This window comes from Sphingobium ummariense RL-3, from assembly GCF_000447205.1.
GTDB classification, from domain to species: domain Bacteria; phylum Pseudomonadota; class Alphaproteobacteria; order Sphingomonadales; family Sphingomonadaceae; genus Sphingobium; species Sphingobium ummariense.
Window position 1 is genome coordinate 1 of record NZ_AUWY01000039.1, and the last position, 102,586, is coordinate 102,586.

Genomic DNA, 102,586 nt, shown 5'->3' on the forward strand with positions numbered 1-102,586 from the left:
GAGCAGAAAATCGCTCCGTTTGCGAGCAGACGCCGCTACGATTGCAAGCGCCTACAAGTAACGATCTCGAACAGCATGTCCTGCCGGTTCTGGATATGCTCACTGCCGAGACCGGGGAGACGCTCACCTTCTATGTTCGGCGCGGTGACATTCGTCTTTGCGTGTTCCGCGTCAGTTCGCCCAGCAATTTGCGTCCAGCCCGGAACGCAAAGGCCAATGGATAATTCGGCTTCGGCGCAGCTGCTCGGACTGATGGAGAACTGGACGGAGGAGCAGCCTGAACTTCCGCTCATCCCCATCCATACGGCTGGCGTCACGACCCCACATGTCGCGTCCATCTCCGTGCCCATCATCGGACAGGGCGAGGGGCGCTCAGCATCTCCGGCCAGCAGGCCCCATGGCCGTGGAACGCGGGCAGGAACTGGCGCTGACATGCCTTCGGGCTGGTCTCGATCTCTGTCGATCTCTGGGTGGCCACGCCGATGACATTTACCGGGTTCCCATCGCGCTGGCGTTGCAGCAAGGGGCGCAGCGTTCTCGCTTATAGCTGGAAGGTCGCAGCCATCACCCAAGGAGCACACGGCCCGTCCTCTCCAGGAAGCCATCCGAGAGATCCGCGCCAAAGTTCCGATCGCGCGCCTTGAAGGGCGATGCGCACGGTATCGTGCGGGCGCAGCATTATGCTCAGCCGCCGTAACTCGCGCGCTGCGACGATTTTCCTACCATGATCACCGCAGCCGCGCTCGCCATCGTCAGAAATGCGAGCGGAAGAAGCGCCAGCACATAGCTGCCGGTGGCATCGTGGATCAGCCCGTAGACGTTCACCATCAACCCGCCGCCGATCAGGTTCGACGTGGCGTTGATGGCCGCGATGCCGGCCGCGGCCGTGCTGGCGGACAGCCAGGTCGACGCCATGCTCCAGAACGGCCCCTTGAAGCAGTAGGCCCCAGCCAGCACGAATGTCAGCAGCAACACGGTAGGCGCAAGGCCTCCAACTGCAAACGTGCCGATCGTGCCGACCGCGATCAGCAGCAGCGGCAGTGCGGTGTGCCAGCGCCGCTCGCCAGTCTTGTCCGAATGGCGGCCCCAGAACACCATCGCCAGCGCGGCGACGCCATAGGGTACGGAATTGACGAAGCCGGTCTGAAGATCGGTGAGGCCGAAGGATTTGAGCAACTGCGGTTGCCACACGCCCAGCACGCTGCCTGCCGCCGATGCGCCCGAGCAGGCGATGACCATGGCCCAGAAGGCGGGCGTGCGGATCAAGCGCCAGGCTGATCCGGTCACCAGCGGCTTGTCCTTGCCCTTGACCACCAGCGCCTCATTCAGCCATGCGCGCTCGTCCGCTTCGAGCCAGTGCGCCTTGTCCGGGCGGTCGGTGAGCACCTTGAGGCACGCGAAACCGAGTAGGATGGTCGGAATGCCCTCGCATATGAACAGCCACTGCCACCCGCGCAGTCCGCCGATACCGTCCATCGCCAGCAACAGGCCCGACAGCGGCGATCCGACAAAGCTCGACACCGGGATGGCGATCGCGAACAAGGCCAGCGTGCGCCCGCGATAGGCGGGGGGCATCCAGTAGGTGAGATACAGGATGACGCCGGGAAAGAACCCCGCCTCGGCTGCACCAAGCAGGAAGCGCATGACGTAGAAGCTGTGTGCGTTCCAGACGAACGCCATGCAGGTCGACACTAGGCCCCATGTCACCATGATCCGCGCGATCCAGTAGCGCGCTCCGACCTTTTGCAGCATCAGGTTGCTGGGCACTTCCATGAGGAAGTAGGCAACGAAGAAGAGGCTGGCGCCGAAGCCGAACACTGTGCTGCTGAGGCCGAGATCGGCGTTCATCTGCAACGACGCCATGCCGACATTGGCACGGTCGATGAACGCCAGCAGATAGCAGAGCATCAGGAAGGGCAGTAGCCGCCATGTCACCTTCCGCATGGTCCGCATCTCAAGCGCGCTGGGGCTGCTCATCATCGTCTCTCCTGCAACCCGTTCACTGCGGGCGCCTTGTGTTTGATCGTGTCGAAAGTTTCAGACGCGTGCCATGGCGGCGTTGACATGATTGCGGGGATTGAGCCGGCCGCTTTCAAGATAATCGGCGATCTGCTCGACGCAGCTGATGCCGACGCGGACGCGCGCCTCCAGCGTGTTGGCGCCGACATGGGGACTGCCGACGACATTGTCGAACGCCCAGAGCGGGTGGTCGGCGCTCGTCGGCTCTTTGGAGAAGGTATCGAGGCCCGCTCCGCCGATCGTGCCGTCCTTCAGCGCATCCACCAACGCGGCCTCGTCAATCAGCTCGCCACGCGCCGTATTGATGAGGATGGCGCCGCTCTTCATCCGCTTGAGCGCAGCCGCACCGATCAGCCCGCGATTCTCCGGGGTCAGCGGGCAATGCAGGCTGACGATGTCGCTCGCTTCCAGCAGCGCGTCCACGCTGTCCACCGCCTCCGCGCCCGAGGGCAGCAGATCGGCCGAGATATAGGGGTCATAGACCCGCACGGTCATGCCGAACGGAACCAACAGGGCAAGGAACGCCCGGCCGATCGCGCCGAGGCCGATCAGACCGATGGACTTGCCAGTCAGTTCGGTGCCGGCATAGGTCGCCTTGTCCCAATGGCCCGACCGAAGTCGGCGGTCGAGATAGGCCGTGGAACGGGCCACGCTCAGCAGCAAGGCCAGCGCCTGCTCGGCGACGGACTGAGCGTTGGCACCGCCAGCCACGACGACCGGGATGTCGTGCGCTGCCGCTGCGTCGAGATCGATGCCGTCGACGCCGACGCCGTGCTTGGCGATGATGCGAAGACCGGGGATGCCACGCAACGCCTCGGCGGGAACCTTGCCCATGCGAATAATGAGCGCCTTCGCGTCGCACGCGGTGGCCTGAGCGATCAGTTCATCCGCCGATGGGTAGGGATCGCAGGACACCAGCGCGAGCCCACGCTCCTGCGCGATGGCGGTTGCCGCGGGTGAAATCTTGCCGCCAACGATCAGGGCGGTTGGGCTTCCCATTATTAGCTGTCCTCATCCTTCGCCACGATGGTCGGCAATCAAGTCATCCCTATCGCAACATCATAAAAATGCAACGACGTTTCAAAATGATGTTTTGCGTTTTCCCCGTCCCGCTAAGCGACCGTTGAATGCGCGGTCTCCAGGGTCTACTTCGCTGTCTGTTCGGATTGCTTGGGCGGCTGCCCGCTCAATACCGGGACAAAATTACCCGGCGCGGCTTTCGCCACCGCCTCGTCAATGTCGGCGCTGAGGCAGGCGCGCCATTCGCCGTCGTAGCGCACCACGCCTTCGCGACCGACCACATAGGGGTTGGGATCGCCAGCCTTACGCTTTTGCAAGGCCGCAACTCTCACCAGTCCGTCGTCGCCGACCGTGTGGTTCGACAGCACCACATCGGCCTGCATCAGATCTGTATAATCGGCGAAATGATTGAGCGAGCGGCGGAACTCCAGCAGCGATGCCACGTCGCGCGGCGACCCCTGACCGCCGAAAAGAGACGCCATGTGCGGGACGCCCTTGTCTTTTACCGGGAAGAGCAGCGACACCGTGCCCGGCGTGTGGCCGGGGGTCAGCAGTACGGTCAGCGTCTGGCCGCCTAGCGTGATGGTCTGCCCGTCCGTCAGGTAGAAGTCGTCCGCGGCCTTGACGGGCAGCGTTCCCCATTTGACCTTCGCGGTCCAGTCCGCCTCGCTCATGGCGAGCTTCGCGCCCGATAGCGCCTTCAGATAGGCCGCGCCGCCGAAATGATCGAGGTGATTGTGGGTGAGGAGGATGATGCGGATGCGCTTGGGATCGAGGCCTAGCGCCTGCATGTTCTTGACGATGACGTTCTTGGCGTCTTCTTCGGTCGTCAATGCGTCGAGCAGGATGATCCCGTCCTTCGTGTCGATCGCCCAGATATTATTCTCGGCAGTGCCGATCGAGTAGACCTTGTCGAACACCTCGACAGGCTTGGGCAGCGGGGCCTTCACCGGATTGCGCTCGCGCACCGCTTGGCAACGATAGAAAAGCGTGACGGGCCACAGCTTGCCGCCCGCCTCGGCGGCCATGTCGGCATAGGCGCGTGCACCGGGCGCGGTGTATCCGCCCATCTTGCGCATCTCCTCGACATTATGGATTTCCGGTCGGCCTCCGTTGGGATTGGCCTCCGGCGCGGCCGTCTGGGCAATGGCGGGCGTCAGCGCGGTCGAAAGCGCCATCAGGGCGGAAATGGCAGAGTGGCAACGCATGGACTTTCTCCTTGCAGGAGGGATTATCGACCTGGATGGCCTTCGATCATGGCGATGTGACTGACGCGATCCGTGATCCGCTGTGCCAGCGAACGACGCACAGGGTGGCCGGCGATCAGCTTGCGCCAGGTATTGTAGCTGATGCCGAACCGATCATTGAGGGCCTCGTCGGTCCTGCCGGTCGCCAGCCGCTTCATCTGTTCTATGACCATGGGGTCGATGAAGGCCTGGCCGACCGGGGCTTGCCGGGAATCGAGACTGTCGCTCATCACGTCGCTTTGGTTCAGAAGGTTGCAATCGGGTTGACCGGCACGCCGGTGCCGGTCTTCACCCGGATCGGCGCCACGGTCAGCAGGAAGGTGTAGCGCTTCAGCCGTGCCGCCTCCTTCGACAGCGGCCCAAGATCCGTATTGTCGATCAGCGGCATGCCCAGAGCGACCAGCGCGAAATTATGCACCGGTAGATAATCGTCGGGATTGTCGATCTTCGTGGTTTCTGGGAACGGCACGACGCTGAGCGCGGATTCGCTGCCCAGAAGCGCGATGTCCCGCTTTTTCAGCCAGGGGATGACCGACGCGTCGAGGCCGGCCGCCGACTTGGCGATGTCCCAAGCGCCCTTGTCTGCTTCCCGCTCCCAACGCCCAGTGCGGATGAAGACGGCGTCGCCTGGGCCGATCCTGACACCGGAGAATTTCTCCCACGCCTCCAGATCTTCGACATAGATGGGCGTGCCGGGCTCGAGATAGGGCACGCCCTTCAGCAAGGGCATGTCGACCAGCACGCCCCGGGTGAAGACCCCGTCGGCGAACGTGGCGATGCTGCCGCGCGACAGCCCCTTGTCCATCAGCAGATGCTCGCTCGCGGCGAAACCGTTATACATCTTGCCGTCGAACAGGTGATGGCCGAGCGCGTCGAAATGGGTGAGCGTGTAGCCATGGGCAGCGATGTTGAGCTGATCGGTCGATCCGCTCGGGCGCTTGGGCGGGCCGGACAGCATCTTCTGCTGCACGGGCGCCCGGCTCGGCGCCGCCTCGCCTTCGGGCGGCAGGAGGACAGGCACGATCTCCCGCTCGAGCGACACGACGATTCCCTGCTTCACCAATGCAGCGGCCCGTTGCCGGACGGCGGGCGTGATGAGGTTCAGCGTCCCCTTTTGATCCTCCGCGCCCCACCGGCCCCAGTTGCTCTGGCTCTTCTTCCACTGATCCATCGTCGCCTGCGTGACGCTGTGGTCGGCGGCTCCCGCGACGGTCGCAACGCTCATCATTGCCAGGGCCAATATGGTCTTCGACATAGGCTTCATGATGCGATCCCTTTTCAGAAGCTGGCGCGGACGCCGAAGCGGAACATCCGCCCGGTGGTGTCGTAGAGGAAGGGGTTGGTCACGATCACCAGATTGCCTGCCAGCGGCGCAATCCTGGGATCGGTATTCAGGATGTTGCGGACGTTGAGGTAAATCTGCCCGGTGCGGCCCAGTTGCGGCAGGTTGTAGCTGATCTGCCCGTCCATGAACGCCTGCGCGCGCACGTCACGGAAACCCAGCTGCGCCGCCGAACGCGACTTGTCGTAGGTTCCGCTGCCAATATAGCGGCCGATCAGGGTCAGATTGAAGCGATCGAGCGTGTAGTCCAGCTGCCCCTGCGCGCGCCAGTGCGGCTGGCTGTCGACGATGGAGCCGGCTACGTCCAGCGTGGTCAGGCCGGGGGCCGAGGTGGTGAAATGATTCACCCGGTTGGCGACCGCGCGAAGGTTGAGCTGGCCCTTCCACCAGTCGAACATGCTGGCCATCGGCACCCGATAGGAGGCTTCGATGTCGATGCCGCTGGTCAGGAGGCGCGAATAGTTGATCGGCGACGAGCGGAATGCCGTCAGGTTGCCGGCCGCGTCGCGGCTGCTGAGCGCGCAGAAATCGGCCGACCCAGCGAAGCACTGGTCGAGCGCGACCTGATCCGTCACCGTCGCGATCGCGCCGTCGATCTTGATCCGATAATAGTCGACCGAAAGCTGTAGCCCCTGCGCCCAGGACGGGCTGTAGACGCCGCCATAGGTCAGCGTGTTGGCGATTTCCGGTTTCAGATTGGGGTTGCCTGTCGTCAGGCTCGATATGTTCGATGCGATCACATTGTTACGGAAGGGATCGCGGACGGTCGAGACATTCTGCCTGCCCTTCGAGAACAGCTCATTGAGGTTGGGCGCGCGGATGTCGCGCGACCGGGTGATGCGCAGCCGCAGGTCCTCTATGGGCTTGTAGGTGAGGCCGCCCTTCCAGGTCGTGACCGATCCGCTGGTGCTGTAGTGCGTCCGCCGCACCGCAGCGTTGGCTTCCAGCAGGCGCAGCATCGGAATGTCGTTCGCCAGCGGCACGACCGTTTCCGCATAGAACTCCCGGATGCTATAATCGCCCGACCACGGCTGCTGGTTGCCGATCTTGTAGCCGTTGAGCAGCGACAGTGCGTCAGACCGAACCCTCGCAGTTTCGCGCCGATATTCAGCGCCAATCGCCAGCGACACCGGGCCGGCCCAGGTCGAGAAGGGCTCACCCGACAGGTTGAGCGCCGCCGCCTGCTGCGTCGTGCGGATATAGGCCGGGCTTTCGCCGTTCACATAGGTGAGCGACGCGGCGGATGGGCTGCCCACGCCGAAGGGGTTGAAGGGGACGCAGCCATTACCCGGACTGGTGAGGGTCGAGCGACATACGATGCTGCCATCGGGCGCCCGTACCGCGTCCACCGCTTGGTTAAAATTGGCGATCTTGTTGGTCGTCTTGACGATGTTGGTATTGCGGTTCTGGCCCCACTGATAATAGCCGTCGAGCTTCCAATCGCCGATCTTGCCTTCGAAGCCGCCGACGAACCGCGTGGTCTTGTTGAGATTGTCGGTGTGGGTCTTCCCATCCTCCAGGTCCCAACGGGTCATTGTGAGGCTGGTGACGCCCGACGCGATCATGCGGGCGCGGATGCTCTCGGGCAGATAGGCGTTGTCCTGGCGGATGGTGATGTAGGCGGTCTGCGCGGCGTTGCTGTTATGGACGTTCGGGCCGTTGATATAGTCCGAATGCACTTCACCATAGCTGCCCTCGCCAAACAGGGACCATTCTGGCGCGACGTCGAACGTCGCGCGGGCGTAGACGGACTTGCGCGTCAGCGGCCGGTTGATCTGCTGGATCGAGGCGTTGTCCACGCCCGAACCGCCCACCTGCGTGCCGGCCGTGGTCAGCGTGCCGAAGTCGAAGGTCTGGGGTACGCCGCCCGGGCCGAAGGTGATGCCGCGGAAGCTGGCGTTCGCGGCGGCCGTCCCGCCATTGCCGTTCAGGATGAGGCCGCCATAGCTCGTGACGAGGCGAACGTTGGGCGAGAGAATCTGGGTTGGATTTGCGACCGTCCCGTTACCGTTCGGGTTGGTGATGACCTGATAGCCGCTGCGCGCCCAGTCGCGCGCGTCGCCGCGAATGCCTTTATTCTCGAAATATTCGCCGCTGACGACCAGATGGCCCCGGCCGCCGGCAAATGCCGTGCCACCTGTCAGCGTGGCGACGAACTCGTGATTGTCGTCGTGAGAGGTGAGGCCATATTGCGCGCTGGCCTTCACGCCCTCGAAACGGCTGTTCAGGATGAAGTTGACCACGCCCGCGACCGCGTCCGATCCATAGGCGGCCGAAGCGCCGCCGGTGACGAGATCAACGCGTTCGATCAGGGCAGAAGGGATCAGGTTCGCATCGACGCTGCCGGTAATATTGGTTGAAACGAACCGCCGGCCATCGACAAGGGTTAGCGTCCTGGTCGCACCGAGGCCGCGCAGGTTGAGGAAGCTCTGGCCGCCGCCCGCACTGCCCGAATTGCGCTGCGTGCCGGACGTGTTGGTAAGCGCCGGCAAAGTCCTGAGCGCTTCCGACACGGTGGATGGCGAGGACTTCGCCAGTTCGGTGCTGCTGAGCGCCGTGACGGGCGTAGGGGAGGTGAAGCCGGGACGGGAAACGCGCGAGCCGGTGACGACGATGTCAGCGGCGTTGGCTTCGGGCGCGTCAGCCGATTGCGCTACCGTAGTTTCATTCTGGGTCGGTTCAGCCGGCGACTGTGCCAGCACAGGGCTGCAAAAGCATATGGCGACTGCCCCCATGGCGGTGGTGGCGGCCAGAATGCGTCTCACGGCGATCATCAGTTTGTCTCCTCTCCGAGCGCTCGATTTCGAGTCGCGCTACCTTCCTAAGCGATTTGGAATAAAACGCAACGACGTTTCAAAATACTATTGCAATCAAAATTTCGAGGGCTATGAGAGCGGCAACGGCGAACGCCATCGGAGGAGAGGCTGAATGAAACCCGCAATCATCGCGTCAAAAGGGGTCAAGGTTGCACTATTGTGCACCGGAGCCTTCATCGGGATCGTACCCGCGGCCTATGGCCAGACCTCACCCGAACCTACCGTCGCCACCCCCTCTGACGAGGCTGCGCAAGCAGCGGCTGACGACGCAACACCGGCGCCTGAGGCGGCATCGAACGACATCGTGGTCACTGGCTCGCGAATCGGCCGCAGTGGCTTTACGACACCAACCCCCGTTACGGTCTTGAGTGCCGATCAACTCACCAAGGCGGCGCCTTCCACGATCGCCGACTCGTTGCGCACCCTGCCGGCACTGACCGCGACCAGCGGCCCGCAGCGCGCCAGCGGCACCCAGGGCGGCGGCCAGAGCTTCCTCAACCTGCGCAACCTGGGCGCGGTGCGTACGCTGACCCTGCTCGACGGCCGGCGCTTCGTGGCCGCCAGCCAGTTCGGTACGGTGGACGTCAACCTTCTGCCCGCCGGTCTCATCCAGCGCGTTGATGTGGTTACGGGCGGCGCTTCGGCGGCCTACGGATCGGACGCTGTCGCAGGCGTGGTCAACTTCGTCCTCGACACCAAGTTCGAGGGGCTGAAAGGCGAGGTTTCCACCGGCATCGCCGATGAAGGCGACAATCAGGAACTGCGCGGCACATTGACCGGGGGCATCGCCCTCGCGGACAGCCGCCTGCGCCTGCTCGGCAGCGCCGAATATTATCGCAACAAGGGCATATTGGAGGGCGAGCGCGCCTGGGCGCGTCGCGGTTCGAACCTCATCAACGGCCCGGCCGGCGGTCCCGCGCTCATCGCGGCAGAGGATGTGCGTGCGATCGGCAGCTATGGCGGCATGATCACAACGGGTAATGGCGGCACCGCAGCGCAGAACGCTCTGTTCCGCGCACTTCAGTTCGGACCGGGCGGGACGGTGCTGCCCTACAGCTACGGCTCATACAGCACGGCGACGCAGCAGATCGGCGGCGACGGCGTCAACACCGAACTGCTTCAGGAGATCAACCGCCCGCTCGAGCGCGCCGCCTTCTTCGGCCGCGCCGAATATGACCTGACCGATCAGTGGTCTGTCTTCGGCGAAGCGTCCTACGGCTGGAGCGACACGCGCTACTCCACCTCGACCAACCGCCACCTCGCGACCAACCCGATCACCATCCGCCGCGACAATGCCTTCCTGCCGGCGCAACTGCGCACGCTGCTGGACGCCAATCCGCAGGTCACATCGCTCACCATGCTGCGCTGGTCCATCGAGGGCGGGCTGGCCGACGTGGCCGTCGATACCAAGACCGACCGTTATGTCGCCGGCTTCAAGGGTGAGATTGGCGGGCTTAAAGTCAACGGCTATTACCAGCATGGCCGTACCCGCCAGCAGACCGACGTCATCAACAATGAAATCACGCCCAACTTCACCCGCGCGGTGGACGCTGTGGTCAATCCCGCCAATGGCCAGATCGTCTGCCGCTCAACGCTGACCAACCCGAATGACGGCTGCGCACCGTTCAATCCGTTCGGCGTGGGTTCGCCCTCTGCCGCGGCGCTCGCCTATACGCGCGGGGTCAGCCGCACCGACTCGGTTTTCAAGGAAGACGTCGCGGCGATCAATCTGTCCGGCACGCTTTTCGAAGGCTGGGCCGGGCCGATCTCGTTTGCCACAGGCGGGGAATATCGCAAGGAGCAGGCGCAGCTGGCCGTCGATCCGCTGTCGCAGGCCGGCGCGTTCCTCTTTGCCAACCCGCAGCCCTGGGCCGGCAAATATGATGTGAAGGAAGGCTATATCGAAACGGTCATCCCGCTGCTCAAGGATCTGCCGTTTGCCCGCGAACTCGAATTCAACGGCGCAGTTCGCTACACCGACTATTCCACCAGCGGCGGCGTTACCACCTGGAAGGCGGGGCTGAGCTGGACCCCGGTCAGCTCGTTGCGGCTGCGTGCCACCCGCTCGCGCGACATCCGCGCGCCTAACCTCTCGGAACTTTTCACCAGCGGCCGCACCCAGTCGGCCACCGTGGTCGATCCGTTCAAGAATAATGTCCGTACGTCCGGCATCTTCATCACCACGACCGGCAACGCTGCCCTGCAACCGGAAAAGGCCGACACGCTCACGGTAGGCGCGGTCTATCAGCCGACATTCCTGCCGGGCTTCAGCATTTCGGCCGACTATTACGACATCAAGATCAACGACGCGATCGGCTCGCTTTCGGCGCAGCAGGGGGTGGACCAGTGCTTCGCCGGCAACCAGCTCGCCTGCGGCTTCATCACCCGCGATGCGGCCGGCAACATCTCGGCGTTGACCGCCTATCCGATCAACCTGTCCACGCTCGTTACCAACGGCGTCGACGTGGAGCTGAGCTATCGCGTGCCGTTCGCGGACACCACCAATTCGCTCTCGCTGCGCAGCATCATCTCCTATGTGGGCAAGCTGGCGACCACTACGCCCGGATCACCTTCGATCGACCGGGCCGGTGAAGTCGGCATCAACTCCAACCCGCACTGGCGCGTCAATGCGCAGGCCGATTTCACACGCGGCAGCTTCAACTGGTTCAACCAGCTGCGGTTCATCGGTGGCGGGCGCTACGACAACACCAAGGGGCCGCAGGCGGTGAGCCTTCAGCACATCAAGCCGCAGGCCTATTGGGACATGCGCTTCGCCTACCGGTTCGAGGATCTGGGCAAGGGCGCGGAGATGTATTTCAACGTCCAGAACGTCCTGAACCAGGAACCGCCCTATGCGCCGGGTGACGGCTCGATCGCGGTCGCGACGAACACCCAGCTCTACGACACGTTCGGCCGCGTCTACCGCGTCGGCTTCCGTTTCAAATTCTGATCGCGACTGGAGATATTATGAGCATCGGTTTCCGCGTACTGCCCATCCAACGTCGCGTGCCCGCCGATCTGGTGAAGCGCGCGGCGGAATTGCCGGTCGCCAATGTAAGCGATGCCATGAACCGCATGTTCGCAGGGGGCGCGTCGCTCCGCCCGATGCACGGCGGCGGCATTCTTGCGGGGCCCGCCATTACTGTGAAGGCGCGACCGGGCGACAATCTCATGCTGCACCGCGCACTTGACATTGCTGAGCCGGGCGACGTCATCGTGGTCGACGGAGGCGGCGACCTCACCAACGCGTTGATCGGCGAACTGATGGTCGCTTATGCGGAAAGCCGTGGCCTCGCCGGAATCGTGATCTTCGGCGCGATCCGTGACGCTTCGGCCATCCGCGCAGGCACGTTCCCGGTCTTTGCCGCCGGCATCACGCATCGTGGCCCCTACAAGGATGGCCCGGGCGAAGTGAACGTGCCGATTGCGATCGACGGCATGGTCGTCCACCCCGGCGACCTGATCCTGGGCGACGAAGATGGCCTGGTTGTAGTGGGCATCGACGAAGCGGAAGCCGTATACGCGAAGGCGGCAGCCAAGCACGCCGCCGAAACCGAGCAGATGGCCAAGATTCGCCGAGGCGAAAATCCCCGTGCGTGGGTCGCGGAAACTCTAAAGCGTCTGGGCTGCGAAGGGATTTGATAGCCTGATCCCTGCCTGTTCGCTACAGCAGTCGAAGTTTCAGAGGATTGCGATGGCGACGGACTTCAAGGATCGACCGGCACTGGAAGGCGTGGCCGCTCTCGAAAGAGGGCTGCTGCTGCTGACGAGCTTTAAACAGGGCGACGGCGTTCTGGGTCTTGCCGAGCTCGCGGAGCGTACCGGCCTCGTCAAGAGTACCATCCTGCGCCTCGCCGTGTCGCTGGAGCGCTACAATCTGCTGGTCCGGATGCCGGACGGCCAATATCAGCTGGGCAGCGAAGTCGCTCGGCTCAATTCCATTTTCCGGGAAGGCAACGACCTTGAAAAGCATGTCCAGCCCATCCTGGCGAAGCTCGCCTTTGAAACCGAGGAGACGGCGACCTTCTATGTGAGGCAGGGTGACGTGCGTCTGTGCCTGTTCCGGGTGAATTCGCCCAGCAACCTGCGGCTCGATGTCCAGCCCGGCACGCAGCGGCCGCTGGATGGTTCGGCATCGGCGCAGTTGCTGCTGTTGTTCGAGAACTGGCCGGACGTAAAGCCCGACCTGCCGCCTTTGCCGATCTATACGTCAGGCGTGACCACGCCCCATGTGGCGTCGCTCTCGGTGCCGGTGATCGGCCATGGCGATCGGCTGGTGGGAGCGCTTAGCATCGCCGGACCCGAAGTGCGCCTGGCGGGTTCGCAAAAACGCCTCGCCCTCCCGCTGCTCCAAGCAGGGCTCAACCTGTGTCGTTCGCTTGGAGGTAATGCCGAAGCGATTTACCGAGTGCCGATCGCGCTAGCGACGTAGGTTGGCGGACCAACGGCTGTTGGGATACTGGATCGTCGCCGCCTGAATGAAGTGCATCGCCGACGCTCACCTGCGCAAACCTGACTGGCGCCCAATGGCCCCGTAACGCCCCTTGTCCGGGACGACGAGTTATCCAATGCTCTCAGGCGGGGGCGCGCACCATCCGACGTGAAGAGACTGCCCTATGAACAATCCCGATCGTATCATTCGACTGAAAACAGTTCCGGCCCGCATCGGGCTTTCCCGCACGACGCTATATCGTAAGATGGGCGAAGGCACCTTCCCGCGCTAGGTCAAGATCAGCATCCATGGCGCTGGCTGGCATGAGTCCGCCGTGAATCGCTGGGTGGCCGATCCGGTCGGCTATCGCGACGATCAGACCGTGAGCCAGATGCAATGACCGCGCCTCCACCGCCTGATCTGATCTGCGTCCGCGTTAATGACGCGGCACGCATGATCGGCGTCGGCCGCACCAAGCTCTACGCGCTGATTGCGGCGGGCGAAGTCGAGACGGTGAAGCTCGGCAAGGCCACCCGCATTACCACCGCTAGCCTGCATGACCTCATCCAGCGGCAATGCGAAGGCTGACGGGTTCGGGCGCCGTGGGGCCGGCGTCCGAACTGCTCTTTGCAGGCACCTTGTCCAGAAACGAAACGTCCGGCGCCGATCCCAAACCATAGTCGCGCCGCCTGCCGTCCTTCTGCATCCGCAGCACCCATGTCCGCGCGCCGCTGTCCTTGACAAACAGGCAAAGCCCTCGTCCATCGACCTGGCGACCGGGCTTTGCGTTCTTCACTTTCAATGCTGTCAGTGCCACTGGTTCGGTTCCCTGGTCGGGAATGTTTGGGCCTATTCCCACATTTTCAGCGGGAAAATGGTCCCAAAATCGTTCCCACATTTTGCGCCAAATTCAGGCAAGCCGCAACGACAGACCACGAACATCTTACAAGACAAATCGCTGATTTTACAGTGTATTTAGGGCGCCTCGCATTGCCTGAGACAAAAGTTTTACACTCTTAGGAGTCGCCAGCTTTTCGCTCAGGCCGGTGCTGTTGCATGTCGCGTATTACCGCCACGCGGCACTCCTAAGCCCCCGGGCTCAAGGGAGTATTGCTGGTTGAACAATGAAAGCGCCGTCGCTACGACCTTCCGGCCGGATGCCCCTTGAGACGATCGAGCAGATCGATGTCCTGAGGACCTGTCTGCGGCCGGTGGGAGGCGTTCTTGCGGGAAGGTGATGAGCCAGGCGGGGGCCGCGGGATTTCCCCCGATCGCGGGAATTCCGGGTCTCGAATGGGCATTTAGGCAGGGTTTCAGTGCAAAGCATGAAATTGGTAGATCCTGATTTCAACGTTCAGTTCGATGGAAAGAAATCCCGGCTCGCTCGGCTTGTTTCATCTCCTCTGGTTCGACTGGGAACGAGGAAGGCCCGTGCCGCGGCGCGGCGGAAGGATTGGTCGCGTGCCGTCCTGCTGTATCAACGCGTTCTGCGGCTGGCGCCCGACAGGGGCCGATTGTGGGTTCAGCTGGGCCACGCCTATGGCCAGCTCGGAGATGCCGAAGCCGCCCATGTCGCCTATCTCAACGCCACACAGGCCCAGCCGGATCTGGCGGCTGGCCATCGCCATCTCGGCTATGTGAGACGGAGCACGAGCCGGCACGAGGAGGGCATGCGTTCCCTCGCGCGCGCCCTGTTCCTCGATCCGGCGGATCTTGACGTGGCGGAATTGCTCCTGGCAGAGCACGGCGCGGCGGGAATGCAAGCGAGTCTCGCGAAAGCGGCCCTTGCGCATGCGGATGAGACGCGACCCACTCGGCGGCCGATCGGCCTCCCCGCTTCATGGTTGAGGTCGCGGGCGAGGAAGGCTGCGCGCCGACAGGACTGGAAAGAGGCCGAACGGCTTTACGCTGCGCTTACGGAAATTCGCGCTACCGATCCCGATGCCTTCCTGCAACTCGGCCATGCTCTCAACGAGCAGAACAAGCAGCAGGATGCGGAACTCGCCTATCGCCGCGCGATCGCCTGCGACCCCCTGTATGCCGATCCTTGGCTTCATCTGGGTTATGTGCTGACCGCACAGGGACAGGATGCTTCCGCACGCGAGGCATTCGCCGTCGTCTTGCGGCTTGCACCGGATCGCCTTGCCGCACACCCTTTGTTGTCGAGAGCCGAAAGGGCTGGGCCGGGCGCGGCGCCACCCGTTGAGAGCGTGCCTGGACTGGTGCTTCCGCCCGGACTGGGCGAGCGCGAAACGGCTATCTGGCTGCTTCTGGCCGCAAAAGTTCAAGGCAGGCATTGATCAATGCGCATCGTGATAGATTTGCAGCCCTGTCAGAACGGCAGCCGGCATCGCGGCATCGGTCGCTATTCGCTTTCCCTGGCAAAGGCGATGGTCGGGGCTGACCGGAACCACGACTATATCATCGCGCTCAATCGGTCCTTTCCGGACTCCATCGATGTGGTGCGGCGGTCGTTCGACGGCTTGCTGCCGCCCAGCGCTTTCGTCACCTATTCCGTGCCGCCGATGGCGACCAGCGCTGATCCCCTCAATGCATGGCGCAATCGGGCTGCCGAACTGGTGCGCGCTCATTTTCTCGAAAGCCTCTCTCCCGATGTGGTTTTCATTCCCAGCCTGTTCGAGGGATTCTGGGATGACACGGTCGTGTCCGTCGAAAAGGATGCCCCTTATCTGACGGCCGTCACCTTGCACGATCTGATACCGCTGGAAGATCCGGTGCGTTATCTGGGCGGCGAACAGGACCGGGCGGCTTATTTCCGGCGCCTGAACGATGCCCGGCGGGCCGATCTGTTGCTCGCCGTCTCGCGCTACGCCGCTGACGATGCGATCGTGCGGCTCGGCCTCCCCGCAAACCAGGTCGTGGTTGCTTATGGCGGGGTAGGCGAGGAATTCCGCGCACCGCGCAAGAACGCAGCCGAAAAGGCGGCCCTTCTGGCCAAATATGGCATCGAGCGTCCCTATGTCATGGCAGCTAGCCCTTTGGAACCGCGCAAGAATCTGGAAGGTCTGATCGCCGGCTTCGCGAGCATGGCCAAGGAGCTGCATCATACATACCAGCTTGCTCTGGCTGGAAAGATGGATGCTTACGCCCGGAAATATCTGGGCGATCTGGCTGAGGCCGAGGGCCTGCCGCCCGGCGCGGTCGTGTTTCCGGGTTTCGTCGCGGACGAAGACCTGCCGGCATTATACCATCACAGCCGCGTTTTCGCCTTCCCGTCATACAGCGAAGGGTTCGGCCTGCCGCTGCTGGAGGCGATGGCTTGCGGCGCGCCCGTCGTGGGATCGTCAAAAACCAGCATTCCCGAAGTCTTGGGACGGCGGGATCTGATGTGTGATCCCGCCAATGCGGTCGAGATCGGCCAGACGATCGAGCGCATCCTGACCCAGCCCGATCTGGAGCGGGAACTGCGGGAATTCGGCCCTCGCCGTGCCGCGGAATTTTCATGGGCAAGGAGCGCGGCCACCGCCCTGGATGCGATCGAGGATCTGCATAGGCGGAAGACCTCCTTGGCGCATTCCCGCGCGAAGACTGCGACCATGGTGCAGGCAGGCAAGGGCAGTTTGGCCTTAGTCCTGGCGGCAGTGCCGCCCGAACACCGGCTGGCGGGCTTCAACAATGCGCTCGCGGCCGCCGTGGCGGATCGGTTCGATGTCACCATCATCACCGCCGGCGATGCGTCGATCAGCGATTGGCTGAAAGCGAACTGCTCCATCAGACATGTCGACTGGTTCGACGCCCATGCAGACGATTTTCACGACATCCTGTACAGCACCGATTACATGGCCGACGCCGCCTTCCGTCGTCTCATGCGCCGTCATCCCGGCAGCTTGATACTGGCGGAGCGGCTATCGAACGCTCCAGCCGGCATGCTGACCGGCCGTCGGCTTTCCGATGGCGTGGAACTGGCTGTGCTCGATGCGGCCGGGCTGGGCGGGTTGGTGCGTGCAGCGGCGGACGAATATACGCCAGCGCAGATGATCGATCTGCTCATGGAGGACATGGGAAGCCGCGCGGACGACCTGTATCTCGAAGCCGATTCCCGCATGACAAGGCATGCCGGTCGCGTCGGCATTCTGCCGATCGAAACTTCCCCTCGGGCGCGGGCAGCCTTTCTGCAAAGGATCGGTGTCGCTGATGGGCAGACCATCCTGGCGGCCATCGGGCAGGATGAAGACGCGGCGACGGCCCTGATCCAGAATTTCCGGATCGCCTTCGCCGGGCGGGATGAAAAGCCTGTGCTGGTGGTACATTGCGCCCGGCCAACATCATCCGACGCCGTCAAGGTCACCCGGCTGGTCTCCGACATCATCAAGATCGAAGGCGACCTCGACAGCATCTATTGCGGCCTGTTGTCCAGCGCCGATATGCTGGTGGTGGACGAAAGGCTCCCGGATCCGATCAGGACCAGGCTGCGCATCGACTTTCCCGATGAGCGCCTGCTCGCCGGCGGCGCTCTGGATCCCTCCTTTTTGGCGGAAATGTTTGTGGCCTTCGGTTGCCGCGGCGAGTCCGCCCGTCCCGATATCACCGGCTCGGCGAAGGTACGGGCCGTCGGTCTCGCGATAGCGGACGGCCTCGCCAGGCGGGCGCGGTCGACAGGTGACGGTCTGATCAGGCAGTTCGTCGCCGGGTTGCCGGCGGAAGTACGGGGAAGGCGCCCCGACAGCAACGATCTGGCGAAAGTCGCGGAATGTCTCGCCCGCAACGAAGCCTCGGAACGGTCACCGCAAATCTATGTCGATCTGAGCGCCTTCGCGAAACCCAATCCCACCCACCGGATCGACCGGGTCACGCGGGACTGGCTGCAGGCCCTGTTCCGCGTGGCGGGCCCGGAAATTCGCGCGGTGTATGCCGATGGCGACAATTTTGTGGTGGCGAACCAGTTCGCATCGTACCTGTGTGGCGTCTCGACGAGCTGCCTCAAGGACCGAGTGCTCAAGCCTCGGCTGGGCGATCGCATCATCGGTTCCGACCTGTTCCATTCCTTCGCCAATGGCTCGTTTGAGGCGCTTGCGCGCGCGCGCAACGATGGGGTGGCGCTGGGCTACATCGTGATGGACGACTTTGCGTTCCAACGCGAAGCGCAGATCCGTCCCTTTGCCGCGGTCCTCAGGGCGTGGATGGAGGAAGCGAGCCTATCCAACCACGCGGTGTTTACGGGACTGCCACGCAGCAAGGCGGATATCCCGTTTGGGGCTGCATCCCAAGACCGCGTGCTGGCCCTGGCCGAAGCGGATATACCTCTCACCATTCTCAGCTGCCCCGACCTTCTGGGGGATACGGCAGCAAAGCAAGGCAAGGGACGCGTTTCACCGCCCCTTTCGCAGGCGATCGCGGCTTGGCGCGCCGCAAGGCTGGCGCCGCCCGCTGCTGCCCGCATCGTCAATGCGGCGGACTTGGGGCATGTCGTCGCAGGCCATATGCTGGGCAGCTACAGCCTCGCGATCATCAACCGCATGCTCGCAAAAACGCTGGAAGCCAGCTTTCCGGGCGGTACCCGCTACATCCCGATCGAAACGGTGCCGATACGGCATACCGAAGGCGTGCCTGCAGAGGACAAGCCGCTGATGATCGAGCTGTCTGCGCGGGAGGCGCCTGACCATGGCGACGAGGTGGTCATCAGTCACCATTACCCTGTCATCGTGCCCGAAGGGTCCTATCGGCTGACCATGGGGCTGTTCTTCTGGGAAGAAAGCGCGGTCCCCGATCACACGATCCAGTTGCTCGCGAAGAATTTCGACGCGATCATCTCGCCCGCGCGGACGGTGACGAACGCCCTCTTGGATTCAGGCCTGCCCATCCCGATCGCCACGATCGGCCAGCCGGTCGACATCGACCGCTATGTCGCACTCGCAAGTGCCCGCAAGCCGCGCGGCGCGACATTACGGTTCCTGCACGTCTCCTCCTGTTTCAAGCGCAAGGGCGTCGATGTGCTGCTCGAGGCGTGGGGCAGGGCCTTCACCTCCGCCGATCCGGTCCGTCTCGTAATCAAGACGTTCCCCAACCCGCACAATGATGTGGAGGAGCAACTCGCCGGGCTGCAGGCCCGCTATCCCGACCTTGCGGAAATCGAGATCGTGAATCGGGATGTGGAGCAGGACGAGCTTTTGCAATTCTATGCCGACGCCGACGTGATGGTCCTGCCTTCGCGCGGGGAGGGGTATAATCTGCCGGCGCTGGAGGCGATGGCGTCCGGCCTTCCGCTGATCGTTACTGGGCATGGGGGGCAGCGTGATTTCTGCAGCGACCGCGAGGCCCGGCTGATCCGCTATCATTTTGCATCCTCGGAGAGCCATGTCAGCGGTCATCATTCCCTGTGGGTGGAGCCCGACGTCGACGATCTGGCCGCGGCATTGCGCGAGCAGGTCGATCCCACGAAGGCTGCGGTCATAGAGGAACGCCGCCAGCGCGCGCTGATCGCCGCGGCGCGGGAAAGCGACAAGACGGCATGGCTTCATCGCTACGCGGCGATGGTCGAAAGCCTGATCAGCGATGCCGATCATGAGAAGCCGCGAGTGGCCTGGATCAGCACCTGGGGCGTCCAGTGCGGCATCGCGCAATATTCCCACTATCTGATCGACCATTTCTCGGAGGCTGCCCAGCGCAAGCTGACCGTGATCTGCGACCATCGCACCGATCCGCGCTTCAAGTCCGTCGCGAAGTTCGTGCCCGCCTGGCCGGTCCACAATGTTCCGAAGGTCGACCAGATCCTGGATGCGGCGAACGCGGCCGATGTGGAGGCTATCGTCATCCAGCATCAGGACGGATTGCTCTCCTGGGACCAGCTTGGCCGTCTGGCCCATGACGATCGTCTGGCTGGAAAGGCGAGCATCGTCATCCTGCACAATGCTGGGAACATGGTGCGGGCCAGTTCGGAGGAAGTGGCGACCCTGCTCGAAGGGCTCGGCCGGTTCAGCAGGGTGCTGGTCCACAATATCGCCGACATGAACTTCCTGATGTCGATGGGGCTGAAGCATAATGTTGGGCTTCTGCCGCACGGGGCCTTTGCCCGCGATCAGGCGCCCTGGCCGAAGCGCTTGGGTTCACAGGATGCACCGATCATCGGATGTCATGGCTTCTTCTTCCAGCACAAGGGGATAGACAGGCTGATACGCGCGGCGGCCAAGCTGAAGAAAAAATGGCCAAATCTGAAACTGCGCCTGGTGAATGCCCGATTCCCCGGTGAAGGAAATGACGTCTATGTCCAGGAATGCAGGGCGCTGGCGAAATCGCTCGGCATCTTCGAAAGCATCGAATGGTATCAGGATTTCATGCCGATAGAGCAGATCAACGATCTGCTTGCGGGATGTGACATTATCGCGTTGCCCTATAGCGAGAGTTCCGACTCTGCCAGCGGTGCCGTTCGCGTCTCGCTCTCCAGCATGGTGCCACTCGTCGCGACGCGGGTGAAGATTTTCGCGGAACTGGGCGATGCCGCCGCTTGGGCGGACAATAATGATCCGGAGGTTCTGGCGGAGGTTATCGGATCGCTGCTGCGCAGTCCGGAAAAGCGGCGCACCGTGCAGGCGGCGATGCATGAATGGCTGAACGCCCATGACTGGACCCGTGTTGCCGGCATTCTGGAAGGCATGATCCAGGGTCTGGTGCAGGAAAAGCGGCTGCACTGGGACTATCGCCGCAACGAATTGTGACGCGACAGGCGGTGCCGGTGGCGCGTCATGCGTCTCCGGCGCTGCCCCGCCTACCGCTCCACACCCTTCGCCTTTCCCCACGCCCGCGCCGCGGTGTAGCCCAGATAGCCGGTGCCGAACAGCGCATAGAGCGGCTCTGGCAGGGCGGCGAGATAGGCCTTCATGCCGGCGATGACCGCGCCCGCCCTCTCTGGTGCCGCGCCTGCGATCAGGCCCATGGGAATGGACCAGAGCAGCAGGGCGTACATGACATAGAGGAAGGCGGGGCGCGCCCGCCGGATCCAGGGATCGCTCTCTTTTCTCTCCTCGATCATTGCACCCTCAGCCATTCTGCGCGATCCTGCTGGCGAGCCAGCCGTACAAAAACGCCTCGTTCGCCGGCCGGCTTTCCGCCAGCGCGATATAACGCTCGCCCTGCAGCGCCTCGATCGCCGCCAGCAGAACCGTTTCCCCTGCTGACCCGCGCAGCGCCAGAAAAGCGCCTAACGCCTGCAGCGTCCTAGCGCCGATCATCCGGTCGATCTTGAGGTCGGGATAGTCCTTCTGGTTGCGGTTGAGCGCGTTCAGTGCCCTTTGCAGGAAGCCGCTGGCCACGGACGTCCCCATGTTGACGCCGGTGTCGAACAGTTCGGCCGCGACGCGCGGCGCCTGCTCTGCGACGAAGGCGTAGCCCGGCTGCTCCCAGTAGAGCTTGCGGTAGATCTTCTCTGCAAAGGCGCGCGGCATCTGCCGCATGCCGCCGCCATAGCCATTCTCGCGCGCCACAGCCTGGGTGATCCCCATGTTCGTGGGACCGCCGCGATCGGCCGGGTGATCACTGTAGCCGCCCTCGCGCGCGATGACGTCGCCGATCAGCTCATGAATGTCCATTCTTCACCTCCATGGTCAAGGAAGGCGAATCATTTATCCCATATGGTTCTTTGTAGGACAGGCGGAATTGATGCTCCCGCCTTGTGAACTGACATAATTTGCGGGGCTATTGGTATGCGACCGAGATTGTGCCAAATCATATATGATATTAATCGAGCAAGAGTCGCGGTCAGCGGCTCGCCAGGAGGGATGGGTGAAAGCAATCGCCATGACGGGGGCCCGCGGGGTCACGGATGCAATTTTGTCGGCGTGCTCGCGGCTTAGCACGCGGCGCTTCGGCAGCCGCGCTGCGCTTTCGGCGGTGATGCTGGCCTGCCTGGTGCCGGTGCAGGCCGGAACCGCGCCGTTGCCGCCCGTGAAGATTCTGCTCTTTGCCGGACCCAAGCAGCATGGTGCGCCGGGCCGTCACGAATATGAGAAGGACATGCGCGAATTGGCCTGGATGCTGGAGCATTCGGGCACGTCGCGCGAAGTGAAGACCGAAGTCTTCGTCGGGCAGAAGCCGCGCGACATGGCGGCACTGGAGACCGCCGACGCCATCGTCATCGACGGCAACGGCGACTGGCTGAAGCGCGAGACCGGCGCCCTCTTCCAACAATATGCGGAGACCGACGGCCTCAACTACAATGCGGAGACGACTGCGGCGCTTAAGGATTTCGATGCGCTGCTCAAGCGCAGGAAGACCGGGCTGGTCGTCTATCATTACACCATGTTCGTCGATAACCGGGCGGGGCGCATCTACCTGAACGACTGGCTGGGCGGCGCCTGGATCCCCTATATCTCGCACAATCCGGTCGATACCTGGGCGATCAAGCCGATCCCCGGCAAGCACCCGATCCTGCGTGGCGTCAAGCCATGGACCGCGCGCGAAGAGATGTATTCGCGCTATCTCCTGACCGACAATCCGGGGCGCACGCTGTTGCTGACGGCGAAGCCGTCCAAGGTAGAGGTCAACGGCACGGGCGGTCCGGTCGCCTGGGCCTATCAGCGGCCCGACGGCGGCCGCTCGGTCGTCTGGGGCGGCAACGACTTCCACGACAATATGCATCTCTATCCGCAACAGCGCCGCTTCCTGGTGAACGGTGTCCTGTGGGCGGCCGGGGTGGATGTGCCGTCGCGCGGCGCCAACGACCAGATGCCGCCGGAATTCTGAACAGCAGGGACTTCCGGGGGGATGGCCCGCGTCGGCTTCGAAACGCACCAAATGACGGGGAGTAAATGAACCATGCGACTTGACTGGCGGCTCCGGGGCGCTGCCCTTGCCCTCGCAGCGGCTGTTCTGCCGCAGCCAGCGCTGGCCAATGACGGCTTCTTCTCGCGCGAGCAGGTGATCCGCTACACGCCGGCCTGGACCGGCGAGCGCTTCCCCGACGGCAGGCCCAAGGTGTCGGACGACATCCTGGAGCGGATGCGGGAGGTCACGCTGGAAGAGGCCTGGGCGACGTTGCGCACCGCCGGCTTCAACCATCAATATGAGGATGGCTGGCTGTCGATCTTCCCCGACAAGGTGCTGGTCGGCCGGGCCCTGACATCGCAATGGCTGCCGGGTCGGCCCGACATCCAGACCGTGCTGGAAAAGCAGGGTGTCGCCGACAAGCGGCAGGGCGCGATGAATGCCTGGCCGGTCGACATGCTGCAGAAGGGCGACGTCTATGTCAGCGACCATTTCGGGCTGAAGCAGGATGGGCCGTCAATCGGCGACAATGTCGGCAACGCCATCTATGCCCGCAGTGGCAACGGCGTCGTCTATGACGGCGCGGTCCGCGACATCAATGGCCTCAAGGAGCTGCCGAACTTCGTGTCCTTCGTCCGCTCCTACGATCCGTCGCACCATTTCGGCGCGATGGCGACCGGGGCCCGGCTCAATTCGACGATGGTCGGCATCAATGGCCCGATCCGCATCGGCAAGGCGACCGCCATGCCCGGCGACGTGGTGCTGGGCCGCGACGGCGGCGTGCTGTTCATTCCGCCGCAGCTGGCCGAGAAGGTGGTGAAGCTGTCGGAAAATACCCGGCTGCGCGACATGTTCGGCCATATGCGCCTGCGCGAGGGCAAATATACCGCCGGCCAGATCGACACCAGGTGGACCGACGCGATCGAGGCGGACTTCTTCACCTGGCTGCAGGCCAACCAGAACAACCTTCCCGTGAAGCCCGAGGCCGTCAAGCAGATCATACGCGATCATGAAGCGGGAATCCCCTATGAAGGGTGACATGAGCGACGCGCACCGAACCCAATTTTCAAGAGAGGACAAACGCATGAAATTCCGCCTTGCCACCGCCGCTGCCGTGATGACCCTGGGCCTCGCCGGCACCGCCTATGCCGCCACCCCGGCGGAAGTGGTCGCCCGCCATGTCGAGAGCATGAAGGTCGGCAAGCTGCAGCCGATCATGGACGATTATTCCGCTGACACCGTCGTCGTGACGCCCGAAGGGCTGGTCGCCGGCCAGATGCCCGCCAAGGGCCCCGGCATCTATTCGGGCCAGGCCCAGGCGCAGCGCGTCTTCGCCACCCTGACCGACAAGGATCATCATGCCGGCATCAAGGCGATGGAAACCACGATCGAGCCCGCCGGCCCCGACAGCGCGATCCTGCACTGGGTCCAGTTCAAGGGCCAGCCGCAGCAGGTGTCGGGCAAGGACGTGTTCATCGTCCGCAAGGACAAGATCGTGTTCCAGGCGATATTCGTAGACTGATATCGTACGGGCGGGGAGCGTTACGGCTCCCGGTGTGTGACATAAACAGGCCGCCGTTTCCTGCGCTGGCGGGAAGTGGCGGCTTTCTTTTGTGGCGGGCGCTGGAGCGGTGGGTGCCCTGCCGCAGAAGGGGAGATCGAGGAAGCCGCTATCCAATATGGTTATGTGCGGGCCGAAGGCAGATGCGCTTGCCTTGGTTCGACGCGCCCATTATCCCGCCCGGGAAGAGCCTCGGGGGCAGGGATGAAGCAGGGAGTAGCACGCATGGCGCTGCTGGCGGGGGCGCTGGCAATGATTTCGGCCTGTGGCGGGGGCGGTGACAGTTCCGGCAGTGCGGGTCCGACGCCCACGCCAACGCCAACACCGACTCCTACACCCCCCGCGAGTTGTTCGCTGCGCTCTCGGCAGGATTGGGCGGCTGCGACGCTCCGGGAATGGTATCTCTTTCCCGAAACCTTGCCCGCGTCGCTTGATCCCACGCCCTATGCCAGCGTGGATGCCTATGTCGATGCGCTGACCGAAGGGGCGAGGGCGCAGCGGCGGGACCGTTATTTCACCTATCTCACCTCCATCAAGGAGGAGGATGCCTATTATGAGGATGGCGCGAGCGTCGGGTTCGGCCTGCGGTTCGCGACGGACTCCTCGCAGACCCGACTGTTCGTCATAGAATCGTTCGAAAATGGTCCCGGCCTTGCTGCCGGCGTCGACCGGGGCGCGGAGATCGTGGCGATCGGCACGGGCATGTCCGACCTTCGCTCGGTGTCTTCGCTGGCCGCCTCGGGCGGGATCGATGCGGTGGTGGACGCGATGGGGCCGGACACGTCGGGCACCACGCGGATGCTGCGCGTCTCGGATGCCAGCGGCATTCGCAACGTGTCGGTGACGAAGCGGGATTTCGATCTGACGCCGGTTTCCGACCGCTATGGCGCCCGCGTCATCGAGGATGGTGGGCGGCGCATCGGCTATGTGAACCTGCGCACCTTCATCACGCCGGCCGAAAAGCCTCTGCGCGATGCGTTCGCGAACTTCCGGGCGCAGGGCGTGACCGACGTCATCCTGGACCTGCGCTATAATGGTGGCGGCCTGCTTTCGACCGCGAAGCTGCTCGGCAACCTGCTGGGCGGGGATCGTGCCGGCACCGATCTGTTCGCGCGCGTCACCTATCGCCCGGAAAAGAGCGCGCAGAACGAGCCCGCCTATTTCGCGCCGCAGCCGGAGTCGGTGAAGCCCATGCGCATCGCCTTCATCGGCAGCGGCGGGACGGCTTCGGCGAGCGAACTCGTCATCAACGCCTTCATTCCCTATCTCGACACGCGCGCCGCGCTGATCGGCGCCAACACCTATGGCAAGCCGGTGGGGCAGATCGCCGTCGACCGCCCCGCATGCGACGATCGCCTGCGGGTGGTGGCCTTCGCCACCCAGAACAGCGCCGGCAATGCCGACTATTATGACGGGCTCGCGTCCAGCGTGAAGGCGAGCTGCCAGTCATCCGATGACATCAGCTACCCGCTGGGCGATCCGCGCGAGGCGTCGATTCGGCAGGCGCTGGACTTCATCGCGGGACGCAGCTGCACGCCCATCGCCGGGGCGACGGCAAGCACCTTTGCGAAGAAAGCTGCCTCCGCTCCGGCCACGGATCGCCGCGAACTGCTGACGCCCAAACGGCCCACGCCCGCGCAGCGTGAGGTGCCGGGGTTGTTCTGAGGTCGCGTGGGAGGCTACGCGCACGAACGCCCGCCGATCGCGATGACACTGCGGACGCTGTTCGGCTGAAGGAATTAAGGATTATCGTTCAATCTCGAGCGCGCGGTGACCGCGTATGCAGTTAGACAAGGTTCAGTCTCGCTCTCGCTAAAGGCAGCAAAGCCGAATCTGGTTCTGCTGGGGATGAAACGATCGTTGTAGAACGACCAAACGGCTCGCCTGCTCCCTTCGAAAGTCTTTCGGCTCTGCAGATTGTCGGTTGCCACCTCCAACGCGAAGTTCGCCGTTTGACCCTGGCAGACGCCCTTGAATTTGCGATCCCAGGCTATTCTTTTCGATTTCTCCAAGTCCCATTCTTCGATCGACTTGACGAGCTTCAGAGAAGCTCGGCCCCCGTTGCACTCAACTGCGAAGATGCAGGCGTTGTTGCCGGGCGCACGGTTCGCGATGTACCATTTTGCGGATTCGAGGAGCTTGTCTTTCGAAAGATGCGACCAGCTTTGGTAGCGCATCCACCACCGGATTGGCCCAGCCCACAACAATAATATCGCGATTGGGAAGGCAAGAGCCAGCACACAACCCTGTCGCCTGTTCAATCGCATGTACGCCAAGAAACATGCAAGTTATCGCTAATCAAGGAGAACGGGCTACCACTGACTGATAGCCCAACATAGCGGCCGAGACCTCAGCACATCTAATGGTGGGGCGCTGCTATGACGCCGGCCTTTCGGGGTGGACCCGATATCTCTTACACGGCCAAAGCTGCAGCGGGTAAGGCTTTCCTCGCGAAGGAGGTAGTGATCGTTAATGCCGGTAATTTTGGTCGGGACGAGAGGATTCGAACCTCCGACCCCCACACCCCCAGTGTGATGCGCTACCAGGCTGCGCTACGTCCCGACCGGAGGGCGGCACATAGAAGCCAATCGGAAAACATGCAAGGGATTCGACACGGCCCTTTTCGCGCCTCGCCGCGATCCCTATTCATGTTGCCTCGCAAGCCCCATCTGTGTTAGCCGCGCGCCCTTGATCCATGGGTGCCCAGCGCAGCCCGTGACCGACAAGAGAACAAGGCGAAAGTCCCACCATGTTCATAACCCCAGCCTTTGCCCAGACCGCGGGCGGGCAAGCCTCCGGCGCCGGGATCATCGTCCAGATGCTCCCCCTCGTCCTCATCTTCGTGGTCTTCTACTTCCTTCTCATCCGCCCCCAGCAGAAGCGGATGAAGGATCACAAGACCAAGATCGACGCCGTCAAGAAGGGCGACCAGGTCGTCACCGGCGGCGGGCTGGTCGGCAAGGTCGTGCGCGTCGACGACATCTATGTCGATGTCGAGCTGGCGCCGGGCATGAAGGTGAAGGCGGTGAAGTCCACCCTGACCGACGTGATCGACCCGGCCACCGCCAAGCCTGCGAACGACTGATCCGCCGATGCTGAATTTTTCGCGCTGGGCCGTCGTCGGGATCCTGCTGCCGCTTGTGGTCGGCATCCTCTGCGCCGTCCCCAGCTTCCTGCCCGACAGCGTGGTGACGCAGCTCCCGCGCTCGATGCAGACCCGCGTCAACCTGGGCCTCGACCTGTCGGGCGGCAGCCATTTGCTGCTCGAAGCCTCGACCCAGGACGTCGCGAAGCAGCGCCTCGCCAATATGGAGGAGCAGGTCCGCACCGAGCTGCGCCGTGGCCAGCCCCGCATCGCGATCGGCGACATCTCCAGCCGTGACGGGAAGCTCAGCTTCATGGTGCGCGAGCCGTCGCAGGTCGACGCGGCGGTGGAGCGCATCCGTCCGCTGACGCAGGGCGCGGGCCTTACCGGGCAGCGCGACTTCAATGTCGAGGTGGTGAACAGCTCCACCATCGTCATCACGCCGACCAACGCGGGCATCGACAATGCGGTCAAGAGCGCGATGCAGGTCGCGACCGAGGTCATCCGCAAGCGCATCGACGAGATGGGCACGCGCGAGCCGACCATCCAGCAGCAGGGCGACAATCGCATCGTCGTGCAGGTTCCGGGCCTGCAGAATCCCAAGGCGCTGAAGGACCTGCTCCGCCAGACCGCGAAGCTGGAATTCAAGCTGGTCGACACGACCGCAAACCCGGCCGAAGTGGCGCAGGGCCGCGCCCCGGTCGGCAGCGAGGTGCTGCCCTATCCCGACAATCCGTCGGGCGTGCCGATGATCGCCGTCAAGCGGCAGGTCATGGTGTCCGGCGAGGAACTGGCCGACGCGCAGCAGGGCTATGACCAGCGCACCAACGCGCCGGTCGTCAACATCCGCTTCAACGGCGCGGGCGGCCGCAAGTTCGGCCAGGTGACGTCGCAGAACGTCAACCGCCCCTTCGCCATGATCCTCGATGGCCGGGTGCTGTCCGCCCCGAATATCAACGAGCCGATCCTGGGTGGCAGCGCGCAGATCAGCGGCAACTTCACCGTGGAGACCGCCAACCAGCTCGCCATCGCGCTGCGGTCGGGCAATCTTCCGGTCGATCTGACCGTGGTGGAGGAACGCACCGTCGGGCCGCAGCTGGGCGCCGACTCGATCCGCGCGGGCCTCGTCGCCTCGCTGGTCGCGGTGGTCGCGGTCGCGGTCTTCATGTTCGCCAGCTACGGCCGCTTCGGCATGTATGCGAACCTGGCCGTCGCCATCAACGTGCTGGTGATCCTGGGCGTGATGGGCATATTGGGCGCGACCCTGACCCTGCCCGGCATCGCCGGCTTCGTGCTGACGATCGGCACCGCGGTCGACGCCAACGTCCTCATCTACGAGCGCATCCGCGAGGAGCGGCGGCGCGGCCGGGGCGTCGTCCAGGCGATCGAGCATGGCTACAAGGAAGCGAGCCGCACGATCTTCGAGGCGAACGTCACCCACGCCATCGCCGGCGGCATCATGCTCGCGCTCGGTTCCGGGCCGGTCAAGGGCTTCGCCATCGTGCTGCTGATCGGTATCGCGACCAGCGTGTTCACCGCCGTCACCTTCACGCGGCTTCTCGTCTCGCGCTGGGTTCGCGCCAAGCGCCCAACCGAGATCGTCATCTGAGCGGGCGGGAGAGACAATCCATGAAACTGCTCAAACTCGTCCCCGACAACACCAATATCGGCTTCGTGAAGCTGCGCCACTGGGCGTTCGGGCTCACGGCGCTGCTGACCGTGCTCGCCGTCGGCGCGACCTTCTACAAGGGACTCAATCTGGGCGTCGATTTCGTCGGCGGCCTGATGATCGAGGCGAAGTTCCAGCAACCGCCGCAAATGGACAAGGTCCGCACCGTGGTCGACCGGCTCGGCGTGGGCGACGGCTCGCTCCAGCAATTCGGCGATCCCAGGACGGTGCAGATCCGCCTGCCGCTGCCCGAACAGGGCGGAGCGGGTGCGGCGAATGCCATCGTGGAAAAGGCGCGTCGGGCGATGACGGCGGAATTTCCCGGCGTCGCCTTCTCCCGCTATGATACGGTGTCGGGCAAGGTTTCCGGCGAGCTGATCCAGAACGGCATATTGGCGGTCATGCTGGCCGTCGTCGGCATCGCGATCTTCTCCTGGTTCCGGTACGAATGGCAGTTCGGCGTGTCGACCTTCGTCGCGATCATGCACGACGTGCTCATGACGCTGGGCTTCTTCGCGATCACCCAGCTGGAATTCGACCTTAACATCGTGGCGGCGGTGCTGACGATCGTGGGCTATTCGATCAACGACAAGATGGTGATCGACGACCGCATCCGCGAAAATATGCGCAAATACCGCAAGATGGACATGAAGTCGCTGATCGACCTGTCGGTCAATGAAACGCTGCCGCGCACCGTCATGACATCGGTCACCGTGCTGCTGGCGCTGGGCGCGCTGCTGCTGCTGGGCGGCCATGTGCTGCGCGGCTTCACGGCGGCGATGATGCTGGGCATCGTCGTCGGCACCTATTCGTCGGTCTATGTGTCGTCGTCGCTGCTGATCACGCTGGGGCTGACTCCACAGACGTCGGAGAAGAAGGCGAGCAAGGGGGGCGGCCTCGCTGCCCAGGCGGAGCGCATGGGGCCGCGCGACGGAGCGCAGCCCTGACCGATCCCCGCACCGGGATCGAGCTGCGCCGCGACGACAGCGGGCAGGGGCCGATCGTCACCGGCTTCCAGGGGCGCGGCTTCCGCGTCCGCGATGACGTCTTTCCCACGGGGCTGCTGCTCAGTCCCGTGCGGGCGCTGGCATGGCAGGACGCGCCGGAGGTCGGTGCGCTGACCCTGGCGGCATTCGGCGACCTGTTCGACCTCGATCCCCGGCCCGAATTCCTGCTGCTCGGCACCGGCGCCGGCCTGCGGCAGCCGCCGCGCCCGCTGGTGCGGGAGCTGGAGGCGATGGGCATCGGCGTGGAGGCGATGGACAGCCGCGCCGCCGCGCGCGCCTGGGGCGTGCTGCGCGCCGAGGAACGCTGGATCGTTGCGGCCCTGCTGCCGCTCTGACCCCTCCGCTTGCACATCCCGGTCGATCCGCCTAAGCATGGGACCAAGTTCCGTGCCCGCGATCGGGAACGGAGAGATAAGAGCGAGACACGGCCATGGTGCAGCACAGCCGCCCATCGCCGCAGAGTTCCGGTTCCGCCGGCCGCGTCCGGGCCAAGCAGGCCCGATCCGGTCCCGGTGATGGGAGCAAGGCTGCGGCCATACCTCCCCCGTCAAAGGAACGGGGCTTTTCCGTCCAGCACCTGCGCGGCCGCCGCGCCTATGCGGCCATTGATCTCGGCACCAACAACTGCCGCCTGCTGATCGCCAAGCCCTCGGCGGACGGTTTCATCGTCGTCGATGCTTTCTCCCGCATCGTCCGGCTGGGCGAGGGGCTGGCCGCGACCGGACGGATCAGCGACGCCGCCATCGAGCGCGCCATATCCGCCCTGTCGGTCTGCGCCGACAAGCTGCGCCGCCGCCACGTCACGCTGGCGCGTTCTGTCGCGACCGAGGCGTGCCGCCGCGCCGCCAACGGCGCCGAGTTCATCCAGCGCGTCTATCGCGAAACCGGCATCGCGCTCGACATCATCAGCGCCCAGGAAGAAGCGCGCCTCGCCGTGCTCGGCTGCCACGCGCTGCTGGAGCCGGGCGAGGGCCCGGCCCTCATCTTCGACATCGGCGGCGGATCGACCGAGTTGGTGCTGGTCGATGCGAACGGCGAGGATGCGCCGCGCATCGTCGATTGGGTCAGTGCACCCTGGGGTGTCGTGTCCCTGACCGAGAGCGAGCCCTTCGACCATGGCGACCCGGCCGAGCGGCTGGCCGCCTATGGCCGAATGCGGGCACGCGTCGCCGAGGCCTTCGCCCCGCTCGCGCGCCGCCTGCCGCGCGAGGAGAGCGGCATCCGCCTGCTGGGCACCTCCGGCACGGTGACGACGCTCGCCAGCCTCCATCTCGACCTGCCGCGCTACGACCGGCAGGCGATCGACGGCCTGATCGTGCCCGCATCCTCCATGCGTGCGATCTCCGCCCGCCTTTCCACCATGGCATTGGCGGAACGGCAGCAGCTTCCCTGCATCGGCACGGAGCGCGCGGACCTGGTGGTGGCGGGCTGCGCGATCCTCGAATCGATCCTCGACATCTGGCCGGCGGAGCGGCTGGGCATCGCCGACCGCGGCATCCGCGAAGGCATATTGCGCGGCCTGATGGATCGCGACGGAGGATTGATGTGAGGGGCGCCGGCCCCGGCAAGGTCCGGGTCAAGACCGCGAAGGGGCGTACGGCCCAGTCCGCCCGTTGGCTGGAGCGTCAGCTGAACGACCCCTATGTCCGCCGCGCCAGGGCGGAGGGCTGGCGCAGCCGCGCCGCCTTCAAGCTGATCGAGCTGGACGAGAAGTTCCATTTCCTGCGCGGCGTGCGTGCCGTGGTCGACCTCGGCGTCGCGCCGGGCGGCTGGGCGCAGGTGGTGCGCAAGCAGTGCCCGAAGGCGAAGGTTGTCGGCATCGACCTGCTGCCCACCGATCCGATCCCCGGCGTTACCCTGTTTCAGATGGACTTCATGGACGACAAGGCGCCCGACCTGCTGCGCGAGGCATTGGGTGACACGCCCGACCTGGTCATTTCCGACATGGCGGCAAACACGGTCGGCCACGCGCAGACCGACCATCTGCGTACCATGGGGCTGGTAGAGGCGGCCGCGCAGTTCGCGGTGGAAAATCTGCGCAAGGGCGGCACCTTCGTCGCCAAGGTCTTCGCCGGCGGCACCGATGCGGACCTGCTGGCGGTGCTGAAGCAGCACTTCACGACGATCAAGCACGCCAAGCCCCCGGCCAGCCGCAAGGGCAGCGTCGAGTGGTATGTGGTTGCGCAGGGATTCAAGGGGCGGCCGGACGAAGGGGAGTAGGCGTCCGGGGCCGGGAGCAGGGGGAAGCGTTGGTTTCGACGGTCGCGACGGTCGCCTATCTCGGGCTGGAGGCCCGCGGGGTCGAGGTGCAGTGCCAGCTGGTGCCGGGACTGCCCAATTTCATCGTCGTCGGCCTGCCCGACAAGGCGGTGGCGGAAAGCCGCGAGCGGGTACGCAACGCGATCGCCGCGATCGGCCTGTCGCTGCCGCCCAAGCGCATCACAGTCAACCTGTCGCCCGCCGACCTGCCCAAGGAAGGATCGCATTTCGACCTGCCGATCGCGCTGGCGTTGCTGGGCGCGATGGGGGTGGTCGATGCCGAAACGCTGGCCGGCTATGTCGTTGTCGGCGAACTGGGACTCGACGGCCGGATCGCCCCGACGCCGGGCGTGCTGCTCGCCGCGCTCCACGCCGGGGAGCGGGAGATGGGGCTGGTCTGCCCCGTCGCGCAGGGGGCGGAGGCCGCCTGGGCGGGGCAGGTGGAGGTCGTGGCGGCGCCCGACCTGCTAGCCCTGCTCAATCACTTCAAGGGGACCGCCGCGCTCTCGCCGCCGCAGCCGGGCACGGTCGAGGCACCTCCGCGCTTTGCCGACCTGCGCCAGGTGAAGGGGCAGGAGAGCGCCAAGCGAGCACTGGAGATCGCCGCGGCGGGCGGCCACAACCTGCTGATGGTCGGCCCGCCCGGCGCGGGCAAGTCGCTGATGGCGAGCTGCCTGCCCGGCATCCTCCCTGAACTGACACCGGCGGAGGCCTTCGGCATTATGTAGCAAACGCACCAGCGCGATGATGGATGTCACCGCACGCGGTGTGTAATGTCATCATATGACAGACTATATGGTAACAGGGCTGGTGAAGCGCCGCGCCGCGCTTGCTGGTGACATGAAACGCGCACAAGAGGCGCTGTCTCAGATGGCGCGCGATCTTGAGACGTTGGACGCGGCTATCAAGCTTGTGGCTCCTGATTTGGAGATAGAGGCCATAGCGCCCAAGTTCACCAAGCCGCCCGAGGATTGGTCGCGCAGGGGCGAAATGAGCCGCCAAGTGCTGTCCATCCTCCGCACTTCCACAAAGCCTCTCACAGCTCGCGAGATCGCCTCTAGGATGATCGTAGATCGTGGGTTGGCGGCAACGCCTAAGCTGGTGAACCTGATGACTAGGCGCGTTTCTACCTGCCTACGCGATCGACGCGAGCAAGGGCTTGTGCGTAACCCGGATGCGCGGGCCGGGGTTTGGATGGAGTGGGAGGTGGTGCGGTGATGTTGCGGCGAAACAGCGATACTTAAAGAAATCCTTATATAACAAAGCCTTTAACTGCGCCATATTGGCAACAGCGGGAGGCGTGTTCTTCGTATGTTTCTACTATTTGTTCAGATTCATGACTCGACAGGGGGCCTATCGCTCGCTTAGCTACCTGCGACGGTCCGCCGTCTTTCTTCTGCCAGAAGCCCTGTAGCTGCCCTGATAGGGCGCGGGGCGCATGGGGCGTCCCGGAGCCCGGGGCTTTTACCCCGGACCCACAGGAGAAAGTCGATGCGTGTATCGTGCGCGTGGCCGAAAGCTGTGTCAGTAATCAATTACTGGCGCTTTCGGTTCGGCAAGTGGGAGCATGTGTGCTCTCATTGCCGGTCTTATCCGACCCGCTAGTCCCGGGTTAGGATAGCCAGACCACCTTGCGGCGGGCCGTCACCCTTAGACTCCCGAACGGATGAAATTGCAACCGCCCTTTATGCGAGCCTGCATAATTTTTGAAGGGCGCTGCGCCGCTTCCTTCGCCAAGGTTCAGATAAGGAAGCCGCCCCACAGCAGGAAGCCGAACACCCATAGGGGTATCCATACCCAAAGGCTGTTCGTGCGCCAGTTCCAGAGACGTTTCAGCATGGGGATGATGTAGCAAGTTGGGTGGCGGAATGGGAGCGGGTGACGGGTAGTAGAGCTTCTAGGGAAACTCTTGCCAAAGCCGAGACAATGGCTTTAAGCGCCTCCTTGCGATCGGCTCCGCCGATACCAATTTAGGAACCGTGCCAACGTTATCGCGTTGACCAGATGCAAACCACCGAGTAGGCTCATGAACGTAATCAGCGATGCCGCTAAACATCACTGTTTGCGATATTTGATCATTAATGCGCCGTGAACGAATATCGAACGGTTTGTTAATGAGAGGCAGCTTACTTTCTGGGGGAAGAAAAGGAGATGCATATGACACTTGAAGGTTTTGGTGGACACTAAGCCAACAACTTTGCCAGAATGGACAGCGCCCCGCCATTAAGTTGGCGGGGCGTTTTGTTTGGAGGGGCTATGGACACGTTGGGGGCGTGGATCGCGCATGCTTGGGCTTGGATGGCAGCGAATGCCGATCCGGTGCAGGCAGTTTGCGTACTGGCGGGCACCGTTGCCGCATTCTTGGTTATTGCCCACGCAGGGCTTATTAGTCGCCGAGAGGCCACAATAGCGATGGTAAACGCCCAGTTCGGCGAAGAGGGTGCAAAGTATCAAGACTTTAAAAATACCATGCAATTGATTGAAGCTAATGGCAACAACATTGCAGATTATGCCAAAGAAGACCCAGACGAGAAGCCGATTTACGATATAATCCTCAGGCAGGTAAATCGGTACGAGTTGATAGCTCTTGGCATTCGCCAAGGAGTATTCAATGAAAAATTCTACAAAATGTGGTTTTTTTCTCAGGTTATGAGGGATTACGAAAAATTGTCGCCTTTTATCAATGAAACAAGGCAGGTATTCGACAATCAAGCATATTTTTGTGAGTTTGAATCACTTGCAAAGCGGTGGGACCGAAAGAGGCATCCAGTCAAACATCCACCCAAATGGAAGATTGCTTATTGGGTGATGACTGGGAAATTTACCAAAGCGTTGCAGGCACTTAACGCTCGCTGAGCTAGGCTCGCAGGTAAAACAACCGCTTTGATGAGCAGCGCGCCATTCCTTATCTGGTCTTTTGCCAATAGCCTTTCCACTGGCGACTGACCCGCGAAGCCATCGCCGCCGCCGTCACCATCGCAGCCTGCCCACCGTTCGCCACGCGACGGTTATCCTCGCGCCATGAAGCTTCACCAGCATAGGCGTAGAGGTAGGGGCCAGCGATATGGTGGTGCGTTCCGACTTCCATGCGACGCAGGCGAGAGAAGTAGCTTTCGGCCTGATTGGTGCAGACGCCCTTGTCCATGAACGCGACGGAGTGATTGACGCGCTTGGTTTCCCAGCCAGCGTGAAGCGCATCCCAGCCCGCGCCTTCGTCGGCGCAGATCGTGGCGAGGGTGCCGACATGATCGCGGACGTAGGGAACGGCATCGCCCTCATTCTTGACGACGAAGGGGAGCGACTTGCCGTTGCGCTCGCGCATGATGACGACGCACTGGCGCTTGCCGGTGAGGTTCATCTTGAGGCGGCGATCCTTGCGATCCTCCTTGCGGTTTTCCGGCTTGCTGTATCCGCCGAAATAAGCGCCGTCGATTTCGACCGTGCCGTCCAGCTGGCGACCAGCCATTTCCTTGGCCATCGCCTCGCGCAGCTTGTGGGTGAGAACGAACGCAGTCTTATACTGGCAATCCAGATCGCGGCTGAGCTGGAGCGAGGAAACGCCCTTGGCACCGTTCACGAAGATGACGATCGCGGCCAGCAGGTCGGTGAAGCTCATCTTGCGCGAGGCGAAGATCGTACCGCTCGTCACCGAAAACTGGTGATGGCAGGCAACGCACTTGAACTTGCGGCGCGAGGTGATGTTGTAGGTTTCGACGCAGCCGCAGCGCGGGCAAACCGCCTCGCCCTCGGTTTCCGGCCAGCGCATTTCGCAGAAGGTCCGGTAAGCCTTGTCCTCACCCATGGAGAAAACAGCCTTGAGGCTGATCGTGCGGGCCTGGGCAGAGAGAAGAAAGTGCTGCATGTCATCGTATCCGTTGCTTATGCATCGCATATAATGACATCTGCGCACTGTTGTCAATGGCAAACGTATCGAATATGATGCATCTAGCATCATTGGAGATACGCGCGTGCCAAAGTCGCAGAAGGATTGGGAAGATCAGGTAAAGGGGATGATCAAGGCGGAGCTAAAGCGCCGTGGGTTGTCCTATGCCGACCTGGTGGGGAAGCTGGCCGACATAGGCGTTATGGACTCTGAGCCGAATATCAGGAACAAGCTGAGCCGGGGAAAATTTACAGCGGTGTTTCTGGTCCAATGTCTAGAAGCTATCGGGGCGAATGTCGTTTCAATCCAATAGATGTTGGAATATAAAACTATCTCTGCGGCTCAACACGACCTTGTCGGCAAATTGAACGTGTTGACCAATACTTGGTATAACCGTAGAGAAATTGAGTTTTACATATCTGAAATCTATTACGACTCTTTCCCCCGACTTAAACGCTAGATTTGATATGCTGTCCATCTTATCTCCAACCGACTGGAATAGGGTGACCCAGCATCCATTTCCTGGGATGATTTTATCTAAATACTCCATCTTTTCCACTATGGGGTTTGGCATCGAAAATGTGTTCATGTCATTGTTTTCTCCGGTCAACACCAGAAAGGGACAGCCAGAAACTCCTCTGAAAAATAGTACCTCCGTACCTCCATTATAAAGCCAAATCCTAACCTTAAATCCGTTATCGTTTAACATATTTGCAGCATCGAGATCGGTTTGCCCAACCCATACTGATGCAGGGCGGGGCTTGGGGAGCTTTATTCCTGTCCGTAAACTTGAAATTCGCGCTCCGATATTGTCCCAGTACGCGAAGATCAGGGCGCCGGTTATAAATCCAAGCCCGAATGAACTTGGTACATACGACACCAGCCAATGAACCCAGTCCATCACCTTACCCCCATCAATGAGGGCGGTGTCGAGCTTACCCTTCTCGGCGGCCTTTTCGATGTTGAGATTCCAAACGGGTTGAACAACTCCTGTCCACACCACGTAGGCGACGACAGCGGCCCATGCCGTAGGCTTTCGCTTGATCTGCATCCGTAATTCATAGCGTGTCTCGCCCCCAATTCGGAAGCGGCACTTGCAACATAACCATATGCGATATTTTTGACATTGCGGGCGCATACGCCCGTAATCGCCTTGGTGCGTTTGCTACATAATGCCGGAGGCCTTGGAGACATCCATGGTCGCGAGCGTCGCCGGCACGCTGGAAGGCGGCCGGATCAGCCGGGCCAGGCCCTTCCGGGCGCCGCACCACAGCGCGTCCATGGCGGCGCTGGTCGGTGGCGGGCTACGCGCACGGCCGGGCGAGGTCAGCATGGCGCATCTGGGTGTGCTGTTCCTCGACGAACTGCCGGAATTCCAGCGGGCCGTGCTCGATTCGCTGCGCCAGCCGCTGGAAACCGGCACGGTCACGGTGGCGCGGGCCAACGCCCATGTGACCTTCCCCGCCCGGGTGCAGCTGATCGCGGCGATGAACCCGTGCCGCTGCGGCCATCTCGGCGACCCTGGGCTCGCTTGCGCCCGCGCGCCGCGCTGCGCGGCGGACTATCAGGCGAAGCTCTCGGGTCCATTGCTCGACCGCGTCGACCTGCATGTCGAGGTGCAGGCGGTGACCGCCGCCGACCTTGTTCTGCCCCCTCCGGCGGAGGGATCGGCCGAGGTTGCCGCCCGCGTCGCCGCCGCTCGCGCGGTCCAGACCGCGCGATATGCGGGCACGGTCACGCGCACCAATGCGGAAGTGGATGGCGAGCAACTGGAGGTAGCGGCGGCCCTCGACGAGGCCGGGCGCCAGCTCCTGGCGCAGGCGGCTGCGGCGATGAAGCTCTCCGCCCGCGGCTATACGCGTGTCCTGCGCGTGGCGCGGACCATCGCCGATCTGGCGGGCGCGGAAAGGGTCGGGCGCGTCCATGTGGCCGAAGCGCTCAGCTATCGGCGCAGGCCGCCGGTGAACTGAGGCCGGCCGCCGGGCTCAGGCGGCGCTGTCGTTGGCGATCAGCTTCAGCTCCGCCCCATGGGTATCCTTGTGGGCGAAGCGGCCGTCGATCCGGCCGCCGGGCTCGATCGAAATGCGCTCGTAATGCACGTCGCCTGTGATCCGGGCGGTGCTTTCGACCACCAGTTCCTCGGCAGTGATCGATCCTTCGACCGTGCCGGCGAGCCGCGCCGTCCGGGCCGTCACATGGCCGGCGATCCGGCTGTCCGGCCCCTGTACCAGCGCGGCGCAGGCGATGTCCCCGTCGACCGAGCCGTCGATGTGCAGATCGACGCTGGCGGCGACATTGCCGGTGATGGTGACATCCCCGCCGATCAGCGAGAAGGGCGTGTTCTTAGCCCCGGTTGCCGACGTCGGCGAAGCGGGCCTTGGCGAGTTGCTGGACTTGGAGAACATCTTGGCGGGCCTCCAGGAAGCGGCGGGGGTTGATGGGCTGGTCGTTGAGCCGCACTTCGAAATGCAGATGAGTGCCGGTCGAACGGCCGGTCGATCCCATGCGGCCGATAGTATCGCCGCGCGCGACCTCCTGCCCCACGCGGCTCGCGAAGCCGGAAAGATGGGCGTAGCGGGTCATCATCCCGTTGCCGTGCACGACCTCGACGACATTGCCATAGCCCTGACGCTGGCCGACATAGGTGACACGGCCGCGCGCAGCGGCCAGGATGGGCTGGCCATAGCGACCGGGAAAGTCGATGCCCGCATGGAAGGCGGGGCGGCCGTTGAACGGGTCGCGGCGATAGCCGTAGGAGCTGGTTTCCATCGGCGCGTCGGTCGGCCGGCCGGACGGGATGGCGACCAGGCTGCGCTCCAGGAACTCCATGCGGGTGAGCGCGTCGGCGAGCTCCTCGAGTTCGGGCGTCAACGCGTCCTTCTCGCCCTGCCAGGGCACGAAGGGGCCGCCCTGCGCCCGGGCGGCGTTGCGGAAAAGCTGATCGGGATTGAGGCCGAAGCTGCGGATCGCTGCTGCTGCCTTGTCGGCGCGGCGATCGACCGCGGCCGTCATCATCATCGCGAAACGCCGCTGCCGGTCCGCCAGGCGAATAAGCGGAGCCGCCTCGGGCGCCAGGCTGATCTTGTCCTTGCCTTCCGGCTTGCCCTCTTCCTCGCCGACCAGATCCTTGCCGGTCGCTGCGCGGCCGTCGCCGAAATGGGTGCGATAGAGCCCGTCCATGAAATCCTGCCGGGCTTCCAGGTCATGGGCCAGGCTGTCCACCGACTTGCGGTAGTCGGCCACTTTGCTGGCGGTGCTGGCTACCGCCTTGCCCTGCGCCGTGAGGACCGCCCGGTCGTGGGCCACGGCGGCGCTTTCCCAAGCCATGGCCAGCGTCACGCCTGCCCAGCCGAGCAGCGCCGTCGACAGGACGCCGATCGACACCATCTGCGCGCGCCGCGAAATGCGGACAAATTTCACCTGACCGCCGCTGCGGAGGAATATCTCCCGCTCCGGGCACAAGGCAGCAAGCCTCTGCCGAAGGGTTACGATCCCCTTCCCATACTTCCGATTCAATTGCGACCCCACCCGCTTTGGAGCTCTTTAAGAGAGTCGCGCCGGTAGCAAAACTCGGTCTCTCGCGCGAATCTGTCGTTGCGCACTCGTGACGAGTCGAGGTGAAGGCGCGACGAAACGAGTTTCAGATAAATCGGTTCCCGCCGGCAGAAAATTTTACTGCCCTGTTGCGGAGATGCCACGCCCTAGCAGCGGCTGCACCTCTTCGAACGGGATCGCGGGCCCGAAATGAAAGCCCTGACCGTAGTGGCAGCCCCCGGTGCGCAGATAGTCGATCTGCTGCTGATTTTCGACGCCCTCCGCAACGGTCCGAATTCCCAGGCTATAGGCCAGGTTCAGCACGGCCCGGACGATCGCGGCATCCTCCGGGTCGGTCTCCAGGTCGCGCACGAAGCCGCGGTCGATCTTGATGATATCGATCGGGAATTGCTTGAGGTGCGAGAGCGACGCGTAGCCGGTGCCGAAATCGTCGAGCGCGATCGAAATGTCCTCGTCGCTCAGTACCCGCAGCGCATGGGCCACCCGTTCGCTGTTGCGGCCCATGAAGACCGATTCGGTCACCTCGACCTCGATCATCGAGGGCGGTAGATCTGCCTCCCGCAGGCGCTCCAGCAGTCGCTCGGCGAACCCCTCCTCGTTGAGGTCGGCGTCGGACACGTTGAACGCGATCTGACCCACGTCGATGCCCTCCATGCGCCATGCCAGGCAGTCGCGGATGACGCAGTCGATCATCCGCTGGGTAATCGCCGGCCCCAGTTCCGGATGCTCGAAGGCTGCCTTGATGTCACCGGGCATGACGAGGCTGCCGTCCCGAGTGCGGCAACGGAAGAGCGCCTCGAATCCCACGACCGCACCGCTCTCCAACGACACCTTGGGCTGGTACCAGGGACAGGGCTCCTCCTCCGCCAGGATGTGGCGCGCGCGGTCCAGCATCGCGCTCTCCTGCTGCCAGCTGTCCAGCAGCGCGGAGTGGAAGACCGTAGCCCGCCCGCGTCCGCTGTTCTTGGCGTGATAGAGGGCGATGTCGGCATGCTTGACGAGCGCTGTCCCGTCTCTGCCATGGGCCGGGAACAACGCTGCGCCGATGCTGACGCGGCAGTCGAGCGGCCGTCCGCGATAGGACAGCGGGGCGTGCAGAAGGTGCGTCAGCCGCGACAGGATCGGCGGCAGGTCGTCGGCACTGCGCAGGGCGGGCAGCAACACGGCGAATTCGTCCCCACCCATCCGTGCGGCCAGGTCGCCCGGGCGCAGGGCATGCTGCAGGCGCTCGGCCACGGCAGCGAGCAGCGCATCCCCGGCGTCATGCCCGGCCGTGTCGTTCACCCGTTTGAAATCGTCGAGGTCGATCAGAAGGATGGCGAAGTGGCCGGTAGCGGCTTTCGCGAGCCGGGTCAGCGATTCCAGAAAATGCGATCTGTTGCCCAGGCCCGTCAGCGGGTCCGACATCGCCAGCCGTTCCAGATGCTGCTCGGCGATCTTGCGGTCGGTGATATCGACGGCGCTGGTCATGAAACAGGCTTCGCCGTCGATCACGATCTCGCGCGAAGACAGCAATATGTCGCGCATGCTCCCGTCGCCCCGGCGCAGCCGGCATTCGAAATTATCGAGCGCCTTGCCCCGTTCGAGTTGCGCGAACAGCGCATCCCGGGCGGACAGATCCTCATATGTCTGCGCGACATTGGTGAGCGTGCTGTTGCTCCCGGCGGCATAGGCTTCCGCCGCGGCCCGGTTCAGCCGGATGACCGACCCGTCCCGCCGCGTTACCAGCAGTGGCAGCGGCACCGCCATGAACATGCGCTCTAGCGCGTCGCGCGCCGCCTCGGCTTCCTTGCCCGACGTCCACTCCTTGCGCTGGAGCCGATTGGTCCGCGCGACCGCGATCCACATTCCGCAGTGCAGGATCAGCAGGGCCAGGATCATGCCGGACAGAGTCGGCGCAAGCGGCGCTCGCCACAGATAGCCGATCAGCAGGATGACGCCGCAACCCAGGCCACCGCCGACATTGCCGCGGAAGCTGGTGGGCACGACCAGATAGAAGACGGTCGGCAGCAGTACCAGCACGAAGATAGCAATGTCGCTGCGGGACGAGACGAGGAAGGCGACGCCTATGGCCGTGACCGCCTGCCAGGCGAAGCAGATCCGCTCGACCGCCCTGAAGCTTGTCATATGGCGGCAGAAGGGAAGGCAGGCGAGCGACCAGAGGATGACCGCGACCCGCGCGGGCACGGCGACCCAGAAATGGGGGGTCCCGGCAAAGCGCCAGTCGCTGAACAGGAAGAGTGCGTTGAGCACGACCGACAGGATGAAGATCAGCCGCGCCTGACGGCGCGAATCGCCCAGCCGGTCCGCTTGGAAACGCGCTTCCTTCGCGCGGTCGCGAAATTCGCCCGTGATGGGTGATAGAGGGGTCACTGACTGTCCAAACCGGCGCCTTGCCCGGTGCGCCTGAATTAGCCGGTTAACCTTGTCAAATTCCTAAGAGCGGGCTGACGGCGCCCGCGCGGGAGGGGAGCGGGGCCATTGCTTGACCCGGAAGCCTGCGGTCGCTATAGGCCCGCGCTGCCCAGCGGCCTGCGGTTGCGAGATTCGTCTTTCCATCGACGACATGCCGGGTGAACACAGAGCTGAACATTGCCGGGTGCTCTTGCGGCTCCAGGGGGTCTATTGCCCTCGGGGCCTTTGCCGTTTCGGGGCGACACGCCTCCGGGCGGCACGGAACGCGGGAATGCCAAGGTAAAGTAACTGAAAAGGTGAAGGGCTTCATGCCAACGATCAACCAGCTGGTCCGCAAGGGCCGCGAACTGCAGAAGACCAAGTCGAAGGTCCCTGCGATGGAGGCGAACCCGCAGAAGCGCGGCGTTTGCACCCGCGTCTATACGACGACCCCGAAGAAGCCGAACTCGGCGCTCCGCAAGGTGGCGAAGGTGCGTCTGGTCAACCAGCGCGAAGTCATCACCTACATTCCCGGTGAAGGCCACAACCTTCAGGAGCACAGCGTCGTGCTGATCCGCGGCGGCCGCGTGCGCGACCTTCCCGGTGTGCGCTATCACGTGCTGCGCGGCGTTCTGGATACCCAGGGCGTCAAGGACCGTAAGCAGAGCCGTTCGAAGTACGGCGCGAAGCGTCCGAAGTAAGGGAGACACAGAACCATGTCACGTCGTCGTCGCCCCGAAAAGCGCGTCATCCTGCCCGATCCCAAGTTCGGTGATGTCGTGCTGTCGAAGTTCATGAACAGCATCATGCAGGACGGCAAGAAGGCCGTCGCCGAGTCCATCGTGTACGGTGCTCTCGACACTGTCGAGGCACGGTCCAAGAAGGACCCGATCCAGATGTTCCACGATGCGCTGAACAATGTGAAGCCGGGCATCGAGGTCCGCAGCCGCCGCGTCGGCGGTGCGACCTACCAGGTCCCCGTCGAGGTGCGCCCGGAGCGCGCCCAGGCGCTGGCCATCCGCTGGCTGATCACCGCTTCGCGCAACCGCAGCGAGACCACGATGGCCGCGCGGCTGTCGGGCGAACTGCTGGACGCGGCCAACAACCGCGGCAATGCGGTCAAGAAGCGCGAAGACACGCACCGCATGGCGGAAGCGAACCGCGCCTTCTCGCATTACCGTTGGTAAGCACTATATAGGAAGGCGGGCGCCGGCACCGGTGCCCGCCTTCTTGCAACAGCCCGCTGAATTCCGGTCCGTTCGCCAAGGGTCCCTACCCATGGCGGGCGCTTTGGTTTAGGGGCCGCACGCAAGACCCGAATCCCCAACCGCCGGCGCACCGGCAACGGAGAACTACCATGGCCCGCAGCCATCCGCTCGAACGCTACCGCAATTTCGGCATCATGGCGCATATCGACGCCGGCAAGACCACGACGACCGAGCGTATCCTCTATTACACCGGCAAGTCCTACAAGATCGGCGAGGTCCATGAGGGCGCGGCGACGATGGACTGGATGGAGCAGGAGCAGGAGCGCGGGATCACGATCACGTCGGCGGCGACGACCTGCTTCTGGAACGACCACCGGCTGAACATCATCGACACCCCCGGCCACGTCGACTTCACCATTGAGGTGGAGCGCTCGCTGCGCGTGCTCGACGGCGCGGTCGCCGCGTTCGACGGCGTCGCCGGCGTGGAGCCGCAGTCGGAGACCGTGTGGCGCCAGGCGGACAAGTACAAGGTGCCGCGGATGTGCTTCATCAACAAGCTCGACCGCACCGGCGCTGACTTCTATTATTGCGTGCAGACGATCATCGACCGTCTGGGCGCGACCCCGGCCGTCCTCTACCTGCCCATCGGCGCGGAGGGCGACTTCAAGGGCCTGGTCGACCTGGTCGAGAACCGCGCGATCATCTGGAAGGACGAGGGCCTGGGAGCCGAGTTCTTCTATGAGGAGATCCCGGCCGACCTCGCCGACAAGGCCGCCGAATATCGCGAGAAGCTGATCGAACTCGCCGTCGAGCAGGATGACGAGGCGATGGAGGCCTATCTGGAGGGCAACCTGCCCGACACCGCGACGCTCAAGAAGCTGATCCGCAAGGGTACGCTGGAGCAGGCGTTCGTGCCGGTGCTGTGCGGCTCGGCGTTCAAGAACAAGGGTGTGCAGCCCCTGCTCGACGCCGTCGTCGACTATCTGCCTTCGCCGCTGGACATCCCCGACGTGCAGGGCATCAACCCCGACACCGAGGAGCCCGACAGCCGCGCCACGGCCGACGATGCGCCGTTCGCCGGCCTCGCGTTCAAGATCATGAACGATCCGTTCGTCGGCTCGCTCACCTTCCTGCGCGTCTACTCGGGCACGCTGACCAAGGGCACCTATCTGAACTCGGTCAAGGACAAGAAGGAAAAGGTCGGCCGCATGCTGCTGATGCATGCGAACAGCCGCGAGGACATCGACACGGCCTATGCCGGCGACATCGTCGCGCTGGCCGGCATGAAGGAAACCACGACGGGCGACACGCTGTGCGCCGAGCGCCAGCCGATCATCCTGGAGCGCATGGAGTTCCCCGAGCCGGTCATCGAACTGTCGGTCGAGCCCAAGACCAAGGCGGACCAGGAGAAGATGGGCGTCGCCCTCAACCGCCTGGCAGCCGAGGATCCCTCGTTCCGCGTCTCGACCGACCACGAATCGGGTCAGACCATCATCAAGGGCATGGGCGAACTTCACCTCGAGATCCTGGTCGACCGCATGAAGCGCGAGTTCAAGGTCGAGGCGAATGTCGGCGCGCCGCAGGTGGCCTATCGCGAATATCTGAAGAAGCCCGTCGACATCGACTACACCCACAAGAAGCAGTCGGGCGGCACCGGCCAGTTCGGCCGCATCAAGGTGAAGCTGACGCCGGGCGAGCGCGGTGCGGGCATCATCTTCAAGGACGAGATCAAGGGCGGCAATATTCCCAAGGAATATATCCCCGCGATCGAGAAGGGCATGCGTGAGACGGCGGCCACGGGTTCGCTGATCGGCTTCCCGATCATCGACTTCGAGATCCTGCTCTATGACGGCGCCTATCACGACGTCGACTCGTCGGCGCTGGCATTCGAAATCACGGGTCGCGCCGCCATGCGCGAAGCGGCCCAGAAGGCCGGCATCACGCTGCTGGAGCCGATCATGAAGGTCGAGGTCGTCACCCCGGAGGAATATCTGGGCGACGTCATCGGCGACATGAACAGCCGTCGCGGCCAGATCCAGGGCACCGACACCCGCGGCAACGCGCAGGTGGTCGAGGCCATGGTCCCGCTGGCCAACATGTTCGGCTATGTGAATTCGCTGCGTTCGTTCACCCAGGGGCGTGCGAACTATTCGATGATCTTCTCGCACTATGACGAAGTGCCGCAGAATGTGGCGGACGAGGTCAAGGCGAAGATGGCCTGAAGAATCCGCTGATCGGCCCGGGAAACCGGGTCGGTTAGGGCTGGCATTCTGCAAATTTGCTGCTATGGACGCGCCTTCGCAAGGCGCGGCCGAGCGGTCAAACCACACGGATTTGATTAGAAGGTAGGATAAAATGGCTAAGGCTAAGTTTGAGCGGAACAAGCCGCACTGCAACATCGGCACGATCGGTCACGTCGACCATGGCAAGACCTCGCTGACCGCCGCCATCACCAAGGTTCTCGCCGAAACCGGCGGCGCGACCTTCGTCGACTATGCCAATATCGACAAGGCTCCCGAGGAGCGCGAGCGCGGCATCACCATCTCGACCGCCCACGTCGAGTATGAGACCGAAGCGCGCCACTATGCGCACGTCGACTGCCCCGGCCACGCCGACTATGTGAAGAACATGATCACCGGCGCGGCGCAGATGGACGGCGCGATCCTGGTCGTGTCGGCCACCGACGGCCCGATGCCGCAGACCCGTGAGCACATCCTGCTCGCCCGCCAGGTCGGCGTGCCGCAGCTCGTCGTGTTCATGAACAAGGTCGACCTGGTCGACGATCCGGAGATCCTGGAGCTCGTCGAGCTCGAGATCCGCGAGCTGCTGTCGTCCTACGACTTCGACGGCGACAACATTCCGATCATCCCCGGTTCGGCCGTGAAGGCGCTGGACGGTTCGAACGACGAGATCGGCAAGAATGCCGTTCTGCAGCTGATGGCTGCCGTCGACTCCTTCATCCCGCAGCCCGATCGTCCGGTCGACCGTCCGTTCCTGATGCCGATCGAAGACGTGTTCTCGATCTCGGGCCGCGGCACCGTCGTGACCGGCCGCGTCGAGACCGGCATCGTCAAGGTTGGCGAGGAAGTCGAGATCGTCGGTCTGAAGGACACCCGCAAGACCACCGTCACCGGCGTCGAGATGTTCCGCAAGCTGCTCGACCAGGGCGAGGCGGGCGACAACATCGGTGCGCTGCTCCGTGGCGTCGGCCGTGAGGACGTTGAGCGCGGCCAGGTTCTGGCCAAGCCCGGCACGATCACCCCGCACACCGAGTTCGATGCCGAGGTGTACGTGCTGTCGAAGGAAGAGGGCGGCCGTCATACCCCGTTCTTCGCGAACTATCGTCCGCAGTTCTACTTCCGCACGACCGACGTGACCGGCGAAGTGATCCTCCCCGAGGGTACCGAGATGGTCATGCCCGGCGACAACGTGAAGCTCGGCGTCAAGCTGATCGCTCCGATCGCGATGGACGCGGGTCTCCGCTTCGCCATCCGCGAAGGCGGCCGCACCGTCGGTGCAGGGGTTGTCGGCACGATCTCGAAGTAATATAGGACCGCAGCGGCGCGAATCGCCTGATTCGCGCCGCTCGGAATTTTTGCCGCCTCGGATCGTCTTTCTCCGGCTCGAATGAGCTAGAAGGGCAGTAGCGGGGCGGTTTTGTTTTTGGCTCTTTCGCATCGGTACAGGAATATGGACAGCAACATCCGCATTCGCCTCAAGGCGTTCGATCATCGCGTGCTCGACCAGGCGACCGGCGACATCGCCGACACCGCCCGCCGCACGGGCGCTCTCATCCGCGGTCCCATTCCCCTTCCGACGCGCATTGAGAAGTTCACGGTCAACCGTGGCCCGCACATCGACAAGAAGTCGCGCGAGCAGTTCGAGGTCCGCACCTACAAGCGTATGCTTGACATTGTGCAGCCCACGCCGCAGACGGTCGACGCGCTGATGAAGCTGGATCTGGCTGCCGGCGTGAACGTGGAAATCAAGCTGGCCTGATCGCCGGCAAGTTCCTGCCAACCGCAAGGAGGGTGGGGTATCGGGCATTCCGCCTATGGTGGAGGCTCAAACGACACAAGGGATACCGCACGGCCGCTCCGGTGAACCGGTTCGGGTCGTGGTCCTGGTCCCCCGTCGCCTTCCCCGAGAGGGGTCGGCATCCAACCCTGACGGGGTGATCGCTATATTCGGGTTGGGCCGCGAAGGAGAAATCCTGCGCGGTTTTTTCGTTGGATACGCCCGCTGCTACGGTGGGCCTCTATGGGAGTAATCGGTGATGCGCACAGGCGTGATCGCTAAGAAAGTCGGGATGACCCGTCTGTTCCAGGAGGACGGACGTCATATTCCCGTTACGGTTCTCGCCCTCGAGGGCAATCAGGTCGTCGCCCGCAAGGACGTCTCGTCGGATGGCTATGTCGCTGTCCAGCTCGGCGCGGGTGTTGCGAAGGTCAAGAATGTCGCCAAGCCGCAGCGCGGCCACTTCGCCAAGGCGGAAGTGGAGCCGAAGGCGCGCCTGGTCGAATTCCGCGTCGCCGAGGATGCGCTTCTCGATGTCGGCGCCGAGATCGCGGCCGACCATTTCATCGCCGGCCAGCTGGTCGACGTGGCGGGCCATACCCAGGGTAAGGGTTTCGCCGGCGCCATGAAGCGCTGGGGTTTCGGCGGTATGCGCGCCACCCACGGCGTGTCGATCAGCCACCGCGCCCACGGTTCGACTGGTAACCGCCAGGATCCGGGTCGCGTCTTCAAGAACAAGAAGATGGCTGGCCACATGGGTGACCGCGAGCGGACCCAGCAGAATCTCGAGATCGTCCGCACGGACGTCGAGCGCGGCCTGCTGTTCGTCAAGGGCAGCGTCCCGGGCGCCAAGGGCACCTGGCTGACCGTCTGCGACGCCGTCAAGGTCAAGCGTCCCGCTGACGCGCCCTATCCGGCGAGCCTGAAGCAGGCCGCCAACAGCAACACCGCTGCGGCAGAGACGCCGGCCGAAGAGGCTGCCGCTCCCGAAGCGACCGAAGGCCAGGAGGGCTAAGAAGTGAAGGTCAACGTACAGACCCTCGACGCGCAGAGCGCCGGCGAGCTGGAGCTGAACGACGCCGTGTTCGGCGTCGAGCCCCGCGCCGACATCCTGCACCGCGTCGTCACCTGGCAGCTCGAGAAGCGCCGCGCACCCGCGCGGGCGACCCGCGAGCGTTCCGACGTCGCCCGTACCGGCAAGAAGTTCGGTCGCCAGAAGGGCGGCGGCACCGCCCGTCACGGCGACCGCAAGGCGCCCGTGTTCATCGGCGGTGGTAAGGCGCACGGCGCCCGCGCCCGCGACTTCGGCCACGACCTCAACAAGAAGGTGCGTGCGCTGGGCCTGAAGATGGCGCTTTCGTCGAAGGCCAAGGACGGCTCGCTGATCGTGCTCGACAGCTTCGACGTGGCGGATGGCAAGACCAAGAACCTGGTCGCGAACCTCGCCAAGCTGAACCTCAGCAAGGCGCTGTTCATCGACGGCGACGCGGTGAACGTCAGTTTCGCAAAGGCTTCGGCCAACATCGTGGGTGTCAACCTGCTGCCCGCCGTCGGTGCCAATGTGTACGACATTCTGAAGGCCGACTCGCTGGTGCTCACCCGCGCCGCGGTCGAGAAGCTGGAGGCCCGTTTCCATGGCTAAGAAGCAAGCCGCGACCGTGGACAACCGTCATTACGACGTCGTTGTCGCGCCGGTCATCACCGAGAAGTCGACCCTTCTCTCCGAGAACAACGCCGTGGTCTTCAAGGTCGCGAACGAAGCGTCGAAGCCGGAGATCAAGGCCGCTGTCGAGGCCCTGTTCAACGTGAACGTGGTGAGCGTCAACACGCTGGTCACCAAGGGCAAGACGAAGAAGTGGAAGGGCAAGCCCTACACCCGCTCGGACGTCAAGAAGGCGATCGTCCGCCTGGCCGATGGTCAGTCGATCGACGTCACCACCGGTATTTGAGGCAGGATAAATGGCACTCAAGCACTATAACCCGACGAGCCCGGCCCAGCGCGGCCTGATCCTCGTCGACAAGTCGAGCCTGCACAAAGGCAAGCCTGTCAAGGCGCTGACCGAGGGCAAGCGCAAGACCGGTGGTCGCAACAACAAGGGCCATGTGACCTCGCGCGGCATCGCCGGCGGCCACAAGCAGCGCTATCGCATCATCGACTTCAAGCGTCGCCTGTGGGACGTCGAAGGCACGGTCGAGCGTCTGGAATATGACCCCAACCGCACCGCCTTCATCGCGCTGGTCAACTATGCCGATGGCACCCAGGCCTATATCCTGGCGCCGCAGCGCCTGGCCCCCGGCGACAAGGTCGTTTCGGGCCGGAAGACCGACGTGAAGCCGGGCAATGCGATGGAGCTGGGCCAGATGCCGGTCGGCACCATCATCCACAACATCGAGATGAAGCCGGGCAAGGGTGGTCAGCTCTGCCGTTCGGCTGGCACCTATGCCCAGCTCGTCGGTCGCGATCGCGGCATGGTGATGGTCCGCCTGTCTTCGGGTGAGCAGCGCTACATCCGTTCGGACTGCATGGGCACCATCGGCGCCGTGTCGAACCCCGACAACGCCAACACCAACCTCGCCAAGGCCGGCCGTAACCGCTGGCTGGGCAAGCGCCCGCTGACGCGCGGCGTGGCGAAGAACCCGGTCGATCACCCGCATGGCGGTGGTGAAGGCCGGACCTCGGGCGGCCGGCATCCGGTCACGCCGTGGGGCAAGCCGACCAAGGGTGCGCGCACCCGCCACAACAAGGCGACGGACAAGTTCATCATCCGTAGCCGCCACGCGAAGAAGAAGAGGTAAGCGAGATGGCTCGTTCCGTCTGGAAAGGTCCGTTCGTGGACCTCAGCCTTCTGAAGAAGGCGGAAGCCGCGCAGGATGCCAATGGCCGCAGCGGCCCGATCAAGACCTGGTCGCGCCGCTCCACCATCCTGCCGCAGTTCGTCGGCCTGACGTTCAACGTCTATAATGGCCGCAAGCATGTTCCGGTCTCCGTGAACGAGGATATGGTGGGTCACAAGCTCGGCGAGTTCGCCCCGACCCGCTACTTCCCCGGCCACGCCGCCGACAAGAAGGGTAAGCGCTGATGTCGAAGCCCAAGGCTCCCCGTCGCGTCGCCGACAATGAGGCTCTGGCCGTCGGCACGCAGATCCGCGGTTCGGCCCAGAAGCTGAACCTGGTGGCGACGCTGATCCGCGGCCGCAAGGTCGAGGACGCGCTGAACATTCTCGCCTTCTCGAAGAAGGCGATGGCGGTCGACGTGCGCAAGGTGCTGGCTTCGGCCATCGCCAATGCGGAAAACAACCACAATCTGGACGTCGACGCTCTGGTCGTCGCGGAAGCATCGGTGGGCAAGAGCTTCACCATGAAGCGCTTCCACGCCCGTGGCCGCGGCAAGTCGACCCGGATCCTGAAGCCCTTCAGCCGCGTGCGCATTGTCGTGCGTGAGGCTGGCGAAGAGGCGGAGGCGTAAGACTATGGGTCACAAGAGCAATCCGATCGGTCTGCGCCTGCAGATCAACCGCACCTGGGACAGCCGCTGGTTCGCGGAAGGCCAGGACTATGGCCGGCTGCTGCTGGAGGATCTGAAGATCCGCCAGTACATCATGAAGAACCTGCCGCAGGCCGCGATCTCCAAGGTCGTGATCGAGCGTCCGGCCAAGTTGTGCCGCGTGTCGATCTATGCCGCCCGTCCGGGTGTCATCATCGGCAAGAAGGGCGCGGACATCGAGAAGCTGCGCAAGAAGCTTGGGCAGTTCACCTCGTCCGACGTGTCGCTGAACATCGTCGAGATCCGCAAGCCGGAAATCGATTCGAAGCTCGTCGCGCAGGGCATCGCCGACCAGCTGGAGCGCCGCGTGGCTTTCCGCCGGGCGATGAAGCGCGCGGTTCAGTCGGCCCTGCGCCTGGGTGCCGAGGGCATCAAGATCACCTGCGGCGGCCGTCTGGGCGGCGCAGAGATCGCGCGTGTCGAATGGTATCGCGAAGGCCGCGTTCCGCTGCACACGCTGCGCGCGAACGTCGATTATGCGGAGGCCGAGGCCCACACCGCCTATGGCGTCTGCGGCATCAAGGTCTGGATCTTCAAGGGTGAGATCCTGGGCCACGATCCGATGGCCACCGACCGGCTGATGCTGGAGGCTCAGACCTCCGGCGTGCGCCCGGCGCGCTGAGAATAAGGTAGGTATAGCGTCATGCTGCAACCGAAGAAGATGAAGTTCCGCAAGGCCTTCAAGGGCCGGATCAAGGGCGATGCGAAGGGCGGCACCGCGCTGAACTTCGGCGCCTATGGTCTCAAGGCTCTGGAGCCCGAGCGGATCACCGCGCGCCAGATCGAGGCGGCCCGCCGCGCGATCCAGCGCCACCTGCGCCGTCAGGGCCGTCTGTGGATCCGCGTATTCCCCGACGTTCCGGTGTCGAAGAAGCCGGCGGAAGTCCGTCAGGGCAAGGGCAAGGGTTCGGTCGAATATTGGGCGGCCCGCGTCGCTCCTGGCCGCATCCTGTTCGAGCTGGACGGCGTACCCGGCCCGCTCGCAGCAGAGGCATTCTCGCGCGCCGCGATGAAGCTGCCCGTCAAGACCAAGGTTGTCGCTCGCCTCGGCGACACCTCCCACCTGGAGGGTTAAGCCGTGGCGAATGTAGCCGACCTCAAGACCAAGACCGACGACGAGCTGTCGACCGAGCTCAACAACCTGAAGCGTGAGCAGTTCAACCTGCGCTTCCAGGCCGCCACCAACCAGCTGGAAAAGCCCAGCCGGGTGAGGGAAGTCCGCCGGTCGATCGCGCAGATCAAGACGCTGCAGGGCGAACGCGCCCGCGCGGCGAAGTAAGAGAAGGAAACACACGATGCCCAAGCGCGTGCTGACGGGAACGGTGGTTTCCGACAAGACCGACAAGACGGTGGTCGTTCGCGTGGAGCGCAAGGTGAAGCACCCGCTCTACGGCAAGATCATCCGCCGTTCGAAGAAATATCATGCCCATGACGAGGGCAACGCCTACAAGGAAGGCGAGACGGTCCGCATCGAGGAGACCGCCCCGATTTCCAAGCTCAAGACCTGGAAGGTCATTGAGCGGGTGGACACGCACAAGTCGCCCGAACAGGCGGCCTGAAGCCAGTCACCGACCCCCGGGGTCGAAATTCGAACGCGGGGCTGGCCTTTTCGTGAAGAAGGGGCTACAGGCCCGCGCTTCGTGTTTCGAATCTTTCCGGGTCGACCACGAAATTCGGAACCGCCGGGATCGTCCCGGTAGGCCAAATGAGAAGGAACCGGATCCATGATCCAGATGCAAACCAATCTTGACGTCGCCGACAACAGCGGCGCCAAGCGCGTCCAGTGCATCAAGGTGCTGGGCGGATCGAAGCGCCGCTTCGCTGGCGTGGGCGACATCATCGTCGTCTCGATCAAGGAAGCGCAGCCGCGCGGCAAGGTGAAGAAGGGTGACGTGCATCGCGCCGTTATCGTGCGCACCGCCAAGGACATCCGTCGCGCCGACGGTTCGGTGATCCGCTTCGACGGCAACGCCGCCGTGCTGATCAACAAGAACCAGGAGCCGATCGGCACCCGTATCTTTGGCCCGGTCGTCCGTGAGCTGCGTGCGAAGCAGCACATGAAGATCATCAGCCTTGCTCCCGAGGTGCTGTAATGAGCGCTGCCAAGATCAAGAAGGGCGACAAGGTCGTCGTCCTGGCCGGCAAGGACAAGGGCCGTACCGGCGCCGTCCTTCAGGTGATGCCGAAGGAGGACAAGGTGCTCGTCGAGGGCATCAACGTCCACGCGCGTCACCGCAAGCCCGACCAGTCGAACCCGCAGGGTGGCATCGACCGCAAGCCGGCGCCGCTGCACATTTCGAACGTCGCTGTCGCCGACAAGGACGGCAAGCCGACCCGCGTCCGTTTCGAGGACCGCGACGGCAAGAAGGTCCGTGTCGCCGTCAAGTCCGGTGAGGTGCTGTAATGGCCGACAAGTATATCCCGCGCTCGAAGGCGCTCTATGACGAGAGCATCGCCAAGGCGATGACCGAGAAGTTCGGTTACAAGAACGTCATGGAAGTGCCCAAGATCGAGAAGATCACGCTCAACATGGGCGTGGGCGAAGCCACCCAGGACAAGAAGAAGGTCACGTCGGCCGCCGAGGAAATGGAACTGATCGCGGGCCAGAAGCCCGTCATCACCAAGGCGAAGAAGTCGATCGCGCAGTTCAAGCTGCGCGAGGGCATGCCGATCGGTACCAAGGTCACGCTGCGCCGTGAGCGCATGTACGAGTTCCTGGATCGCCTGATCAACATCGCTCTGCCCCGCGTGCGCGACTTCCGTGGTCTCAACCCGAAGAGCTTCGACGGCCGTGGCAACTATGCCTTCGGCATCAAGGAGCAGATCATCTTCCCGGAGATCAACTATGACCGCATCGACAAGGTGCGCGGCATGGACATCATCGTGACCACCACGGCGAAGACGGACGATGAAGCGCGCGAACTGCTGCGCCTCTTCGGCTTCCCCTTCCCGCTCGAAGAGAAGCAGGCGGCCTGAGACCCTTCAGGGAATCTGGCCCCGCTTCTCTCCCAACGCTTTAGCTAAGGAAGAGAACTTAAGTCATGGCGAAACTGAGTTCGATCAACAAGAACGAGCGCCGCAAGAAGCTGGTGAAGAAATATGCCGGCCGCTATGCGAAGCTCAAGGCGATCGCGAACGACAAGACGGCGGACGATACCGACCGCCTGATCGCGCGCCTGAAGATGGCGGAAGTCCCCCGCAACGGCAACCCGACCCGCGTGCGCAACCGCTGCGAGCTGACGGGCCGCCCCCGGGCTTACTACCGCAAATTCCGTCTCTGCCGCGTGCAGCTGCGCGATCTGGCCAACAAGGGCCTGATCCCCGGCGTCACGAAGTCGAGCTGGTAAGGATATCACACGATGGCATTGACCGATCCCTTGGGTGATATGCTCACCCGCATCCGCAACGGCCAGCAGGCGAAGAAGGACAGCGTGGTTTCCCCCGCGTCCAAGCTGCGGGCTCGTGTGCTCGACGTGCTCCAGCGCGAAGGCTATATCCGCGGCTATTCCGAGGAAGCCCTCGGCAAGCATGCGGGCCTTCGCATCGAGCTGAAATATTTCGAGGGCCAGCCCGCGATCAAGCATCTGGCTCGCGTGTCGAAGCCCGGTCGCCGCGTCTATTCGGGTTCCAAGGAACTGCCGGTGGTGCGCAATGGCCTGGGCATCACCATTGTCTCGACGCCCAAGGGTGTTCTGTCCGACGCGGAAGCGCGGGAGCAGAATGTCGGCGGCGAAGTGCTGGCGGAGGTGTTCTGATGAGCCGCACCGGAAAGAAGCCGGTCACCGTCCCGTCGGGCGTGACCGCGTCCATCGCTGACGGTCAGCTGTCGGTGAAGGGGCCCAAGGGCACCCTCGCCATTCCGCTGGCCGACGAAGTGACGTACAGCATCGAGGACGGCACGATCGCCGTGAAGCCTGCCAATGACGGCAAGCGCGCCCGTGCGTTCTGGGGCATGCAGCGCACGCTGATCCAGAACCTGATCACCGGCGTGACCGAGGGCTTCTCGAAGAAGCTGCTGATCACCGGCGTCGGCTATCGTGCGAATGCCCAGGGCAAGACCCTGAAGCTGCAGCTCGGCTACAGCCACGACGTCGACTATGCGGTGCCGGAAGGCATCGAGATCAAGACCCCGGATAACACCACGGTCGAGATCAGCGGCATCGACAAGCAGAAGGTCGGCCAGGTCGCCGCCGAAATCCGCCGCTGGCGCAAGCCTGAGCCCTATAAGGGCAAGGGCATCAAGTACGCCGGCGAGTTCATCTTCCGCAAGGAAGGAAAGAAGAAGTAAGATGGCGAAGCTTTCCCTCTTCGAGCGGCGTCGTCGCCGCGTTCGCACCGCGCTCAAGGCGCGTTCGGGTGACAAGCCCCGTCTCAGCGTCCATCGCTCGGGCCGGCACATCTATGCCCAGGTCATCGACGACGCGGCGGGCAAGACCGTCGCCGCCGCCTCGACCCTGGACAAGGACGTGCGTGGCAAGACCGGTGCCACGTCCGAAGCCGCCGCCGAAGTCGGCAAGCGCGTCGCTGCTGCGGCGACCGCTGCCGGCGTCACCAAGGTCGTTTTCGACCGTGGTGGCTTCCTGTTCCATGGCCGCGTCAAGGCGCTGGCCGATGCCGCCCGCGAAGGCGGGCTGGAGTTCTGATCATGGCTGACGAAAACGAAATCCAGGCCCAGCCGGGCGCTCCCGCCGCCGTCGAAGGCGGCGAGGCTCAGACCGAAGGGCGTGGTCCCGGCCGTGGTCGTGGCAACCGTGGCGGTGGCGATCGCAACCGTGGCGAGCGTGGCGGCCGTGGCCGTCGCGACGACCGTCGCGGCAACCGCGACGAGGAGCAGGGCGAAGAACTGATCGAGAAGCTGGTCCACATCAACCGCGTCTCGAAGACCGTCAAGGGCGGCAAGCGCTTCGGCTTCGCTGCGCTGGTCGTGGTCGGCGACGGCAAGGGTCGTGCGGGCTTCGGCCATGGCAAGGCCCGCGAAGTGCCCGAGGCGATCAGCAAGGCGACCGCTTCAGCCAAGAAGGCGATGGTCCGCATTCCGCTGAAGGAAGGCCGCACGTTGCATCACGATGGCCTTGGCCATTTCGGCGCCGGCAAGGTGACCGTGCGCTCGGCTCCGGCCGGTACGGGCATCATCGCGGGCGGCCCGATGCGCGCCGTGTTCGAGAGCCTGGGCGTGGCGGACGTCGTCACCAAGTCCAACGGCACGTCGAACCCCTATAACATGATCCGGGCGACCTTCGAGGCGCTGGGCGAGCAGACCAGCCCCAAGTCGGTGGCGCAGCGTCGCGGCAAGAAGGTTGCCGACCTGCTCCGTCGCGGCGGTGCCGCTCCGGAAGTCGCCCAGGCCGACGCCGAAGCGATTGTGGAGTAAGACATCATGGCGAAGATCAAGATCAAGCAGATCGGTTCGCCGATCCGCCGCCCGGCCGACCAGAAGAAGATTCTGATCGGTCTCGGCCTCGGCAAGATGCACCGCGTGGTGGAGCTGGAAGACACCGCGGAAGTCCGCGGCGCGATCAAGAAGCTGCCGCACATGGTGGAAGTGGTCGAGTAATATCCGTCATCCCAGCTCACGCTGGGATCTCAGACCGCCGGGCTCGCCCTTGATAGGGTGCGCCCGGCCTCACGAGGCCCCAGCTCTCGCTGGGGCTGCGGCCCTGCCCATTGGACCGGGCCTTGCGCGACAAAAGCGAAAGCGAGTGCACGAACATGACGAAGCTTAACGAACTCAATGACAATGCCGGTGCCCGCAAGGGCCGGATGCGCGTTGGCCGTGGTATCGGCTCGGGCAAGGGCAAGACCGCCGGTCGCGGCCAGAAGGGCGCGAAGGCGCGTTCGGGCGTCAGCATCAACGGCTTCGAGGGTGGCCAGATGCCGCTCCACATGCGCCTGCCGAAGCGCGGCTTCAACAACATCTTTGCCAAGGATTTCGCGATCGTGAACCTGGGCGAGGTGCAGAAGGCAGTCGACAGCGGCAAGCTGGACGCCAACGCCACCATCGACCATGCGGCGCTCAAGGCCGCCAGCCTCGCCCGTGGCGGCAAGGACGGCGTTCGCCTGCTGGGCAAGGGCGAATTGACCGCCAAGCTGAACTTCCTGGTCGCAGGCGCGTCGAAGGGCGCGATCGAAGCGGTCGAGAAGACCGGTGGCAAGGTCGACGTGATCGCCGTGGTCCCGGCCGCCGAGAAGGCCGCCGCGAAGAAGGGCAGCGCCAAGGCCGCCAAGAAGGCCTGAGCCGCTTTCGAAGGCTTGCAACCATGGCCCCGCTGCCCGATATGGGCGGACGGGGCCATGCTTATCGGGGGACGCTGTTTGTCGCATGGCGGCAAATCCCGGTTCGACAGCGCCCCGGGGCCCCGCTAAGGGGTGAGCAATTCCCCGGAAGACCCGCTTTCCGGGCAAGAGTGTTTGAAGGGCAGCCACATGGCATCGAGAGCCGACCAGCTCGCATCCAATCTCAGCCTCGCGAAGTTCAGCCAGGCGACCGATCTCAAGAAGCGTCTCTGGTTCACGCTGGGCGCGTTGATCGTCTTCCGCTTCCTCAGCTTTGTGCCGCTGCCGGGTGTCGATCCGACCGCCCTGTCGCAGCTATACAGCCAGACGAATGGCGGCATTCTCGACATCTTCAACACCTTCTCGGGGGGCTCGCTGTCGCGCATGAGCCTGATCGCGCTCGGCGTGATGCCCTATATCACCGCGTCGATCGTGGTGCAGCTCGCCGCCTCCCTTTCGCCCCAGCTCGCGGCGATCAAGAAGGAAGGCGAGAGCGGGCGCAAGAAGCTCAATCAATATACCCGTTACGGCACGGTCGGCCTCACCGCGGTGCAGGGCTATTTTATCGCCGTCGGACTTGAAGGCTTCGGTGCGCAGCAGGGAATGCAGGCGGTCATCGAGCCCGGCCTGCTGTTCCGCCTGACCGCCGTTATCTCGCTGATCGGCGGCACCATGTTCCTGATGTGGCTGGGTGAGCAGATCACCTCGCGCGGCATCGGTAACGGCACCTCGCTCATCATCATGGCGGGCATTGTCGCTCAGTTGCCCGTGACGCTCGCCAATCTGCTGAAGTCCGGCAGCACCGGCGCCATTTCCGGCCTGCTGATCGCGGTGGTCGCCGTCGGCCTGCTGGGCCTGATCGCCTTCATCTGCTTCATGGAGCGGGCGCAGCGCCGCGTGCTGATCCAGTATCCCAAGCGCCAGACGCGCCAGGGCATCATGCAGGCCGACCGCAGCCACCTGCCGCTGAAGGTCAACACCGCCGGCGTGATCCCGCCGATCTTCGCCAGCTCGCTGCTGCTGCTGCCGCTCACGATCTCGCAATTCGCCGGCCAGACCGTGGCTGGCGAGAGCCGGCTCGGCGACTTCGTGCTGACGCTCAACCAGTATTTGTCGCACGGCAGCCCGGTCTATATGGCGCTCTATGGCCTCGGCATCGTGTTCTTCTGCTTCTTCTACACCGCCGTGGTGTTCAATCCGGAAGAGACGGCCGATAACCTCAAGCGCAATGGTGGCTTCATTCCCGGCATCCGTCCGGGCAAGAACACCGAGAATTATCTCGATTATGTGCTGACGCGCATTACGGTGATCGGCGCGGCCTATCTGGCGTTCATCTGCCTGGTGCCGGAATTCGCGATCGCCCGGGCCGGCATTCCCTTCTACCTTGGTGGGACTAGCCTGCTGATCGTCGTCAATGTTACGGTCGACACCGTGACGCAGATCCAGAGCCACCTTCTCGCCCATCAATATGGCGACCTCATTAAAAAGGCCAAGCTCAAGGGGCGACTGCGCTGACGAAGCGCCGGCCGAGCGCAAACAACAGGGGAGAATGCGCGCGATGAATATCATTCTGCTTGGCCCTCCGGGGGCGGGGAAGGGCACGCAGGCGACGCGGCTGGTGGAAAGCCGGGGCATGGTCCAGCTCTCCACGGGCGACATGCTGCGCGCCGCGGTGAAGGCGGCAACACCCGTCGGGCTCAAGGCCAAGGCGGTGATGGAAGCGGGCGAGCTGGTGTCGGACGAGATCGTGTCGGGCATCATCGGCGAGGCGCTGGACGGCCTGGCGCCGGAGACCGGCGTGATCTTCGACGGCTATCCGCGGACCGAGGCGCAGGCCCATTCGCTCGACGCCATCCTGTCGGACCGTGGCCGCACGCTCGATCATGTGATCGAGCTGGAAGTGGATGAGGACGCGCTGGTCGAGCGCATCACCGGCCGTTTCACCTGCGCGACCTGCGGCGCGGGCTATCATGACAAGTTCAAGCTGCCCAAGGTCGAGGGCGAGTGCGACAAGTGCCACGGGCACGAATTCAAGCGCCGGCCCGACGACAATGAGGAGACAGTGCGCACCCGCATGGCCGAATATCGCGCCAAGACCGCGCCGATCCTGCCGATCTACGAAGCGCGCGGCATCGTATCCCGCGTTGACGGCATGGCCGACATGGATGAGGTGACGACCGCCATCGCCGCCATCTTGGACGGCGCCGCGGCCTGAGCTATTCTCGCCCCCGGACAAGGGGGTGAAACATGAGGCGCGCAATCCTGTTCCTGGCATCGCTCGGCGCAGTAGTGCCGCTGCCTTCGCGGGCTGCCGTCACGGCCAACGGCGACAATGGCTTCGTGATCGAAAGCGGTGTGGACATCCCAGCGGATGCGGCCAGCGTCTATGCGCTGATAGCCGATCCGGCACGCTGGTGGAGCGGCGCCCACACCTATAGCGGGTCGGCCGCCAATCTGCGGATCGATCCCCGGGCGGGTGGCTGTTTCTGCGAAACCCTGCCTGCCGTGGGCGGCAAGGCGGCCGGCAGTATAGAGCATGGCCGCGTGATCTATGCGGTGCCTGGCCAGGCACTGCGGATCGGCGGCGCGCTGGGGCCGCTCCAGACCGAGGGCGTCGTCGGCACGCTGGATCTTGCCATAAAGCCCGCGGACAAGGGTGTGCATGTCACGCTGACCTATGTGGTGGGCGGCTATATGCGCATGGCGCCGGACAAGCTCGCGCCGTTGGTCGATCAGGTCCTTTCCGAGCAGCTGTCGCGATTGAAACAGGCAGCGGAAAAGAGCGGGCAAAGAAAAGAGGGTTAAGCGGGCGCGATTAACCACGAAATTAACGGATTCGTTTCTGCATCATTGCTATGCATCAACGATGTCGGGTGCATCGCGAACACGGTTGACGGAGCTGGACGCCCTGCGCGGCATCGGCGCCCTGTGCGTGCTGGTGTTCCACTATTCGACCCGCTTTCACGAGCTGTTCCCCCAGGCATCGCATGTGCCCTTCAGCTTCCCTGGAGGCAATTACCGCGTGCTGCTGTTCTTCACCATTTCAGGCTTTGCGATCTTCTTCACGCTCGACCGGATCCGTTCGGTCGCGGATTTCGTCGTCAACCGCTTCGCGCGGCTGTATCCCGCCTATCTGGTGGCGATGCTGCTGACGCTCTCGATCGAATATGTGGCCCATGCCTGGCAGTTGCTGGTGGGACCTGCCGCGATCCTCGCGAACCTCACCATGTTGCAGGGCTTCGCCTTCCTGCCGGAGGTGGACGGCGCCTACTGGACGCTGACGGTCGAGATAGCCTTCTATTTCTGCATGATCGCGCTTTGGAAATTCGCGGGACTGCGGCGGCTGGAGCCCGTTCTGGCCGCGTGGCTGGCGCTGCGGTGGCTCTACTGGGCATGGCCCGACATGCCGGAGCGTATCATCATGCTCTTCGTGCTGCGCTATACGCCCTTCTTCGTCATCGGCATGCTCAGCTATCGCGTCTGGAGCGGGCAGCGGACGTGGCGGCAGCAGGCGCCCTATGCGGCTCTGGCGCTGCTTTCCATCGCGACGATGGAGACGTGGGACGTGACGGTGGTGGGCTGGCTGCTGCTGGCGACCTTTGCCGCGCTCATCGCCGGGCGGTTGCGGTTTATCGCGCTCCGCCCGCTCGTGTGGCTGGGCGGGATCAGCTATTCCTTCTATCTGATCCACCAGCATGTGGGCTTCGTCATCATGCTGAACGTCGCCAAGGCCGGCTACAGCCCCTGGCTCGGCTTCTTCGCTGCCTTCGCCGTGGCGTTGCTGCTCGGCACGCTGATCAACCGGCTGGTCGAGCAGCCGGCCGGAGGAGCGATCCTGAACTGGTGGAAAAGGCGGCAGGCGCAGCGGGCTACGCTCGTGGCGCCCGCGCAGGCCTGAGGAAGAGGGGGCACCGGTCCCGGCGCCCCTTTCCCATCCGCTACTTGGCCTGGGGTGCGGCCGCGGCTGCATCCTCGGGCAGGCCGCCCAACTGGGTCACCAGCTTGGTATAGGCGTCGAGATAGGCGAGAACGATCACCTGGCCGATCTCCGTATTCTGGTATCCGCCGCCACCGGCCGCGGCGAAGCCGCCCCACCAGCCTGCGCCGCCGCCGCCGCCGAAGGACAGGTCGGACTTGCGGGCATAGCCCTCGGTCAGCGCCTCCTCCTCTGTGGTGCGAGCGTTGACCACGGACAGCGTCACATTGGCCTCGCTCTTCTTGATGCTGATGCCGCCGGCAATGGCGCCGAAGGTCGACCGGCCCAGGAAGCCGCCCAGCGCGCCGCCCAGGCTGTTGCCGCCGCTGTTGCGGTTGGACGACACGATGTCAGGTTGCAGGAAATAGTCAGCCGCCTTCACCTGCCCCTTGCCCAGGTTCGAGCCTTCCTGAAGCTCACCGGAATCGGCCATGGCGCGTTCCATATTGCGGCTGGCCATGGCGCGGCCGCGATTGACCAGGCCGAAGCATCCCGACTGCTGGACAAAAACCCGAAGGATCGCTTCCGGGCTGCCCAGGTTGAACTCGCGCCACCACTGGTTATCGGGTTCGACGATGGCGACGGTGCCCAGGCGACGGGTGCAATGCGGGATTTCCGCCGTCCGTTTCGCCTGCTGCTGCCGGGCGGAGGAGCCCTTCTCGGCGGCGGTGGCCGGCGCGAGGGTCAAGGCCATGCCCGCGGCCGCGGCCGCGAATTTCGTAAAAAGCTGCATTGTGACGTGCATCCCTGTTAGTTGCCGAAGATTGTCTTTTGTTCTTGTGCAACCCGACCGTGATATTCGCATATCACATCGGCAGGACGCTTCAAAGCAGCACAAACCGTATCGCCGCCCCTCCTTGCCGCTTTTCCCCCTGCTGACAGTGCCGGAAACTGCTGCTAGGGCGCGGCAATGACTGAACTGAGCCATATCCGCAATTTCTCGATCATCGCACATATCGACCATGGCAAGTCGACCCTGGCGGACCGGCTGATCCAGCGCACCGGCGGCCTTTCCGACCGCGAGATGAGCGCCCAGGTTCTCGACAATATGGATATCGAGAAGGAGCGGGGCATCACCATCAAGGCCCAGACCGTGCGCCTCGACTATATCGCGAAAAATGGCGAGACCTATGAGCTCAACCTCATGGACACGCCGGGCCATGTCGACTTCGCTTATGAGGTGTCCAGGTCGCTGGCCGCCTGTGAGGGCGCGCTGCTGGTGGTCGACGCTGCGCAGGGCGTCGAGGCGCAGACGCTCGCGAATGTCTACCAGTCGATCGAGCACGACCATGAGATCGTGCCGGTCATCAACAAGATCGACCTGCCCGCCGCCGAGCCGGAGAAGGTGAAGGCGGAGATCGAGGAAGTGATCGGCCTCGACGCATCCGAAGCGGTGCTGGCCAGCGCCAAGGCGGGAATCGGCATCGACGACATATTGGAAGCGATCGTCGCGAAGATCCCGGCGCCCAAGGGAGACCGCGACGCCTCGCTGGAGGCGATGCTGGTCGACAGCTGGTACGACCCCTATCTGGGCGTCGTCATCCTGGTGCGCGTCGTGAACGGCGTCATCCGGAAGGGCCAGCAGATCAAGTTCATGATAGGCGGCACCGAGCACCTCATCGACCGGGTCGGCTGCTTCCGCCCGAAGATCGAGCAGCTCGCCGAACTGGGGCCGGGCGAGATCGGCTTCATCACCGCGCAGATCAAGGACATCAGCCAGACCCGGGTCGGCGACACCATCACCACGGTCAAGAACCCGGCCAAGGCGCCGCTGCCCGGCTTCAAGGAAGTGCAGCCGGTGGTCTTCTGCGGCCTGTTCCCGGTCGATGCCAACGACTTCGAGAAGCTGCGCGACAGCATCTCGAAGCTGCGCCTCAACGACGCCAGCTTCTCCTTCGAGATGGAAACGTCGGCGGCGCTGGGCTTCGGCTTCCGCTGCGGGTTCCTGGGACTGCTTCACCTGGAGATCATCCAGGAACGGCTGACCCGGGAGTACGATCTCGACCTCATCACCACCGCGCCGTCGGTGGTCTACGACATGCACATGAAGGATGGGACGGTGCGCCACCTGCACAATCCCGCCGACATGCCCGATCCCAACCATATCGAGATGATCGAGGAGCCGTGGATCGAGGCGGTGATCTACTGCCCCGACGAATATCTGGGGTCGATCCTGAAGCTCTGCCAGGATCGGCGCGGCATCCAGAAGAACCTGACCTATGTCGGCGGACGCGCGCAGGTGACCTATGAGCTGCCGCTCAACGAGGTGGTGTTCGACTTCTACGATCGGCTGAAGTCGATTTCCCGCGGATATGCCAGCTTCGACTATCATCAGATCGGCACGCGAGAGGGCGATCTCGTCAAGATGAGCATCCTCGTCAACAACGAGCCGGTCGATGCGCTCTCCATGATCGTCCACCGCTCTGCCGCCGAAGCGCGCGGCCGGCACATGTGCGAGCGGCTGAAGGACTTGATCCCTCGCCACCTGTTCAAGATCCCGATCCAGGCGGCGATCGGCGGCAAGGTGATCGCCCGCGAGACGATCGCGGCGATGCGCAAGGACGTGACCGCCAAATGCTATGGCGGCGACATCACCCGCAAGAAGAAGCTGCTGGAGAAGCAGAAGGAAGGCAAGAAGCGGATGCGCGAATATGGTTCCGTGCAGATCCCGCAGGAAGCCTTCATCGCCGCGCTCCGCATGGGGGATGAGAGCTGAGGCCTTCCGGCCTCAGCGCTTTCGTTTCCGTACCGGTTCAGCCCCCGATCAGAAGCTGTTCCTGCACGCCGAGGCCGTCGATCCCCAGCCGCATGCGCTGGCCGGTGCGCAGGAAAATCGGCGTGGGCTTCATGCCCAAGCCGACACCCGCCGGCGTACCCGTGGAGATCACGTCGCCGGGATGCAGCGTGATGAAGGTGCTGACATAGCTGATAAGCGTAGCGATATCGAAGATCATGTTCCGCGAATTGCCGTCCTGCATCCGCTTGCCGTCGATATCGCACCAGAGCCGCAGCGCCTGCGGGTCGGGCACCTCGTCTTTGGTGACCAGCCAGGGGCCGATCGGGCCGAAAGTATCGCACCCCTTGCCCTTGTCCCAGGTGCCGCCGCGCTCGAACTGGAAGGCACGCTCGCTGAGGTCGTTGATCACGCAATAGCCGGCGACATGGTCCAGCGCCGCGTCCCGCGTGATGCGCTTGGCGCGCGTGCCTATGATGACGCCCAGTTCCACTTCCCAGTCGGTCTTCTCCGAACCCTTGGGGATTTCGATCTCATCGTTGGGACCGCAGACGGCGCCGGGTGACTTGAGGAAGATGACCGGCTCCGACGGTGCCTCCAGCCCGGATTCTTCGGCATGGTCGGAGTAATTGAGGCCGATGCACACGAAGTTCACGGGGCGGGGAACGCAGGAGCCGACGCGAAGACCCTCGTCGAGAAGGGGCAGCGTATCCACCGCAATCGCCGCCAGTCTCTCCAAGCCCGCAGGCGACAGCACGTCCGCGGTGAAATCGCCAATATGACCGGACAGGTCGCGTGCGCGTCCTTCCGAATCGAGGATGGCCGGGATCTCGGCGCCCGAAGGCCCCACTCGCAGCAGTTTCATGCAGTTCCTCGTCCTTGTTTGCCGGTGTCGGCGGTCGTTCCAGCGCGAGCGCGTCCTTCTCCGTCACACAGGGCGTGTTGCTTGGGAAGCCCCTAATCGTCCTCGCGCCGCGACGCGTGGGGGATGATTTCGCCGATCTTTCGCTCGTGACAGCGCTCCGCAATTTCTGTAGTTATGTCTGAGTAAATAAGGTTGCGCCGGTCCATGCCAGGCGCGGAAAAGGGGAAGTGATGAAAGGATCAATCGACACGACTCTGTTCAGGCGCCATGCCCGTTCGGTGAAGGCCCATATCATGCTGGCGGGGATCGCCTCGGCCTGCATCCTCGCTTTACCGGCGCAGGCGCAGAGCGACAGGATGGCGCCCATCGCAACGCCCGCCCAACCCAATGCGATCGAACTGGGCACCGGGCCTCTCCCCGGCGCCAAGGCATCCGAATCATGGCACAGCCAATATGGCAGCAGGTTCACCCGCAACGTCACGGTCGCGACGCTCACCCCCTTCCTGCCGGACCCGGCGAAGGCGAACGGCACGGCCGTCGTGGTGGCGCCCGGCGGCGGCTTCACGACCTTGTCGATGGAAAATGAGGGCTGGGACGTGGCCAAGGCGCTGGCGGCCAAGGGCGTGGCCGCCTTCGTCCTGAAGTATCGGCTCAACCAGACGCCGCAGGATCTGGCTGGTTATGAGCAGCAGCAGAAGGAGCGCTTTGCCGCCGCGGCCCCGCGGCCCGGGGCCAATCCGTCGGCGATGATGGCCAATCTGGCGCCGCAGATCGCCGATGCCCGTGCTGCCTTTGCGCTCATCCGCAAGCGGGCGGCCGAATGGCACGTCGATCCGAACCGGGTGGGCATGGTCGGATTCTCGGCCGGCGCCATGCTGACGATGGCCACCACGCTTGAGGGGAAGGACGCGAAGCCCGCCTTCATCGGCAATATCTACGGCCCGCTGATCCCGATGACGGTGCCGGCCGATGCCCCGCCGATGTTCGTGGCGCTGGCCGCCGACGACCCGCTGTTCGGCAATTCGGGCACAGGCCTGATCGACAGCTGGCGGGCGGCCAAACGGCCTGTCGAGTTCCATTTGTACGAGCAGGGCGGCCACGGCTTCGGCATGTACCCCAAGGAAACGACCAGCACCGGCTGGTTCGAGGCGTTCGCAAGCTGGATGCGGATGCATGGCTGGCTGAAGCCAGCCGCCTGATCGGTCAAAGGGGGGCAGCTGGTGCGGGGTTCAGGCTCCGCACCAGTCGATCGGCGCGGAGGACCAGGGTTGGGCGTGGCCCTTCAGCACCATGAGCTGGCCCAGCGATACCCCGTCGCGCAGCAGCAGCCGGGCGGTCCGATCGGTATCGGCGGGATCGGGCCGTGCTTCGAAGGCGCCGCCGTTCATCATTGTGGCAAGGGCAATCCGGGCCGCCTGCGCGCGTCGCGCCTCCGCCGGGCAGCGCGGCTCGGCGCTGCTGGGTACGCGGATGTCCGACAGGTGATAGCGACTGCCGTGCCAGGCATAGCTGTCGGCAGAAAGTACGCATGCGTCGCCCTTGAGATCGTCGCACAAGGTAAAGTGGTCGGAGATGGTGCTCGGCAGGTCCTTCGCCGCGTCACTGCCGGGCGCGGGCACCACATCCTTGAGCACCGCCGCGGCCAGCGCCGCGCAGGCGAACGCCACCAGCACCATGCCGATCGGCACCACCCGGGCACGCCTTTCCTGCCGCTCGTTGAGCCATTGGCTATCCCGGTCGGGAGTCCGGTCGCCAAGATCATAGAGGCTGCGCGCCATATGCCGATCCTGCGAAATGCGTTCGTTTATCCTTAACCCGGATCAGGGAAATATTCGGTTAACCCTGTGTCGGCGCGGGCGGCTTGACGCTGCGCCGGGGCCATGGTCAAGATGCGCGGCGACAGGCGGGAGGCGCATTGTGACTGAGGCTTGGCTCTATGACGAGCATCCGGCGATGTTCCGGGCGCACCCCTTGCTGTTCCTGCTGCTTCTGGTGTCGGTCATCGGCATCCTCGCCATCGGCATCTGGTGGGTGCTGAACAAGGGCGAACGGCTGGCGCTGTCCGATCGCGAGGTGCTGCTGGAGCGCGGCCTGCTCGCCAAGCAGCGCACGGAGATCGCGCTCAGCAGCGTCCGCAGCGTTCGCATCACCCAGACGCTGGGCCAGCGGCTGTTCGGCGTCGGCAATGTGGAACTGTTCAGCGCCGGCGACATCGCGGAAATCGCGATCCGCAACATGCCGCGTCCGGACCGGATCCGCGCGATCGCCGCGGCGCGCAACGTCGATCTGCTGCCCCAGCGCTGATTGCAGGCGATGCTGCCCCTTGACTTGGGCGCATTTATTTCAACGATAGCAACAGAGGCGCCGGCAGAGCGCCCAGCATAGCCAGGAGGACGCCGCGAGGAAAAGGCCGATCCGCGATCCATGCGGGACGGCACGTGTCGGGGACGTCTGCATGGTGGGTTTGCGAGTGATGCCGTCGTTGCCGGATCTGACGGCGGAACAGCGCGCCGAGGTTCGGCAGGCCTGCGGCTTTGCCTGCGTGCGCTGCGGCGTCACCATCTACCGCTATCTGGCGCTGCCTGACGGCCCTGGCGTGACGTTGCTGTGCCCGACCTGCCATGGGCTGGTCGAGGAGGGACGGCTGACGCCGACCCAGGTGCACAGCTTCCATGCCAACCCTGTGGTGCGCCAGCGCCATTTCGCGCGCGACCGCCTGCCATTTTCCAACGAGTTGCCGCAGTTGATCGTCGGGGGATCGCGGCTGCTGCGCGACACGCCGATCCCGATCACGCTGGACGGCGAGCCGATCCTGATCTTCGCGCCGCCGCGGCGCAGCAACGGCGCGACGCGGATCAGCGTGCGGCTGGGAGCGCCGGACGGGACACCGATGCAGGTGGTGGACGGCAATGAATGGAAGCCGGTCGACGGCAGCTGGCATTTCCTGCTGCGCGGTGACCGCTATTCGATGATGGCGGCGCGCGGGGATGGCCTGTGCGTACTGCGCATCGTCGGCCGGGGGCGCATCGCCGTCGAGCATCTGCGCACCACGATCAGGGGGCGCCGGCTGGAGGTGACACCCGATTGGCTGGAAATCGACGGCAAGCGCTACGTCGACCGGATCGGCAGCGGTAATCTGATCGGGCTGGAGTTGTAGGTCTGCCCTTGCGGGGTTGATCGAATACCTATCCGGTCAGCGCGTCGCAGCGGTCCGGGCCGCTGGCGTCTGCCCGGCCGCCTCGGCACGAACGGCGCTGGCCATTGCCCGGGCGACCAGAACCGACCCCTGCTGGGTCAGGTGGCCATAGTCGAACTGCACCGGCACGCCCGGCGTCACCCACAGCCGGCACTGGGGCGCGCAGAGCGCATGGTACATCGAGAAATAAGGTATCTCGGCACGCTTCATCGCATCGGCCAGTTGCGCGTCGACCCGCGCGATCTGCTTCTGGCGGTGCCCGTCGACCGGCTCGGCCTGGTCGATGTTGCGCGCCAGGATACGCGGCAGCGCCTCGTCATATTCCACGATCGGCCCGGACACGAGGACGTGGGACACGGTACGGCGGATCGACCGCACCGTTTCGGCAACCTGAGGCACGTCCTTGTCCAGCCAGCGGGCGGACAGGATGACGACGTCCGGCCGGACCTTCTGCAGATATTGGGTGAAAAGCCGGTCCATCAGGGTGAGGCAGCGCATGTCGCCGCGGCTATGAAGCAGCGGCTTGCAGCCCGACGCCGTGGCCTGGAGCACATGCATGTCCGGCAGGGCCCGGTCGAGGCCATACCAGAGATGCGCGGCGTGGCTGTCGCCGACCACCAGCACCCGCGGCTTGTCGTGCGCGGCGACCATGCAGGTGCCGAAATCATAGTCCGACAGCTGGTTGCGCGAGGTGAGGAAGCAGGTGCCGGTCCGCATCATCTCCGTCCGGCCGGTCTTCTCGCCATAGGACAGGACGCCGCGCGCGCGGGCGGAGATCGGGTAGAGGAAGTTGCTGAGCACGGCGAGCGCCACCACGCCCAGGCCGCAGCTCGCCATCGCGGCTGCCCCGCGGGTCACCACCGCGCGGGACACGAGCCGGCTCGACCGGCGGAACGGCTTTTCGACGAAGGCCCAGGACAGGGTCGCGGCCAGGATCGACGCGGCCAGCAACCCCGCCCGCTCGACATTGTCCAGCCGGCTGTCGATCTGGCGGTAGAAGACGATGATCGGCCAGTGCCAGAGGTAGAGCGAATAGGAGATGAGGCCGATGAACCGCATCGGCGGCAGCGAGAGCAGCCTCCCGGCAAGCGTGCGCCATCCCATGCCGCACAGGATCACCAGCGCCGCGCCGATGCAGGGCGGCAAAGCGGAGGCGCCGGGGAAGGTCGTGCCCTTGTTGTAGAACAGCACCGCCCAGCCGATGAGCGCGAGGCCGATGACCGCGCCGGCTTCGGCCTGCCATTGTTTGCGCGGGCCGGGGATCGCGCCCGTGGCGAGCAGCGATCCCAGCGCCAGCTCCCATGTGCGGAAGGGGATCAGGTAGAAGGCGGCGCTCGCGTCCCGGGCCACCATCCATTGCGACGCAACGAAGCTCGCCAGCGTCAGCGCCCAGACGAGCTGGCGCCGATGCGTCGCCGACCAGCTGCGCGTGAAGAAGATCAGCAGCGGGAAGAAGATGTAGAACTGCTCCTCGACCGATAGCGACCAGGTGTGGAGCAGGGGATTGCTGTCCAGGTCGCCGTCGAAATAGCCGCTCTGGGTGTAGAACAGGATGTTCGAAACGAAGAGGATCGAAGCGAGGATCGAGCGCGCGACGGTGGACGCCTGGTCGGACATCAGCATCGCGCAGGCCGCGATCATCACGCAGAGATAGAGCACGAACAGCGCCGGGAAGATGCGCTTCACCCGACGCTTGTAGAAATCGAGCAGTGCCTCGCCCCATCGTCCCTGCTCGCCCAGCAGGGTCTGGGTGATGAGGAAGCCGGAGATGACGAAGAAGATGTCGACGCCGACGAAGCCGCCTGAAAAGAGGGCTGTGCCCAGGTGGAACACGACCACAGGCAGCACGGCCACCGTGCGCAGCCCGTCGATATCGGCGCGATACTGTCTGATCATCGGGGTGCGGCCCTTTTCATCCGGCGGCGACCGACCGCCGCGCTGTCGTTGCAGCGCAACAAAATTGACAGCATGGCGGGCCGAGATCAACGCCGGCTCGGCGACGTCGCAGACCGGCTTGCCGCGCTTTTTCGTCTCCTGTTACTTCGGGATCGCGCCGGGCGCGGTCAGAGTCGGTCCATGCGCAGCCAGGCGGGCTTGCCCAGCCATGCCTTCGCGAAGGCCCGACGCGCCGCCGCCGCCTCCGCACGATGCGCCTGCGCTTCCTCGGCGCGGGCGAGGCCATAGAGCGCCCAGCCATTATGCGGTGCCTGACGCAGGGCGGCGCGGAACGCCTGCGCCGCCTCGTCGGGACGGCCGGCGAGGAACAGCGCGGCGCCCAGCGACTGCTGCACCGGATAATACCAGTAGGACGGCTCTTGATAGGGTATGCGCCGCTCGATCTCGATCGCCCTGCGATAATGGCCGATCGCCTCATCCTGCCTGCCCTGCGCCGCAGCGAAGCGGCCCTGCGCCACGGCTTGCGCCAGCGACAGGAGGTCGGGGGCGGGCACGCCCTGCCCGATCATGCCGGCGAAGGCGTCGGACGCGCGGAGCGCCGCAATGGCGGCGATCTCCCGGTCGAAGCCGGCGCGGTCGCGGCGCTGGGAATGGGCGACCGCCCGTGCATAATGACGCATCGCGACCGCATAAGGCAGGCGTGCATCGGGCGCCGGCATGGCCAGGATGGCCTCGGGCGCGGCGAACTGCGCCATGGCGAGGAAGGGCGCGGCGTCGATCGCCTGGATCCAGGCGATCCGCGCCGACACCCCAGGATCGAGCAGGGTGCGCAGGCGGCGCGCCTCCCGGATCGCCGTGTCCATGTCACCCGCCATCTGTGCGGAGGTCATGATGAAATGGACATTGTGCGGATAATAGCCGTAGCGGACCAGACCGTGGTCCCCGGCGGCGCGGATATAGGCCTCGTCGGCGCGGGCGGCGGCGACATTGACCCGGATCGAATCGGCATAGCGGCCGCGCAGATGGTAAATGTGCCCCGGCATGTGGACGAGATGTCCGGCGCTGGGTGCGATCGGGCTGCCGAGCCGGTCAGCCGCCGCCTCGGCGCGCTGCGGGTCGCTGGCCTCCAGCAGGTGGATATGGAGATGGGCGGCCTGGACATGGGCGGGGTTGCGCCGCAGGACGGCCTCAACCAGACGCACCGCCTCCCCGCTGCGCCCGACCGGGGTCTTGCCGTCGGCCTCCCAATAGTTCCAGGGGGTGGTGTCCATCGCCGCCTCGGCGGCGAGCACCGCGACGTCGTCGTCGGTCGGAAAGCGGCGCGCCACGTCCAGCATCGCATCGGCATAGGCGGCGTCGAGCGCGGCGCGATCCGCCTGCGGGTCGCGGGCATAGCGCTTCGTCACTGCCTCGATCAACGCCCGCTCCAGCGGAGAGGCCCCGTCGCGCAGCGCCATGGCGCGGTCCATAGCGTCGAGCGCGGCGGCGCGGTCGCGGTCGTCCATCGGCGCGTTGATATTGGGGCCGAGCGCAACCGCCTCGCCCCACCAGCAAAGCGCGCAGCCCGGATCGAGCCGCTGCGCCTCGCGGAAGGAGCGCACGGCGCCCGCATGGTTGAAGCCGTAAGTGAGGAGCAGGCCCTGGCTGAAATAGCGCCGTGCCTGCGAGTTGGCGGTGGTGACGGGGAAGGGGGATCGGGTGAGGTCGTCATAGAGTGGGATCGGCGCCGCCGCGCTGGCCGGAGCCGCCACCGCCGCGGCGACAAGCATCTCCCGCGCAAACGCCGATCCGGCACGGCGCGCGCCGCAGAGCGATGCGGCAATGCGGCTGGGGTCGAGCGCCGTTAGCGTGGCGGGCGAGAAGCTGGGTGCGGGTGCGAAGCTGGCAAGCGAAGGGCCGATGGCGGCGACGGCGGCGGCCTTGAACAGATGGCGCATGGCGGCTTCCCCTGAAGAACAGTCCAGGCAAGGCGGGAGATTATCATGCCCTTCCCTTTCATGGGAGAGGGAAGGGCGTGACCAAGCCATCCGCGGCTGAGCTGCGGCGACTTCGAGGTGATCCGGTGCGCTGCGGTCGCCGGGCTGGGCGTGGCGCTGCTACCCGACCATGCCTGCGTGGCGGATCTGCGCTCAGGCGCCCTGGTGCGCGTCCTTCCCGACTGGCGAGGACAGGAGGGCATCGTCCATTTGATCTTCACTACGCACACCGGCCTGCCGCCGCTGGTGCGCCCCTGGATTGACCTTCTTGCCGCGCATTTCGCCACCGCAGGGCTGTTCTCGGGCTGACGCAGGCGCCATATGTCGACAGAGTATCCGGGAGCCGAAAGACGTGGAGGCAAGATGACGGCAGTTCTGCATCGGCGCGGTTTTGCGGCCTTCCTTTTCGACATGGACGGCACCATCCTGGACAGCATCGCCGTCGCCAACCGCATATGGGCGCGATGGGCCGAGCGGCATGGTCTGGATGCCGCCGAAATCCTGCGGGTGATGCATGGCGTGCAGGCGGTGCAGACCGTGCGGCGCTTTGCGCCGGCGGGAATCAATGTCGAGGAAGAGGCGGCTGCCATCACCGAGGCGGAGGTGGCCGAGACCGCCGGCGTGGTTGCAATCCCCGGCGCGGCTCCCTTTCTGCAGGGGCTGCCGCCCGAGCGCTGGGCCGTCGTGACCTCAGCGCCCCGGCGGCTGGCGCTCCGGCGGCTGTGGGCGGCAGGGCTGCCGGTCCCCGCCGTGCTGGTCTGCGCCGAGGATGTGAAGAACGGCAAGCCTGCTCCCGACTGCTTTCTCGCGGCGGCGAGGGCGCTCGGCGTGCCGATTTCCGACTGCCTCATATGGGAGGACGCACCCGCAGGGATCGCTGCGGCGGAGGCGGCTGGAGCCACAGTCATTGTCGTCGGCGCGACCCATCCGCGGAGACTGGAAACGCCCCATCCGGTGGTTCAGGACTATGTATCGTTCCATGTAGAGGCTGATAGCACGGGCGCCTTGACGCTTGTGGCGCTTGGGCAGGAAGGGAAAAGGCCATGACGGTAGATCGGCGGACGTTCGGAAAGGCGGCCTTTGCTGCGGGCGTGGCCGTGCTGGCGGAGCGGACCATGGCGGCTTCCCCGCCAGGCGGTGAAGCACGCAATGTCGTGCTGGTCCACGGCCTGTTCGCCGACGGCTCATCCTGGTCCGAGGTGATCCCGCTACTGCAGGCACGCGGCCTGACCGTCACCTCGGTACAGAACCCGCTCACCACGCTGGAGGAGGCGGTCGATGCCGCCCGGCGTGTGCTCGATCGGCAGGACGGGCCGACGGTCCTGGCGGGACACAGCTTCTCCGGCATGATCGTGACCGAAGCGAGTGTGCATCCCAATGTGTCCGCGCTGGTCTATGTCGCGGCGCGGGCGCCCGACGCCGGGGAGGACTATACCGCGCTGGCCGCGCGATTCCCCGCCCCGCCCGCCAGCGCGGGCATCCTGTTCGATGGTGACGAGGGGCGGTTGAGCGAGGCGGCCTTCCTGCGCGATTTCGCCGGCGATCTGCCGGAGGCGCGGGCGCGGGCGCTTTTTGCCGTGCAGCAGCCCTTCCGCCGGGCGCTGCTCGCCGGACGCACTACCCAGGCGGCGTGGCGGACCAAGCCCAGCTATTATGCGGTCTCGACCGAGGACCGGACGATCAATCCCGACCTTCAGCGCTTCATGGCGAAACGTATGGGTGCGCGCACGATCGAACTCAAGTCGAGCCATGTGTCGCTGATCTCCCACCCTCGTGCGATTGCGGGGCTGATCCTGGAAGCCGCCGGCCGGCGGTGACCTATCCGCAGCGCGCCGAGATGACCAGCATCTGATCGTCGTAGCTGACGGTCAGCCGGTCGGGGCGGAAGTCCATGGTCATCGCGCTGCCGGGTGCCCCCCAGCGAAGCGTCCGCGCGCCCGAGGCCTTGAGCAGTTCCGCGCCCAGCGCCGTCGTCGCCTTCTGCCCCACGAAGCGATCAAGACCATCGTTCCGGCAAGGTCCTTCGACCATAGCGGATGGGGAGGCGGGCCCCTGCGTGCCGGCCCCCGCGCAGGCGGCGAGGGGAAGGGCGAGCGCCGCTGTCGCCCATAGCATCGCGGTTCGCGCGGTCCGTCGCGCGGGGTGCTCCCTATCGGTGCCATGGCCAGCGGAAATCATAAGGTCGGCCCCATCCTATTCGGTGCGCGTCATTTTCAGCCGGCCGCCCTTGACGGCAAAGGCCATGCGGCCTTCCACCAGGTCGACGGCGTCGCGGCCGAACTGTTCATACCGCCAGCCCTCCAGAATGGACAGGCCTTCGCGCACGCCCGCGGCCAGCGCGTCGATATCGTCGCTGCGCGCGATCAGCCGGGCGGCGACGTTGATGTCGCGCGACCGGATCTTGAGCAGCAGCTTCAGCAGGTCGGCGACCAGCGCCCCATCCTTGCCCAAGCCGGGGCGGCGCGGTTCGCGGTCGGGCATCTCGTCGCGGCCGAGCGGTTGCGACGCGGCAAGCGACGCCATCAGCCGCGCGCCGATATCGTTGGTTTTCCAGGTGGCGGACAGACCCCGGACCTTGCCCAGATCCTCCTGCGACCGTGGCGGATGGCTGGCGATGTCGGCCAGCGTCTCGTCCTTGACGATGCGGCCGCGCGGCAGGTCCTTGTCCTGCGCCTCGCGCTCGCGCCAGGCGGCCAGCGCCTTCAGCCGCCCCAGCACATCGGCCTTGCGGCTGGCGATGCGCACGCGTTGCCAGGCTTCCTCGGGGTCGTTCTCGTAGTTGGAAGGGTCGCAGATGCGCTCCATCTCCTGGTCCAGCCAGTCGCCGCGGCCGGTGCGCTTCAGCTCCTCCAGCATCTTGGGGAAGATTTTGATGAGATAGGTGACGTCGCCGATCGCATAGTCGATCTGGCGCTTGTCGAGCGGCCGGCGCGCCCAGTCGGTGAAGCGCGCGCCCTTGTCGAGCTGCACGCCGAGCCAGGCGTCGACGAGGTTGCCGTAACCGATCTGCTCGCCCAGCCCCAGCGCCATCGCCGCGACCTGCGTGTCGAACATCGGATGGGGGGTCTTGCCGGTCAGGTTGTAGACGATCTCTATATCCTGCCCGCCGGCGTGGAAGACCTTCAGCACCTCTTCATTGTCGACGAGAAGGTCGAGCAGGGGGGAGAGGTCGAGCCCCGGTGCCTTCGGGTCGATCGCGGCGGCTTCATGCTCGTCGGCGACCTGGACCAGGCAGAGGTCGGGCCAGTAGCTGTTCTCCCGCATGAACTCGGTATCGACCGCGACATAGGGGGATTGGGCGATGCGGGCGCAGAAATCGGCAAGTGTTTTGCTGTCGGTGATCAGCGGATGGATTTGCATATGGTCTTCGATCTTATTATGGGCTGGCCCGCTCCCTGGCGGGCTCGTCGAACCTCGACGCCCATGCCCATAGCGGGGCCGCAACAGTTTGTCATTTCCGTAAAACGAAGCCGAAAGATCAAAAACGCCATGCACGCCTATCGCACCCACACTTGCGGCGCCCTTACGACGGCCGAGGTCGGCAACGAGGTGCGCGTGTCGGGCTGGGTGCACCGCAAGCGCGACCATGGCGACCTGGTCTTCATCGACCTGCGCGACCATTATGGCATGGTCCAGATCGTCACGGAGGTCGACGGACCGGTGTTCAAGGTGATCGAATCGCTGCGCGCCGAAAGCGTGGTGACGGTCACGGGCAAGGTCGTCGCCCGCGCGAAGGAAGCGGTAAATCCGAACCTGCCGACCGGCGAGATCGAGATCCGCGCGCTCGACGCGGTGGTCCTCTCCGCCGCCGCGGACCTGCCGCTGCCGGTGGCCGGCGAGCAGGAGTATCCGGAGGACATCCGCCTGCGCTACCGCTTCCTCGACCTGCGGCGCGAGACGCTGCACGCCAATATCGTCAAGCGCACGCAGATCATCCGCGACATGCGCCGCCGGATGGAGGATGCGGGCTTCACCGAATATTCGACGCCGATCCTGACCGCGTCCAGCCCGGAAGGCGCGCGCGACTTCCTGGTGCCCAGCCGCATCCACGCCGGCAAGTTCTACGCCCTGCCGCAGGCGCCCCAGCAATACAAGCAGCTGCTGATGGTGGCCGGCTTCGACCGCTATTTCCAGATCGCTCCCTGCTTCCGGGACGAAGACCCGCGCGCCGACCGCCTGCCGGGCGAGTTCTACCAGCTCGACCTGGAGATGAGCTTCGTCACCCAGGAAGACGTCTGGAACACGATGGAGCCGGTGATCGCCCAGGTGTTCGAGGCGTTTGCCGACGGCAAGCCCGTGACCCCTGCCGGCAGCTTCCCGCGCATCCCCCATGCCGAAGCGATGCTGAAATATGGCAGCGACAAGCCCGACCTGCGCAACCCGATCATCATCCAGGACGTGACGGAGCATTTCCACGGATCGGGCTTCGGCATCTTCGCGTCGCTGGTGGAGAGCGGCAGCGTGATCCGCGCCATTCCCGCGCCGGGTGCCGGGGCTGGCAGCCGCAAATTCTTCGACGACATGAATAATTGGGCGCGCGGCGAGGGCTATTCGGGCCTCGGCTATATCAACATCAAGGATGGCGTGCCGGGTGGCCCGATCGCCAAGAACCATGGCGAGGAGGCGACCGCGAAGCTGATCGAGGCACTCGGCCTCGGCCCCAATGACGGCGTGTTCTTTGCGGCGGGCAAGGAAAGCCAGGCGGCGAAGCTGGCGGGCCTGGCGCGCATCCGGGTCGGCGAGCAGCTGGACCTGATCGACAAGGATCGGTTCGAACTGTGCTGGATCGTCGACTTCCCCTTCTACGAATATGACGAGGACGAGAAGAAGATCGACTTCGCGCACAACCCCTTCTCCATGCCGCAGGGCGGGCTGGAGGCGTTGCAGACCCAAGACCCGCTGACCCTCAAGGCCTATCAATATGACATGGTCTGCAACGGTTATGAGATCGCGTCGGGCTCGATCCGCAACCAGTCGCCCGAAGCGATGGTCAAGGCGTTCGAGCTTGTAGGCCTCAGCCAGGCGGACGTGGAGGAGCGCTTCGGCGGCCTCTACCGCGCGTTCCAGTACGGCGCGCCGCCCCACGGCGGCATGGCCGCGGGCGTCGATCGCATCGTGATGCTGCTGTGCGGCGCGCAGAACCTGCGCGAGATCACGCTGTTCCCGATGAACCAGCGCGCCGAAGACCTGCTGATGGGCGCCCCCAGCCCCGCCGAGTTCAAGCAGCTGCGCGAACTCCACATCCGCGTGGTGGAGCCGCAGGCGAAGGGGTAGATTTTTCCGCCTGCGGCTGCTCTACCGTCGAAAGAAGCGGGAGGGCGCATGGGCTGTCGATTCTTCATCGCATGGCTGCTTGCCATTGCTTCAACCGGCAGCGCCCTTCAAGCAGCGGATAAACTGAACTCGAACGAACGGCGTGCGCTTTCGCCCCGTGCGGCTGATCGACTCGCCCGGGAGGAACTCCTGTCGATCTTGCGGCCTTCGGGTCGCTTTCCGAAGGGCATGATGCGTCAGGTCCGGTCGATGTGGTTCACTACGAAGAGCGTTGGCACGTCGATCCCGGGTCTTTGCGCCCGCGACACCTTGATTCTCGATTATGCGCCGATCATCGCCCCGGTGAACACCGAATATTACGATTATGAAGGAGAGCCGGTCGCACCTTCTGGCGTGGAAACGAGCCGGCAATACCGCTTCGTGAAAGCGCCAACTTCCAGTCTCCTCAATATGAGTGCCAGCCTTCCGTCGACATCCGTTTGGCGTGGCGAGTGTCGTTCTTTGAAAGACGATGAGGACGATCGCGGATGGTTCTCCGCTCCCGACCCGGAAACGGCGGTTCGCGGATGGCTGGCATTCCGCGTCGCGACCGCAGCGGTGCAGGCAAAGCCGGCGCTGGTCCAGCCCTGCGAGACCTATAGGCGGGCGGGGCAGAAGCTCGATTGCCAAGCAACGCTGGCCATGCTGGACGATCTCGGCAAGCTCAACGGCGTCGCGCTTTGCCCCGCCTCGGCCGGCAAGAGCTGCTACAAGATCGACGCCGATAATTTCTGGATCACAGTGACAAGCCGAGAATCGGCGGACGGGCCTACCGCTCTCGATGTGGAATCGGTGAAGGTCGAGGAATATATCGTTGTGACCTGATCCTGCCTGCATGACGGAGACCGCGCATGACCATCGACCTTGCGGACTATGAGAAGGGCGCGAAATTTGCGGGCGATTATGAAGCGACGCTCGCGGCACTGCAGGAACGGCTGGCAAAGATCCAGGTCGCGCATATCATTCACGATCAGCGCAGCGTCATCCTGCTGGAAGGCTGGGATGCGGCGGGCAAGGGCGGCATCATCAAGCGGATGACCGCCGACTGGGATCCGCGCTACTATCAGGTTCACCCCATCGCAGCGCCCAGCGAGGTGGAGCGCGACCATCATTTCCTCTGGCGCTTCTGGACGCGCCTGCCCGCCGGGCGCAACATCGCGATCTTCGACCGCAGCTGGTATGGCCGCGTACTGGTGGAGCGGGTCGAGGGCTTCTGCTCGAGGAAGGAGTGGAAGCGCGCCTATGACGAGATCAACGCCTTCGAGAAGCAACAGATCGATGCAGGCGCCAACCTCGTCAAGCTGTTCGTCCACATCACCCAGGAAACGCAGGACGAGCAGCTGTCGCAACGGCTCGACACGCCGTGGAAGCGATGGAAGACCGGAACCGACGACTATCGCAACCGGGCGCGGCGCGCTGACTATCTCGACGCGATGCACGCCATGTTCGCCAGGACCGACACGAAGCATGCGCCCTGGCACGTGATCGACAACAACCACCGCAAGGCAGGGCGGATCGCGGCGCTCACCGCTGTCGCCGAGCGGCTGGAGAAGCTCGTGCCGATGGACTTTCCCGAAGCCGATCCCGCGGTGGTGAAGCTGGCGCAGGAGGCGTTCGGTTATCGCGTATCGTAAGCCATGTCTGCGAAGAAGGCAGATCGTTACGGGTTCTTATTTTCTGCTTGTTGTGCAAAAATCATATAAAACAATAGCTTGTAATAAATCTGTCATCAAAGCCTAACCGGGCATTTACCATTGCCGGCTAGAGCAGACGCCATGTTCGCGCTGTCGCCGCCCACCCCTCCATCCTCCTTTTATTCGCTCGCGCCGCATGCCGATCCGGCGCTGGTGGCCACCAGTCCCACGATCCGGCTGGGCGAGCCGCTCAGCCGCGCGGTCGATCGCTTCCAGGAGGATTCAGGGTTGCGCATCCTGCCCGTGCTGGATGCGGAAGATCGTCCCGTCGGCGCAATCTACGAGCGCGACATGCGGCGCATCCTGTTCAATCCCTTCGGCCATGCGCTGTTGCGCAATCCCAGTTTTGGCGGGCGGCTGGACGAGCATGTCCGTTCCTGTCCGGTGGTCGAGCGCGGCACCGGGGTCGAAGCGCTCATTGATCTCTTCACTGTGCAAGGGCCCCAATGCGAGGGACTGATCGCGGTCGAGCGGGGCCGCTATGCCGGATTGATCGGCGGCGCATTGCTGCTGCGGCTGACCGCCGAGCGCGACGCGCGGACGGCGCTTGCCCGCGCCGAGCGGCTGGAGCGGCTGACGCGGGAGAGCACGACCTTCCGCGCCGATGTGGAGGCGCTGACGGCCGAGCTGGTGAGCATGGCGGACATGCTGTCCCGCCTGGCGGGGCAAGCGGCGGAGCGGGCAGCGGACAATGGCGACTATTCGGCCGGCATGGCGGTCGCGGCGTCGCAGTCCGCCGACAATCTGGCGGCCGTCGCGGCCTCGGGGCGTGAACTGGCGATGCTGTTCCAGTCGATGGAGGCGGAGGTCGGAAAGGCCGGTGATGCCATTCGCACGGTCGCGGAGCAGACGCGGCTGGGATCGGCGCAGACCCAGGCGCTCAGCCGCCAGGCGGACGGCATCGGCGAGGTGACGGCCCTGATCGACGCGATCGCGCGGGCGACGGCCACGCTGGCGCTCAATGCCGGGATTGAGGCGGCGCGGGCGGGTGCGGCGGGCCAGGGTTTCGGTGTCGTCGCGCGCGAGGTGAAGCTGCTTGCCGGCCAGACGCGCGACGCGGCGGCCGATATCGCCGGACGGATCGGCCATATCCGCGCGACCGTGGGTCATGTCGCGCAGGGCCATGCGCATATGGACGCTGCCATGGCGACGGCCGAGCGCCTGTCCGCTTCCGTGTTCGAGGCGGTCGCGCGGCATGGCGCGTTCAGCAACGCCATTGCCGAAAGCGTGGCGGAGGCGGGCGCTTCAAGCAGCCAGATCCGCACCAGCGCTAGCCAGATCAGCGAGAACAGCGCCGCCGCCGCGGAAGGGACGCGCGACATTCGCAGCGCTGCCGTCCGGCTGGCGGACGAGGCGCGGCGGCTCGATGCGCGCGCCAGCGCCTTCCTGGCGGCGATTCGCGAGGGATAGAAAGGGGGCTACTTCCCCGCTTCCTCCCGCAGTCGTGCGTCCAGCCTGGCTTCGGCGCGGTCAGCATAGCCGCGACAGCCGCCGCCGCTGTCGAGTTCGGGGTGCGATGTCGTCAGCATGTCGCAGGGCAATGCCCGCATGCGGGCGAAGCTGCGGCGGAAGGCGGCGACGAAAGGTTTCCCAGCGGGGCTGGAGAAGCGATAGCCGTCGGCCGCGACGGCGTTGAGGCTGGACGCGAAGACCATCGACCGGCACTGCCTGCCCTCGCAGCTTTGCCAGCGCCAGCTCATGCTGCCCATGGTGTGGCCCGGCGTCGCCACGGCGATCACGGTGACGTCGCCCAGCCGGATCGCCTGTCGGTCGCGCACCATGCGCAGACGCGCGACGGCGGGGAAGTCGTCCAGCCATGCGGCCTGCGGGTCGGCGGGGTCCGCACGGCCCGTCCGCAGGACGCGCGCGGCGGGTGCGCTGGCCATCACCGTGGCGCCGCTGTCCCGTGCAAGACCGGCGATGCCACCGGCGTGGTCGGAATGCGGCTCGGTGGAAAGGATCAGCTTCACGTCGCGGATGGAAAAGCCGAGTTTGGCGAGGTTCGCTTCGATGGCGCGTGGGGCCTGGGGTACGCCGCCGTCGATCAGGATCAGCCCTGCCGATGTGCGGATCATGCCGACGCTGAGGTCGCCGAAACCCACCGCATAGCTGTTGCCGAACAGGCGCCGGGGCTCGCTGGGCTGAAGCCAGCGCTGCGCATTGGCCGGGCCGGCCGCGTTGCTGGCCGTCGCCAGCCACAACATAGATGCACTAATGGAAAGCCACGTTGCCGCCCGCATGATCGTCTCCCTTTTCCGGTGAGGGGCAGGATGCGAGGGAAGGTCTGCCGCCACAAAGCATGATTTCTCGACAGAGGCATGAGATTGGCTAATGTCTAGCCATGGATCGTGCACAGCTTCCCCTGAACGCCTTGCGTGCCTTCGAGGCATCGGCGCGGCATCTGAACTTCACCCGTGCGGCGATCGAACTGTGCGTCAGCCAGGGTGCGGTCAGCCAGCAGGTGGCGGGCCTGGAGGCGCGGCTGGGCGCGTCGCTGTTCCGGCGGCTGCCGCGCGGGCTGGCGCTGACCGACGAAGGGACGGCGCTGCTGCCGGTGCTGGGTGGCGCTTTCGACGGGATCGGGGCTGCGCTCGACCGGATCGCGTCCGGACGCCCGCGCGAGGCGTTGACGCTGGGCGTCGTCGGCACTTTCATGGGAGGCTGGCTGATGGAGCGGCTGTCCGATTTCGAGCGGGCCTGCCCCCATGTCGATCTGCGCATCCTCACCAACAACAACCGTGCCGACCTGGCAGGGGAAGGGTTGGACCTCGCGATCCGCTTCGGCGATGGCGCATGGCACGGCACCCATGCCGAGCCGGTGCTGCGCGCGCCGCTGGCGCCGTTGTGCGCGCCGGGCGTGGCGGCGCGGCTCACCGATCCGGCAGCGTTGGCGGGGGAGGTGCTGCTGCGATCCTATCGCGCAGAGGAATGGCCGCGCTGGTTCGCTGCCGCGGGCGCGGCGTGCCCGCCATTGCGGGGGCCGGTGTTCGATAGTTCGGTGCTGATGGTGGCTGCGGCGATTGCCGGCCGCGGTGTGGCGCTGGCGCCGCCGGCACTGTTTGCAGGCGATCTCCGCGCGGGACGGCTGGTCCAGCCTTTCGGAACCGTTGTGGACGCCGGCGGCTACTGGCTGACGCGGCTCATGTCGCGGGCGGACAGTCCGGCGATGGCGAACTTCCGGCGCTGGCTGGCGGCGACTGCTCAAGTCGGATAGGCGATCTCCATCACCTCATATTCGCGTTCGCCGGCCGGGAGCGTTACCCGCCGCAGGTCGCCGACCGCCGCGCCCCGCAGCGCCCGGGCAATGGGGGAGCCCCAGCCGATGCGCCCGGCGCTCGCGTCCGCCTCGTCATTGCCGACGATGGTCACTGTGCGATGATTGTCATCTTCGTCGGCGATGGTGACCGTGGCGCCGAAATAGACCCGGCCCTTGTCGGGCTGCTGGCGCGGATCGACCACCTTGGCGTCCTTCATCTTCTTGGACAGGCGGCGCAGCTGGCCATCGATCTCCCGCATGCGCTTGCGGCCATAGAGATAGTCGCCATTCTCGCTGCGGTCGCCATTGCCGGCCGCCCAGCTCACGATCTCGACGATGCGCGGGCGTTCGGTGCCGAGCAGATGGTCGTATTCCGCGCGCAGCTTCGCAAAGCCCTCGGGCGTGATGTAATTGGGATGGGTAACGGTCATCCCCATCCCCTAGCGCGATTTCAGCCCGGCGTCTGCTTGCCCAGATAGCGGCTGAGTACCGCCGTGGTGCCACGGAACCGCGCGCGTTCCGGGTTCATTGCCTCATAGACCACGGCGTTTTCCAGCACCCGCTGCACATAGTTCTTCGTCTCGTAGATCGGGATCTGCTCGATCCAGCGGAGCATGTCGGCGCCAGGCAAGCGGGGGTCGCCATTGGCGGCAATCCATTTGTTCACATTGCCAGGCCCGGCATTATAGGCGGCGACCGCGAGCGGATAGCTGCCGCCATAATAGTCGAGCATCCGCTGGAAATAGCCCGAACCCAGCATGATGTTGTAGCTGGGATCGTTCAGCGACCCTGTGCCCAGTCCCATCTTGGCGGCCTGTTCGCGCGCTGTCCCCGGCATCAGCTGCATCAATCCGCGCGCGCCGGCGTGGCTGACGATCTGCTTGTCGAACTGGCTTTCCTGGCGGACGATGGCATGCACCATCGTCCAGTTGGATTGCGCGATGGACGGCACGGGCACGCGGGGAAAGGCGCTCTGGCCATAGCCGGTCAGGCCGCTCGATACGGCACGGCGACCGACCATCACGCCCATGTCGGGCCGGCCGAGGCTGGTCGCGAGCTCGGCGGCGAGGTAATGATCGCTGTCGCTGTCGGCGGTGTTGGCGATGGCGCGCACGAACTTGCTCTGGTCCTCCCAATAGCCCATCTGCCCGAGCGCCCGGACGGCGCGTACGACGGACCGGGCATTGAATGCGGCGCGCTCCGCTGCGGAAATTTCCACCGGGCGTTCCACTGTGGCGGGCGGCGGCACCGGCCGGCCAAGCCGCTCGAGGGCCAGCTGGCCGTAGAACTGGTCGGGATAGGCGGCCGCCTGGGTGAAATAGCCGCTGGCGCTGGCGGCATCGCCGGCCGATAGCGCGGCGCGACCGGCCCAGTAGAAGCCCTTGGACCGGGTCTGCGGCGACTTGGCGGCGGTGGCGTAGCGGCGGAACATGCCGACCGCATCGGCCGGGCGGTTGAGATTGTAGAAGGCGGTACTGCCCGCCAGCCAGGCGAGGCTGGTATAGTCGTCACGCTCGCCGATCGGCCGGTCGCTGACGTCGATGCCCCCGGCATAGGCATCGTCCAGCTTGCTGGCGATGCCCCAGGCGAAGGTCCACTGGCTGTCATTGGCGGCGGCGCGCGCCTGGGTCAGCAGCGCCTCGTACCATTTCTCCGCATTGCCGGGTCGATAGGCGAGCACCGGGCGGTTGGCGAGATATTGCCGGCCCGCAACCCAGTTGCCCGTGTTGAGTAGCCAGGTTGCCTTGTCCGCGACGAAGCCCGCATCCGTTGCGCCGCCGGTCGCCTCGGCTGCCTGCATCTTGACCGCGGCATCGGGAGCCTTCTGGCGGAAGGCGATGCGGGCGGCGAAGACCGGGCGCCGCGCGGGGGAGACATAGGCCAGCATCCGGTTCGCGCCGGCGGTGTCGTTGCCCCACAGCAGCATGTCGGCGCGCGCGTCATGGTCTGCGGTGGTGAAGCCGGAGCCGAAGAGGGAAAGCAGCCGCGTCTCGTCCGTAGGACTGAGCGATCCCCCGGTCCAGGCGTTGCGCGCGGCGATCCGCGCTTCGTCCATGCGGCCGAGCTGCATCAGCGCCACGGCGTTGCGGGCGTTGCCGACGGGCGTGCGGGCCGGGAATCGGGCGAAGAAGGCCGTCACCTGCCTGGGGTCGAAGCTGTCCGGGTTGATCCCTGTTTCCGCGAGGCGACGCATCCGGTCCTCGCCCGGCCAGCCGGGATTGGCCGTGATGAAGCTCGCATAGGCAGAAAAGCCGAGCCCGTCGCTCTGCTGCAGCGCGCGCCACTGGCTGATGGTGGCGGCGATCGACGCATCGGTCGGCGCGCCGATGCGCGACTGCACCTGCTGCCACTGTCCTTCCGCGGGTGGCCCGGGGCGCCACTGGCCATTCACGACCTGACCCTGGCCCGGGATCGGCTGCACGACCGCCGTGGAAGGATAACCCGGCGGGGTCGGCGGCGTTTCGGTCTGAGCCCCGGCCCCGGCCGCCGTCAGCAATATCGCGACCAGTGGCAGGCGGATCACATAATTTTCGATAAGGCGGGACGGCGGCATGCTGGACATTATCGCAATTGCATCCTTATCAGGCCCTGAATGACACGCTATAGCGCGCGGCTCACCCGATCATGCCCCGGAAGCCCGGAGAGTTGAAGGAGTAAATTGATGTTTTCCGGGTCCATACCAGCCCTGGTGACTCCTTTTCGCGACGGAACGGTGGACGAGGCCGCGTTCCGCGCTTTCGTCGACTGGCAGATCGCCGAAGGATCAAGCGCGCTGGTGCCCTGTGGCACGACCGGCGAAAGTGCGACCATGACGGTCGAGGAGCATAACCGGGTCGTCGCGGTCTGCGTCGACCAGGCGGCTGGCCGGGTACCGGTGATCGCCGGCTGTGGTTCCAACGATACGAAGATCGCGCTGGAGCATATGTATGCCGCCCAGGCGGCTGGCGCCGACGCTGCCCTGATCGTCGCGCCCTATTACAACAAGCCCAATCAGGAAGGCGTCTATCGCCATTTCGCCTATCTGGCCGAACGCTGCGACCTGCCGATCATTCTCTATAATGTGCCCAGCCGGACCATCACTGACATCGGCGTACCGGTGATCCACCGGCTGGCGCAGGAATATCAGACGATCGTCGGCATCAAGGATGCGACCGGAAATCTGGGGCGGGTCACCGCGCAGCGACTCGCCTGCGGCCCGGACTTCTGCCAGCTGTCGGGCAATGATGAAACCGCGCTGGGATTCAACGCCATGGGCGGGCGGGGCTGTATCTCGGTCACCGCCAATGTCGCGCCGCGCATGGTCGCCGATTTCCAGCGTGCCTGCATGGAAGGCGACTGGAATGGTGCCTTGGCGCTGCAGGATCGTCTCTATCCGTTGCACGATGCCCTGTTCAGCGATTCTTCACCTGGCCCGGTCAAATATGCTCTTACGCGGGTACGGCCCGATATGCCCGGGGAGCTCCGCCTGCCGATCACCTGGCCGTCGGACTCGAGCCGGACAGCGGTGGACCGGGCGCTGGAGATCGCGGGACTGGTTTGACAGGGCATACGCCCTATATGGTGAAGTGAGTTGATAATCCGTCATGGCGCGTCCCCGTCCCGAACTGTTCGACAAGAAGAAGATCGTCGCCGAGAACCGGCGCGCGCGCTTTGAATATTTTCTGGAGGACGTGTTCGAGGCCGGCATTGCGCTGCAAGGCACGGAAGTGAAGTCGCTGCGCTTCGGCGAGGGCAATATCGCCGAGAGCTATGCCGAGGTGAAAGGCGACCAAGTGTGGCTGGTCAACAGCAACATCCCCGAAATCAGCCACGGCAACCGCTTCAACCATGAGCCCAAGCGGCCCCGCAAGCTGCTTCTGCACGAACGCGAGATCGCGCGGATGCACGGCGCGGTGGAGCGCAAGGGCATGACGCTCGTGCCCCTGTCCATCTACTTCAACGGCCGCGGCAGGGCGAAGGTCGAACTGGCGCTCGCCCGCGGCAAGAAGACCCACGACAAACGCGACACGATCAAGGAACGGGACTGGAAACGGGACCAGCAGCGCATCATGAAGGCGCACCGCTGATGGACAACCGACTGTCCCGCTGGTGGCATGCCAATGCGCCGACGCGTGAATCCCTGGAGAACAACCGCTTCATCGCCCCTGTCGCGCATCGCGTGCTGGAGCCTTCGTTGTGGCGGTTTACCCGGCGGTCGGTGCCCCGTGGCGTAGCGCTGGGCCTGCTCGTCGGCATATTCCTGCTGATCCCGGGTGTGCAGATCGCGGGCGCGGCGCTGCTGGCGCTGCCGTTTCGCGCCAATATCCCGCTGGCTGCGGCCATGACGTTCCTGTCCAATCCCGCGACGACGCCGCTGATCCTCTGGGCATCGGTCTATATCGGCAACTGGATGCTGGGGCGGTCCGCCGACGCGTCGGGCTTCATGGCTCTGGTCGAGGAACATGCCTCCATCGGCCAGTGGTGCGCCTGGCTGTTTTCCGAGGCCGCGCCGGCGATGCTGTTCGGCCTGGCGCTCATCTCGCTCGCTGCCGCCGCGGTCGGATATTTCGTGGCCGACTGGGTCTGGCGTCATCGCATGGGCCGGAAATGGCATGCCCGCAAATTGAGGATTGGCAAGGCCCATGAAAGCGGCGCATTGGAGGAGCCTGCCTCCGCCTGAGCGCAGGCGGATCGTCCAATGTTGGTGCAGGGGGTGTGCGGATCATGGCCGCGCGGCTGAAAAAGGATGAGGAGGTCTGGCTGGCGCAGCCGCCTTCGCGCGCGGCGCTGCCCTTGCTGATCCTGGCTGCGCTGCTCTCCTCGGCGCTGCTCTTCTATGCCATCGGCGACTGGAGGCTGGTCGCGGGTTTCGCGGCCATGCTGCTCGCCATTGCCGCGCTGATGCGCTGGTATCGAAACCTTTATCCGCCGCAGGGGGCCGAAGGCGAGGCCTTACCCGACTGGACCGTCGCCCGGGCGGCGGCGGATGCGTCCAACATGGCGATTGCGGTCACCGACCGGGCGGGACGGCTGGTCTGCGCCAGCGACCTGTTCGGTGAATGGTTCCCTGGCTATCCCACCCCCCCGGGCGTAACGGCCGATGGCGCGCTTAGCGAGAATCTCGCCCACGCGGCGCGCGCGGCATGGCGCGACGGCGTGGCGAAGGTGGAAAGCGTGCCGCACGGCGCGATGCGCCTGGATGTCGACATCGGCCGCACCGGGCGCTCGGAAGATTATCTGCTCTGGCGCTTCACCCCGATGCGTCAGCCGAGCGCACTGGATGACGTCAACCGCTTGCTCACCGGCGAGGCAGGCCGGCAGATGGGCGAGGCAGGGGTGATGGCTGTGCTGATCGGCGGGGAGGGGCGCATCCGCGCCGCCAACGGCGCCTTCCTGCTGCGTGCCGCGGGGCGGATCGACGCCAACATCACCGGGCGGGACTTTGCCTCGCACATGCGGGTCGACGACAAGGGCCGGCTGTTCCTCGCACGCGAGCAGACTGGCGGGCTGCCGCTGCGGCTGCTCCAGGTGCCGCTCAAGCGCGCCAGCCAGGCGAGTGCTTCCGGCGGGGCCCAGGACGGGCCGATGCTTCTGCTGCTGATCGACGAGCCAGCGGGCGGCGGCGGCACGTCGGCGCTTTCCTATATCGAGACGCTTCTGTCGCTGCTGCCCTTCGGCCTTGCCATGGCGGATCGGGACGGGCGGGTCCTGTTCCTCAACAACGCCTTTGCGCGGGCCGCTGGCCTACGCATCGGTGACAAGCCGAGTTATCCGGGCGATCTGGTGATACGCGAGGACCAGGCCGCCGTCGCCGACGCCGTCCGACGCTTCGCCGTAGGGCCGCAGATGTCGGGCGACATCGCCGTCCGCCTTCGGATCCAGCCCGATGAGCCGACGGCGCTCAGCCTGGCGGGTGTGCGCGGCCTGGGAGAAGCGGCGGTGCTGCTCAGCCTCAAGGACAACAGCGAGGAAAGCAAGCTCAAGCGCCAGGTGGCGCAGGCGACCAAGATGCAGGCGATCGGCCAGCTCGCCGGAGGTGTTGCGCACGACTTCAACAACATCCTTACTGCGATCATCGGCCATTGCGATCTGATGCTGATGCGCCACACGCCGGGCGACAGCGACTATGATGATATCCAGCAGATCAAGTCCAACAGCAACCGCGCGGCGGGGCTGACCCGCCAGCTGCTCGCCTTCTCGCGGCAACAGACGCTGCGGCCGCAGGTGCTGCAGCTGCCCGACATCGTCGCCGACGTGTCGAACCTGCTGAAGCGCCTGCTGGGTGAAAGCGTGCGGCTGGAGGTCAGCCACGGACGCAACCTGGGCGCGGTCCGTGCCGATCCGGGCCAGCTGGAGCAGGTGATCGTCAATCTCGCGGTCAACGCGCGCGACGCCATGCCCGAAGGCGGCACGCTCAACATCCAGACCTATGCGGTGCCGGCGCACAAGGTGCGCGAGATGCGGCAGGAAATCCTGCCCGCGGCCAATTATACCGCGCTGCGCGTGTCCGACACCGGCCTCGGTATTCCGCCCGACATTCTGTCCAAGGTGTTCGAGCCCTTCTTCACCACCAAGGAACTGGGCAAGGGCACGGGCCTTGGCCTGTCCACCGTCTATGGCATCGTCAAGCAGTCGGGCGGTTATATCTTTGCCGAATCCGAACTGGGGCGCGGGGCGAGCTTCGTCATCTACCTGCCCGTTTATCAGGGGGCGGACATCGAGCAGACCAAGGCGCAGGCCCCCGCGCGGCGCAGCGACACCTGGGGTACCGGCACGGTGCTGCTGGTGGAGGACGAGGACATGGTGCGCGCCGTTGCGGAGCGGGCGCTGGCGCGGCAGGGCTATAAGGTGCTGACCGCGAATGACGGCGAGCAGGGGTTGGAGGTGCTGGGCGGCGAGGAGCGGATCGACCTGCTCATCTCCGACGTGGTGATGCCCAATATGGATGGACCGACCATGGTCGCGCAGGCGCGGCGGGCGCATCCCGACCTGCCGGTGCTGTTCATGTCCGGCTATGCCGAGGAGCAGCTGCGCAAGTCGATCGACATCGCCAATGTCGCCTTCCTGCCCAAGCCCTTCTCCGTCAGCCAGCTGGCGGAGGCGGCGCGCGACGCGCTCGCGATGCGGCCGGCGGCAGAATGAACTTCCCGTCATGTCATGCGATTATGACGGGCGCGGCGCCGACGGCGTGATGGCGGACAGCAAGGGCAGGGAAAGGGAAGGCATGGCGGAGGGCAAATCGATTCTGGTCGTCGAGGACGAGGCGATGATCGGGATGATGCTGGAGGACTATCTGGAGACGCTGGGCTATCGGCTCCACGGCATCGCCATGTCGGTGGACGATGCCTGCGATCAGGCGCGGCAGGGCGGGTTCGATGCGGCGCTGATCGACTGCAACCTGCAGGGCGAGAAGAGCTGGCCCGTCGCTGATATCCTGGCCGAGCGCGGCGTCCCGTTCGTCTTCGCGACCGGGGGCATGGCGGACGACCTGCCTCAGCAGCATGCAAGCCGGCCGACGCTGGCCAAGCCTTTCACCATCGGTGCGGTGGAACGGGCGCTGGGCAAGGTTCTGGCGGCGGGATAGGAAAATTCCGTTCCCCTCTTGTTCTTATAGAACAAACAGGATACATCATGGCCATGCCGCCGGTGACCCGGCGTGCTCCGCTTGACAGGAGACCGGGCCATGACCGCAATGCTCTCACTCATCGATTCCAAGAAGACAGGGACAATGGACAGACAGAAGGCATTGGAAGCGGCGCTTTCCCAGATTGACCGCGCGTTCGGCAAGGGTTCGGCCATGAAGCTGGGCAGCCGGGAGAAGATCGAGATCGAGGCGATCTCGACCGGGTCGCTCGGCCTCGACATCGCGCTCGGCATCGGCGGCCTGCCGCGCGGGCGCATCGTCGAGATCTACGGGCCGGAAAGCTCGGGCAAGACGACCCTTGCCCTCCACGCCATCGCCGAGGCGCAGAAGATGGGCGGCATCGCCGCTTTCGTCGACGCCGAGCATGCGCTCGACCCCGGCTATGCCAAGAAGCTGGGCGTTGACATAGACGAACTGATCGTATCGCAGCCCGACACTGGCGAGCAGGCGCTGGAAATCGTCGACACGCTGGTGCGGTCGAACGCGATCGACGTGCTGGTGATCGACTCGGTCGCCGCGCTTGTGCCGCGCGCAGAGATTGAGGGCGAGATGGGCGACAGCCATGTCGGCCTGCAGGCCCGACTGATGAGCCAGGCGCTGCGAAAGCTGACCGGCTCGATCAGCCGCTCGCGCTGCCTGGTCATCTTCATCAACCAGGTGCGCATGAAGATCGGCGTCATGTACGGCAATCCGGAAACGACGACCGGCGGCAACGCGCTGAAATTCTACGCCTCGGTACGGCTCGACATCCGCCGCACGGGCCAGATCAAGGACCGCGACGACATCGTCGGCAACGCGACCCGGGTGAAGGTGGTCAAGAACAAGGTCGCCCCGCCCTTCAAGCAGGTCGAGTTCGACATCATGTATGGCGAGGGCGTGTCGAAACTCGGCGAACTGCTCGACATCGGCGTCAAGGCCGGGCTGGTGGAGAAATCCGGTGCCTGGCTGTCCTATGACTCGGTCCGCATCGGGCAGGGGAGGGAGAACGCCAAGACCTATCTCAAGAATAATCCCGAAATGGCGGCGCGCCTGGAAAAGGCGATCCGGGGCAAGACCGAGGAGGTCGCCGAAGGGATGATGGCCGGACCCGAGGCGGAGGACGAGGGCGAGTAAGCAGGTCACCCCCGCCGGCCCGTATAGCCGGCGGAACGACCGGCACGGCCTCGCCCGCCTGCCGCCTCACGCACTGAAAAGGCCCGTCGCGTAGTCTTGCGCGACGGGCCTTTTACCGTTCAGGACTATCCTGACATGGCGTGATGTCCATTCCGCGCGGGCCGGCGATGCATCATCCAGCATCTGCTCTCGCCGCTGATGGCGGTGCCTGCGGTGGCGGGAGGCGAGCATGTTTAAGCGGCGTTTCCCCGGCGGCATAGGCGAAAAACCCGAGTCCGGTGTGCCGGAGGCTTGCGGAACGGAGCGCTTTCTCGCCCGTTCCTTGCTTTCCACTCCGACGCGAGGCTCCGATGACGCAATGCGCCACCACGTTCGACCCGCCTCCGCAAGCGGCGGACTTCTATACCGACAGCCTGCGCCACCTGGTCGAATCCGGCATCCCTTTCATGCTCTCGGGCACCTATGCGCTGGGGTGCCACACCGGCATCGTCCGGCCGACGAAGGATCTGGACGTGTTCTGCAAGGCGGGGGATGCGCCGCGCATCCTGGCCTACTTCCGCCAGCTCGGTCATGAGGTGGAATTCGAGGACGAGCGCTGGATCGGGAAGGTCTGGAAGGGCGACAATTTCTTCGACGTCATCTACAATATCTCGTCGGCCAGCCTGCCCGTGACGGAGGAATGGTTTCGCGAAGCCGATCATGCGGAGGTATATGGCACCACCGTCCGGATCACCCCGCCGACCGAGTTCATCCTGTCCAAGCTCTTCATCCAAGACCGCTACCGCTATGACGGGGCGGACGTGGCGCACATGATCCTGAAGCAGCATGAGCGGATCGGCTGGCAAAGGCTGCTCGATGCGATGGAGCTGCACTGGGAATTGTTGCTGATCCACCTGCTCAATTTCCGCTTCATCTACCCGACGGAACGGCACTGCATCCCGCTCTGGCTGTTCGAGGAGCTGCTGGGTCGGTTGCAGACGCGCAGCGAACTGCCGGTTCCCAATGTCCGTGTCTGCCGCGGGCGGCTGCTGTCACCGCGCGACTATCTGGTCGATATCACCGAATGGGGCTTTGCCGATGTGGTCGGCAAGGGGTTGGAGGAGAGCCATGACCGAAACCAGTGACGGATCGCAGCGCAACGGATTGACGCTGGCGGCGATTGGCGACCTGCATGTGACCGACACGTCCCAGCATCGATACAGCGCACTTTTCGAGCAGATATCCGAACAGGCCGACATATTGGCGCTGTGTGGTGATCTCACCAATTTCGGCAAGACGCGGGAAGCGGAGATCCTGGCGGAGGACCTGCGCCACTGCACCATTCCCGTCGTCGCGGTGCTGGGCAACCATGACTATGAATGCGGCCAGCCTGAAGAGGTCGTGCGTATCCTGCGCAGCGCCGGGGTCACCGTACTCGATGAGCAGGCGGTGGAGATTGCGGGCGTCGGCTTTGCCGGGGTGAAGGGCTTCGTCGGCGGTTTCGGACGCGGCGAACTGGGCGCGTTCGGCGAGCAGGCGATAAAGGGCTTCGTCGAGGAATCGATCAACGAGGCGCGCAAGCTCGAAAACGCCCTGCGCTCGCTGCGGACCGACCGCTGCGTCGCGGTGCTGCACTATGCGCCGATCGCCGCGACGGTGGCAGGCGAGCCGCCGGAGATCTTCCCCTTTCTGGGTTCCTCCCGGCTGGCGGAGGCGATCGACCGCTTCGATAATGTGCGTTTCGCCGTGCATGGCCATGCCCATCGCGGCACCTTCGAAGGCAAAACGCCCGGCGGCGTGCCGGTGTACAATTGCGCGCAGTTCGTGGTGACGGAGCGCATGGGGCGCCCCTACGCCCTCTTCTCGCTGGACTGATCTCGTCCAAGGGAAAAAGGCGGCCGCACCGGACTATTGGAGAGTATCGACCGGTGCGGCCGCCTTGCCATGGGCCGCTTTAGAGGGACACGTCCCATGGAGAACTTTGCGGCGTTTGCGCCCCATTACTCAGACATAATAGCGAATTCTGTTGCTTGAGCAATGTTTTTTCGCAAGCCTGAAATTTCCACCCACTATAGTCCCTGCAGATGCGCCAAGGCATCGAGTGCGGGAGGAATGCATGCGAAAGGCAAATAGGACGTTTCTGGGCAGGGGGCTGATGCCGGCCATGGTCATCCTGGCCGCAGCCGCCTCTCCCGCTCTCGGCGCGGAAGCCAGCCGAGCGCCGGCAGGCACGCTGGCCGATGGCACGGCAATCGAGACGGTTACACTGTCGAACGGCCATGGCGTGACGGCACGAATCCTGAGCTATGGCGCGACGCTGCAGTCGCTCTCCGCCCCGGACAGAAACGGCAAGGCGGCCGATGTCCTGCTCGGCTATGATGATCTGGCCGGCTATGTGGAGCATCCCAGCTTCTTCGGCGTGACGGCCGGCCGTTACGCCAATCGCATCGCCGGCGGCACTTTCATCCTGGACGGCAGGAACTACCAGCTGCCGATCAATAGCGGCGGCAACACGCTGCACGGCGGTCCGAAGGGGTTCGACAAGATCGCCTGGAAGGTGGCGTCGGTGACGAGCGGCTCGGTCGCCCGCGTCATTCTGTCCCATCTCAGCCCGGATGGCGACCAGGGCTTTCCAGGCACGCTCGACGCCACGGTCTCCTATTCGCTCGATGAGAGCGGCGCGCTGACCATCGCCTTCGACGCGAAGACCGACAAACCGACGGTGGTCAACATGACCAATCATGCTATTTTCAACCTCGCCGGGGAAGGCACGGCGGTCGGCGCGCTCGGCCATGTGCTGACCATTCCTGCCAAGGCCTACACGCCGGTCAATGCGAAGCTGATCCCGACCGGGGAGTTGAAGCCCGTGGCGGGAACACCGTTCGATTTCCGCACGCCGCATCGGGTGGGAGACCGCGCGCGCGACGGCCGCGACCAGCAGATCCTGTATGGCCGGGGCTATGATCATAATTTCGCGCTCGACAAGGGCCTCACCAAAACCCCCGAATTGGCCGCGCGGCTGGAAGACCCGGGATCGGGCCGGGTGCTGGAGGTGCTGACGACCGAACCGGGCCTACAACTCTATACCAGCAATTCCCCCTCCGCTTTTCCAGGCAAGCACGGACATCTCTACCGCCAGGGTGATGGCATCGCGCTGGAGCCGCAGAAATTTCCCGACTCCCCGAACCAGCCCGGCTTTGTCTCCACGCGCATCGATCCGGACAAGCCCTATCATCATGTGATGGTCTATCGGCTGTCGGTGAAGCGCTGAACGGTCCGCACTTCACGCCAGCATGACGATTTCAGTTGAACAGGCGAAGAGAACCCCCTAAATAACAAAATGACAGCGCTGACATTGCTTCTCGGCAATGGCAGTGTCTGCCATCCCGGGCGGTGTCGCGGCGAACTGCACGCGCTGTTGAACCGCCCGGGATGTGTTTTTTCTGCCTATCCGGCGCGATTGAGCGTCATGACCACCCGCAATCCCGGGCCGTCGTCTTCCAGCGCGATGGCGCCGTGATGCAGCCGCGCCACTGCTTCCACCAGCGACAGTCCCAGGCCGGAGCCTGGCTTGCCGCGCGCCGGATCGAGCCGGCCGAATCGCTTCAGCGCCTCTACGCGTTGTGCTTCGGGAATGCCGGGGCCATTGTCCGCCACCGCAAGGATAAGCTGCCTGCCCTGCGCCTGAACCCCTGCCTCGATCCGGATGTGGTCGCCGCTCTCGGCATATTTGAGCGCATTCTCGATCAGGTTGGCGAGCGCCTGGCTGATGAGCTCGCGGTGTAGCGGGAAGGCGAGACCGGCGGGCGCGGCCACCTCCAGCGCGAAGCCGCTGTCCTCGATCAGCGGCCCGTACACTTCCGCCACGTCGCGCAGCAATTCGCCGATGCCGGTGTCGCACAGCCGGTCGCTGCCGAAGCCCGCTTCCGTTCGGCTGATGAGCAGGGCGGTCGAGAGCATGCCTTCCAGCGCCTGCGCCTCGCGATGGACCTTCTCCAGCGCGTCGAGCGCGGCCTCGTCGCTGGTCTGGGCGCTGGCCTGCTCGACCACTGACATCAGTCGCGTCACGGGCGACTTCAGGTCATGGGCCAGGCCGTCGGTCATCATCCGCAGCTGAGTCACCAGCGCGTCGATCCGCTCCAGCATCGCGTTGATCGACTCGCCCAGGCGGTCGAAGGCATCGCCGCTGCCGTCGGTGTCGACCCGCCGGTGCAGGGCGCCTACCGCGACGGCGTTGGCCGTCTCCGCGATGGCCGACACCTGCCGCGCCAGCATGCGACCGAGCAGCAGCGCGATGACGAGGGTGAGGCAGAGGCTCAGCAGGAAGGCGACGCTCAGCGCCTCCTCATAGATGCGGGTCAGCGCCATGCTGTCGCCCATGACCAGTCCAGCGAGCAGCCGGCCACCCCCCGGCAGGGTCGCGGTGGCGACGCCCATCGGCTCGGGCGAGGGGCTGTCGATGCGGTAGAGATCGATGGTCTGCCAATCGCTGTCCGCCTCCAGCGTGGCGGGCCAGGCGCCCAGATTGCCGGCGACAGGCCGGCCGCCGCGATCCGCGAGCAGCAGCACGATCCGCTCGCCGCTGATGGCGGGTAGACGGCGCTCGATGGTATGGCGCACGGCCGGGATGCCGCCCTGCCGCGCCAGCGCCACCAGTTCGTCCCGCAATTCCAGCACCGTCGCCTGGTCGGCCGCGACCACGGTGCGCTGGCTCGCCTGCTGGACGAACAGCAGGATGCCGCCCGTCACCAGAAACTGACAGAGAAAGGCCAAGCCGACGAAGCGCCCGATGGTCGACCGCGCCAGTGCCCGCCAGCGTTTCGCCGGGTCAGGCCTCGGCGCCAAGGCGATAGCCCATGCCGCGAACCGTGTGAAGCAGCGGCCGGTCCGATCCGTCGTCCAGCTTGCGGCGCAGGCGGCTGACATGGACGTCGATCACGTTGGTCCCGGGATCGAAATGATAGTCCCAGACGCCTTCCAGCAGCATGGTGCGCGTCACCACCTGGTCGGCATGGCGCAGGAAATATTCGAGCAGGCGGAACTCGCGCGGCTGCAGGTCGACGCCGCGGCCGCCGCGCTTCACCCGGCGGGCCAGCAGGTCCATCTCCAGATCGTCGTGCCGCAGCACTGTCACCACCGTGCTGCCCGATCCGTTCCGGCGCAGCAGCAGCTGTACCCGTGCTAGCAGCTCGGCGAAGGCGAACGGCTTGGTCAGATAGTCGTCCGAACCGCTGGTCAGTCCCTCCACCCGGTCCTCGGCCGTGCCGAGCGCGGACAGGAAAATGACCGGCGTCTGGATATCCGCGGCGCGCAGCGCCTTCAGCACCGCCATCCCGTCCATGGCGGGCATCATCCGGTCGAGGATGATCGCGCCGTAGCTGCCGTCGCTGGCCAGGAATAGGCCGTCGCGGCCGTTGTCCGCCTGATCGACGGTGAAACCCGCCTCGGCCATGCCCTTGGCGATATAGGCGGCGGTGGCGGGATCGTCCTCCACCACCAGGATCTTCTGGGTCATCGTGCCCCTGCGCTCCGGTCCAGCGTTACCACCCGCATCTGGTCCTGCCGCCGCAGGCGCAGGATCAGGCGCGAACCGTCCTTGCGTAGCAGATAAGCGCTGGCCTGATCCAGCGAACCGACGGGGGTGCCGTCGATCTGGACCACATCGTCGCCGACCGAAATGCCCAGCCGCGCCGCCTGGCCGCCCGATTCCATGCTGGTGACGACGACGCCGGAGCCGGGCGGATCGGCATCGTCGAGGGTCAGGCCGGGAAGCAGCCGGGCTGCCTGGCCTGAGGCGCTGGCATGGCTGCCGGCGAAATGGCGGGCATGGAGGAAGAAGGCGCCGCTCAGCAGCAGGGCACACAGGGCAAGCATCGCCAGCAGCAGGCCTGTGGCGTTCTTGTGCACCGGCCTGCCGCCGGTCGATCCTGGTCCTTCTTCCCTTCCGTCCACCGTCAGCTTCGTTTCGCGGGATATCCCCTCCGCCGGTGGCGACGCGGAAGGGGCAATGGAGGAGATATCCGCGCCGCCGTGGATAAGGATCGGGGAAATCGTCGGGAAAGTCATGTTACGCTTTGTTCATGCCGCCGCCGCCGGGGCTGCCACGCTGACCCGGCCCGACCGCTCCAACTTGCCCCAGCCGACCACCCAGCCGCCGATGGCGGACGCGATGGCGCGCACCACCACCCAATACATGATCTGGCGATAGACGAAGCGCTGTGCGACCAGCAGGTGCGCGGGATAGCGCGGGCGGCGGCCGTCGAGCCGATAGGCGACCCAGCCACAGGCGATGTCGACGGCGGTGAAGACCAGCCAGTAGAGCGCCATGCGCAGCACATCGCCATTGGTCTGCGCCCAGCCATGCTGTTGCACCCGCAGCACCGTGCCGGCGATCGACAGGACGAGCGCAAGGTCGATCAGCGGAGAGATCGCGGCGAAGGCGATCTGGAACAGCCAGGCCTGCGGCAGGCCGATGAGGGCCAGGCCAGCGGGGCGCCGCTCGCGCAGCACGCCGCCATGCTTCCACAGGCATTGCAGCGTGCCGAAGGCCCAGCGGTAGCGCTGTTTCGACAACGCCTTGAAGCTTTCGGGCGCCTCGGTCCACGCCACCGCCTCGGGATCGTAGGTGACGCGCCAGCCGGCGCGCTGGATCGCGATGGTAAGATCCTGGTCCTCGGCCAGCGTATCCTCCGGATAGCCGCCTACGGCGTCCAGCGCCGCGCGGCGCCAGGCGCCGACTGCGCCGGGTACGACCGTCATGGCGTCGAAGCCGGCCAGTGCCCTGCGTTCCAGATTCTGCGCCGTGATATATTCCACCGCCTGCCAGCGGGTGACGAGGTTGACGCGGTTGCCGACCCGTGCATCGCCCGCGACCGCGCCGATCGCCGGATCGGCGAACCAGCGGGCGAGGCGGGCGATGGTCTGCGGCTCGAACTGGGTATCGGCGTCGAGCGCGATCACCACCTCGCCCACGGCATGCCGCAGCGCCCGGTTGAGCGCCGACGCCTTGCCCCCATTGGCAAGGGTCAGCAGCGTGACGCGCGGATCGTCGGCGAAGGCGGCGGCGACGATCGCGCTGGTGGCGTCCTTCGATCCGTCGTCGGCGACGATGAGCTGCAGGCCCGGATAATCGCTGGCCAGCACGCGGCGCACCGACGCCTCGATCACCCGCGCCTCGTTATAGGCGGGGATGATGACGGAGACGGCGGGCGCGTGGACGGGCGGCCGGGGCCGGCTGCGCTTCGACTGGAACCAGGCAAGCCCCGCCATCAGCACCGCACGGGCAAGGCCGAGCGAGATGGCGAGGTAGAAAAGCCAGCCCAGCAGCGTGCCCAGCACCGCCAGCGTGACGAAGGCGGCGACGTCGATGCGCACCGCGGTCAGGTCGCCCGCCTCGACCGGCGGCATGGCGGCGGCGGGCGACAGCCCCGCGAGGCGCGAGACCGGCACGAAGCGATAGCCTTCCGCCCGCAGCGTTGCGATGATGCGGGGCAGGGCGGCCACCGTCTCCGCCCGGTTGCCGCCGCCGTCGTGCAGCAGGATGATGTTTTCCGACCGGTCGGGGGTCACGGCATGGACCTGCTCCACCACCTGCCGGACGATCGCATCCTCGCCCGGCCGCTGCCAGTCATTGGGATCGACATGCAGGCCGACGACCGTATAGCCCGCCTTCTGCGCCTCGAGCGCCGGGCCGAGTTCGTCCGCGGTGGTGGGTTCCGCGTCGCCGAAATAGGGCGCGCGGAACAGCCGCATGGAACGGCCCGTATAGGCCTGCACCAGCCGCTGCGTGGCATTCAGTTCCAGCCGCGTGGCCTCCGCCGATGCGCCCGCCAGGTTGGGATGGTCGTAGCTGTGGTTGCCGATCTCGTCGCCGTCGGCGACGATCCGGCGCAGCAGGGCGGGGTGCTCCAGCGCATTCTCGCCGATGACGAAGAAGGTGGCGGGGACATGCATCCGCTCCAGCACGGACAGGATCTGCGGCGTCCATTCGGCGTCCGGGCCATCGTCGAAGGTCAGCGCCAGCATCCGGTTGCGGGCGCCGGTGCGCTCGACCTGATAGGGGGTGGGAAGGCGGGTATAGCGCTCCCGCCGGATCATGTCCGATCCGTCGAAGGCCACGCTGCGATGGCCCTGGGTGGGCGTGGCGGTGATGCGCAATATCTCGCCGCTGCCCTCGACGTCGGTGTTCAGCGTGCTGTCGAGCCGGGCAAGGTCGGGCCGTCCCTTGCCGCGCCAGGCGGCGAGGTCGGGCCACAGGCCTGGATCCTCGCTGCCCAGCCGCCACAGCGCGACGCTGCGGATGCCGAGGCGCCGCAGGATCTGCAGCTGGTTCCAGCTGGCGGCGGCGTCCAGCATCCAGATCTGGTGGCGCTGGCCCGCCTCGTCATAGGCGAAGCCGGCATTGCCGCTCGCCGGGTCATAGCTGACGCCGGCATCGCTGTCGTGTGCCGCAAGCCAGGCTTCGTCGAGCGACAAGGCGTCCGCCCCGCCGCCATGCCAGTCATAGGCGTAGCTGCCGAGCGCGACGACGATGCGGTCGGCCCCGATGCGGCGCTGCGCCATGGCCACCTGCCGCGCGAACCAGTCCTGCGCGGCGATGGGGCCGGGCTGGCCGCCCTGCCAATGCTGGTCATAGGCCATGAAGATGACACGGTCGGCGATGGCGGCGAAACGGGCCAGAGGCCAGTTCTCGTCGCCCGCCGGCACCGTGACCGCCAGCTTCGCATGCTGGGGCAGCGCTGCGCGCAGCTGGCCGAGGAAGCGGAGATAGCCGTCCATCGCGCTAGGCGGCAGTGATTCCAGGTCCATGACGAGGCCGGCATAGCGATGCTGGGTTGCCCAGGTGCCGAGCCGGCCCGCCATGCGCCGGCTGGCGGCGGGATCGCGCAGCAGGCGCGCCATGCCCCCGCCGTCCCAGCTTCCGTCGGCCAGGTTCTGGACCATCGGCAGCACCTTGGGCTGCCGCTTCATCGCGGCGATCATGTGATCGAGCCGGCTGTCGGCATGGAATTGGGGCGTGCCGTCGGCCGCGACGGTGACCAGCGCCGGCACCACCCAGTCGAGCTGGTCGACATGGCGGCGGAGGGAGGCGAGGCTGCTTTCGTCGTCGGGCACGTAGAAGCCCACGGTCAGCGGCTTGCCCTGCCGGTGCCCGGTCTTCCAGTGCGGCAGCCAGCGCCGCACATCGTCGCGCAGGCGGCTCACGCCCGAAAAGGGCGCGGCGTGGGGCTGGCGGAGCGGCAGGGCGAGGTCGCCCTCCGACGGGACCGAAACCAGCGTCGTCGCAAAGGCGATCGCGGCGACGAGGATCAGGACGAGCAGCGCCGCCACGGCGCGCCGCGCCCAGACGCCGCGCTGTCCGGTGGGGTCGAAGAAAACGGGGGTGCTCATGTCCGCATGGCCCAGCAAGGGGGGAAATGCCGGCCCCCTACGCCTTCATCCCCGCCGGGAGGATGATCCGATCATGAATTCTTTGTCACGCGGACGGCAGCGGGCCTGCCGCATCCAGGGCCTCCAGCGCCAGCGCGACGGCGCCCAGCGGGCCAGCCCGTTCACCCAGCGCCGGCGCGCGCACGATCCGGCCGATGCTCGCCTCGTCGACATGCGGCAGATAGCCGGCAAGCTGCGCCACGACCTTCGTCCGCACCCGATCGAGCAGCGCGGCGCGACCCATGCCGACGCCGCCGCCGATCAGCACGCAGCGGGCGGACGTGGTCAGCAGGATCGTCCCGACCAGCTGCGCGATGTCGTGCGCGACATGGTCCCAGCGCGGATCGTCCGGCGCGATCCGGTCGCCGGGCATGCCGAAGCGGGCTGCGAGCGCCGGGCCGGAAACCAGCCCCTCGATGCAGTCGCCATGGAAGGGGCATATGCCGGGAAAGGGATCGCCGGGCGCGCGGCGGGTGACGATATGCCCGACTTCCGGGTGCATCGCCCCATGCAGCGGTCGGTCTCGCGACAGGAAACCCCCGCCCACGCCCGTGCCGATGGTCAGGTAGCACAGGCCGTCCGCCAGCGCGGGATCATCGGCGCCCACGCCCCAGCGCGCCTCCGCCAGAGCTGCGCCGTCGACATCGGTGTCGATCGCGGCCGGACAGTCGATCGCGCCGGCAAGCGCCCCGAATATGTCGGCGCCGCTCCAGCCCGGCTTGGGCGTGGGCAGCATGCGGCCGAAATCCGCTGCGGCGTGGTCGAGCCGCAGCGGACCGAAGGACGCGATGCCCAGCGCGTCGAACGGCGCCTGCGCATGCCAGCGGCGCAGCAGGTTCGCCGCCGCGTCCAGCGTCTCTGTGGGGCTGGTGGTGGGGATCGTCACCTGCTCGGCGATGGCATTCCCCTCCGCGCGCAGGACGATGGCCTTCGTCCCGCCCAGCTCCACCCCGGCAATCCGTGGTCCGTGCGTCAGGCGAACACCTCCGCCAGGGACTCGCCCTGCGGGCCGTCCTTCCAGTCGCGCAGCGCGATGTAGAGATTGGCCTGAGCCGCCCCCCAGAAGGCGATGGTGATCGTGTTGAGGATGCCCGAAACGATCAGCGATGTGACCGGCACCGTCCCCTGCGACGCCTGAATCGCGAGCCCGCTGGTCAGGCCGCCTATCCCCAGCACGAGGCTGATGAGGATGAGGAAAAGCCACATGACGATGAACAGCAGCAGGTACAGGCCGAAGATGCGCCAGCGCGCGCCCTTGGTCAGCGCCCGGCTGCGGCTGAAGGCGGCGAAGACGCCGATTCGCTCGGTCACCAGGGCCGGAACCGCGACCGCCCACATCAGCAGCAGGATGACGCCGGGAATGAAAAACAGCAGGAAGCCCGCGATGAGTCCCAGCGCCATCAGGAGGGTGAGGCCGATCAGCGGCACCGCGGCCGACAGGCCGACGCTCAGGCACTCGGCGAAGCTGGCGCGGCCGCCTTCCGCAAAGGCGGTGGTGGCCCGCACCACCGCACCCTGCACCAGCATGCTGAGCAGCAGGAAGACGACCATCGATCCCAGCGAGATCACCACGATAGCGAGCTGGCTTCCCGGCTCCGCATTGGCGAGCTGCGACCCGATGGAATAGCTGTAGAGGACTTGCGGGATGGCGCCGAACAGCAGCGCGCAACCGAAGGTCGCCAGCGGATTGTCGGCCAGCACCGCGAAGGTGCGGCTGATGACGGTTCCGATCGAAAAGCCGCGTTGTTCGAATCGCGGTGCGCTTGTCGCCATGTCTGGTTACCCCTGCTCTGTCCCCGCCGCCATGCTGCCGCAAAGAAGCACGCTTGTCATCCGTTTGTGGATGGCGGGCGTTGGATGGCGGGTATCGTCCAAAAGGCGGCCGTTGCTTTTCCTTCTCCCGCGGGCGGGAGAAGGATACGGAGCCTTGCCAGCTTGCTGGCTAGGCGCAGTTGGATGAGGGCTTTTTTCTTCAGACCACAAGGAAAAGGCCCTCACCCTCCCACCGCTTCGCGGCGGGCCCCGCCCTCTCCCGCACGCGGGAGAGGGGAGACAAACTAACGTCCGCTCCCCACCCATCTCCCCCATACAAACAGACTCAAGCCCCTCCCGCCCAATGACTTGCACCCGTCACGGTCGCCGCCTAGTTTCGAAGCGATCGGGGGCGGACGGCGATGAGCCAGGCGGATGGAGTGTCGGACGAGCGGCTGGCCGCTGCGCATCGCGCATTGCGCGAAGGCGGCGACATCCAGTTCGACATGATGCCCATCGCGCCCAAGCCACCCCCGCCGGCCTGGCTCAAGGCCTTCGGCGAATGGCTAGAAAAGGTGCTGGCGCCCGTCGGCCGCTTCCTGCGCTGGCTGTCGAGCTTCATGCCGGACGCACCCTATGCCCGCATCTTCCTGTGGACGATGATCGCGGCGCTGGCGCTGCTGCTGGTCTGGATCGTGCAGGACCGCATCCGCAACGGCGTCTGGCGCCTTCCCC

The 102,586-nt window shown here is 65.0% G+C and carries 100 protein-coding genes, 1 tRNA gene and 5 pseudogenes; 74 read left to right on the forward strand and 32 right to left on the reverse strand.

The genetic code is table 11. From position 1 onward, the window contains the following. Positions 1-224, forward strand: a pseudogene (locus tag M529_RS50200) (hypothetical protein); the annotation flags it as partial. 460 nt (positions 225-684) lie between these two features. Here M529_RS50200 and M529_RS28935 read toward each other — a convergent pair. The 6 genes from M529_RS28935 to M529_RS28960 all read right to left on the reverse strand — a co-directional run bounded on the left by M529_RS28935 (position 685) and on the right by M529_RS28960 (position 8,402). Continuing rightward, positions 685-1,980 (reverse strand): MFS transporter, encoded by a 1,296-nt coding sequence (locus M529_RS28935; RefSeq protein ID WP_021316731.1) that lies wholly within the window; start codon positions 1,978-1,980, stop codon positions 685-687. Between the two features lie 57 nt (positions 1,981-2,037). Next, complete coding sequence (locus M529_RS28940; RefSeq protein WP_021316732.1) at positions 2,038-3,018, reverse strand: hydroxyacid dehydrogenase; 981 nt, start codon at positions 3,016-3,018, stop codon at positions 2,038-2,040. Positions 3,019-3,164: 146 nt separating this feature from the next. Beyond that, a complete protein-coding gene (locus M529_RS28945) occupies positions 3,165-4,247 on the reverse strand; it encodes an MBL fold metallo-hydrolase (protein ID WP_021316733.1) in 1,083 nt (360 codons plus the stop codon). 23 nt (positions 4,248-4,270) lie between these two features. Beyond that, a complete protein-coding gene (locus tag M529_RS28950) occupies positions 4,271-4,516 on the reverse strand; it encodes a hypothetical protein (protein WP_021316734.1) in 246 nt (81 codons plus the stop codon). A gap of 14 nt (positions 4,517-4,530) precedes the next feature. Further along, the gene (locus tag M529_RS28955; RefSeq protein WP_021316735.1) at positions 4,531-5,550 is read right to left on the reverse strand and encodes a cyclase family protein; all 1,020 of its coding nucleotides are present in this window, start codon (positions 5,548-5,550) and stop codon (positions 4,531-4,533) included. A 14-nt stretch (positions 5,551-5,564) separates the two neighbouring features. After that, entirely contained in the window at positions 5,565-8,402 is a 2,838-nt protein-coding gene (locus M529_RS28960) for a TonB-dependent receptor domain-containing protein (RefSeq protein WP_021316736.1), read from the reverse strand. A 154-nt stretch (positions 8,403-8,556) separates the two neighbouring features. On the opposite strand from M529_RS28960, the gene M529_RS28965 reads away from it, so the two are divergent. The 5 genes and pseudogenes from M529_RS28965 to M529_RS0124205 all read left to right on the forward strand — a co-directional run bounded on the left by M529_RS28965 (position 8,557) and on the right by M529_RS0124205 (position 13,464). Then, positions 8,557-11,394, forward strand: coding sequence for a TonB-dependent receptor domain-containing protein (locus M529_RS28965; RefSeq protein ID WP_031294395.1), 2,838 nt, complete (start codon positions 8,557-8,559; stop codon positions 11,392-11,394). 17 nt (positions 11,395-11,411) lie between these two features. Continuing rightward, positions 11,412-12,086, forward strand: a complete 675-nt coding sequence (locus M529_RS28970) for an RraA family protein (RefSeq protein ID WP_021316738.1) — start codon at positions 11,412-11,414, stop codon at positions 12,084-12,086. Between the two features lie 52 nt (positions 12,087-12,138). Next, a complete protein-coding gene (locus M529_RS28975; protein WP_021316739.1) occupies positions 12,139-12,876 on the forward strand; it encodes an IclR family transcriptional regulator in 738 nt (245 codons plus the stop codon). A gap of 184 nt (positions 12,877-13,060) precedes the next feature. Further along, positions 13,061-13,276, forward strand: a pseudogene (locus M529_RS28980) (helix-turn-helix transcriptional regulator). Next, positions 13,273-13,464, forward strand: a complete 192-nt coding sequence (locus M529_RS0124205) for a helix-turn-helix domain-containing protein (RefSeq protein ID WP_031294397.1) — start codon at positions 13,273-13,275, stop codon at positions 13,462-13,464. Before M529_RS28980 ends, M529_RS0124205 begins: the two are co-directional and overlap by 4 nt. Here the strand turns inward: M529_RS0124205 and M529_RS48175 are convergent. Beyond that, positions 13,439-13,693, reverse strand: a complete 255-nt coding sequence (locus M529_RS48175) for an Arm DNA-binding domain-containing protein (protein WP_236617643.1) — start codon at positions 13,691-13,693, stop codon at positions 13,439-13,441. The genes M529_RS0124205 and M529_RS48175 overlap by 26 nt on opposite strands. Before the next feature lie 508 nt (positions 13,694-14,201). Here M529_RS48175 and M529_RS28985 point away from each other — a divergent pair. After that, positions 14,202-15,176 carry a tetratricopeptide repeat protein gene (locus M529_RS28985; protein ID WP_084490831.1) on the forward strand — a complete coding sequence of 325 codons (975 nt, stop codon included), beginning with the start codon at positions 14,202-14,204 and terminating at the stop codon, positions 15,174-15,176. Between the two features lie 3 nt (positions 15,177-15,179). Then, a complete protein-coding gene (locus M529_RS28990; RefSeq protein WP_021316743.1) occupies positions 15,180-20,549 on the forward strand; it encodes a glycosyltransferase in 5,370 nt (1,789 codons plus the stop codon). Positions 20,550-20,599: 50 nt separating this feature from the next. Here the strand turns inward: M529_RS28990 and M529_RS28995 are convergent, their stop codons facing one another. Further along, entirely contained in the window at positions 20,600-20,878 is a 279-nt protein-coding gene (locus M529_RS28995; protein WP_236617644.1) for a 3TM-type holin, read from the reverse strand. Next, on the reverse strand, positions 20,871-21,419 hold the full coding sequence (locus M529_RS29000) for a glycoside hydrolase family 108 protein (RefSeq protein ID WP_021316745.1): 549 nt from the start codon (positions 21,417-21,419) through the stop codon (positions 20,871-20,873). Before M529_RS29000 ends, M529_RS28995 begins: the two co-directional genes overlap by 8 nt. Before the next feature lie 241 nt (positions 21,420-21,660). Between M529_RS29000 and M529_RS29005 the strand changes: the two genes are divergently transcribed. From M529_RS29005 to M529_RS29020, 4 genes are all read left to right on the forward strand, one after another. Further along, on the forward strand, positions 21,661-22,572 hold the full coding sequence (locus tag M529_RS29005) for a ThuA domain-containing protein (RefSeq protein WP_236617645.1): 912 nt from the start codon (positions 21,661-21,663) through the stop codon (positions 22,570-22,572). Positions 22,573-22,644: 72 nt separating this feature from the next. Further along, positions 22,645-23,631, forward strand: a complete 987-nt coding sequence (locus M529_RS29010) for an RraA family protein (protein ID WP_021316747.1) — start codon at positions 22,645-22,647, stop codon at positions 23,629-23,631. Positions 23,632-23,677: 46 nt separating this feature from the next. After that, a complete protein-coding gene (locus M529_RS29015; protein ID WP_021316748.1) occupies positions 23,678-24,115 on the forward strand; it encodes a nuclear transport factor 2-like protein in 438 nt (145 codons plus the stop codon). 264 nt (positions 24,116-24,379) lie between these two features. Further along, positions 24,380-25,819 (forward strand): S41 family peptidase, encoded by a 1,440-nt coding sequence (locus M529_RS29020; protein ID WP_031294399.1) that lies wholly within the window; start codon positions 24,380-24,382, stop codon positions 25,817-25,819. Between the two features lie 74 nt (positions 25,820-25,893). On the opposite strand, the gene M529_RS29025 is transcribed toward M529_RS29020, so the two are convergent. Together M529_RS29025 and M529_RS29030 are read right to left on the reverse strand one after the other, a co-directional pair. Next, positions 25,894-26,421: a hypothetical protein gene (locus M529_RS29025; protein WP_161626321.1), complete on the reverse strand. Its 528-nt coding sequence runs from the start codon at positions 26,419-26,421 to the stop codon at positions 25,894-25,896. 218 nt (positions 26,422-26,639) lie between these two features. Beyond that, positions 26,640-26,716: transfer RNA gene (locus M529_RS29030), tRNA-Pro, on the reverse strand. A 187-nt stretch (positions 26,717-26,903) separates the two neighbouring features. On the opposite strand from M529_RS29030, the gene yajC reads away from it, so the two are divergent. The 9 genes and pseudogenes from yajC (at position 26,904) to M529_RS47630 (ending at position 35,030) form a co-directional block, all read left to right on the forward strand. Beyond that, a complete protein-coding gene (gene yajC / locus M529_RS29035) occupies positions 26,904-27,239 on the forward strand; it encodes a preprotein translocase subunit YajC (protein ID WP_021316751.1) in 336 nt (111 codons plus the stop codon). A gap of 7 nt (positions 27,240-27,246) precedes the next feature. Beyond that, a complete protein-coding gene (secD, locus tag M529_RS29040) occupies positions 27,247-28,848 on the forward strand; it encodes a protein translocase subunit SecD (RefSeq protein WP_021316752.1) in 1,602 nt (533 codons plus the stop codon). Between the two features lie 20 nt (positions 28,849-28,868). Next, the gene (gene secF / locus M529_RS29045; protein ID WP_021316753.1) at positions 28,869-29,855 is read left to right on the forward strand and encodes a protein translocase subunit SecF; all 987 of its coding nucleotides are present in this window, start codon (positions 28,869-28,871) and stop codon (positions 29,853-29,855) included. Between the two features lie 113 nt (positions 29,856-29,968). Further along, positions 29,969-30,250, forward strand: a complete 282-nt coding sequence (locus M529_RS29050; RefSeq protein WP_031294400.1) for an MTH938/NDUFAF3 family protein — start codon at positions 29,969-29,971, stop codon at positions 30,248-30,250. A gap of 95 nt (positions 30,251-30,345) precedes the next feature. Then, positions 30,346-31,464, forward strand: a complete 1,119-nt coding sequence (locus M529_RS29055) for a Ppx/GppA phosphatase family protein (protein ID WP_021316755.1) — start codon at positions 30,346-30,348, stop codon at positions 31,462-31,464. Beyond that, on the forward strand, positions 31,461-32,135 hold the full coding sequence (locus M529_RS29060) for an RlmE family RNA methyltransferase (RefSeq protein ID WP_021316756.1): 675 nt from the start codon (positions 31,461-31,463) through the stop codon (positions 32,133-32,135). Before M529_RS29055 ends, M529_RS29060 begins: the two co-directional genes overlap by 4 nt. A gap of 29 nt (positions 32,136-32,164) precedes the next feature. Next, positions 32,165-32,887 (forward strand): annotated as a pseudogene (locus M529_RS29065) (magnesium chelatase domain-containing protein); the annotation flags it as partial. A gap of 70 nt (positions 32,888-32,957) precedes the next feature. Next, positions 32,958-33,392, forward strand: coding sequence for a hypothetical protein (locus M529_RS29070; protein WP_021316758.1), 435 nt, complete (start codon positions 32,958-32,960; stop codon positions 33,390-33,392). A gap of 1,038 nt (positions 33,393-34,430) precedes the next feature. Beyond that, on the forward strand, positions 34,431-35,030 hold the full coding sequence (locus M529_RS47630; RefSeq protein WP_021316760.1) for a DUF4760 domain-containing protein: 600 nt from the start codon (positions 34,431-34,433) through the stop codon (positions 35,028-35,030). 49 nt (positions 35,031-35,079) lie between these two features. Here M529_RS47630 and M529_RS29075 read toward each other — a convergent pair whose 3' ends face one another. Further along, the gene (locus tag M529_RS29075; protein ID WP_031294407.1) at positions 35,080-36,066 is read right to left on the reverse strand and encodes an IS1595 family transposase; all 987 of its coding nucleotides are present in this window, start codon (positions 36,064-36,066) and stop codon (positions 35,080-35,082) included. 76 nt (positions 36,067-36,142) lie between these two features. Here M529_RS29075 and M529_RS50710 point away from each other — a divergent pair, with 76 nt between their 5' ends. Continuing rightward, on the forward strand, positions 36,143-36,370 hold the full coding sequence (locus M529_RS50710; protein ID WP_031294409.1) for a DUF6471 domain-containing protein: 228 nt from the start codon (positions 36,143-36,145) through the stop codon (positions 36,368-36,370). Here the strand turns inward: M529_RS50710 and M529_RS49020 are convergent. Next, positions 36,359-37,108 carry a hypothetical protein gene (locus M529_RS49020; protein WP_152522531.1) on the reverse strand — a complete coding sequence of 250 codons (750 nt, stop codon included), beginning with the start codon at positions 37,106-37,108 and terminating at the stop codon, positions 36,359-36,361. The genes M529_RS50710 and M529_RS49020 overlap by 12 nt on opposite strands. Positions 37,109-37,232: 124 nt before the next feature. Here M529_RS49020 and M529_RS29085 point away from each other — a divergent pair. Continuing rightward, a pseudogene (locus M529_RS29085) lies at positions 37,233-38,027 on the forward strand (ATP-binding protein); the annotation flags it as partial. 15 nt (positions 38,028-38,042) lie between these two features. Here M529_RS29085 and M529_RS29090 read toward each other — a convergent pair. The 3 genes from M529_RS29090 to M529_RS29100 all read right to left on the reverse strand — a co-directional run bounded on the left by M529_RS29090 (position 38,043) and on the right by M529_RS29100 (position 41,985). After that, a complete protein-coding gene (locus M529_RS29090; RefSeq protein ID WP_021316764.1) occupies positions 38,043-38,462 on the reverse strand; it encodes a bactofilin family protein in 420 nt (139 codons plus the stop codon). Next, entirely contained in the window at positions 38,401-39,477 is a 1,077-nt protein-coding gene (locus M529_RS29095) for a M23 family metallopeptidase (protein WP_040600324.1), read from the reverse strand. The genes M529_RS29090 and M529_RS29095 overlap by 62 nt, the downstream gene beginning before the upstream one ends. A gap of 252 nt (positions 39,478-39,729) precedes the next feature. Beyond that, positions 39,730-41,985 carry a putative bifunctional diguanylate cyclase/phosphodiesterase gene (locus M529_RS29100; RefSeq protein WP_021316766.1) on the reverse strand — a complete coding sequence of 752 codons (2,256 nt, stop codon included), beginning with the start codon at positions 41,983-41,985 and terminating at the stop codon, positions 39,730-39,732. Between the two features lie 350 nt (positions 41,986-42,335). Between M529_RS29100 and rpsL the strand changes: the two genes are divergently transcribed. The 29 genes from rpsL to M529_RS29245 all read left to right on the forward strand — a co-directional run bounded on the left by rpsL (position 42,336) and on the right by M529_RS29245 (position 60,946). Continuing rightward, positions 42,336-42,707: a 30S ribosomal protein S12 gene (rpsL, locus tag M529_RS29105; RefSeq protein WP_007686591.1), complete on the forward strand. Its 372-nt coding sequence runs from the start codon at positions 42,336-42,338 to the stop codon at positions 42,705-42,707. 15 nt (positions 42,708-42,722) lie between these two features. Continuing rightward, positions 42,723-43,193 (forward strand): 30S ribosomal protein S7, encoded by a 471-nt coding sequence (rpsG, locus tag M529_RS29110; RefSeq protein ID WP_021316767.1) that lies wholly within the window; start codon positions 42,723-42,725, stop codon positions 43,191-43,193. Positions 43,194-43,363: 170 nt separating this feature from the next. Next, positions 43,364-45,436 (forward strand): elongation factor G, encoded by a 2,073-nt coding sequence (gene fusA / locus M529_RS29115; protein ID WP_021316768.1) that lies wholly within the window; start codon positions 43,364-43,366, stop codon positions 45,434-45,436. A 133-nt stretch (positions 45,437-45,569) separates the two neighbouring features. Beyond that, a complete protein-coding gene (gene tuf / locus M529_RS29120) occupies positions 45,570-46,760 on the forward strand; it encodes an elongation factor Tu (protein WP_021316769.1) in 1,191 nt (396 codons plus the stop codon). Between the two features lie 144 nt (positions 46,761-46,904). Next, positions 46,905-47,213 carry a 30S ribosomal protein S10 gene (rpsJ, locus tag M529_RS29125; RefSeq protein ID WP_007686587.1) on the forward strand — a complete coding sequence of 103 codons (309 nt, stop codon included), beginning with the start codon at positions 46,905-46,907 and terminating at the stop codon, positions 47,211-47,213. 277 nt (positions 47,214-47,490) lie between these two features. Further along, positions 47,491-48,246 carry a 50S ribosomal protein L3 gene (rplC, locus tag M529_RS29130; RefSeq protein WP_021316770.1) on the forward strand — a complete coding sequence of 252 codons (756 nt, stop codon included), beginning with the start codon at positions 47,491-47,493 and terminating at the stop codon, positions 48,244-48,246. A gap of 3 nt (positions 48,247-48,249) precedes the next feature. After that, positions 48,250-48,873, forward strand: a complete 624-nt coding sequence (rplD, locus tag M529_RS29135; RefSeq protein ID WP_021316771.1) for a 50S ribosomal protein L4 — start codon at positions 48,250-48,252, stop codon at positions 48,871-48,873. Next, a complete protein-coding gene (locus M529_RS29140) occupies positions 48,866-49,180 on the forward strand; it encodes a 50S ribosomal protein L23 (protein WP_021316772.1) in 315 nt (104 codons plus the stop codon). The genes rplD and M529_RS29140 overlap by 8 nt, the downstream gene beginning before the upstream one ends. A gap of 10 nt (positions 49,181-49,190) precedes the next feature. After that, positions 49,191-50,027 (forward strand): 50S ribosomal protein L2, encoded by an 837-nt coding sequence (gene rplB / locus M529_RS29145; RefSeq protein ID WP_021316773.1) that lies wholly within the window; start codon positions 49,191-49,193, stop codon positions 50,025-50,027. Positions 50,028-50,032: 5 nt separating this feature from the next. Then, a complete protein-coding gene (gene rpsS, locus M529_RS29150; RefSeq protein WP_021316774.1) occupies positions 50,033-50,311 on the forward strand; it encodes a 30S ribosomal protein S19 in 279 nt (92 codons plus the stop codon). Beyond that, complete coding sequence (rplV, locus tag M529_RS29155; protein ID WP_021316775.1) at positions 50,311-50,697, forward strand: 50S ribosomal protein L22; 387 nt, start codon at positions 50,311-50,313, stop codon at positions 50,695-50,697. Before rpsS ends, rplV begins: the two co-directional genes overlap by 1 nt. A 4-nt stretch (positions 50,698-50,701) precedes the next feature. Then, complete coding sequence (gene rpsC / locus M529_RS29160) at positions 50,702-51,397, forward strand: 30S ribosomal protein S3 (protein WP_021316776.1); 696 nt, start codon at positions 50,702-50,704, stop codon at positions 51,395-51,397. 21 nt (positions 51,398-51,418) lie between these two features. Further along, a complete protein-coding gene (rplP, locus tag M529_RS29165; RefSeq protein ID WP_021316777.1) occupies positions 51,419-51,850 on the forward strand; it encodes a 50S ribosomal protein L16 in 432 nt (143 codons plus the stop codon). Between the two features lie 3 nt (positions 51,851-51,853). Beyond that, on the forward strand, positions 51,854-52,054 hold the full coding sequence (rpmC, locus tag M529_RS29170; RefSeq protein WP_021316778.1) for a 50S ribosomal protein L29: 201 nt from the start codon (positions 51,854-51,856) through the stop codon (positions 52,052-52,054). A gap of 16 nt (positions 52,055-52,070) precedes the next feature. Beyond that, the gene (gene rpsQ, locus M529_RS29175; RefSeq protein ID WP_021316779.1) at positions 52,071-52,334 is read left to right on the forward strand and encodes a 30S ribosomal protein S17; all 264 of its coding nucleotides are present in this window, start codon (positions 52,071-52,073) and stop codon (positions 52,332-52,334) included. Positions 52,335-52,499: 165 nt separating this feature from the next. Then, entirely contained in the window at positions 52,500-52,868 is a 369-nt protein-coding gene (gene rplN / locus M529_RS29180; RefSeq protein ID WP_021316780.1) for a 50S ribosomal protein L14, read from the forward strand. Further along, positions 52,868-53,179, forward strand: coding sequence for a 50S ribosomal protein L24 (gene rplX, locus M529_RS29185; protein WP_021316781.1), 312 nt, complete (start codon positions 52,868-52,870; stop codon positions 53,177-53,179). The genes rplN and rplX overlap by 1 nt, the downstream gene beginning before the upstream one ends. Next, positions 53,179-53,751: a 50S ribosomal protein L5 gene (gene rplE / locus M529_RS29190; RefSeq protein WP_021316782.1), complete on the forward strand. Its 573-nt coding sequence runs from the start codon at positions 53,179-53,181 to the stop codon at positions 53,749-53,751. Before rplX ends, rplE begins: the two co-directional genes overlap by 1 nt. Positions 53,752-53,816: 65 nt before the next feature. Next, complete coding sequence (gene rpsN / locus M529_RS29195; protein ID WP_021316783.1) at positions 53,817-54,122, forward strand: 30S ribosomal protein S14; 306 nt, start codon at positions 53,817-53,819, stop codon at positions 54,120-54,122. A 12-nt stretch (positions 54,123-54,134) separates the two neighbouring features. Continuing rightward, complete coding sequence (gene rpsH, locus M529_RS29200; protein WP_021316784.1) at positions 54,135-54,530, forward strand: 30S ribosomal protein S8; 396 nt, start codon at positions 54,135-54,137, stop codon at positions 54,528-54,530. Next, complete coding sequence (gene rplF / locus M529_RS29205; protein ID WP_021316785.1) at positions 54,530-55,063, forward strand: 50S ribosomal protein L6; 534 nt, start codon at positions 54,530-54,532, stop codon at positions 55,061-55,063. Before rpsH ends, rplF begins: the two co-directional genes overlap by 1 nt. A gap of 1 nt (position 55,064) precedes the next feature. Beyond that, positions 55,065-55,418, forward strand: coding sequence for a 50S ribosomal protein L18 (gene rplR / locus M529_RS29210; protein WP_021316786.1), 354 nt, complete (start codon positions 55,065-55,067; stop codon positions 55,416-55,418). A 2-nt stretch (positions 55,419-55,420) separates the two neighbouring features. Further along, on the forward strand, positions 55,421-56,146 hold the full coding sequence (gene rpsE, locus M529_RS29215; RefSeq protein ID WP_021316787.1) for a 30S ribosomal protein S5: 726 nt from the start codon (positions 55,421-55,423) through the stop codon (positions 56,144-56,146). Between the two features lie 6 nt (positions 56,147-56,152). After that, positions 56,153-56,329 carry a 50S ribosomal protein L30 gene (gene rpmD, locus M529_RS29220; protein ID WP_021316788.1) on the forward strand — a complete coding sequence of 59 codons (177 nt, stop codon included), beginning with the start codon at positions 56,153-56,155 and terminating at the stop codon, positions 56,327-56,329. Between the two features lie 155 nt (positions 56,330-56,484). Beyond that, positions 56,485-57,009: a 50S ribosomal protein L15 gene (gene rplO / locus M529_RS29225; protein WP_031294419.1), complete on the forward strand. Its 525-nt coding sequence runs from the start codon at positions 56,485-56,487 to the stop codon at positions 57,007-57,009. A gap of 189 nt (positions 57,010-57,198) precedes the next feature. Beyond that, complete coding sequence (gene secY / locus M529_RS29230) at positions 57,199-58,563, forward strand: preprotein translocase subunit SecY (RefSeq protein WP_021316790.1); 1,365 nt, start codon at positions 57,199-57,201, stop codon at positions 58,561-58,563. 43 nt (positions 58,564-58,606) lie between these two features. Next, positions 58,607-59,263 carry an adenylate kinase gene (locus tag M529_RS29235; RefSeq protein WP_031294421.1) on the forward strand — a complete coding sequence of 219 codons (657 nt, stop codon included), beginning with the start codon at positions 58,607-58,609 and terminating at the stop codon, positions 59,261-59,263. A gap of 32 nt (positions 59,264-59,295) precedes the next feature. After that, a complete protein-coding gene (locus M529_RS29240; RefSeq protein ID WP_021316792.1) occupies positions 59,296-59,853 on the forward strand; it encodes an SRPBCC family protein in 558 nt (185 codons plus the stop codon). 61 nt (positions 59,854-59,914) lie between these two features. Further along, a complete protein-coding gene (locus tag M529_RS29245; protein ID WP_021316793.1) occupies positions 59,915-60,946 on the forward strand; it encodes an acyltransferase family protein in 1,032 nt (343 codons plus the stop codon). Positions 60,947-60,986: 40 nt separating this feature from the next. On the opposite strand, the gene M529_RS29250 is transcribed toward M529_RS29245, so the two are convergent. Beyond that, positions 60,987-61,757: a CsgG/HfaB family protein gene (locus tag M529_RS29250; RefSeq protein WP_021316794.1), complete on the reverse strand. Its 771-nt coding sequence runs from the start codon at positions 61,755-61,757 to the stop codon at positions 60,987-60,989. 177 nt (positions 61,758-61,934) lie between these two features. On the opposite strand from M529_RS29250, the gene lepA reads away from it, so the two are divergent. Continuing rightward, positions 61,935-63,740 (forward strand): translation elongation factor 4, encoded by a 1,806-nt coding sequence (lepA, locus tag M529_RS29255; protein ID WP_021316795.1) that lies wholly within the window; start codon positions 61,935-61,937, stop codon positions 63,738-63,740. A gap of 37 nt (positions 63,741-63,777) precedes the next feature. Here the strand turns inward: lepA and M529_RS29260 are convergent, their stop codons facing one another. Next, complete coding sequence (locus M529_RS29260) at positions 63,778-64,623, reverse strand: fumarylacetoacetate hydrolase family protein (protein ID WP_021316796.1); 846 nt, start codon at positions 64,621-64,623, stop codon at positions 63,778-63,780. 293 nt (positions 64,624-64,916) lie between these two features. Between M529_RS29260 and M529_RS29265 the strand changes: the two genes are divergently transcribed. Continuing rightward, positions 64,917-65,822, forward strand: coding sequence for an alpha/beta hydrolase (locus M529_RS29265; RefSeq protein ID WP_236617648.1), 906 nt, complete (start codon positions 64,917-64,919; stop codon positions 65,820-65,822). Between the two features lie 30 nt (positions 65,823-65,852). Here M529_RS29265 and M529_RS29270 read toward each other — a convergent pair whose 3' ends face one another. Then, entirely contained in the window at positions 65,853-66,401 is a 549-nt protein-coding gene (locus tag M529_RS29270) for a hypothetical protein (RefSeq protein WP_021316798.1), read from the reverse strand. Positions 66,402-66,540: 139 nt separating this feature from the next. Between M529_RS29270 and M529_RS29275 the strand changes: the two genes are divergently transcribed. Next, positions 66,541-66,927: a PH domain-containing protein gene (locus M529_RS29275; RefSeq protein WP_021316799.1), complete on the forward strand. Its 387-nt coding sequence runs from the start codon at positions 66,541-66,543 to the stop codon at positions 66,925-66,927. Between the two features lie 151 nt (positions 66,928-67,078). Next, positions 67,079-67,780: a hypothetical protein gene (locus M529_RS29280; protein ID WP_040600315.1), complete on the forward strand. Its 702-nt coding sequence runs from the start codon at positions 67,079-67,081 to the stop codon at positions 67,778-67,780. Between the two features lie 36 nt (positions 67,781-67,816). Here M529_RS29280 and M529_RS29285 read toward each other — a convergent pair whose 3' ends face one another. Both M529_RS29285 and M529_RS29290 read right to left on the reverse strand, forming a co-directional pair. Continuing rightward, positions 67,817-69,715, reverse strand: coding sequence for an acyltransferase family protein (locus M529_RS29285; RefSeq protein ID WP_051184015.1), 1,899 nt, complete (start codon positions 69,713-69,715; stop codon positions 67,817-67,819). A 167-nt stretch (positions 69,716-69,882) separates the two neighbouring features. Beyond that, a complete protein-coding gene (locus M529_RS29290; protein ID WP_021316802.1) occupies positions 69,883-71,652 on the reverse strand; it encodes a tetratricopeptide repeat protein in 1,770 nt (589 codons plus the stop codon). 117 nt (positions 71,653-71,769) lie between these two features. Here M529_RS29290 and M529_RS29295 point away from each other — a divergent pair, with 117 nt between their 5' ends. Genes M529_RS29295 through M529_RS29305 form a run of 3 tightly spaced genes read left to right on the forward strand, consistent with a single transcriptional unit; the run spans position 71,770 to position 73,508 of the window. After that, on the forward strand, positions 71,770-72,000 hold the full coding sequence (locus tag M529_RS29295) for a LysR substrate-binding domain-containing protein (RefSeq protein WP_021316803.1): 231 nt from the start codon (positions 71,770-71,772) through the stop codon (positions 71,998-72,000). 54 nt (positions 72,001-72,054) lie between these two features. After that, a complete protein-coding gene (locus M529_RS29300; protein WP_021316804.1) occupies positions 72,055-72,738 on the forward strand; it encodes an HAD-IA family hydrolase in 684 nt (227 codons plus the stop codon). Continuing rightward, on the forward strand, positions 72,735-73,508 hold the full coding sequence (locus tag M529_RS29305; RefSeq protein ID WP_021316805.1) for an alpha/beta fold hydrolase: 774 nt from the start codon (positions 72,735-72,737) through the stop codon (positions 73,506-73,508). The genes M529_RS29300 and M529_RS29305 overlap by 4 nt, the downstream gene beginning before the upstream one ends. Position 73,509: 1 nt before the next feature. Here M529_RS29305 and M529_RS0124220 read toward each other — a convergent pair whose 3' ends face one another. Both M529_RS0124220 and rnd read right to left on the reverse strand, forming a co-directional pair. Further along, entirely contained in the window at positions 73,510-73,806 is a 297-nt protein-coding gene (locus tag M529_RS0124220; RefSeq protein WP_031294426.1) for an I78 family peptidase inhibitor, read from the reverse strand. A 78-nt stretch (positions 73,807-73,884) separates the two neighbouring features. Beyond that, positions 73,885-75,051: a ribonuclease D gene (rnd, locus tag M529_RS29310; protein ID WP_021316807.1), complete on the reverse strand. Its 1,167-nt coding sequence runs from the start codon at positions 75,049-75,051 to the stop codon at positions 73,885-73,887. A gap of 129 nt (positions 75,052-75,180) precedes the next feature. Between rnd and aspS the strand changes: the two genes are divergently transcribed. The 4 genes from aspS to M529_RS29330 all read left to right on the forward strand — a co-directional run bounded on the left by aspS (position 75,181) and on the right by M529_RS29330 (position 80,108). Next, on the forward strand, positions 75,181-76,965 hold the full coding sequence (gene aspS, locus M529_RS29315) for an aspartate--tRNA ligase (RefSeq protein WP_021316808.1): 1,785 nt from the start codon (positions 75,181-75,183) through the stop codon (positions 76,963-76,965). Positions 76,966-77,193: 228 nt separating this feature from the next. Continuing rightward, positions 77,194-77,829: a hypothetical protein gene (locus M529_RS29320; RefSeq protein WP_152522532.1), complete on the forward strand. Its 636-nt coding sequence runs from the start codon at positions 77,194-77,196 to the stop codon at positions 77,827-77,829. Positions 77,830-77,855: 26 nt separating this feature from the next. Then, positions 77,856-78,638, forward strand: a complete 783-nt coding sequence (locus tag M529_RS29325) for a polyphosphate kinase 2 family protein (protein ID WP_021316810.1) — start codon at positions 77,856-77,858, stop codon at positions 78,636-78,638. Between the two features lie 141 nt (positions 78,639-78,779). After that, the gene (locus tag M529_RS29330; protein ID WP_021316811.1) at positions 78,780-80,108 is read left to right on the forward strand and encodes a methyl-accepting chemotaxis protein; all 1,329 of its coding nucleotides are present in this window, start codon (positions 78,780-78,782) and stop codon (positions 80,106-80,108) included. Positions 80,109-80,116: 8 nt separating this feature from the next. On the opposite strand, the gene bla is transcribed toward M529_RS29330, so the two are convergent. Further along, complete coding sequence (bla, locus tag M529_RS29335) at positions 80,117-80,902, reverse strand: subclass B3 metallo-beta-lactamase (RefSeq protein ID WP_021316812.1); 786 nt, start codon at positions 80,900-80,902, stop codon at positions 80,117-80,119. A 137-nt stretch (positions 80,903-81,039) separates the two neighbouring features. On the opposite strand from bla, the gene M529_RS29340 reads away from it, so the two are divergent. Continuing rightward, positions 81,040-81,912 carry a LysR family transcriptional regulator gene (locus M529_RS29340; RefSeq protein WP_021316813.1) on the forward strand — a complete coding sequence of 291 codons (873 nt, stop codon included), beginning with the start codon at positions 81,040-81,042 and terminating at the stop codon, positions 81,910-81,912. Here M529_RS29340 and greB read toward each other — a convergent pair. Both greB and M529_RS29350 read right to left on the reverse strand, forming a co-directional pair. Further along, on the reverse strand, positions 81,900-82,385 hold the full coding sequence (gene greB, locus M529_RS29345) for a transcription elongation factor GreB (protein ID WP_031294432.1): 486 nt from the start codon (positions 82,383-82,385) through the stop codon (positions 81,900-81,902). The genes M529_RS29340 and greB overlap by 13 nt on opposite strands. Positions 82,386-82,405: 20 nt before the next feature. After that, positions 82,406-84,517, reverse strand: a complete 2,112-nt coding sequence (locus M529_RS29350; RefSeq protein WP_021316815.1) for a lytic transglycosylase domain-containing protein — start codon at positions 84,515-84,517, stop codon at positions 82,406-82,408. A gap of 99 nt (positions 84,518-84,616) precedes the next feature. Here M529_RS29350 and dapA point away from each other — a divergent pair, with 99 nt between their 5' ends. The 9 genes from dapA to M529_RS29395 all read left to right on the forward strand — a co-directional run bounded on the left by dapA (position 84,617) and on the right by M529_RS29395 (position 93,941). Further along, positions 84,617-85,495 (forward strand): 4-hydroxy-tetrahydrodipicolinate synthase, encoded by an 879-nt coding sequence (dapA, locus tag M529_RS29355; RefSeq protein ID WP_021316816.1) that lies wholly within the window; start codon positions 84,617-84,619, stop codon positions 85,493-85,495. Between the two features lie 43 nt (positions 85,496-85,538). Then, positions 85,539-86,021 (forward strand): SsrA-binding protein SmpB, encoded by a 483-nt coding sequence (gene smpB / locus M529_RS29360; RefSeq protein ID WP_021316817.1) that lies wholly within the window; start codon positions 85,539-85,541, stop codon positions 86,019-86,021. After that, positions 86,021-86,614, forward strand: coding sequence for a DUF2062 domain-containing protein (locus M529_RS29365; protein ID WP_021316818.1), 594 nt, complete (start codon positions 86,021-86,023; stop codon positions 86,612-86,614). Before smpB ends, M529_RS29365 begins: the two co-directional genes overlap by 1 nt. A 44-nt stretch (positions 86,615-86,658) precedes the next feature. Next, positions 86,659-89,076 (forward strand): hybrid sensor histidine kinase/response regulator, encoded by a 2,418-nt coding sequence (locus M529_RS29370; RefSeq protein WP_021316819.1) that lies wholly within the window; start codon positions 86,659-86,661, stop codon positions 89,074-89,076. Positions 89,077-89,158: 82 nt separating this feature from the next. Next, positions 89,159-89,518, forward strand: a complete 360-nt coding sequence (locus M529_RS29375) for a response regulator (RefSeq protein WP_031294434.1) — start codon at positions 89,159-89,161, stop codon at positions 89,516-89,518. Between the two features lie 99 nt (positions 89,519-89,617). Then, positions 89,618-90,691, forward strand: coding sequence for a recombinase RecA (gene recA / locus M529_RS29380; protein ID WP_021316821.1), 1,074 nt, complete (start codon positions 89,618-89,620; stop codon positions 90,689-90,691). A gap of 350 nt (positions 90,692-91,041) precedes the next feature. Next, on the forward strand, positions 91,042-91,815 hold the full coding sequence (locus M529_RS29385) for a nucleotidyltransferase family protein (RefSeq protein ID WP_021316822.1): 774 nt from the start codon (positions 91,042-91,044) through the stop codon (positions 91,813-91,815). Continuing rightward, a complete protein-coding gene (locus M529_RS29390) occupies positions 91,799-92,545 on the forward strand; it encodes a metallophosphoesterase family protein (protein ID WP_021316823.1) in 747 nt (248 codons plus the stop codon). The genes M529_RS29385 and M529_RS29390 overlap by 17 nt, the downstream gene beginning before the upstream one ends. Positions 92,546-92,825: 280 nt before the next feature. Further along, a complete protein-coding gene (locus M529_RS29395; RefSeq protein WP_021316824.1) occupies positions 92,826-93,941 on the forward strand; it encodes an aldose epimerase family protein in 1,116 nt (371 codons plus the stop codon). A 176-nt stretch (positions 93,942-94,117) separates the two neighbouring features. Here the strand turns inward: M529_RS29395 and M529_RS29400 are convergent, their stop codons facing one another. From M529_RS29400 to M529_RS29420, 6 genes are all read right to left on the reverse strand, one after another. After that, positions 94,118-95,515, reverse strand: coding sequence for a sensor histidine kinase (locus tag M529_RS29400; protein ID WP_021316825.1), 1,398 nt, complete (start codon positions 95,513-95,515; stop codon positions 94,118-94,120). Beyond that, on the reverse strand, positions 95,499-96,185 hold the full coding sequence (locus tag M529_RS29405; protein ID WP_021316826.1) for a winged helix-turn-helix domain-containing protein: 687 nt from the start codon (positions 96,183-96,185) through the stop codon (positions 95,499-95,501). The genes M529_RS29400 and M529_RS29405 overlap by 17 nt, the downstream gene beginning before the upstream one ends. Continuing rightward, positions 96,182-96,736, reverse strand: a complete 555-nt coding sequence (locus M529_RS0124225; protein ID WP_021316827.1) for a PDZ domain-containing protein — start codon at positions 96,734-96,736, stop codon at positions 96,182-96,184. The genes M529_RS29405 and M529_RS0124225 overlap by 4 nt, the downstream gene beginning before the upstream one ends. Positions 96,737-96,748: 12 nt before the next feature. Next, a complete protein-coding gene (locus M529_RS29410) occupies positions 96,749-100,060 on the reverse strand; it encodes a glycosyltransferase (protein ID WP_031294442.1) in 3,312 nt (1,103 codons plus the stop codon). Between the two features lie 85 nt (positions 100,061-100,145). Further along, the gene (locus M529_RS29415; RefSeq protein WP_040600330.1) at positions 100,146-101,057 is read right to left on the reverse strand and encodes an ROK family protein; all 912 of its coding nucleotides are present in this window, start codon (positions 101,055-101,057) and stop codon (positions 100,146-100,148) included. A gap of 14 nt (positions 101,058-101,071) precedes the next feature. Further along, positions 101,072-101,872, reverse strand: coding sequence for a DUF975 family protein (locus M529_RS29420; protein WP_021316830.1), 801 nt, complete (start codon positions 101,870-101,872; stop codon positions 101,072-101,074). A gap of 401 nt (positions 101,873-102,273) precedes the next feature. On the opposite strand from M529_RS29420, the pseudogene M529_RS29425 reads away from it, so the two are divergent. Then, positions 102,274-102,586 (forward strand): annotated as a pseudogene (locus M529_RS29425) (DUF4129 domain-containing protein); the annotation flags it as partial.

Excerpts from the sequence above, each read along its gene's own strand:
- M529_RS29280 (WP_040600315.1), top strand. The coding sequence starts at position 67,079 with ATGGTGGGTTTGCGAGTGATGCCGTCGTTGCCGGATCTGACGGCGGAA.
- rpsN (WP_021316783.1), top strand. The coding sequence starts at position 53,817 with ATGGCGAAACTGAGTTCGATCAACAAGAACGAGCGCCGCAAGAAGCTG.
- rpsS (WP_021316774.1), top strand. The coding sequence starts at position 50,033 with ATGGCTCGTTCCGTCTGGAAAGGTCCGTTCGTGGACCTCAGCCTTCTG.
- M529_RS29250 (WP_021316794.1), bottom strand. The coding sequence starts at position 61,757 with ATGCAGCTTTTTACGAAATTCGCGGCCGCGGCCGCGGGCATGGCCTTG.
- tuf (WP_021316769.1), top strand. The coding sequence starts at position 45,570 with ATGGCTAAGGCTAAGTTTGAGCGGAACAAGCCGCACTGCAACATCGGC.
- M529_RS29270 (WP_021316798.1), bottom strand. The coding sequence starts at position 66,401 with ATGGCGCGCAGCCTCTATGATCTTGGCGACCGGACTCCCGACCGGGAT.
- M529_RS0124225 (WP_021316827.1), bottom strand. The coding sequence starts at position 96,736 with ATGACTTTCCCGACGATTTCCCCGATCCTTATCCACGGCGGCGCGGAT.
- M529_RS29010 (WP_021316747.1), top strand. The coding sequence starts at position 22,645 with ATGCGACTTGACTGGCGGCTCCGGGGCGCTGCCCTTGCCCTCGCAGCG.
- rplF (WP_021316785.1), top strand. The coding sequence starts at position 54,530 with ATGAGCCGCACCGGAAAGAAGCCGGTCACCGTCCCGTCGGGCGTGACC.
- M529_RS29290 (WP_021316802.1), bottom strand. The coding sequence starts at position 71,652 with ATGCGCCATCTGTTCAAGGCCGCCGCCGTCGCCGCCATCGGCCCTTCG.
- M529_RS29015 (WP_021316748.1), top strand. The coding sequence starts at position 23,678 with ATGAAATTCCGCCTTGCCACCGCCGCTGCCGTGATGACCCTGGGCCTC.
- rpsJ (WP_007686587.1), top strand. The coding sequence starts at position 46,905 with ATGGACAGCAACATCCGCATTCGCCTCAAGGCGTTCGATCATCGCGTG.
- rplE (WP_021316782.1), top strand. The coding sequence starts at position 53,179 with ATGGCCGACAAGTATATCCCGCGCTCGAAGGCGCTCTATGACGAGAGC.
- M529_RS28945 (WP_021316733.1), bottom strand. The coding sequence starts at position 4,247 with ATGCGTTGCCACTCTGCCATTTCCGCCCTGATGGCGCTTTCGACCGCG.
- M529_RS29305 (WP_021316805.1), top strand. The coding sequence starts at position 72,735 with ATGACGGTAGATCGGCGGACGTTCGGAAAGGCGGCCTTTGCTGCGGGC.
- secF (WP_021316753.1), top strand. The coding sequence starts at position 28,869 with ATGAAACTGCTCAAACTCGTCCCCGACAACACCAATATCGGCTTCGTG.
- yajC (WP_021316751.1), top strand. The coding sequence starts at position 26,904 with ATGTTCATAACCCCAGCCTTTGCCCAGACCGCGGGCGGGCAAGCCTCC.
- secY (WP_021316790.1), top strand. The coding sequence starts at position 57,199 with ATGGCATCGAGAGCCGACCAGCTCGCATCCAATCTCAGCCTCGCGAAG.
- M529_RS28935 (WP_021316731.1), bottom strand. The coding sequence starts at position 1,980 with ATGATGAGCAGCCCCAGCGCGCTTGAGATGCGGACCATGCGGAAGGTG.
- fusA (WP_021316768.1), top strand. The coding sequence starts at position 43,364 with ATGGCCCGCAGCCATCCGCTCGAACGCTACCGCAATTTCGGCATCATG.
- M529_RS28975 (WP_021316739.1), top strand. The coding sequence starts at position 12,139 with ATGGCGACGGACTTCAAGGATCGACCGGCACTGGAAGGCGTGGCCGCT.
- M529_RS29240 (WP_021316792.1), top strand. The coding sequence starts at position 59,296 with ATGAGGCGCGCAATCCTGTTCCTGGCATCGCTCGGCGCAGTAGTGCCG.
- M529_RS28960 (WP_021316736.1), bottom strand. The coding sequence starts at position 8,402 with ATGATCGCCGTGAGACGCATTCTGGCCGCCACCACCGCCATGGGGGCA.
- M529_RS28955 (WP_021316735.1), bottom strand. The coding sequence starts at position 5,550 with ATGAAGCCTATGTCGAAGACCATATTGGCCCTGGCAATGATGAGCGTT.
- M529_RS29055 (WP_021316755.1), top strand. The coding sequence starts at position 30,346 with ATGGTGCAGCACAGCCGCCCATCGCCGCAGAGTTCCGGTTCCGCCGGC.
- M529_RS29370 (WP_021316819.1), top strand. The coding sequence starts at position 86,659 with ATGGCCGCGCGGCTGAAAAAGGATGAGGAGGTCTGGCTGGCGCAGCCG.
- M529_RS29395 (WP_021316824.1), top strand. The coding sequence starts at position 92,826 with ATGCCGGCCATGGTCATCCTGGCCGCAGCCGCCTCTCCCGCTCTCGGC.
- rplP (WP_021316777.1), top strand. The coding sequence starts at position 51,419 with ATGCTGCAACCGAAGAAGATGAAGTTCCGCAAGGCCTTCAAGGGCCGG.
- M529_RS28990 (WP_021316743.1), top strand. The coding sequence starts at position 15,180 with ATGCGCATCGTGATAGATTTGCAGCCCTGTCAGAACGGCAGCCGGCAT.
- M529_RS29300 (WP_021316804.1), top strand. The coding sequence starts at position 72,055 with ATGACGGCAGTTCTGCATCGGCGCGGTTTTGCGGCCTTCCTTTTCGAC.
- M529_RS0124220 (WP_031294426.1), bottom strand. The coding sequence starts at position 73,806 with ATGCTATGGGCGACAGCGGCGCTCGCCCTTCCCCTCGCCGCCTGCGCG.
- M529_RS29235 (WP_031294421.1), top strand. The coding sequence starts at position 58,607 with ATGAATATCATTCTGCTTGGCCCTCCGGGGGCGGGGAAGGGCACGCAG.
- M529_RS29420 (WP_021316830.1), bottom strand. The coding sequence starts at position 101,872 with ATGGCGACAAGCGCACCGCGATTCGAACAACGCGGCTTTTCGATCGGA.
- M529_RS47630 (WP_021316760.1), top strand. The coding sequence starts at position 34,431 with ATGGACACGTTGGGGGCGTGGATCGCGCATGCTTGGGCTTGGATGGCA.
- rpsG (WP_021316767.1), top strand. The coding sequence starts at position 42,723 with ATGTCACGTCGTCGTCGCCCCGAAAAGCGCGTCATCCTGCCCGATCCC.
- rpsL (WP_007686591.1), top strand. The coding sequence starts at position 42,336 with ATGCCAACGATCAACCAGCTGGTCCGCAAGGGCCGCGAACTGCAGAAG.
- secD (WP_021316752.1), top strand. The coding sequence starts at position 27,247 with ATGCTGAATTTTTCGCGCTGGGCCGTCGTCGGGATCCTGCTGCCGCTT.
- rpmD (WP_021316788.1), top strand. The coding sequence starts at position 56,153 with ATGGCGAAGATCAAGATCAAGCAGATCGGTTCGCCGATCCGCCGCCCG.
- recA (WP_021316821.1), top strand. The coding sequence starts at position 89,618 with ATGACCGCAATGCTCTCACTCATCGATTCCAAGAAGACAGGGACAATG.
- M529_RS29245 (WP_021316793.1), top strand. The coding sequence starts at position 59,915 with ATGTCGGGTGCATCGCGAACACGGTTGACGGAGCTGGACGCCCTGCGC.
- M529_RS29405 (WP_021316826.1), bottom strand. The coding sequence starts at position 96,185 with ATGACCCAGAAGATCCTGGTGGTGGAGGACGATCCCGCCACCGCCGCC.
- M529_RS29390 (WP_021316823.1), top strand. The coding sequence starts at position 91,799 with ATGACCGAAACCAGTGACGGATCGCAGCGCAACGGATTGACGCTGGCG.
- M529_RS29410 (WP_031294442.1), bottom strand. The coding sequence starts at position 100,060 with ATGAGCACCCCCGTTTTCTTCGACCCCACCGGACAGCGCGGCGTCTGG.
- rplR (WP_021316786.1), top strand. The coding sequence starts at position 55,065 with ATGGCGAAGCTTTCCCTCTTCGAGCGGCGTCGTCGCCGCGTTCGCACC.
- rpsH (WP_021316784.1), top strand. The coding sequence starts at position 54,135 with ATGGCATTGACCGATCCCTTGGGTGATATGCTCACCCGCATCCGCAAC.
- rpsC (WP_021316776.1), top strand. The coding sequence starts at position 50,702 with ATGGGTCACAAGAGCAATCCGATCGGTCTGCGCCTGCAGATCAACCGC.
- dapA (WP_021316816.1), top strand. The coding sequence starts at position 84,617 with ATGTTTTCCGGGTCCATACCAGCCCTGGTGACTCCTTTTCGCGACGGA.
- rplX (WP_021316781.1), top strand. The coding sequence starts at position 52,868 with ATGAGCGCTGCCAAGATCAAGAAGGGCGACAAGGTCGTCGTCCTGGCC.
- M529_RS29070 (WP_021316758.1), top strand. The coding sequence starts at position 32,958 with ATGACAGACTATATGGTAACAGGGCTGGTGAAGCGCCGCGCCGCGCTT.
- smpB (WP_021316817.1), top strand. The coding sequence starts at position 85,539 with ATGGCGCGTCCCCGTCCCGAACTGTTCGACAAGAAGAAGATCGTCGCC.
- rplV (WP_021316775.1), top strand. The coding sequence starts at position 50,311 with ATGTCGAAGCCCAAGGCTCCCCGTCGCGTCGCCGACAATGAGGCTCTG.
- M529_RS29325 (WP_021316810.1), top strand. The coding sequence starts at position 77,856 with ATGACCATCGACCTTGCGGACTATGAGAAGGGCGCGAAATTTGCGGGC.
- aspS (WP_021316808.1), top strand. The coding sequence starts at position 75,181 with ATGCACGCCTATCGCACCCACACTTGCGGCGCCCTTACGACGGCCGAG.
- M529_RS28950 (WP_021316734.1), bottom strand. The coding sequence starts at position 4,516 with ATGAGCGACAGTCTCGATTCCCGGCAAGCCCCGGTCGGCCAGGCCTTC.
- M529_RS29090 (WP_021316764.1), bottom strand. The coding sequence starts at position 38,462 with ATGTTCTCCAAGTCCAGCAACTCGCCAAGGCCCGCTTCGCCGACGTCG.
- lepA (WP_021316795.1), top strand. The coding sequence starts at position 61,935 with ATGACTGAACTGAGCCATATCCGCAATTTCTCGATCATCGCACATATC.
- M529_RS28965 (WP_031294395.1), top strand. The coding sequence starts at position 8,557 with ATGAAACCCGCAATCATCGCGTCAAAAGGGGTCAAGGTTGCACTATTG.
- rpsE (WP_021316787.1), top strand. The coding sequence starts at position 55,421 with ATGGCTGACGAAAACGAAATCCAGGCCCAGCCGGGCGCTCCCGCCGCC.
- rplO (WP_031294419.1), top strand. The coding sequence starts at position 56,485 with ATGACGAAGCTTAACGAACTCAATGACAATGCCGGTGCCCGCAAGGGC.
- M529_RS29285 (WP_051184015.1), bottom strand. The coding sequence starts at position 69,715 with ATGATCAGACAGTATCGCGCCGATATCGACGGGCTGCGCACGGTGGCC.
- M529_RS28995 (WP_236617644.1), bottom strand. The coding sequence starts at position 20,878 with ATGGCTGAGGGTGCAATGATCGAGGAGAGAAAAGAGAGCGATCCCTGG.
- M529_RS28985 (WP_084490831.1), top strand. The coding sequence starts at position 14,202 with ATGAAATTGGTAGATCCTGATTTCAACGTTCAGTTCGATGGAAAGAAA.
- rnd (WP_021316807.1), bottom strand. The coding sequence starts at position 75,051 with ATGCAAATCCATCCGCTGATCACCGACAGCAAAACACTTGCCGATTTC.
- M529_RS0124205 (WP_031294397.1), top strand. The coding sequence starts at position 13,273 with ATGACCGCGCCTCCACCGCCTGATCTGATCTGCGTCCGCGTTAATGAC.
- M529_RS29000 (WP_021316745.1), bottom strand. The coding sequence starts at position 21,419 with ATGGACATTCATGAGCTGATCGGCGACGTCATCGCGCGCGAGGGCGGC.
- M529_RS29265 (WP_236617648.1), top strand. The coding sequence starts at position 64,917 with ATGCTGGCGGGGATCGCCTCGGCCTGCATCCTCGCTTTACCGGCGCAG.
- M529_RS29365 (WP_021316818.1), top strand. The coding sequence starts at position 86,021 with ATGGACAACCGACTGTCCCGCTGGTGGCATGCCAATGCGCCGACGCGT.
- bla (WP_021316812.1), bottom strand. The coding sequence starts at position 80,902 with ATGTTGTGGCTGGCGACGGCCAGCAACGCGGCCGGCCCGGCCAATGCG.
- M529_RS29320 (WP_152522532.1), top strand. The coding sequence starts at position 77,194 with ATGATGCGTCAGGTCCGGTCGATGTGGTTCACTACGAAGAGCGTTGGC.
- M529_RS29260 (WP_021316796.1), bottom strand. The coding sequence starts at position 64,623 with ATGAAACTGCTGCGAGTGGGGCCTTCGGGCGCCGAGATCCCGGCCATC.
- M529_RS29350 (WP_021316815.1), bottom strand. The coding sequence starts at position 84,517 with ATGTCCAGCATGCCGCCGTCCCGCCTTATCGAAAATTATGTGATCCGC.
- M529_RS49020 (WP_152522531.1), bottom strand. The coding sequence starts at position 37,108 with ATGCAGATCAAGCGAAAGCCTACGGCATGGGCCGCTGTCGTCGCCTAC.
- M529_RS28940 (WP_021316732.1), bottom strand. The coding sequence starts at position 3,018 with ATGGGAAGCCCAACCGCCCTGATCGTTGGCGGCAAGATTTCACCCGCG.
- rplB (WP_021316773.1), top strand. The coding sequence starts at position 49,191 with ATGGCACTCAAGCACTATAACCCGACGAGCCCGGCCCAGCGCGGCCTG.
- M529_RS29020 (WP_031294399.1), top strand. The coding sequence starts at position 24,380 with ATGGCGCTGCTGGCGGGGGCGCTGGCAATGATTTCGGCCTGTGGCGGG.
- rpsQ (WP_021316779.1), top strand. The coding sequence starts at position 52,071 with ATGCCCAAGCGCGTGCTGACGGGAACGGTGGTTTCCGACAAGACCGAC.
- M529_RS29075 (WP_031294407.1), bottom strand. The coding sequence starts at position 36,066 with ATGCGATGCATAAGCAACGGATACGATGACATGCAGCACTTTCTTCTC.
- M529_RS28970 (WP_021316738.1), top strand. The coding sequence starts at position 11,412 with ATGAGCATCGGTTTCCGCGTACTGCCCATCCAACGTCGCGTGCCCGCC.
- M529_RS29340 (WP_021316813.1), top strand. The coding sequence starts at position 81,040 with ATGGATCGTGCACAGCTTCCCCTGAACGCCTTGCGTGCCTTCGAGGCA.
- M529_RS29025 (WP_161626321.1), bottom strand. The coding sequence starts at position 26,421 with ATGCGATTGAACAGGCGACAGGGTTGTGTGCTGGCTCTTGCCTTCCCA.
- M529_RS29330 (WP_021316811.1), top strand. The coding sequence starts at position 78,780 with ATGTTCGCGCTGTCGCCGCCCACCCCTCCATCCTCCTTTTATTCGCTC.
- M529_RS29140 (WP_021316772.1), top strand. The coding sequence starts at position 48,866 with ATGGCTAAGAAGCAAGCCGCGACCGTGGACAACCGTCATTACGACGTC.
- rplC (WP_021316770.1), top strand. The coding sequence starts at position 47,491 with ATGCGCACAGGCGTGATCGCTAAGAAAGTCGGGATGACCCGTCTGTTC.
- M529_RS29375 (WP_031294434.1), top strand. The coding sequence starts at position 89,159 with ATGGCGGAGGGCAAATCGATTCTGGTCGTCGAGGACGAGGCGATGATC.
- rplN (WP_021316780.1), top strand. The coding sequence starts at position 52,500 with ATGATCCAGATGCAAACCAATCTTGACGTCGCCGACAACAGCGGCGCC.
- M529_RS29385 (WP_021316822.1), top strand. The coding sequence starts at position 91,042 with ATGACGCAATGCGCCACCACGTTCGACCCGCCTCCGCAAGCGGCGGAC.
- greB (WP_031294432.1), bottom strand. The coding sequence starts at position 82,385 with ATGACCGTTACCCATCCCAATTACATCACGCCCGAGGGCTTTGCGAAG.